Raw genomic sequence first — 84,602 nt, forward strand, 5'->3', positions numbered from 1 at the left:
TTCCAACCTTACCAGACTCTTTTTCGTTCCGTTTCCGGTCCGAATTTGAATTCCGGTGGCCTTTGGAGTGGCCTTGCCTTTCGGCTGACTCGACTTTACCAGAAACATTCAGCCGAGTTAATCGACTGCGCGATTCAGAAATAAGAGAATCAATGGCTCTGCGGAAATTCAATTTCCGGTGAGAGCGAGGAAGACACTAACTGTTGGGATCGGACCTGTCCAGTCCGACGCAACCGTTAAAATCTACCTCCCCTCGCCGACCATGTCAACGGTCTTGCGGGGCGAAGAGGAGACTAGCAGGTCAGCGGGGGCGTACGCACATCAGGCAGCGACCGGGAGCTCGGAACTGCGCTCCGTGGGATCGACGTCGCCCCGGTCGCCTGCTCGCGCTGCTCGGCCGCCCAGGATGTAGACGTACGCGAGGAAGGCCAGCTCGGCTGCGATCCCGATGGTGATGCGCCCCCAGGTCGGGAGATCGGAGGGGGTGACGAAGCCTTCGATGACGCCTGAGACGAACAGGACCAGTGCGAGGCCGATGGCCATGCCGATGGCGGCCCGGCCCTGTTGGGCGAGGGCTGAGCGGCGGGTGCGCGGGCCCGGGTCGATGACCGTCCAGCCCAGGCGCAGGCCCGTACCCGCTGCGACAAAGACGGCAGTGAGTTCGAGCAGACCGTGCGGGAGAACCAACCCCAGGAAGGTGTCGAGCCGTCCGGCTGAGGACATCAGGCCGAGGCCGACGCCAAGGTTGAGCACGTTGAGGAAGAGGATCCAGATCACCGGGATGCCGAGGAACGCTCCCAGGACCAGGCACATGGCTGCGGCCTGAGCGTTGTTCGTCCATACCTGGGCGGCGAACGATGCGGCCGGGTGGCTGGAGTAATAGGTCTCGTACTCCCCGCCCGGGCTGGTCAGGCGGCGGAGGTCGTCCGGAGCCGCGATGGCCGACTGGACTTCCGGATGCGTGCCGATCCACCAGCCGATGACTGCGGCCAGCAGCGTGGAGAGAACGGCCGTGGGTACCCACCAATGCCTGGACCGGTAGACGGCGGCGGGGAAGCCGGCGGTCAGGAAGCGTGTGGCGTCTCGCCAGGAGGCTCGGCGGGTGCCTGTGACCGTGGCTCGGGCACGGGCCACGAGCTGGGTGAGGCGCGCGGTGAGCATCGGGTCCGGGGCGCTGGACTGGAGGAGGGAGAGATGGGTGGCCGTGCGCTGGTAGAGCTCGACAAGTTCGTCGGCTTCCGCGCCGGTGAGCCGACGCCCGCGGTGCAGGAGATGGTCCAGGCGGTCCCACTCGGTGCGGTGGGTGGTCACGAAGACATCGAGGTCCATGGTCGGCTGCTGCTCCAGGCATGGGTGCGTACGGGTTCGTACTACGGCGGCGCGCTGCGGGTCAGCTTGGCAGACTGAGGTCCCGAGGGGCAGGGAAGATCGGCGAAGGATGGGGCGGCGATGAGTGAGCTCGTGACCGGGGACGCGGTCGTGCTGGGGCTGCGTCCGGCGAAATTGCCCAGTCGAGCGCTGGCGCTGGCCATCGATCTTGCCGTGGTGGGGGCGGCGTTCGTTCTGGTGTCGATCGGGTTGGCCATTGCGACGGCGACGCTGGATGACGCGGCACTTGCGGCCGTATCGGTCGCGTCCTTTCTGCTGGTGCTGGTGGGCGGGCCGATCGCGGTGGAGACACTCAGCCATGGCCGTTCGCTGGGGAAGCTGGCGTGCGGACTGCGGGTGGTCCGGGACGACGGGGGGCCGATCCGTTTCCGGCATGCGCTGGTGCGCGGGGCCATGGGGATCGTCGAGATTCTGATGACGCTCGGGGTTGTCGCCTGTATCGCCTCGCTGGTGTCGGCGCGGGGGCGGCGGCTCGGTGATGTGTTCGCGGGGACGCTTGTCGTACGGGAACGAGTGTCGGCGGGACGAGTCGCCGCTGTGCCCCCTCCACCGCCGTGGCTCGTCGGGCGGTTCTCGGGGCTGGATCTGTCGGCGGTGCCGGACGGTCTGTGGCTGGCGATACGCCAGTACCTGACGCGGATGCATCAGCTCGACGTGCAGGTGGGCCGGTCGATGGCGGAGCGGCTGGCTGTGGAGCTGGCGACGAGGACCGGGGTTCCGGTGCCCGAGGGGGTACCCGCCGGGGCGTATCTGGCAGCGGTGGTGAACGAGCGGCAGGCGCGGGATGCGCGGCGGGTGTTCGTCGCTGCGCAGACGGGGAGCGGGGTACTGGCGGGTGGGGCTGTTGCTTCCGCGCCGGTGGGATCCGGGCCGTCCGTGGGAGGTGTGGGGGCGGGTGTTCCCGTGGTCCCGGCAGTGGAGGAGGGCGGGGCAGCCCCCGCTGCGACGGGATTCGCGCCGCCTGCCTAGCGAGGCGAGGGCGGGGACTCCAGGTCTTCGAGCTCGATTCCCGGGGCCGACAGGACCACGTCGCCGGCGATGTGAATGGTGTGCTGCTCGCCGGTGTCCAGGGCGCTGACCTGGTATTCGTCCACCGTCAGAGGGCCGTTGTCAGTGGCGTGCGCTTCACTGTTGACCAAGGCCCAGGACTGGTCGACGGTGCGGGGAGCAAGGACGGGGTCCGTGAAGGCGACCAGGCGGACGCGGGTCGCGGGGGAATCGGGGGTGAGACGCAACAGGCGTGAGGTCGCAATGAGGAATGCGGGGGATGTGCCGGTGAAGGCGTGGGCGCGCGCATTGCCTTCGGTGGCATGAGTACCGGTCGGGTCGGTACGGACCCAGGTGACGCCTTCGAGGGCGGCGCCGCGGACCTGCCAGCTCGCGGCGTGAAGTTCGAGCCGGATGGGGCGGCCCAGTTCGTCGAGGGTGAGGTCGACGGAACCGAGGTGGTCGCCGGAAGGGGCGGTGGTCTGGGAGACGTAACGCCAGCCGGAGGGGCCGGGGGCGCACTGGAAGTGTTCTTCGCCGAGGAGGGTGTGATCGTGAAGATCATGGAGCGAATATCGGCCGCGGGGCATGGGGTCCTTCGAGGTTCCTCGGGCTGAGCGGGTGCGGTACGGGGCAGGCCCCCGACACGGGGGTGCGGGGGCCTGCGCTCGTAGCTGCTGCTGAGGCTGTTCCGTCCGTCAGCGGCCGGTCGTCACTGACCGGTGGTGACGTGCACGGTCGCCGGCGGGCGGGATCAGTAGCGGTAGTGGTCGGGCTTGTACGGGCCTTCGACCTCGACGCCGATGTAGGCGGCCTGCTCGGGGCGGAGCGTCGTGAGCTTCACGCCGAGCGCGTCGAGGTGGAGGCGGGCAACCTTCTCGTCGAGGTGCTTGGGCAGCACGTAGACGTCGGTCGGGTACTCCTCGGGCTTGGTGAACAGCTCGATCTGGGCCAGGGTCTGGTCCGCGAACGAGTTGGACATGACGAACGAGGGGTGGCCGGTGGCGTTGCCCAGGTTCAGCAGGCGGCCCTCGGACAGCACGATGAGGACCTTGCCGTCGGGGAACGTCCAGGTGTGGACCTGCGGCTTGACTTCGTCCTTGACGATGCCGTCGATCTTCGCCAGGCCGGCCATGTCGATCTCGTTGTCGAAGTGGCCGATGTTCCCGACGATGGCCTGGTGCTTCATCTTGGCCATGTCGGCAGCCATGATGATGTCCTTGTTGCCCGTCGTGGTGACGAAGATGTCGGCCTGGGACACGACGTCGTCGAGCGTGGCGACCTGGTAGCCGTCCATCGCCGCCTGCAGGGCGCAGATGGGGTCGATCTCGGTGATGATGACGCGGGCGCCCTGGCCGCGCAGGGACTCCGCGCAGCCCTTGCCCACGTCGCCGTAGCCGCAGACGACGGCGGTCTTGCCGCCGATGAGCACGTCGGTGGCACGGTTGATGCCGTCGATCAGGGAGTGGCGGCAGCCGTACTTGTTGTCGAACTTGGACTTGGTGACGGCGTCATTGACGTTGATCGCCGGGAAGAGGAGGGTGCCGTCGCGGTGCATCTCGTACAGCCGGTGCACACCGGTCGTGGTCTCTTCGGTGACGCCGCGGATCTCGGACGCCAGCTGGGTCCACTTCTGCGGGGACTCGCCGAGGGTGCGGTTCAGCAGGGTGAGGATGTGGCCGTACTCCTCGCTGTCCGCGGTCGACGGGTCCGGGGCCGCGCCGGCCTTCTCGAACTCGACTCCCTTGTGGACGAGGAGGGTGGCGTCACCACCGTCGTCGAGGATCATGTTCGGGCCGCCGGTGGGGGCGTTCGGCCAGGTCAGCGCCTGCTCCGTGCACCACCAGTACTCTTCGAGCGTCTCGCCCTTCCAGGCGAAGACCGGGACGCCCGCAGGGGCGTCCGGGGTGCCCTTCGGGCCGACGGCGATGGCCGCGGCGGCGTGGTCCTGGGTGGAGAAGATGTTGCAGGAGGCCCAGCGGACCTCTGCGCCGAGGGCCACCAGGGTCTCGATCAGCACGGCCGTCTGCACGGTCATGTGCAGCGAACCGGTGATGCGGGCGCCCGCCAGCGGCTGCGCGGCGGCGTACTCCTTGCGGATCGACATCAGGCCGGGCATCTCGTGCTCGGCGAGGGTGATCTCCTTGCGGCCGAACGCCGCGAGGGAGAGGTCTGCGACCTTGAAGTCCTGTCGATTGGCGACCGTCGTCATAACGGGCTGCTCCTCGTGATGGGTGTCGAGGTGGGCACGGCTGGCTCTGCGGCGCGGCGGGCACACGAATGCCCGGGCGCTCGCAGCGCAGTCCGTCGGAGGCCCTCTCTCCCTCGGCCGGTCCCCGTATGAGGACCGATCGACCGCCATCAGCAGCGACGTCTGACACTGCGATCGAATCTACACCGACCGGCCCAGTCGCTCCCAGCCCGCCCTGGACAGCGAGTGGCTGGGAGAGCAATGCCGGGAGCGGGCGGGAGGGGCTGCCGGCGGCGGCTGGGAGATGTACGTGAGTGGGTCAGTGGCCGGAATCCGTCGACGTGTCCGGGGTTCCGTCGGGGGTCGTGCGGGGAGCGTTGCCGGGCGCTCCACCTGGGGCCTTGCCGGGGTTGGTGCCTGCTGCGGCAGCGGCCTCGCTGTAGATGTCCGGTTCCAGATAGATGACCCGGGCGATCGGGACGGCTGCGCGGATGCGGGTCTCGGCAGCGTTGATGGCGTTGGCCACTTCGGTGGCCGTGTCATCGTGCTGCACCGCGATCTTGGCGGCGACCAGCAGCTCTTCCGGGCCGAGGTGGAGCGTACGCATGTGGATGACGGCCGTGACCGTGTCGCCGTCGACGACTGCGGCCTTGATCTTCTCGACCTGGTCGGCGCCGGCGGCCTCGCCGAGCAGCAGGGACTTCGTCTCGGCGGCGAGCACGACAGCGATGACGATCAGCAGGACACCGATGCAGAGAGTGCCGATTCCGTCCCAGACGCCGTTGCCGGTCCCGAGGGCCAGGCCGACACCTGCGAGGGCGAGGACCAGACCGATCAGCGCACCGAAGTCTTCCAGGAGGACGACGGGAAGCTCGGGGGCCTTCGCACGACGGATGAACTCCTTCCACGAGAGCGATCCGCGGGTCTCGTTGGACTCCTTGATGGCCGTGCGGAAGGAGAAACCCTCGGCGATGATCGCGAAGATCAGCACACCGACCGGCCAGTACCACGCCTCGATCTCGTGCGGGTGCTTGATCTTCTCGTAGCCCTCGTACACCGCGAACATGCCACCGACCGAGAACAGCACGATGGAGACGAGGAAGGCGTAGATGTAGCGCTCGCGGCCGTAGCCGAAGGGGTGCTGGGGGGTGGCCTCGCGCTGGGCCTTCTTGCCGCCGAGCAGCAGCAGTCCCTGGTTGCCCGAGTCCGCGAGCGAGTGGACGCTCTCCGCGAGCATCGACGACGAGCCACTGAACAGGAACGCCACGAATTTGGCCACTGCGATCGCGAGGTTGGCGCCGAGTGCCGCCACGATCGCCTTGGTTCCGCCTGACGCACTCATGGGTGCCTGGTGTCCCTTCTTCGGTGCTGCGGCCCTGGCGCCGCGGTACGGCCGGACATTGTTGCAGCCAACTGGTGCGGACGGTGCCTCAGGCCACCACAGTGGCACGGAACAGAGTTCCCGTACCGGACACTTCGACCTTCTCGCCGGAGGGTACGAAGACCGAGGCCCCGGGGGTGAGACCGACCGTGCCCGCCTTCGGGGCGCCCGCGGTGCAGAGCAGGATCTGCGGGGTGCCCCTGGTCAGCTCGACGGGGTCGGCGCCGGGCGACAGGTCGAATCGCGAGAGCCGGAATTCGTCCACGGGCGTCTCATACAGCTCCTCGCCGGACGGGGACGCCTCGGGGCGCAGGACGCCGGGGTCGGTCGCCTCGAAGCGGACGATGCGCAGGAGTTCTGGCACGTCGATGTGCTTGGGCGTGAGTCCGCAGCGCAGCACATTGTCCGAGTTGGCCATGATCTCCACGCCGAGGCCGTCGAGGTAGGCGTGCGGCACACCCGCACCGAGGAACAGGGCTTCGCCGGGCTGGAGTTCCACGTAGTTCAGCAGCATCGCCGCGATGACACCGGGGTCGCCGGGGAAGTGATGGGCGATCCGGGCGTACGGGGCGTGGGCGCCGCCGAGGCGTTCGGCAGCAGCGGCCGCCAGATTCACCGTTTCGGCCATCTCCGCCGGGTCGGCGCTGAGGATCGCGGTGAGGACCTCGCGCAGGGCTGCCTCTTCGGGGTGGGCGCCGAGGAGGTCGACGTATGGCTTGAGGGAGTCGACGCCGAGTGCCGCCATCGCCTCGGCGGCCTCGGTGGGCCTGCGGAAGCCGCACAGGCCGGCGAAGGGAGTGAGCGCGCAGATCAGCTCGGGCTTGTGGTTGGCGTCCTTGTACGTGCGGTGGGGTGCGTCGATCGGTACGGACCGGCGCTCCTCGTCCTCGTACCCCTGCTCTGCCTGTGCGAGATCGGGGTGGACCTGGAGAGAGAGTGGGGCGCCTGCGGCGAGCAGTTTGAGGAGAAAGGGCAGACGGGGGCCGAACTTTTCGACGGTGGCCCGGCCCAGTTCGCGCTCCGGGTCGGCGGCGATGACGTCGGTGAGCGGCTGCTCGGGGCCGGCCTCTCCGGCGCCGGTTGCACGGGTGAGGCGGGAGGGGGCTCCGGGGTGGGCGCCCATCCACATCTCGGCCTGGGGTTCGCCGGTGGGAGCGATGCCGAGCAGCTCGGGGATGGCGGTGGTGGAGCCCCAGGCGTAAGGGCGCACGGTGTTGGAGAGCCGGTCCATGAGTTCGTCCTTGTGAGATGCGTGGATCGGGGGGGTGTGCGTGGCGCGGGTCGGCGCGGGCGGTCAGGCGCGGGCTGCCGAGGCAAGAGCCAGGTAGACGGCGGCGAAGTCGGTGACGGCGAGGAGCTCGGCGAGGGCTTCGAGTTCGGTGCCCTCGTCCGGTTCGAGCTCGCTGATCGCCGTGTCGTGGCCGAGGGCCAGTTCGCGGGCGGCGGGCCCGGCGCTCAGGCCGCCGGTGGGACGGTCGCGGAGCAGTACGACGCGGGCGTGCAGGGGCTCCGGCTCGTCGACCCGGTCGCGGAAGAAGTCGTCGGGGTCGGCCCCGGCGGCGAATGTGCCCGCCAGCAGTGCGCCGTGAGCGGGAAGCGCCTCGGGGAGTTCGGCGGCGAGGGCCGGGCGGCCGGACAGCTCGGCCAGGACGGCGGCGAACCTGCGGCCGACCGGGGCCGCGGCTTCGCCCTCCGTCCAGATGAGGGGCAGGCTGTCGGCGAGTTCGGCGGCGAGGGTCTTGGCCGGGTTGCTGTACGTGGCGATGGCAGGACCGCAGCGTTCCGCGGTGCGGTCGAGGCGGTCGGCGACGCCCTGCAGCGCCTCGGCGGGCGCGGTGACCAGGCCGACCCGGTCGAGCAGCGCGAGCAGCGGGGTGAACAGGGCCCAGAGCGTGCCGGGGCCCGCGGCCGATGTCTCGGCGTCGTACTCACCGTGCGGGGCGGAGGCCATCGGTACGACGAGTCCGTGCGCCCCGTCGATCGCCTCGCGCAGCGGTGATTGTCGGGGGGCGACCGCCACGACGCTGCAGCCGCGGCGGTACGCCTGCTCGGCGAGAAGGGAGAGGCCCGGCTCGGAACCGTCGGCCGTGACGATGAGCAGCAGGTCCACGGAGCCGGCCCAGCCGGGCAGCGTCCAGCGCATCGCGCCCGCGGCGGGGGCGACCCCGGTGGGGTGGATGCGGGTGACGGGCGCGGAGGCGCCTGCCAGGGCCGTGATCAGGTCGGCGACGCCGGACGCGGCGGTGCCGGAGCCCGCGACGAGTACGGCGCGGGGACGGCCCTCCGGGTTCAGTGCGGCGATCCCGGCCTCCGCCGCGTGCCGGGCGGCGGTACGGACCCGGGCCCCGGCCTCGGCGGCGCCGCGGAGCAGGCCGCGGCGGTCGGCTCGGGCCAGGGCTTCCGGGGCGTCGAGCAGCGACTCGTCGAGCATGGGGACGGTCCTCCGATCACGTGCTGATCACCGTGCGGGGCGCGGGGCGCGGACGCCGTTACGCGGGGCGCGGACGCCGTTACGCGGGGCGGCGGGCCTCGTCGACGAGGAGGACCGGAATGCCGTCCCGTACCGGGTAGGCCAGGCGGCAATCCATGCCGGTGCAGACCAGCTCGGGGCTGTCGGCTGCCGACCGGTCGTCGAGCGGAGAGTGACAGGCCGGGCAGGCGAGGATCTCCAGAAGGCCGGCTTCGAGCGGCATGGGGTGAGTCCCTTCAAGCATTCGAACAAGCGGTTCGGGCGACGTCAGCCTACCGCCGGGGTGCGGGGGGCGCGGCCCGGCCCGGGCCGGGGGCGGGCGCCTGCCGCGGGCCTGTTCCCCTACCCGCCTCATCGGACCGGCCCGGGCCGCCCCCGCTTCTCGAAGCTCCGGAGGAGCTGACATTGCCGGGTGGGCCGGAATCGCCGGAGTGGGCGGGACCGCCGGACTCGCCCTACGAAGCCCGTGCCCGGACCAGTGTCAGCACCTCGTCCCGTACCGCCGTCATCGTCTGCTCGTCCCGGGCCTCGACGTTCAGGCGCAGCAGGGGTTCCGTGTTGGAGGCTCGGAGGTTGAACCACCAGTCCGGCCCCGTGACCGTCAGGCCGTCCAGGTCGTCGGTCGTGACACCGTCGCGGGGTGCGAAGGATTCACGTACCGCTGCCGTGCGGCCCGGCTGGTCGGCGACGGTGGAGTTGATCTCGCCGGATCCGGTGTAGCGGTCGTACCGGGCGACCAGTTCCGACAGTGTGCCGTCCTGGCCGCCCAGCGCGGCCAGGACGTGGAGTGCGGCGAGCATGCCCGTATCGGCGTTCCAGAAGTCACGGAAGTAGTAGTGCGCGGAGTGTTCGCCGCCGAAGATCGCGCTGTGCTCGGCCATCTCCGCCTTGATGAAGGAGTGGCCCACGCGGGTACGGACCGGGGTCCCGCCGTTCTCTCGGACGACCTCGGGGACCGAGAGGGACGTGATCAGGTTGTGGATGACGGTGCCCTTGCCGCCGTTACGGGCGAGTTCGCGGGCCGCGACCAGGGCGGTGATCGCGGACGGGGAGACGCCCGCGCCCCGCTCGTCGACGACGAAGCAGCGGTCGGCGTCGCCGTCGAAGGCGAGGCCCAGATCGGCGCCCTCGGCCACGACGCGGGCCTGGAGGTCGACGAGGTTCTTCGGGTCGAGGGGGTTGGCCTCGTGGTTGGGGAACGTGCCGTCGAGCTCGAAGTACATCGGCACGAGGTCGACGGGGAGCTCCGCGAAGACGGTGGGGACGGTGTGGCCGCCCATGCCGTTGCCCGCGTCGACGACGACCTTCAGCGGGCGGATCGATGCGAGGTCGACCAGGGACAGCAGGTGCGCGGTGTAGTCGGGGAGCGTCTCGCGCTCGGTGACGGTGCCGGGGACGGCGGCCGGTTGCGGTGTGCCGGTCTCGGACCACTTCTCGACCAGGGCGCGGATCTCGGAGAGCCCGGTGTCCTGGCCGACGGGTGCGGCGCCCGCCCGGCAGAGCTTGATGCCGTTGTAATGCGCCGGGTTGTGCGAGGCGGTGAACATCGCGCCGGGGAGACCGAGGCTGCCGGAGGCGAAGTACAGCTGGTCGGTCGAGCAGAGGCCGATCAGTGTGACGTCCGCGCCACGCGCCGTGGCGCCGCGCGCGAAGGCTCCCGAGAGGCCGGGCGACGAGGGCCGCATGTCGTGGCCGATCACGATCGCGTCCGCACCCGTCACCTCGACGAACGCCGCCCCGAACTGCTCGGCCAGCGATTCGTCCCACTGGTCGGGCACCACTCCGCGCACGTCGTACGCCTTGACGATCTGCGACAGATCAGCAGCCACGGGCCGGTCCTCCTGAGATTTCTGCGGACCGCCCAAACTACCCGGCGGCCGTTCGGGCGGGCCGTGGGGGCTTGCGGCTGTGCGGCTGTGCGGTTGCCCGTCTGTGCGTACGGTGACCGGGGGCGGCCGGTTGCCGCTTTGTCCTCATTGCCGGGCGGGGTCGAGTGCCGTGCCGCTCAAGGAAGCATCCGGCCCAGCGCCGTCGTGCTCTGTGCCGGCACGATCAGGCACATCACGAACAGCAGTCCCAGGCTCCACGGCAGCACCTTGCGCAGCAGGTCCCCCTCGCGTCCGGCCAGGCCGACCGCCGCGCACGCGATCGTCAGGTTCTGCGGAGAGATCATCTTGCCGAGCACCCCGCCGGAGCTGTTCGCCGCGGCCAGCAGCTCCGGTGAGAGAGCTGATTCGCCTGCCGCCGAGACCTGGAGTGCGCCGAAGAGGGCGTTCGCGGAGGTGTCGGAGCCGGGAGACCGCGACGCCGAACCGGCCGAGCACCGGCGAGAGGAAGGCCGGTCCGGCACCTGCCGCGGCTACGAACTGGCCGATCGTGGCGGCCTGCCCGGAGAGGTTCATGACGTACGCGAGTGCCAGTACGGAGGTCACGGTGAGGATCGCGTACCGCAGTTCATACACCGTGCCCGCCCACTCGCGCGCCGCGGCCCGGGGCCGTACGCGGAGGACGACGGTGGTGACCAGGCCGGCCAGCAGGACGAGGGTGCCGCCGGTGGCGATGACCGGGAGCGTGAAGAGGTTGGCGCCGACCGGCTTGCCCGCCGGGTTCGCGACATCGAGCAGGGGCCGGTTCGAAACCCGGGTCGCCTCGGTCAGCAGCTCCTTGGCCGGAGGGATCCGGGCGACGGAGAAGACGGCGACGATGAGCGCGTACGGGGCGTAGGCACGCAGCACTTCGCGGTGCGGGTCCTCGCGATCGAGGTCCTCGCTCCGCACGCTTGTCAGGACCGCCGTACACACCGGCTCCTCGGCCGGCCTGCGCGCCCCGGGAACGGCCATCAGCGCTGCCGCGCCCACGAGCACGGCGGCGATGTCCGCGAGTTGGGCGGAGACGTAATCGGACGCGGTGAACTGGGCCGCGGCGAAGGCGAATCCGCAGACGAGTGCGGGCAGCCAGGTCTCGCGCAGCCCGCGCTCAGGACTCCGGCGAGCGCAGCACCCGCAGATGGCCGCGCCGGGCGACCTCCATCGGGTCCGCGGCCTGCGGGCCGCCACCCCTGCCGTCGGCTCCGCGGTCGTGCGGGCGCGCCGCTTCCCGTACGGCATTGGCAAGTGCTTCGAGGTCGTCACCGCTGGGGCGGGTGGGAGCGGAGGGGTCGGAGAGCCTGACGACCTCCCAGCCACGTGGCGCGGTCAGCCGCTCACTGTGCTCGGCACAGAGGTCGTAGCAGTGGGGCTCGGCATAAGTGGCGAGCGGGCCGAGGACCGCAGTCGAGTCGGCATAGACGTACGTCAGTGTCGCGACGGCAGGGCGGCCGCACGCGGTGCGCGAACAGCGACGTACAGGGCTCACGATGTTGGACGGTACCGCACTCTTGAGCGGGCTGCGACGACTCTCCCTCAGGTCACCCCACCGTGTCGCCCTGTGACCTCCGGCACAACCGCCTTCCGGACAGTCCTCCTGACCTGCGGAGGAACCCGGAGGAGCAGACCGTATCGGCAACGATTCCGGTCACCACTCGACACAAAAGCTGTCATTCAGCAGGAGATCAACGGTCAGGAGCTGGGCCTGAAACGGGCTCCCGTTTGGCCGGATTGTTCAGGATTGGACATGCCGACGCCCCGTCAGGGAGCAGCGATCCACCTGCGCGGCAGAGAGTTACCCTGCGTCAGTGATGGACAGTCCCGTACCCCCTCCCGACCAGTCCGAGCCGCGCCCGCGCCGTCGTGACCGCCATGGCCGCGGCATGCGCGGGCCCGTCGCCCCGCCCCAGGTGCCGCTCTCGGCCAGCAGGGCGGAGAACTTCCGTGATCTCGTGCAGGATTCGGTGGAACGGCTGGAGCGGCGCTGGCCACAGCTGGCCGATGTCGACTTCATGGTGCTCGATGTGCCGGGGACTCAGGAGGAGACCGTACCGCTGGGGCGTGCGGTCTCGGCGGAGAAGGACCGGCCCGCGCAGATCATCATCTACCGGCGGCCCGTCGAGATCCGCACCAAGAGCCGCGACGAGCGCGCCCTGCTGGTGCACGAGGTCGTGGTGGAGCAGGTCGCGGACCTGCTCGGTCTTTCGCCGGAGTCGGTCGATCCGCGGTACGGGCAGGAGTAGGAGCGGCGGTACGAGCGGGCCCGGCGCCCGGTCCCACCCGTACGACCCGTACCGCCCGCCCGCTCAGTCGTCCAGGACCGACAGGTCCTGCTCGACCGCGGGCACCTCGACCGTTCCGCCGTCGTCCGGCAGGGTCTGCACGGTGAACATCTGGATGCCGGCCTGCGGCAGGGCGAGCGTGCGTGCGGCGTGGACCGGGCCGCCCGACTGTGTCTCCACCGTCAGCGCGTAGCCGCCCTTGAGCCCGGACGGTACGGGCGGCGTGACCGCGAGCGTCGTACCGCCCTTGACCGTGTACGTCTTGACGGCCGGTTCGCCGCCTCCGCTGCCCGCGGAGGCGGTGACCTTCACGGTGGCGGTGGCGCCCGGCGCGGTGAGCGAGAGGGTGGAGCCCTTGGCCCGGTTGTCGGCCACGGTCGCCTGTGCGCCCACCGGGCCGGTCGCCGGGATGTAGGCGACCTCCTGCCCGTCGCCCTTGCCGCGGACCACACGCAGCGCGGCCACCACCGGGGCGCCCTTTCCGCCGTGGGCCGGGGTGAGCAGCAGGGAGCCGGCTTCGCCCCTGGTGATGTCCTTCAGGTCGACGCCCGCGGTCATCCTCGACTTGACGTGGAGGTCCTCGTGTCCGGCCGGCGAGATCGCGCCGGTCTTGCCGAGCAGTTTCACCGTCAGATCGGCGTCGTCGTCGCCGGGTGCGAACGCCACCAGGCGCACCGAGGTGGCGTCCGCCGGGATGCCGGGAAGCACCAGGGTGCCCGTCGGGTCGGCCGAGGCTGCCAGCCAGTCGCTGCCGACCCCTTCGTCCGCGGCTCTGACGACCGCGCCGACGCGTCCGGTACGGGTGGTGACGTGGACGGTCACGTCCTCGGCCACCTTGCTGGTCAGCGTGGAGATCAGGACCGGGACACTGGACCGGGCGGGCACCGTGATGCCCTCGCCCACATCGGACTTGAGGGTGCCGTCCGGACCGTACAGCTCGATGTCGGCGACGGCCGCGGTGTCGTCCGGGTTGGTGAGGTGGACGTAGTCCTCGCGGGACTTCGCGGTGCTCGCGGCCGGGAACCAGAAGTCCGTGTCGGGTCCGGTGCAGCTGACTCCGAGCAGGCCGCGGGCACCGCCCGCCTCGACCGTGGTGGTCTGCTGGGTGGTCCAGCCAGGTGCCAGGCGGCCGGTGGCGGTGCCGACCAGCGCGGGGGCGTCGGCGCCGGACTCGTCGGCGGTGGCCGGCTTGCCGGGCTCCTTGAGGGAGACGACCGGCTTTCCGGGATCCGCCTTCGCCTTGTCCTTCTTGTCCTTGTTCCCGTCCTTGTTCGTGGCGTCGTCGGCCGTCGTGGACGTGGACTGCTTCAGTTCGGCCGTACCGGCCTCGCCGCCGCTGCCGCCCGCCGGGGTGAACGACGTGTATGTCGTCTCCGCGAGGTCCGAGAGACCGGGCGCCGGGCAGAGCAGGGTGGACCGTTCCACCGGCAGCCGGGTGGCGGCCTTCGCCTCCGTCGTGCCCCCGTCTTCGGGCACGGTGAGCGCGGCGAAGCCGGTGACGGCGGCGAGGGCGACGGTGCCCGCGATGAGGGACAGGCTGGTGGACTTCACTCGGACTCGCCTCGCGATGCGTTACCGGTCGGCCACGGGTTCTGGCCCGGGGCGGGGTTCTCGTCGGGGTTCTGCGGGTCGTACTGGCCCTGTTGGCCGTAGTGGGCCTGGGGGTCGTACGGAGCCTGCGGGTCGTACTGAGGGGGTTGAGGGGCGTACTGCGCCTGCGGGTCGTACTGCTGTTGCTGCTGCGCGTAGCCGTACGGGTCGTAGGCGTTCTGCTGGTACGGGTCGGCGGTCGCCTGGTGCTCCTGTTGCGTACCGTACTGGCCGTCCTGGTACTGGCCGTCCTGGTACTGGCCGTCCTGGTACTGGCCGTCCTGGTACTGGCCGTCCTGGTACTGCTGGTAGTCGGCGCCCTGGTACTGCTGCGCGTCCCATTCTCCGTACTGCTGCTGCGGCACCGCCGCGTACTGATCGCTGTCGGCCTGCGGGGTGAACACGCCCTGGTCGTCGGTCTGCTGCGGATGCGGTTCGGCCGTCTGCTGTGCGGGGATGTACTCCCCCGCCGCCTCCTCGGCGCTCCCGTCCGGCTCCGGCTCGGCCTCCGCCTCCGCCTTGGCGGCCGCGCGCAGCCTGCGTGCCCGGCGCCCCTCCCCCGAGACCGGCTCCGCGGGGACCGCCATGTCCTCCTCGGGCAGGTCGTCGTCGATCTCCCGGCGACGGCCGGGCAGGGCGAGGACCACCAGGACCACGGCCAGCGCGACCTGGGCCCAGATCCAGGCGGTGTGGGTGAGCGGGGTGTTGTACGTAAGGTCCAGGGTGCCGCCCTCGGCGGGGAGCTCGAAGCCCTGAGCCCAGCCGTCGACGGTCTTCCGGGTCAGGGCACGCCCGTTGAGCGTGGCCTCCCAGCCCGGGTCGGCGGCATCGGCGATCCGCAGCACCCGGCCGGAGCCGCCTGCCGGAATCTTCGTGTGCGCCTCGACGGGGAGGGAGCCCACGGGCAGCGGTTCGCCGTCGGCGCCGGACGGGATGATCATGACGCGGGCGACCTGCCGGTCGACCCGCCACAGCGCACTGCCGTCCAGCTGACTCAGCCGACTGAGGCCCGGGGTCGCGTCGAGGACCCGGCTCATCTCCTTCGGAGCGCCGTCCCGTACCAGTACATAACGGATCGCGAATCCGCTGAGCTGGCTGCCCTGGTCGGCGCCGGAGCCCGCGACCAGATTGGCGACGACCTTGTCGAGGCGGCTGTTGCTGCCGCTCGCCTCGGCCAGTTCCGCGTCACCGAGCCGCGCGCCGGAGCCGCGTACCAGGGTGTACGAGACGGCGGCGGGCGATGTGCCGCCGAGGACCAGGGTGCGCGGCTGGTCGCGGGTGGTGCTCTCCTCCGCGACGAACGCGGGCACCTGCACCGGGTCGCGGCGCTCCAGCGGGCCCGCGGCGCCGCCGATCATCCAGCCGGCGGCGGCCAGCACCGGGGCGAGGCCCGCGGCAAGAGCGATCAGTGCGGCGACGGGCTGGCGCCAGCCGAAGCTGAGCTCGGCCACGCGTACCCGGGCGCCGTCCGCGCCGACCAGCGCGGCGGCGATCAGCGCGATGCCGTAGACGAGGGTGGCGGGACCCGCCCAGCCCGAACCGTTGGCGAGAGCGGCGAAGACCAGTGCCACGAGCGCGACCGCCCACGCGGTACGTACCGCGAACTGCCGCTCCCCGCGCAGCAGCGCCGCCAGCGCGGCGAACACGATGCCGAGCAGCAGCACACCGCCTGCGGCCTTGGGGCCGCCGGGGCTGATGCCGAGCAGGTCGAGCGCGGAAGCCGTGCCCGTACCGATCTCCGGGCCCGCCTCCTTGAGGAAGCCGGACGGGCTGGTGAGGAGCGACAGCGACCAGGGCGCGAGAACCAGCAGCGGGGTGCCGATCGCTGCGAGGAAGCGGAGCCCGTACGCGGCGATGTCGTCGCGGCGCAGTGCGAGCACCCCGACGCCGAGAACCACGGCGAGCGGCCAGACGATGGGCGTGAAGGCCATCGCGAAGGTGAGGAGCAGGGTGTACGTCCAGGTGGCGCGCCAGCTGCCGCGGGCGTCGCCGGCGGCGCGCATGCCGTGCGCGGAGACGGCGGCGCGGGCGATCAGTGGGAGCAGGACGGCCAGTACGGCGGTGCCCAGACGGCCCGTCGCCAGTGCGCCGGTCGCGGCGGGCAGGAAGGCGTACGCGATGCTCGCCCAGGCCCGCAGCAGCCTTGATTCGAGCAGCGGCCGGGAGACGAAGTACGCGGTGAGCCCGGCGAGCGGGACCGAGCAGACCAGCAGCAGCGTGAGCGCGAGGCCGGTCGAGCCGAGGAACAGCACGGACAGGGCCGAGATGATGGCGAGGTAGGGCGGTGCGGTCTGCGTGCCGCCGGTACCGACCGGGTGCCAGCCGTCCGCGTACCTGCCCCACAGGTCGGAGACGTCGGCGGGCGCGGGCAGCAGTGCACCGCCCGCCAGCGCTCCGCCACCGAGCAGGCTGCGGCAGGCGACGAGCGAGACGAACAGCAGAAGGGCGAAGAGCACCGGGCCCGGCTTGCGCCCGATCCGCTTCAGCCGCGCGAACTGCTCGATCTCCAGGAAGTCGGCGTCGTCGCCACCGGGACCGGACTCCACGGCGCCGTGCCGTGAGCCGCCGGAGTCGGCATCGGAACCGCCGCCGAAGTTTCCTGCGACCTGCTCGACGGTGGCACGGACGGTGGCGCCGGGCGGCGGGAAGAGGCCGCGCAGTTCGGCCTGGTCGACGGCGCCCTTGCCGCGGCTGCGCCGGGCCGAGAGGATCCGCCCGGGCCGCAGCAGGGTGCCGAAGAGCCCGGCGACCTCGTCGAGGGCCTGGCCGGGCACCTTGCCGACGAGATAGGCGAGGGTACGCAGCAGGGTGCCGAGGACGAGCCGGAGCATCACCCAGGGCAGGGCCTTGGCGCGTGCGTTGACCAGCATCGTGTAGACGGCGCCGGCCTTGTCGACACGGTGCGGGGAGGCGACCGAACGTCCCGCGCAGTCGATGGGGCGGCGCTCGCGGGCGGATGCCTCGGCGTGCCTGAGGATGGCATCGGGGGCGACGAGCACCCGGTGTCCGGCTGTGTGCGCGCGCCAGCACAGGTCGACGTCGTCACGCATCAGCGGGAGCCTGCGGTCGAACCCGCCGAGTTCCTCCCAGATGTCACGGCGGATCAGCATGCCCGCGGTGGAGACGGAGAGCACGGTACGGACCTGGTCGTGCTGGCCCTGGTCCTGCTCGCGCCGGTCGAGTCCGGTCCAGCGGCGACCGCTGTTGGCGATGGAGACGCCGACTTCGAGCAGTTGCTTGCGGTCGTACCAGCCGCGGAGCTTGGGGCCGACGATCGCCGCGTGCGGGTCGCTGTCGACAACACGCAGCATCTCGGCGAGCGCGTCGGGTTCGGGTGCGCAGTCGTCGTGGAGCAGCCAGAGCCACTGCACCGGTTCGCCGTGCGGCAGTTCGGGCAGGTCGTACGCGTCGTCGCGCCAGGACCTGCTGACGGGGTCCCAGCTGCTGGGGCGCTTCAGGTACGGGAGGTCCTCGGGGGTGAGGACGCCGGCCGTGCGGGTCGCCTCGTCGACGGCGGTGCCGAAGCTCGTACGGCGCGCGAGGTGCAGGACGCGTTCGGCGCCGAGGGCTTCGGTGACCAGCCGCGCGGAGTCGTCGGCGCTGCCGGTGTCGGCGGCGACGATGTTCTGTACGGGGCGTTCCTGCCCGAGCAGCCCGGCGAGCGCGTCGGGCAGCCAGCGCGCGCCGTCGTGGGAGACGAGCACGGCGGTGACGACATGCCGGGGGAAGTCTGGGGCGGCGGCAGCCGCGTACGGCGCCGTCGATTGGCTGTGCACGGACATCGAGGTACGGGCCCTCCGGCCGGGTCCGGGGGGCGTCCCCCCGGGGGCTGCATCGGTGTACACGCGCGCTCCGTCGGGGCGTTGGCGCGTCTCGGACGGGGCCCCACACTAACGGTACGGATAACCGCGGTGCCGCCGAGCGGTTGAACGAGGGCCGTGACGGGGCGGTGGTGCAGCGGCGGCGGGCACAGTGATGGCCCGTCGCCTGCGGGGGGGGTGCAGGCGGCGGGCCGTGATCGGTCGCGGTCCGGTGGGCGGGGCCGGCGCGCGCGTCGTACGCGGTGTTCTGTTGTTCCGGTGGTCCGCGGTCAGACGGCGGCCTTCTTCAGGCGGCGCCGTTCACGTTCCGAAAGGCCGCCCCAGATTCCGAACCGTTCATCATTGGAAAGCGCGTACTCAAGGCATTCGGACCGGACTTCACAGGCGAGACAGACCTTCTTGGCCTCGCGGGTGGATCCGCCCTTCTCGGGGAAGAAGGACTCGGGATCGGTCTGGGCGCACAGTGCGCGCTCCTGCCAGCCGAGTTCCTCGTCCGCGTCCTCGACCAGCAGTTGCTGGAACAGCTCGGTCATGTGCGCCCCTCGTCTGTCTCTCGCGTCCCCGTGATGCAGCCGTTACTGATTGCGGCCGAACGACACGAGTGAAATTACAAGTGTGTAGCTCCAGGCCAGTCAAGCGAAGATCTGCTATTGGCCCCGGTATTCACTCTGCGGAACCAAGGGTATGCGGAAAGTGTGCAAATCACCAAAAACCTGACATATGCCACGGGACTCACCGCGCCCCTTCTCTCGCCAAGAGAGACGACCGGGGCCGCCCTCATGTTTCGATTCGATCACCGAAGCGATCAAGATCACAGTCGGGTCACGAGGCCCCAATGACGTTTGGGGGCGCGGTTGATGCGCCACATCTCCGCCACGACGGCCGCACAAACCTTTCCCTGTCCGCAGTAACCGGATGAGGTGAAACATTACCCCCAAATCGGGCATTGAGTTGACAGCGGGGGATTGAGCCGGTCTCCTTGACTGCATGCCAGCGACCGCAGCGATGTACGCCACCCACGTCCGTGGGTTCCGCACCGCTGTCCAGGCGCGCTGTTGCTGTTCCAGCTGTCACAGCTGTTGATGCCATAGGGCACCAGCTCTGATCCAGCTCCTCCTTTGCAGAGCTTCTCGCAGAGCGTCTCGGTAGAGCTTCCTCTCTGCACCTCCACGGCTCTCCGGTCTTCGAGACACCCCGCACATGCACCCCCAGGCCGAGGAATCACCGCTTCCATGAACAGCGACAGCGACCTTCAGATCGCCGGCGACATCCTTGAGGTCCAACACCTCCTCCAGCCGGCCCGCGAGCACCCCTCCACCGTGGCCGAGTTCGCCGGACTCGCCCGCAGCATCGCCGCCGACCGCGCGCAGTGGGCACCGCTCGTCCGGTACGACACCACCACCCGCTGGTACCACCGGCTGCGCACCGTTCCCCGGACTCCCGGCTCCCCTCGAGCAGGCCGGACCCCACTTGGTTACGAGGTCTGGCTGCTGAGCTGGGTGCCCGGCCAGGGCAGCGGGCGCCACGACCACGGGCCGTCCTCCGGCGTACTGACCGTCCTGGAAGGTCAGTTGACCGAGCGGACCGAGCGCGGGACTCGGGCGCTGGACTCGGGCGCGCAGCGCGTCTTCGCACCCGGCTATGTGCACGAAGTGGTCAACGACTCTCTCGAACCGGCCGTCAGTCTGCACATCTACTACCCGGGTCTGACCGAGATGCCGATGCACACCGCGCAGTGCGCCCCGGCGGCCATGGATGTCGTACCTGCCTGACAAACTGCTGTGCATGCGCATTGTGGTTCTGGCCGGCGGTATCGGTGGTGCTCGTTTTCTGCGTGGCCTCAAGCAGGCCGCGCCCGACGCGGACATCACGGTGATCGGCAACACCGGTGACGACATCCATCTGTTCGGGCTGAAGGTCTGCCCCGACCTCGACACCGTGATGTACACCCTCGGCGGTGGCATCAACGAGGAGCAGGGCTGGGGGCGTACGGACGAGAGCTTCCAGGTCAAGGAGGAGCTCGCGGCCTACGGCGTGGGGCCCGAATGGTTCGGGCTCGGCGACCGCGACTTCGCGACGCATATCGTCCGCACCCAGATGCTGGGCGCGGGCTATCCGCTGAGCGCCGTCACCGAGGCGCTCTGTGCGCGCTGGAAGCCAGGGGTCCGGCTGCTGCCGATGTCCGACGACCGGGTCGAGACACATGTAGCGGTCGACATGGACGGCGAGCGCAGGGCGATCCACTTCCAGGAGTACTGGGTGAAGCTGCGCGCCTCGGTCGAGGCGCAGGCGATCGTGCCGGTCGGCGCCGAGCAGGCCAAGCCGGCGCCGGGCGTGCTGGAGGCCATCGCCGAGGCCGATGTCATCCTCTTTCCGCCGTCCAACCCCGTCGTGTCGGTGGGGACGATTCTTGCCGTGCCCGGCATCCGGGAGGCGATCGCCGAGGCCGGGGTACCGGTCGTCGGCCTCTCCCCCATCGTCGGGGACGCGCCCGTGCGCGGCATGGCGGACAAGGTGCTCGCCGCGGTGGGCGTCGAGTCGACGGCTTCGGCCGTGGCCACGCACTACGGTTCCGGGCTGCTCGACGGGTGGCTCGTCGACACGGTGGACGCCGGGGCGGTCGACGTGGTGGAGGCCGCAGGCATCCGCTGCCGTTCCGTGCCGCTGATGATGACCGATGTCGACGCGACGGCGGAGATGGCCCGGCAGGCGTTGGTGCTGGCCGAGGAGGTACGGGCGTGAGCGCCGAGTCCTCCGGTTCTTCCCCGGCGCCGTCCTACCGGGTCTGGGCTCTGCCCGGGATGCCCGAGGTGCGGGCCGGGGACGATCTGGCGAAGCTGATCGCCGCCAGCGAGCCGGGGCTGGCCGACGGCGACGTCCTGCTGGTCACCTCGAAGATCGTCTCCAAGGCGGAGGGCCGGATCGTCGAGGCCACCGACCGGGAGGCGGCGATCGACGCCGAGACGGTACGGGTGGTGGCGCGGCGCGGCACGCTGCGGATCGTCGAGAACCGGCAGGGTCTCGTCATGGCCGCGGCCGGGGTCGATGCCTCGAACACCCCCGCCGGAACGGTGCTGTTGCTGCCCGAGGACCCGGACGCTTCGGCGCGCGCCATCCGGGACGGGCTGCGGGACACCCTCGGCGTCGAGGTCGGAGTCGTCGTCACGGACACCTTCGGGCGCCCGTGGCGCAACGGGCTGACCGATGTCGCCATCGGGGCGGCCGGGGTCCTGGTGCTGGACGATCTGCGCGGCGGTACGGATGCGTACGGCAATCCGCTGAGCGCGACCGTGGTCGCCACCGCTGATGAGCTGGCCTCGGCAGGCGATCTGGTCAAGGGCAAGGCTTCGGGGCTGCCGGTCGCCGTGGTGCGGGGGCTCGGTCATGTCGTGGACCCGACGGATTCAGCGGGCGGCGCCCGGGCGATGGTGCGGGTCGCGGCCGACGACATGTTCCGGCTCGGTACGTCGGAAGCGGTACGGGAAGCGGTGACCCTGCGGCGTACGGTGCGCGAGTTCACCGACGATCCGGTGGATCCCGGGGCGGTGCGGCGGGCCGTGGCCGCGGCGGTGACGGCGCCGGCACCGCACCACACGACGCCGTGGCGGTTCGTCCTGCTGGAGTCCGAGGAGTCGCGGACCCGGCTTCTCGACGCGATGCGGGACGCCTGGATCGCGGACCTTCGCCGGGACGGCCGGAACGAGGAATCGATCGCGAAGCGGGTGCGGCGGGGCGATGTGCTGCGCCGGGCGCCGTATCTGGTGGTGCCGTGTCTGGTGATGGACGGCTCCCACACGTACGGGGACGAGCGGCGGGACACCGCGGAGCGCGAGATGTTCGTGGTCGCCGCGGGTGCGGGTATCCAGAACTTCCTGGTGGCGCTGGCGGGCGAGCGGCTCGGCTCGGCGTGGGTGTCGTCGACGATGTTCTGCCGCGATGTGGTGCGTGAGGTGCTGGACCTGCCGGATTCGTGGGATCCGTTGGGGGCCGTCGCGGTGGGGCGGGCGGCGGTCCGGCCCGTGGCTCGGGTGGGGCGGGATGCGGAGCGGTTCGTCGCGGTGCGGTGAGGTGACTCGATGGAAACGCCGGGTCGGATGAAGACGCCGGACGGACCGCTGGGGCCTCTGCCGTTACAGGCGCGCGATGTCGCCCCGGGTCATTCGAGGGGCCCGGCGGGGTGGGGTGTGGCCTGACAGGAGGATGAGGCGGGTGGCTCGGTGGCGTTGGCCCTCGTAGGGGGTGAGGAGGGCCAGCATCTCTTCGTCGTCGGCGTTTCTGTTGCCTGCCAGGGCGTGGCCGACGATGCCGGGGAGGTGGAGGTCGCCGACCGTGACCGCGTCCGCCGCGCCGTTTGACCGTTGGAGGGTCTCGGCCGAGGTCCAGGGGCCGATGCCGGGGATCAGTTCCAGGCGGGCCGTGGCCTCCGGGAGCTCCATGGCGGCCGCCTCCTCCAGCCGGCGGGCCACGCGTACCGCGCGCAGGATCGTGGCCGAGCGTTTGGCGTCGACGCCCGCACGGTGCCATTCCCAGGACGGGATCAGGGACCAGGCGCGGGCGTCCGGCATGACGTGCAGGCCGAGGGCGGCGAACGCGGCGTGGTCCGTGGGGCCGGGCGCCGGGGTGCCGTGCTTGCGGACCAGGTGGCGCCAGGCGCGGTAGGCCTCGTCCGTGGTGACCTTCTGTTCGAGGATCGACGGGATCAGGGACTCCATGACCAGGCCGGTGCGCAGCAGGCGCAGGCCGGGGCGGCGGTGCCGGGTCAGGGCGAGCAGCCGGTGGCGCGGGCGGAAGGCGTCCGGGTCGTCCGTCGCGCCGAGCAGCGTCGGGAGCCGGTCCAGCAGCCAGGGTGCGCCCGGTCCCCAGGCCGCCGCCTCGATCCGGCCGGCCCGGGCCGTGACGCGGAGGGTTCCGGGGCCCGCAGGTGTGCGGCCGGCCCGCCAGACGGCGCCGTCCCGGGTCATCCGGAAGGTGGGGTCGGCGGGGCCGCGGCGCAGCGGGCCGAGGATCAGGTGCAGGTCGAGCGGGCCGGGCGGGGTCCAGTCGCGGGTCAGCGCGTCCGTCGCCGGAGCCGCCGCCTGGTGGGGGACGGCCGCGCGGGGGGCACTGCGGGGTGCGAATCGTCCTGCCACGATGAGGTCCTCGGTCGTCGGGGGTGCCTGTCGAGGGTAACGACCTCACCCGCGATTGGCAGTGGGAGAAGGAGCGGTGCCTGGGGCCTTCGAATCCAAGGCGGAGGAGGGAGTGATGGCGGAGCCCTCGCGACTGACGACAACGCGGGAGGCGGAGGAGGGAGTGATGGCGGAGCCCTCGCGACTGACGACAACGCGGGAGGCGGAGGTCCCAGGCGCTGCGACGCCGCTGCCAATCGTGGGTGAGGTCGTAAGCGCAGTGGCGGGTGCGCGGTTATTCGTCGGACGAGAAACGCACCGCGGCGTCCGGCAGGACCGCCCCGCACCAGATGCGGATGCCGTCGCGCAGTTCGTTGTCGGCGCCGACCCGGGCCCCGTCCCCGATGACCGCGCCGGTCAGCACCGTACGGCTGCCGATCCTGGCACCGGCTCCGACCAGCGAGTCCGTGATCACGGCTCCCGGTTCGACGACCGCGCCGGCCAGGACCGCGGAGCCGTCGATCCGGGCTCCTTCGCCGATCAGGGCGCCCTCTGCGATGACCGTACCGCCGCTGAGTTTCGCATCGGCGGCGACGGAGGCCGTCGGCAGGACGAGCTGGTCGCCGCACCGGCCGGGGACGGCCGGTGAGGGTGCGCGGCCCAGGACCAGGTCGGCGGAGCCGCGTACGAAGGCCTGCGGGGTGCCGAGGTCCAGCCAGTACGTGGAGTCGACCATTCCTTGAAGGTGTGCGCCGGAGGCGAGCAGGCCGGGGAAGGTCTCGCGCTCGACGGAGACCGGCCGGCCGGCCGGGATGGTGTCGATGACCGACCGGCGGAAGATGTACGCCCCCGCGTTGACCTGGTCGGTGACTATCTCCTCGGGCGTCTCGGGCTTCTCCAGGAACGCGGTGACCCTGCCGCTGCCGTCCGTCGGTACGAGACCGAACGCGCGCGGGTCCTCGACCCGGGTGAGGTGGAGGGAGACATCCGCTCCGGATGCGGTGTGCGAGGCGACCAGCGTCCGGATGTCGAGGCCGGTGAGGATGTCGCCGTTGAAGATGAGCACCGGTTCGTCGGGGCCTGCGGTGAGCCGGGACGCGACGTTGCGGATCGCTCCGCCGGTGCCGAGCGGTTCGCGTTCGGTGACGTACTCGATGTGGAGACCGAGCGACGAACCGTCCCCGAAGTACGGTTCGAAGACCTCCGCCAGATAGGACGTCGCGAGCACGATGTGCTCGACCCCGGCGGCCCGGGCGCGCGCCAGCTGGTGCGTGAGGAACGGGACGCCCGCCGCCGGAACCATGGGCTTGGGAGTGTGCACCGTGAGCGGGCGCAGCCTGGTTCCCTTGCCGCCGACCAGGAGGATCGCTTCTCTTGCCTCTGTCACAGCACTGACTCTGCTTCCTGGTGGGGCCTGGCCTGGTTTCGGCTGGCCAGTGTATGCAGACCGGTCCGGTCGTCCCCGGTCAGCAGCTCGCAGCGGTCCGCAGCAGCCTTCCGCGGTGTTCCGTTCAGCGGCCCTGCAGACGGGCTGAGCTGGTCCGGACCGAGCCGAGCTGCTTGTAGAGACGCGCTCCGGGGCATTCGGTTGCGAAGCCGTCCCGATGGCCGGAGATGACGTTGAGTTTGACCTTCTTGCCCTTCTTGAACTTGTTCCCGCCGCCCGAGACGAGTGTGGTCCTGCCCCGTGGGTCGGCTCCGGACAGGCCGAGCTTCCATGCGGTGAGCTTCGCGATGGCGTTCACCGCGGCGGCGGGCGGGTTCGAGCCGGTGAAGGTTCCGAGCACCGCGATGCCCGTGGTGTTGCTGTTGAAGCCGCGTGTGTGCGCGCCCAGGACGGCCTTCGTCACGCCTCCGGCACGTCCTTCGTAGATGTTTCCGCACGTGTCGACGGCGAAGTTGTAGCCGATGTCGCGCCAGCCGCCGCTCTTGACGTGGAAGCGGTAGATGCCTCGCAGGACGGAGGGCGCCTGGGTGCACTTGTAGTTGTTGCCCGTGGCGCTGTGGTGGATGAACGCGGCCTTGACGCTCTTGGTGTACACGAAGGCGGGCTCCCTGAGCTTCTCGTCGGCTCCCCAGCCCTTGCGGGTGATGATGCGCGGCCGGGGTCCGATGTACGGCTGGGAGCCGGGCGCGAGTCCGGCCTCCGCCTCGCTGCGTGCCTCGGTCTCCGCCCTGCTCAGGGCGGGGAGCACGCTCCCGTCGAGCGGTGTGGTTCGGCCGTCGCCGGTATCCCCGGCCTCGGCGCCCGCCGCGGGGAGCGGCTTCGGGTCCTTGCCGGGGTCGACGAGTTCGAGGCGCAGACCGGTGGGCAGCGGTACGGCGGGGGCGTTCCGGTCCTGCGGGTCGGTGGATTCCGGGTGTACGCGGACCGCGACGCCGTCCGATTCGCCCACCCAGAGCGGGGCGGTGGAGCCCCGGACGGTCCCGGACTCACGCTCGGCGCTCCCGGGGTCCGCGGCATGCTCGGCGTTGTGCGTCTCCAGGTCCTGCCAGCCCGACCAGCGGGTGGTGCCGATGGCTCGGGTGCGGACCTGGACGGTGCCGCGGAGCTCGGTGTCCACGTCGTCCCAGACGACGCCGACCATGGAGAAGGGGCGGACCTCGTGCTCGGACAGCCCCTGTTCGGCGGCCTCGGCGGTCCGGGTGGGTTCGCCGGTGGCCCGGCCGGACGGTGCCGGCAGCGGCGACAGCGGCAGGGACTGCGTCGATCCCGGCACATCGGGGGGCTCGACGGACTCGGCGGGGGCGGTGTGGGTGTCGGAGACGGCGCCCGCGGGCACGGCCAGCGGCAGTACGAGAACGGCCGCACAGGTGACACCGATCGAGGATGCAAGGAAGGCACGCATACGAACGATCCTGGGCACACTCCAACAACTCCGGCTACCGGGGTATCTCCGCACAATTGACGGTCTGACTGCCGAACCGGTGTACCCGGCGTCCGTCGGCCCGCCCCGGCCCGGCACCGCCGCGTACTCTTGCGCGGATGAACGCCACCGACCGCACCCCCGCCGACCTGCTGCGTTCCGCGCTTGCCACGGACCCGGCCCGCCCCTTGGTCACTTTCTACGACGACGCCACCGGAGAACGCGTCGAACTGTCGGTGGCCACCTTCGCCAATTGGGTGGCCAAGACCGCCAACCTTCTGCAGGGCGACCTCGCCGCGGAACCCGGCGACCGGCTCGCCCTTCTGCTGCCCGCGCACTGGCAGTCCGCGGTCTGGCTGCTCGCCTGTTCCTCGGTCGGCGTGGTCGCCGATGTGCAGGGCGACCCGGCCGGCGCCGACCTCGTCGTCAGCGGCCCGGACACATTGGAGGCCGCGCGCGCCTGCCGCGGCGAGCGGGTCGCCCTGGCACTGCGCCCGCTGGGCGGCAGGTTCCCGCAGGCACCCGAGGGTTTCGCGGACTACGCGGTCGAGGTGCCGAGCCAGGGCGACCGGTTCACCCCGTTCGCACCCGTGGACCCGGACGCCCCCGCGCTGGCGGTGGGCGGTGTCGAGCTGACGGCGGCGCAACTGCTGGCGCGGGCCCGCGAGGATGCGGCCGGTCTCGGCCTGACCGCCGGGTCGCGGCTGCTGACGGGACGTACGTACGGCACCTGGGAAGGCCTGAGCGCGGGGCTGTTCGCGCCGCTGGCAGCCGGGGGGTCCGTGGTCCTGTGCCGGCATCTGGGGCAGCTGGGCGAGGACGGACTGACGAAGCGCGTCCAGAGTGAACGGGTCACCAACACCGCGGTATGACAAGCGCCCTGAGGACCACTCGTCCGGCCCCTACCGGTCGAGTCCCCAGGGCTGCGCTTCAACTCCGGTACATGATCGGCGGTACAGACCACTCGGGACACAACCAAGCGTGAGGTTCAGCCGTCTACTCCTGCGACCGGCGGCCCAGCGCGCCGCCGAACGTGAAGGATGGACGCAAACGTGAGCGAAAGCGCCGGCCCGCCGGACGACTCCGACGACTCGGCTGCGGGCGAGGGCAAGTCGCAGGCCGGGGACGGCTCCGGCGCCGCCCCGGAGCCCCTCGCCGGGCACAGGCGCCGCTGGCTGCGCTGGACCGCGCTCGGCGTCTCGTTCGTGGTCCTGGCCTCCGCGGGCGTCGGCTGGTGGCTGTACAGGAAGCTCGACGGAAACATCAGGACCGACACCTCGGCGGCCGCCGAACTGAAGGTGTACGAGCGGGAGCGACCCGCCTCCGTGGTGCACGACGCGGAGAACATTCTGCTCATCGGCTCCGACAGCCGGGCCGGCGACAACCGCAAGTACGGTCGTGACGACGGCGGCAGCCAGCGCTCGGACACCACGATCCTGCTGCACCTCGCCGCGGACCGGAAGAGCGTCACAGCGATGTCCCTGCCACGCGACCTGATGGTGGAGATCCCGGTCTGCCACAAAGCGGACGGCACGGCCACGAAGAAACAATTCGCCCAATTCAACTGGGCCTTCGAGTTCGGCGGCACCGCCTGCACGACCCGTACGGTCGAGAAGCTGACCGGTGTCCGGATCGACCACCAGATGGTCGTCGACTTCAACGGCTTCAAGGACATGGTCGACGCCGTGCACGGTGTCGAGGTCTGCCTCAAGAAGCCGGTCGATGACGCCGACGCCCATCTGAAGCTCCCCGCCGGGCGCCAGAAGCTCAACGGCGAGCAGGCGCTGGGGTACGTACGGGCCCGCAAGTCCATCGGCAACGGCAGCGACACCGAACGGATGGACCGCCAGCAGCAGTTCCTGGGCGCGCTGGTGAACAAGGTGCAGAGCAACGGTGTCCTGCTCAATCCGACCCGTCTCTACCCGGTGCTGGACGCGGCCACCAAGGCGCTGACCACGGACCCCGGCCTGGACAGCCTCAAGGACCTGTACGAGCTGGTGCGCGGCCTGCGCGAGGTACCGACCGACAGGGTGCAGTTCCTGACCGTGCCCCGGCAGCCGTACATCGCCGACCCGAACCGGGACGAACTCGTCCAGCCCGACGCGAAACGCCTTTTCAAGCGGCTGCGCGAGGACACTCCGGTCGCCGTGGTCCCGGCGGACCGGCTCAAGGATGACGACGGGAAGAACAACGGGAAAAACAATGCCGCGATCGATACGCCGGACGCTACGGGCCCGACTCCCACACCGACCTATTCGGGCAACAACGCGGCGGCCGACCTGTGCAAGCAGTAAAGCAATTCCCAAGCAGAAGCCGGTGATCGGCGTGTATTGAGCAGAATGACCAGTTGTAAGGACCGTGGAATTTGTCACGCTCGTCGCTCGACGCCGAACTGGGCCGATAGTGTGACGCGATCCGGTGCTTCCGGCCGCCAGGCCGCGCACTTCTGGAGCGAAAGATCGAGCGCCTGATCGGGGGAGGCGCCTCGCGTGGCACCGACGGAGGACTCAAGAAACCGTGGATGCGCAAAGCCGTGGGCGGGCGGATGAAATCGACCCCGCAGACCAGTGGGTTCTCAACCCGCACACCGGCGATTACGAACTGCGACTGAATCATTCCGGAGCGGATTCGGCCGGCACTTCCCAGTCATCCGGTCCGCGTATCCCTCATCGCAGAAGGCCGGTCCGCGACGGTGGCGGCGAGCGCAGAGGCACGGCCCGTGACGGGCACGGGTCCGCCCCGCGGCGCGAGGTACCGGGGCAGCGAAGCCGCCGTTCGGCCAATGGCCCGCGCGGCCAGGAGGATTCGGGCCCCGACGAGAGCACGGGCCGCCGCAGCCGCAAGGCCCCCAAGGCCCGCCGCAAGAAGGCGCTGATGTGGACGGGCGGTGTGACGGCCTTCGTCCTGGTCGGCCTCTCGGTGGGCGGCTACGCGCTGTACCAGCACTTCAACGGCAACCTGAACACGGTCGACGTGGGCGGCGCCGGCAACAAGAACGTCTTCGACAACGACGCCCCGGTCAACATATTGATCATCGGGACCGACAAGCGCACAGGTAAGGGCAACGAGGGATACGGCGACAAGGGGAGCGTCGGCCACGCCGACACCAACATCCTCTTCCACGTCTCCAAGGACCGCACCAACGCGACGGCGCTGAGCATCCCCCGCGACCTGATCACCGACATCCCGGACTGCAAGGTCAAGCAGCCGGACGGCTCAGAGAAGGTCGTCCCGGGTACGCCGAACGTCCGCTTCAACCAGAGCCTCGGCCAGGAGGGCCGTAACCCCGGCTGCACCATGGAGACGGTCAAGCAGATCACCGGTCTGAAGGTCGACCACTTCATGATGGTCGACTTCAACGCGGTGAAGGAGCTGTCCACGGCGGTCGGCGGGGTCGAGATCTGCCTGGCCAAGCCGGTCAAGGACCCGGACTCGCACCTGGACCTGCCGGAGGGCAAGCACCGCATCCAGGGCGAGGACGCCCTGGCGTTCGTACGGACCCGGCACAGCTTCGGCAACCATGGCGACCTGGACCGGATCAGGGTCCAGCAGCAGTTCATCGCCTCGATGATCCGGCAGATGCAGTCGAGCGACACCCTGACCAGCCCGACCAAGCTGTACAAGCTGGCGGACTCGGCGACCAGGGCACTCACCGTCGACACCGGCATCGGCACGGGGAAGAAGCTGGCATCGCTGGCCCAGGAGCTCAGCAAGGTCAACACGAGGAACATCACCTTCGTCACTGTGCCGGTGCTGGACAACCCGGCCGAGAAGGTGAAGGCCACGGTCGTGCTGAACCCGGCCAAGGCCGACCCGCTGTTCGCCATGATGCGCGAGGACACCTCGCTGACCGAGGTGAAGTCGCAGAAGAAGGCCGCGAAGAGCAAGCAGGACGCGCTCCTCAAGGGCTCCAAGGCGGCCGCGGGCGACGTACGCGTCGATGTGTACAACGGCGGCAAGGTGCCCGGCGCCGCACAGGCGACCGTCACCTGGCTCCAGAACGAGCAGGGTGTGCTCAAGTCCACCAACAAGGCCAACGCCCCGGCGAAGGCCGAGAAGACCACGCTGGAGTACGCGCCGAACCAGGCGGACCAGGCCCGCGCGCTGGCCGCCATGATGGGCCTGCCCGGCTCGGCCATGAAGCAGGGCGCCACGGACGCCGAAGGGCTCCAGGCGATGGTCCTGACCCTGGGGGACGACTTCAAGGGCGCGGGCACTCCCATCACCGGGCCGGCAAAGGTGCCGGCCGACATTCAGCAAGCAAACGCCGACAAGGCAGAGTGCGCCAAGTGACACCGGGTCACTGCGCGGAACAACGAGTCTGAGCAGCAGGGGGGACCTGGTGGCACGGAGCAGTACGCCCGGAGAGGGGACGCGACCACGCGTCCGGCACGCCGGCCAACTCGGCTGGGACGACGGGCTCTACGAGGAGGAGCCGGAGAAGAGCGAGGACTCCGGCTCCGGGGAGCGGCAGGCCGCTTCCGGGGAGAGCGGTCACCGGCGCGGTGGCGGCAAGCGGCACGGCAAGAAGGGCAAACGCCGGGTGCTGCGCTGGGTCGCGTCGGTGACCGCGCTGCTCATAGTCGGCGGCGCCGGCGCCGGATACCTCTACTACGAGCACCTCAACAGCAATATCAAGAAGGCCGATCTGACCCTCGGCGACAAGAAGATGGCCGACCACAAGGCCAACGCCGCCGGTCAGACGCCGTTGAACATCCTGCTCCTCGGTTCGGACGCACGGGACAACCCGGAGAACCAGAAGCTCGGCGGGGCCAAGGACACCTTCGGGGCGCCGCCCCTGGCCGACGTGCAGATGCTGCTCCACGTCTCCGCCGACCGCAGCAACATGTCGGTGATCAGCATGCCGCGCGACACCATGCTGAAGATCCCGAAGTGCACCGACCCGAAGACGAAGCACGTCTACCCCGCGAGCACCGGTCTGACGATGACCAACGAGACGCTCGGCCGGGGCGGTCCCGGATGTTCCGTGGCCACCTGGTACGAACTCACCGGCATCACCATCGACCACTTCATGATGATCGACTTCTCCGGTGTGGTCTCGATGGCGGACGCGATCGGCGGCGTCCCGGTCTGTGTCAAGGGCAATGTCTACTCCCACAACAGCGAGGGCCACGGCTCCGGACTGAGGCTGGAGAAGGGCACCACGAAGATCAAGGGCAAGCAGGCTCTCCAGTGGCTGCGCACCCGCTACGGCTTCGAGGACGGCACCGACCTCGGCCGTACCCACGCCCAGCACATGTACATGAACTCGATGGTCCGTGAGCTGCGCAAGGGCACCAAGCTCACCGACCCGGGCAAGCTGATGGGTCTCGCCGAGGCGGCGACGGACGCGCTGACGGTCGACAAGGGCATCGACACGGTCAAGGATCTCTACGACCTCGCGGAGGACCTCAAGAGGGTCCCCACCAAGCGCATCACCATGACGACGATGCCGAACGTCTACGGGACGGGCACGCTCAAGGAGCGGGTGCTCCCCAAGCCCGGCGAAGCCGATCAGCTGTTCCAGATGGTCCGCGACGACATCCCGCTCGACGGCAAGGCGTCCAAGCGCAAGGCCCCGGCCGCCAAGAAGCCCACGGCGTCCCCCGCCGAGATCCCGGTGACCGTCCGCAACGGAACGCGCACCGACACCGACTACCCGGTCAAGGGCCGCGCCTCGGCGGTCAAGGAGCTGCTGGCCGGGAAGGGTTTCACCCAGGCCGCGATCGACACGCAGAACACCGAGGCGGCGAAGCGGACCGGGATCCTCTTCCCCACCGTGGACATGGAGGGCAACGCCCAGGCGGTCGCCAAGGCGCTCGGCATCCCGCTGTCGGCGGTGAAGAAGTCGCCCGACGTCTCGGGCATCACGCTGGCCGTGGGCGCCGACTGGCGCGAGGACGGTGACTATCACGCGCCCTCGGCCGAGGAGAAGACCCCGGAGAGCGCACGGGCGCTCAACGGCGACGACGAAACGGCCTGCATGGACATCCAGCCGGGCTTCGGCTTCTAGCTCCGGACCGGGCACAACGCACTGTGGGGGCCTTCCGGCACATCGGAAGACCCCCACAGCGCGTCGGCGGCTGTCCCTACACCGTGACGGCCGGGCGGCGGCTGGCGATGACCTTCTTCGCCAGCGAGCGCGGGCTGGTCAGGAAGCCGTACCCCCACGACATGTGCATGGTCGCGAGGGCCACCGGGATCTGCGCCCGCGCCTTCAGCGACAGGCCCTTGCCTGCCGGGACGGACCCGGCGACGATCGCCGCGGCGTACCCGGCGGGGACGACGAACGCCCACGGGGTGAGCGCCGCACCGACCACGATGCCCGCCGCGATCGCGCAGACGGCGGTGGGCGGCGCCAGGTAGCGCAGATTGATCGAGCCGGAGTGGTAGCGGGCGACTACGTGCCGCCAGCGGCCGTAGTCCTTGTACTGCTTGGCCAGCGCCTTGATGGAGGGCCGCGGCCGGTACTGCACCTTCAGCTCGGGCGAGAACCAGATCAGACCGCCCGCCTCGCGGATGCGGAAGTTCAGCTCCCAGTCCTGGGCGCGGATGAACTCCACGTTGTAGCCGTCCGCCTTCTCCAGGGCCTCACGGCGGAACACACCGAGATATACGGTCTCCGCGGGGCCTGCCTGGCCGCCGGTGTGGAAGGCCGCGTTGCCGACGCCGATCTTCGACGTCATGGCCGCGGCCACGGCGTCCTCCCAGGCGTTCTCGCCCTCGGCGTGCATGATGCCGCCGACGTTCTGCGCGCCGGTCTCCTCCAGGAGGCGGACGGCGGTCGCGATGTAGTTCGGCGAGAGCATGCCGTGACCGTCGACCCGCACGACTACGGGGTGGCGGGAGGCCTTGATCGCGGCGTTGAGTGCGGCGGGGGTGCGACCGGTCGGGTTCGGGACGGTGTGGACCCGGGGGTCCTCGCGTACCAGCTCCGCGGCGATCTCGTCCGTACGGTCCGCGGAGGGCCCCAGCGCGATCACCACCTCCATCTCACCTGCGTACTCCTGCTCCAGGATGTGCCGGACGGAGTTCCTGAGATGGCGTTCCTCATTGAGCACCGGCATGATCACGGAGACGGCGGGGTGCTGCGCGGCAGACATGGTGGTCCTCGGGTGGTCCTCGGGGGCGCCGGGGGTTCACACCCCACCAGGCGGCGTTATTCGGCCGCCACGTTACCGCGAATGGGGGACACCGGCGCGCGCCACCGGGTCGCTTCGCGGACCGCAGATCATATGGGCCTACTGTGCGAACGATCCCCCCTGCACCGCGGAGGTTCCCCCCGTGCCCACGCCGCACCCCTCCCCCCGTTCGCCGCGCTCCCGCCCGGTTCCGCCGCAGCGCAGGTCCAGAAAGCGGAACGGACGGCCGCGCTGGGGCATGCGGGTGGTGACCGGCATCTCCGTGCTGGTGCTCGGGGCCGGCGGCATCGGCCATGCGGTGGTGACCAGCCTGGAGACCGGGATCGACCGGATCGACCCGTTCAAGGACATGAAGAACCGGCCCCGGGCCGGCTATGGCACGAATCTGCTGCTCGTGGGCACCGACGGCCGCGACAAGATCACCCCGGAGGAGAAGAAGAAGTACCGGCTGGGCGGTGTGCCCTGCAACTGCACCGACACGGTCATGCTGGTGCATCTGTCGGCGGACAAGGAGCGCGCGAGCATCGTCTCGCTGCCGCGGGACAGCTATGCCGAGATCCCCGAGCACAAGGACCGGAGCACCGGCCGGATCCGCACCGCCCACCCGGTGAAGCTGAACGCCGCCTACGCCGAGGGCGGCCCCGGTCTGACCGTGCGGACCGTCGAGCACATGACCGGCATCAAGATCGACCATTACCTGGAGGTCGACTTCACCAGCTTCATGAAGACGGTGGACACCCTGGGCGGGGTGGAGATCTGCACGGCCCGGCCGCTGAAGGACTCGTACACCGGACTCGTTCTCCCCGCGGGCACCCATCATCTGGACGGCGGGCAGGCGCTCCAGTACGTGCGCTCCCGGCATATCGACGGGGCCGCCGACCTGGGCCGGATGCAGCGCCAGCAGAAGTTCCTCGCCTCGCTGATCAAGCAGGCGACCCGTAGCGGTGTGCTGCTCAATCCGGTGAAGTTCCAGGACGTCGCCTCGACGATGCTGAGGTCGGTCCGGGCCGACAAGGGGTTCGATACGGAGCAGATGCTGGAGCTCGGTCAGGCGATGCGCGGCTTCTCACCCGCCTCGTCCGAGTTCGCCTCCGTACCGCTGGGGAACGTCGCCCACCCGGTCAAGGGCGTCGGCATCACGGTCAAGTGGGACGAGCGGAAGTCGAAGAAGCTCTTCCAGGCGCTGCGCGACGACCGGCCGCTCGCCCCGGTGCGGACCGAGCAGCCGAAGGACGTGACGAAGGTCGGTGTCGACCCGCGGCAGGTCCGGGTCCAGGTCTACAACGGGACCTCGAAGGACGGGCTCGGCAAGACGGTCGACGACGCACTGCACGCCACCGGTTTCAACACCACGCGGGCCCCGCTGAACGGGAAGCCGCAGGATTTCAAGCGCACCCTGATCACCTACGACCCGCGCTGGGACCTGTCCGCGAAGTCCCTGGCCGTGGCGTTGCCCGGGGCCGAGCTGCGCGCGGTGCGGGGGCAGGGCCCCACGATGAAGGTGACGGCGGGCCCGGACTTCGAGAAGGTGCAGCGGGTGCGGGCCGAGGAGACGAGCCGGGGCGAGTTCGGCACGGTCACGGGCGACCAGGAGGTCTGCTCGTGACCGCGGGTACGCCGGGGCTCAGTCCTCGATGCCGTCCGCCACGCGCTTCTCGCGCAGTTCCTTGATCGCGCGGCGCCTGGCGAGGCGGTGGGTGCGCCGGATCTGCGCCTCCTGGTGGCGCCGCTTGTCGCGCTCCGTCTCCGGTATCACCGGCGGTACGGGGCGCGGCTTGCCGTCCGCGTCGACCGCGGCGAACACCAGATACGCGCTGCCGACCTGCTGGGCGGGGTGGATTCGTTCCACCGCTCGGCCATGACCCGGACGCCGACCTCCATCGAGGAGCGGCCCGTCCAGTTCACCTGGGCGCGGACGTGAACAAGGTCTCCCACGCGGACCGGCTCCAGGAAGACCATCTCGTCCATCGAGGCCGTCACCGCAGGTCCGCCGGAGTGCCGGCCGGCCACGGCGCCCGCCGCGTCGTCGACCAGTTTCATGATCACGCCACCGTGCACCGTGCCCAGCAGATTGGTGTCGTTGCCGGTCATGATGTGGCTGAGGGTGGTCCGGGAAGCGGCGGTCGGCTTGCCCGGAATATCGCCCTCCGGGCGCGGGGCCTGATCTGTCATACCGTCCACCTTATGCGGGGGCTTCCGCCCGGCAGCAATGCATCAGCTTCGCAACAGCCCTGATGCGATTTCCCGCACCCCCTGTAATAGCAGGGCGCCCGGCCTGCACACTGGACCGCATGAACGATTGGCCCGAGGGCTGGACCGACGACAACCGCAGCGGCAACCGCTACGGGCAGGGAAGCAACAGTGACCGGCCCGAGGGCGCCCGCGTGATGCCGCATGTCCAGCGGCGTCCCGCACCGCCGCAGCAGCGACCCGCGCCGCCCCGGCAGCGGCAGCCGGAGCCGCCGCAGTACGCCGGCGGCTACGACAACAACGCAGGGTACGACAGCGGTTACAACACGGGCCAGGTCTACGGAGACGGTGGCAACGGCGGCGGCCGGGGTGACGGCTACGGTGACGGCGGCCGGGGTGACGGCGGTTACGTCCAGGGGCGTCCGGCGCCCGACTGGCGCCGCCGAATAAAGATAGGCTCACTGTCCCTGGTCGTCGTGGTGCTCGCGGTCTCCATCGGCACCTACTTCTGGGCCGACTCCAAGCTCAAGCGCGAGGTGGACCTCTCCAAGGTCATCGAGCGGCCGAAGGGCGGCGACGGCACCAACTACCTGATCGTCGGTTCCGACAGCCGCGAAGGCATGACCGCCGAGGACAAGAAGAAGCTCCACACGGGCTCCGCCGAGGGCAAGCGGACCGACTCGATGATGATCCTGCACGACGGATCGAACGGGCCGACGCTGGTCTCCCTGCCGCGTGACTCGAACGTCGAGATCCCCTCGTACAAGGGCTCCGATTCCGGCAAGCTCTACCCGGCCCGCGGCCGCTTCACCAAGCTGAACGCCGCGTACGCCGAGGACGGGCCCGAACTCCTCGTCCGTACCGTCGAGTTCAACACCGGTCTGCACATCGACCACTACGTCGAGATCGGCTTCGGCGGCTTCGCCAAGATCGTGGACGCGATCGGCGGGGTGGAGCTGGACATCCCCAAGGCGTTCAAGGACAAGAACTCCGGCGCCGACTTCCAGGCCGGCAAGCAGACGCTGAACGGCGAGCAGTCACTCGCCTTCGTGCGGACCCGGTACGCGTTCGCGGGCAGCGACCTGGACCGTACGAAGAACCAGCAGAAGTTCCTCGCGGCGCTGGCGAGCCAGACCGCGACGCCGTCCACGATCCTCAACCCGTTCAAGTTGTACCCGACGATGGGCGCCGGCCTGGACACCCTGATCGTGGACAAGGACATGTCGCTCTGGAACCTGGGCAACATGTTCTTCGCGATGAAGGGCGTCACGGGCGGCGACGGCACGTCGATGAACATGCCGATCTCGGGCTCCACCGGCGGCAATCTGGTCTGGGACAAGGCCAAGGTCAAGCAGCTGGTGCAGCAGCTCAACAACGACGAGAAGGTCACCGTCTCCGGTAACTGACGGCAGGCTCACGTGGGGCCCGGATGGTTCGCCGTCCGGGCCCCACGTCATGCACGGCCGATGATGCGGGTTTCTGATGGTGATCAACCACGCACCCAGTGTGCCGATGCGGCTGGCGGGAGGTGGGGTGAATACGGGAAACCGATCATTGCGGCTGACGTGAGGACGACGCGCCCGGAAGCCTGTCCGTCGGCCGGGGCTGAGCGCGGCGCGCGGGCCGGCGCCGAGGGGCCGGCCCGCGCTGTCCCACTTCACGGGAACAGGGTCACGAGGCCTTCTTCAGCGTGAAGTTGCCGGTCGTCGTCTCCCCCTTCTTGAGCTTCACCGTGGTGACCACCGGCTGGTAGCCGTCCTTGGCCACAATCACGGTGACGGGGTTGTTGCGGGTGTCGAACCACAGGGCGAAGGTGCCGTCCTTGGCGGTCCGCAGCGTGTAGCTGTTCGCCCAGCTGTCGATCTGGACGGTCGCCCCGGCCAGTGGCGCGGTGCCGCCCTTGCCGTCGGCGCCCAGCACGGTGCCGGCGTACTTGCCCCAGTTCTTCGGCGGGCTGACGTGCATCTTCACGCCGACGTCGGCGACCGAGTACGGGGTGTCGGTCTGGGCGGTCAGCGCCGCGGTGTAGTCGCCGGGCTGGGTGACCTCGGGGACCGTGGCGTCCAGGGTGACGGTGATCGTGGTGCTCTCCCCGGGCTGGAGTGTCACCTTGTCCTTGCTCGTGGACAGCCAGCTGACGTCCGAGGACTCGCCGCCCTGGTCGTAGCCGGGCAGTACCTCGACGGTGGACACCGGCGGCGTCGAGCTGCCGCCGGGGTTGCCGCCGACCTTGTAGAAGCCGGAGGAAGCACCCACACGGTAGACGCTGGTGTTGGCGTTGGGCAGGGCGGTCCAGCTGCCGGTGCCCGGGTCGAAGGCGTAGCCCTGGTTGGTGATTTCGGCGCTGTTGTTGGTGACACCGCTGGAGACCAGCAGCTTGCCGTTGCCCACGCTGTACGCCGAACCCCACAGGTCGGCGGGCATGTCGGCGACGGACGACCAGCTGTCGGCGCCCGGGTCGTAGACGTAGGCGTGCTTGGTCGAACTGGTGCCGCTGTTGCCACCGGCGCAGTAGAGCTTGCCGTCGATGCCGCCGCAGGACTGCCAGGAGATCGGCTCCGGGTAGGAGGCGATCTGGGACCAGCTGTCCGACGACGGGTCGTAGACCGTGGCGTCCGTGGTGCCACAGCTGTCGGTGCAGCCGCCGACGACGTACAGCTTGCCGCCGAGCACCGCGCTGCCGGAACCGGCGTACGGCTTGGGCGAGGACGCCTTGGTGGACCAGCTGTTCGACGCCGGGTCGTAGACCTCCAGCTTGGCGTCGGGGTCGCCGTCGGCACCCCAGCCGCCGACCACGTACAGCTTGCCGCCGATGAAGCCGTGGGCCGGGATGCCCTCGCGCGGGTCGGCCGCGGAGGCCAGCTTGGTCCAGGAGCCACTGTCGGGGTCGTAGGCGTACAGCGCGTTGGTGTCCGCGCTGCCCGTGTAGCCGAAGGCGGAGTAGACCTTGCCGTCGTAGACGGCGACCGCGTTGTCCTGCACAGCGGTCGGCAGGTTGGCCACCGGCTGCCAGGCGTCACCGGCCGCGTTGGCCGCCGGAGCCGCATTCGAGGTCTTGCCCTTGCTCAGGGCCAGCGGGGAGTAGTTGCCCTTGACCAGGTTGAGCGGGGCGCCGCCCTTGACCTGCTGGGTGAAGCCGCCCGGCTGCTCGCCCAGGGTGAGGCTGGCAGGCGCACCGCCGGTGTTCTTCACCGTCAGGTCCTGGGTGGCCTGCTTGCCCCAGTCGACCGTCTTGTCGATCGAGCCGGGGGTGAACGCCAGCTTGCCGGCCTTCAGGTTGAAGCCCGCCTGGGTGGTGCTGTCCGGTGCCACGTTCACCGTCTTGGCCAGGTCGGCGTAGTGCGACTTGGAGGCGGTGTAGGTGTGGCTGCCGGTCTTGGAGGCGAACATCCAGTAGAAGCCGCCGCCGAGCGCCGGGTCGTCCGGGGTGGCCGCGGTGATGGCCCTGTCCTGCGAGGCGTCGGTGTTGACGACAGTGGCGCCGACGACGCCGTCGCCGGTGTTGGCATCCTTCACGGTACCGGCCACCAGACCACCGGTGACAGGCTCGTAGGTCCGCTTGCCCACGAACACGTTGTCGAGCTCCCACCAGTAGCCGTAGCTGCCCGTGAAGTGGAACCGCAGCTGCACCCCGGGCTTCCCGGCGTAGTCGGTCAGTGGCAGCTCGACATGGGCAGGGCCGGTCAGGGTGGTGGTGCGGTTCCAGATGTTGGTCCAGGTCGCACCGCCGTCAGTGCTGACGTCGATGTTGCCGGTCTGGTTGCTGAAGCTCTTGTAGTCGGTGTCGAACTCCAGTTGCGGGCTGTCGTTGCCGGTCAGGTCGAAGACCGGCGTGATCAGCGAGCTGTCCTGCTTTTTGCCGCTGCCGATCTTGTCACTGTCGACCATGGCGAAGGCGCCGGAACCACCAGTCTTGTTACCCCGCTTACCGAAGTCGTCGAAGGACCAGCCGCCGGTGGTGCCGTCGGCGTTGACCACGCTCCAGCCCTCGGGGGCGCCGGCGGTGGAGTCGAAGGGCTGGGTCGGGCCGGACCGCTTGACCTGGTATCCGGGCGCCGTGGCCGCCTCGGCGTCCACCGGGACCGCGACGTTCACGGTCTGCGCCGCGTCATCCACGGTCACCTGCTTGGTGACCGCCTCGTAGCCGGGGTACACGGAGGTGAAGCGCAGGGTGTAGTCGGCGCCCTGCGGCAGGTCGACGCTGTACGCGCCGGTGTACGGGTCGGTGAAGACCGGGGCGCCGGGCACGTCATCGATGGTGATCTTCGTATAGAGCGGCCAGCCGTGGCCGGAGCCGTCGGTCACCTTGCCGGTCACGGTCTGCCGGGCCACCGCGTCCAGCGCGAAGTCGGTTGTGACGGTTCCATCGTCGACGACGACGCCGTAGGCCTTCTTGGGCGCGTACCCGTAGGCGTACGCGGCCATTTTGTAGGTGCCAGGCGGCACCGTCAGGCTGTAGTGCCCCTGGGCGTCGGTGGTCGACCGGTAGATACCGGCTACGACGGAGGCGCCGGAAAGCGCCTTGCCGGAGCTGTCGGTGACGGCGCCGGAGATCTCGCCGTGCGAGCCGACTTGGAAGGCGGCGAGACCGCCACCGGGATGCGTCGCGGTGGCGACGGTGCCCGGAGCGGCTGCCTCGGCGCCGGTGGCAGCCTGGGCGACGGGTAAGCCCGCAGCCATGACTGCGACGGCTGCCGCGGTGAAGGCGGCCAGTCGCGCGGAGATCCTCCGCGCGGCCGGTCTGGAATGCCTCGAAGTGCGCAATGTGTGACTCCCATGCAGCTGAGCTGGGGTCGACCCGTGCGCTGGTTCTCGGTCGACAGCGAATGGATTCATTCGCCGGGACAACTAAACATTGTTGCCATGTTCTCGACAAGAAGGCCTTCGCGGCGGATACGTGACATGACATGACCTCGGCCATCCATGACGCGCCGTCACCTGTTGGTCACGCACCCGGGCGAGGTCACGCTTCTTCAGTCACTCCCTCGGCCTGCGCCCCTGGGCAAGAAGAGCCACATGCGGCAGCGCCAACCGGCCGCCGTCCGCAACGAATTCGGTGCACAGCGCGTCGTACTCCCTCCTGGCTGCGGCCACACCCGTCGGCCCCCGGCTGTTGACCAGCTGCCCGATCGCGCCCACCCCGGCGGCCGGCCCGGCCCACCACTCCTCGGCCCCGACCCGGTGGTCCCAGGTCAGCGTCTCGCTCCGTACGTCCCCGAGACCGGCCGACTCCAGGAGCGTGCCCAGCCCTTCCCGGGTGCGTGGAAAGTTGTGCTCGGGGTCGACGGTGGCCAGCCACTTCGGCCGGGTCAGCCCCGCCGCCTCGGCAGCCCGCCCGATCAAATCCTGACCGGGGGCGCCCGGCGCCTGCCAGATGGTGACGGCGATCCGGCCGCCGGGACGGGTGAGCCGGGTCAGCTCGGCCAGTGCGTCCAGCGGACGGCCGACGTGATTGAGCACGAAGTTCGCCACCACGGCGTCGAACCCGCCGACTTCGTGCAGTTGCGGAAGCGTCCCGCACCGGACATCGGCCCCGGGGGCGGCGCGCCGGGTCAGCTCCACCATTCCGGGATCGGCGTCCACGGCCCGTACGGCCGCACCGCGCGCGACGGCCGCCACCGTCACGGCGCCGCTGCCGCACCCCACGTCGAGCACCCGCGTTCCGGGCCCGACCCCGGCGGCATCCAGCAGCGCGGGCACGGCATGGGCGCAGAGTCGCGCGAAGGTCCGGGCATAGCTCTCGGCCCGCCCTTCCCAGATACGCCGCTCACTCACGTCGAACGCGGTCATCGCACGCCTCCCGCGGGCCCCTGCGGCTCTGTCTCGTCCAGGTCCTCGTACAGCGCGTCCAGAATCCGCCCCGTGGGCTCGCCCTGCGGCGACAGCTCGGCCAGGCACCAGCCGGGGAGCTTCTGCTCGACCTCGGGCGGAAGGTCGCCGTCGGCCGGGTCGGCCAGTCCGTAAAGAAGGCCGAACGCGGTCTCCTTCGCCACCTCGCGGGCTATCTCCCCCAGGTCGCCGGGGGTCAGACCGAGAGCCAGCGCCCGCTCGACGGCACCGCCCGCGAGTCCGTCCTTCCGGTAGGCCTCGACCCAGTCGGGGGCTGCCGTGCTCCACCCGTCGATGTCCTGCCAGACCATGCGCAGGAACCGGTAGCGGGCGAGCTGCGGAATGTTCTCCTCGGCCTCGGAGTCGGCCCAGCCCTCGGCGTCGTCGGCACCGAGCGCGGTGAACAGGTCGGTGAGTGCGGTGATGTCGGTCATGGAAGGGGAAGGTACGCCACGGCGCCCGCCGCATCGATCAGGCACGGTCCCCCGTCCCGCCGCTGCGCGCCGTGGGTGACGGTCCCTCATCCGCCCATCGCTGGACGGTCTTTCGTGGGTTCGCGCCCCGGTCCGGCACCAACCGGGCTCGGGGGCCCGAGTGCGTGCGGGATCAGTGCCCGGCGGCGTACGGGACGAAGCCCGCCCAAGCACCTGACGCGAAAGCGAGCCGGGGCCCCTGCAAGTTCTTGGAGTCGCGCACGAGCACCGCGCCTGGGGTGGTCGCGACCTCGATGCAGTCGTTGCCGTCGCCACTGCTGCTGTAGCTGCTCTTGAACCACTCCAGCTCGGAAGCGTCCCCGGCAGAGGGCTTGTTGATCATGTCTCTCCCAGAACTTGCTCGATGAAGGCCAGCGACTCCCGTGGCGTAAGAGCCTGGGCCCGGATCATCCCATAGCGCAACCCAAGGATCCTGAGCTGCTTCGGGTCGGAGACCGGGCGTCCGCTGAACGCGCCCTCGGAACGCCCCACCGCACTGCCGTCGGGGAACTTCAGCACCTCGATCAGTCCGCCCGTCCCAGGATGTTCCTCGCGGTTGGTCGGCATCACCTGGATAGCCACATTCCGCAACTGCCCTACTTCCAAGAGGCGTTCAAGTTGTCGGCGCAACACCATTGTGCCTCCGACCGGACGGCGAAGCGTCACCTCCTCCTGGACAAAACTCAGCGACGGGAGGGGATCTCGATCGAAGATGGATCGTCGGGCCATACGAGCGGCCACCACGCGGTCCATCTCGTCCAGCGTGTAGGCGGGCAGCCACGACGCAAACAGGGCACGCATGTGCTCCTCGGTCTGCAACAGGCCGTTGATGTTGTGGTGGTGATACGCCTCCAGCTCGACAACCTTGGCCTCCAGCTTCGCCAGATCCCGAACCTTCTTCGGGTAACGGACCTCCGCCACATCTCGCTTCATCGCCGCGAGCTTCCCGCCCGCGCCCAGCACCTCGTCCGCCTTGTCCAGGAACTCCGGCCGAGGGATGCGCCGCCCGCCCTCCACCTTGTAGACCAGGTCCTCGCCGTACCCGATCGCAGCCCCGAACTCGCCGGCCCGCAGCCCCGCCGACTCCCGCCAGGCCTTGATCTGGCGGCCCACCGCGGCGACCACCGCAACCCCTGACTCGTCGTCGGGATCGACATCCCAGCCGGGCTCGTCCGCTCCACCGTCCCCGTGCTCCGTACCGGTCCCATCCACGCTCATCCGTGCCCCACTTCCGACGTGCATGCCGTTCTTGGCTCAACCCCTGGTGTCCCCAGCACGTCACCCCGGACAGCCGGGACAGCACTGGACAATCAACTCGGCCTCGTACCGTGACCGCTTCACCGGGTCGCGGAGGCCCACGACCCGGTGAACCACGTCGCCGCGCCCCACGACACATAAAGCTTTGAAGAACCTGGGGAAATCACCCTCCCCACCCAAACCCGGCCCCACCCCGCCCCTGTCACTCGCGCGGGTGACATAGGGCAACTGGGCTGGATTTCATACGGGTTGGCTGGCATATGCTCGCCGCGACAACTGCAGACATGCGACGGCCCCCGACGAGATTGCAGTCTCGGCCGAGGGCCTGACCACCGAGGAAGTACGGAGCTTCCCGATGGGTACCCCGCAGATTACCGCGCCCCCGTGCGCCCTGTCCCCCGCACCCGGGGACGCCACACCGTCATCCGGTGTCATCCACATCAACGTCCGGCACGTTGCAGGCTTCACCGTCATCGGCAACCATCTCGCCCAGCACCGCGGACTCTCCCTCGCGGCGATCGGGCTCGCCGCCCACATCCAGTCGCTGCCCGCCGAAGCCAAGATCGGCATCAAGCACCTCGCCGAACGCTTCCCCGAGAGCGAGACCCGCATCGCCGCCGCCCTGCGTGAGCTCGAAGCCCACGGCTACCTCCACCGCAGCCGCGTACGCCTCGCCGACGGCCGCATCGTCACCCGCACCGTCTCGTACAACCAGCCGGGCGCAACCCGTCAGCCCCGGACGGTTCCCAGCGAGCCGGCCCCGCTGCCCACACCACCGCCACGCGTAACCGCTCCCGAGCCGCGCCCCGCACCACCCCCGGCACTCACGCCACCGCCGCAGCCCGTCCCCGTACCGGCCCCCACCGCGCGCACAACGCCGCCTCCGCCGCTCCCCCAGCCGCAGGAGCTCACGCCGGAGCTTCAGCGCATGGCCACCGCACTCCTCGCCGACCTGCGCCGCCACACACCCCAACTCACCCTCGCCGAGAACGACATCCACATCCTCACCCCCGGCGTCGCCACCTGGCTCGAACGCGACGCCCACCCCGACACCATCCGCCACGCCCTCACCACCGACCTCCCGAACCTCCTGAAGCACCCAGCCAAGCTTCTGCGCCACCGGATCACGGCGCTCCTGCCACCGCTGCTGCCGGGAGCCCAGGACCTCGCACCCGCACGCCCTGGCGTCATCGTCATCCCGCTCCAGAACTGCGGCAGATGCGACCGCGCCTTCCGCGCCGCCGACCCCGGAAACTGCCGCGACTGCCGCACCGAACTGCACACAGCCGCCTGACCGGATCATCACCCACAACCCGAACGGACCTGCATGGTCAGCTCGCCCCACGAGGCAATGCACCGCATCTTCCAGGAGTACCCCGGCCTCTTCTCCCGCGTCTCCGAGGTGCTCGGAGTCGACATCCCACCACCCACCTCAGCCACCGCGCTGCCCACCGACCTCACCGAAGCCCGTCCCGTCGAACGCCGAGTGGACACCCTCCTGCGCATCGAAACAGCGCACGACGGGCCCTTCCTCCTCGCCATCGAAGCCCAGGGCAAGAAGGACCCACGCAAGACCGTCAGCTGGCCTTACTACGTCAGCTATCTCCACAACAGATACGGGCTGCCCATCCTGTTGCTGGTCGTCTGCCAGGACCACGCCACCGCCGAATGGGCTGCACGCCCCATCTCCATCGGCCTCCGCCAGTGGCAGACGTTCGCCCTTTATCCCCTCGTCGCGGGCCCGCACAACATGCCTGTCATCACCGATGTGGCCGAAGCCCGCAAGGACCTCGCACTCACCACCCTGGCCGCCATCACACACGCCGACAATCCGGACGTCGGTGCCATACTGAAAACCCTGTCCACCGCACTGCGGGACACACCGGAAGCAATCGCCGACCCCATCATCGAACTCACCGCACAAGGCCTGGGCAACCGCCCGGCCGCACAACAGTGGAGGAATCTGGTGGCCGTGGACCTCTCTTTCTACAAGTCGCCCCTCTCGGAAGAACTCCGGGACGAAGGCCGAGCCGAAGGTCGAGCCGAAGGTCGAGCCGAGGGACTCCTGCTCATCCTCGACGTGCGCGGTATCGCCATCACCGACGAGACCCGCGAGAAGATCACCGGCTGCGACGACCCTCAGCTCCTGCACCAGTGGCTCAACCGCGCCGCCACCGCCGCCTCCGCCGAGGAAGTCTTCGCCGAGGAGTAGCCCCGCCCCAGTGGCTCACGGTGACTGCGCCCCTCCTGCCCGCATGCCCGCATGCCGTTCACGGCTCCCCGCACGTCCGAGGGCCGGAGCAGGACGCGGGCCGCGGTGCGTCGGGGCCGTCACCGGACCTAGCTCGTCAAAGTGCCCTGGTGGAAGTACATGCGCCAGCCCGCTTCCGTCAGACGCCACACGGAGCTCCGCCATGCTCGGCGCCCGCTGTGGTCGGCGAAGTACGTCAGATGAACGATGCCGGGAGCGAGTACGGCCCCCGACATATCGCTGACCTCGACCGGAGCTTCGGGGGCCACCGAACCGTCACTCGTCACCGTGAGAATCGACGTCGCGTCCCAGCGCCGCCCCGACGCTCCGATCTCGAGGAACTCCGGGTCCAGGAGCTCCGAGACCAGGGCCGACGAAGCACGCACGGCAGGGTCGAGAAGCCGCATCTCCGCTTCAATGGCCGCTTGAACGGCCCGCTCACTCTCGTCAGTCATGCACGAACCCTACGGACGTCCCTCGTCATGTCACAGCGAATAGTTCACGCAACGCCAGCAGCGACACCGGCGATGACGTCGTCTCCCGTCAACATTCATGGGTGGGTTGATCACCAACTGCCTCTACTGTCCGTCGCCAATGAATCCAGCCCGCTTGTCACTGAACCCAGTCGTCGGCAGAACTCGGCAAGCACGGAAGGACTTTGCTGCGCACATCGTCTCGAAGTCTGACGGTCGGTCCGCCTTGCGACGCGGTCACGCAGGCCAGGCGTCAGCCCAGCGGACCAACCGGATCAGGCGCAGAGGCTGATGGAAGGCGATGGGCGGGGCGGCAGGATGAGTCGCATGAGCACTCCGGACGCCGCCACGGCCGCAAACTCCGTTGCACCGCCGCCCCGTTGGGCAATTTGGGCCGCACATCTGACCACCTTGGCCGTACTGCCGAGCGGGCTATGGCGGATCGCCCTGGTGCTCGGCTGTCCGGCCGGCTACCTGGACGAGCGCTTCGCGGACTTCGAGACGCTCGGCGCGAAGGTCTGGATGCTGACGCTGAGCGTGGTCTGCGAGCTTCTCGCCTTCCTGACAATCGGTCTGGTGCGCCCCTGGGGCGAAGTCGTGCCGCGCTGGATACCGCTGATCGGAGGACGCGCCGTGCGCCCGATGGCCGCCGTCGTCCCAGCCACCCTCGGCGCAGTGGCACTGACCGTGATGTGGGCCAATGTTCCCTGGTGGTGGACCTACCCGCACGATGACATGACGGGCACCGGCAACCTCGTGGTCGGCATCCTCTACCAACCGCTGGTCCTGTGGGGCCCTCTGCTCGCCGCCGTCACCGTCTCCTACTACCGCCGTCACCGCTCCCCGCGCAGCCGGGTCATGGCGTCTTGAAGCAGTGCCCTGTTGGAGAACCTTGCCCCCCGTGTCGGTCGACTGGGTTTGATGACAAACGGGACCTGCTGTCTGCGGCCCGGCTGATTCATCTCGCGCAGTGTCTTGGCTGCCTACACGCGTCTGACCCCCGGTGTGCTACCGGGGGCCAGACGCGTATGGGCAATAACCGCTACGGCAGGTTCCTCGCCATGACGATCCGCTGCACCTGATTCGTGCCTTCGTAAATCTGCGTGATCTTCGCGTCGCGCATCATCCGCTCCACCGGGTAGTCCCGCGTGTAGCCGTAGCCGCCGAGCAGCTGGACCGCGTCCGTGGTGATCTCCATCGCGACGTCGGAGGCGAAGCACTTGGCCGCGGCGCCGAAGAAGGTGAGGTCGCTGTCGAGGCGCTCGGACTTGGCGGCGGCCGAGTAGGTGAGCTGGCGGGCCGCCTCCAGCTTCATGGCCATGTCGGCGAGCATGAACTGGACGCCCTGGAAGTCGCCGATCGGCTTGCCGAACTGCTTGCGCTCCTGGACGTAGCCCTTGGCGTAGTCGAGGGCGCCCTGGGCGATACCGAGGGCCTGGGCCGCGATCGTGATGCGGGTGTGGTCCAGGGTCTTCATCGCGGTGGCGAAGCCGGTGCCCTCCTCGCCGATGATGCGGTCGGCGGGGATACGGACGTTGTCGAAGTAGACCTCGCGGGTCGGGGAGCCCTTGATGCCGAGCTTCTTCTCCGGGGCACCGAAGGAGACGCCCTCGTCCGCCTTCTCGACGACGAAGGCGGAGATGCCCTTGGAGCGCTTGGTCGGGTCGGTGACGGCCATGACCGTGTAGTACTCGGAGACGCCCGCGTTGGTGATCCAGCGCTTCACACCGTTGAGCACCCAGAAGTCGCCGTCACGCACGGCCCTGGTCTTCATGCCCGCCGCGTCGGAACCCGCGTCGGGCTCGGAAAGGCAGTACGAGAACAAGCCGTCGCCCTTGGCGAGCGGACCCAGGTACTTCTTCTTCAGGTCCTCGGAGCCGGAGAGGACCACGGGGAGCGAGCCGAGCTTGTTCACGGCCGGGATGAGGGAGGAGGAGGCGCAGACACGGGCCACCTCCTCGATCACGATGACCGTGGCGAGGGCGTCGGCGCCCGCGCCGCCGTACTCCTCGGGTACGTGCACCGCGTGCAGGTCCGCGGCAGTCAGGGCGTCCAGCGCCTCCTGCGGGAAGCGCGCGTCCTCGTCGACCGCTGCCGCGTACGGGGCGATCTTCGCCTCGGCGAGCGCGCGCACCGTCTCGCGGAGCATCTCGTGCTCCTCGGCCGGACGGTACAGGTCGAAATCGGTCGAACCCGCCAAGGCGCTCACTCCCCAAAGATGCTAACTACCGTTAAGTAACCCGATTTTAGAGCGCCGCTCCCGCGATGGCCTATGCAATGCGTGCGTGAGCTTCGCGACAGGGGTGGGAGAAGCTGCGCAGGCAGCCGGAAACCGGGCCTCCAGAGGCACGACTATGCTCGTTCACCGCACGTCTGTCCGCATCTCCCAGGAGCACTACATGGCCCTCAGGATCACTGTGATCGGCACCGGCTATCTCGGCGCCACCCACGCCGCGGCCATGGCGGAACTGGGCTTCGAAGTGCTCGGCCTCGATGTCGTGCCCGAGAAGATCGAGATGCTGAGCACCGGCAAGGTCCCGATGTACGAGCCGGGCCTCGAAGAGCTGCTCCGCAAGCATGTGGAGGGCATCGAGGGAGCCACCGGACGGCTGCGGTTCACCACCTCGTGGGAAGAGGTGGCGGCCTTCGGCGATGTGCACTTCGTCTGCGTGAACACTCCGCAGAAGCACGGCGAGTACGCCTGCGACATGAGCTACGTCGACAGCGCCTTCGAGTCGCTGGCACCGCATCTGACCCGGCCCGCCCTGGTGGTCGGGAAGTCGACCGTGCCGGTGGGTTCGGCGGCCCGGCTCGCGGCGCGGCTGGCAGAGCTGGCGCCGGCGGGTACGGAAGCGGAGCTGGCCTGGAACCCGGAGTTCCTGCGCGAGGGCTTCGCCGTGAAGGACACCCTGCACCCGGACCGGATCGTCGTCGGCGTGGCGAGCGAGCGGGCCGAGAAGTCGCTGCGCGAGGTGTACGCGGTGCCGGTCGCCGAGGGGTCGCCGTTCGTGGTGACGGACTTCCCGACCGCCGAGCTGGTGAAGACGGCGGCCAATTCCTTCCTGGCCACGAAGATCTCGTTCATCAACGCCATGGCGGAGGTCTGCGAGGCCGCCGACGGCGATGTGAAGAAGCTGGCCGAGGCGATCGGGCACGACGAGCGGATCGGGTCCAAGTTCCTGCGGGCCGGGATCGGCTTCGGCGGCGGCTGTCTGCCGAAGGACATCCGGGCCTTCATGGCACGCGCCGGTGAGCTGGGCGCGGACCAGGCACTGACCTTCCTCCGCGAGGTCGACTCGATCAATATGCGGCGCCGCGGCCACATGGTGGAGCTGGCCCGCGAGGCCGTGGGCGGCGATTCGTTCCTCGGCAAGCGGGTCGCGGTCCTGGGTGCGACGTTCAAGCCGGACTCGGACGACGTACGGGACTCGCCGGCGCTGAACGTGGCCGGTCAGATCCATCTGCAGGGCGGCCAGGTCACAGTCTTCGACCCGAAGGGCATGGACAACGCCCGGCGGCTCTTCCCGACCCTCGGTTACGCGGACTCGGCGCTGGAGGCGGTGCGCGGCGCGGATGTGGTGCTGCATCTGACGGAGTGGCGCGAGTTCCGCGAGCTGGACCCGGCGGCGCTCGGCGAGGTCGCGTCCCGCCGGATAATCCTGGACGGCCGCAACGCGCTCGACAGCGAGCAGTGGCGCGAGGCCGGCTGGACGTACCGGGCCATGGGGCGCCCGAAGGCCTGACACATCCGGTCTTCGGACCGGTCTCAGCCGCGCTTCGCGCGGTAGGTGCGCATCTTGGCGCGGGCGCCGCACACCGACATGGAGCACCAGCGGCGGCGCCCCGCCGGGCTGCGATCGTAATAGGCCCATTGGCAGTCCTCGGCCTCGCACGCCTTGAGCCGGGCCCAGGTGCCGTCGGCCGCCGCGGTGGCGATGGCCGCCGCGACACGGGCGGTCAGACCGGCCGGTTCGGCGGCGGGCCGCAGTGAGGCGGCGCCCGCCGCGTCCACGGTGACGCGCAGGGGCGCTTCGGCGAGGAGCCGGTCGAGCGGGGGTGCCGCGGAGCCGTCCGGCGGACGGTGGCCGGCATGGGCGAGGCAGGCGGTGCGGAGCGCCTCACGCAGAACGCGGGCGTCCGGGACGTCCGGCTCGGTGAGAGAGAAGGCGGCGCGCCCGTCCGCCGTATCGAGAGTGTCCGCACCGGTCTCGATGTCCAGTGTGTTGACCAGGGCCTCGATCAGCGCGAGTCCACCGGGCGCGGAATCCTTCTCATTCATGGTTGCGACGTTACCTCCAGTGCGGCAGCATGCAGTAACGGTTACCTGTTGGGACGCCTTAGGGGTAACCATCCCTGCCTGAAGGAGGAAGTGTCATGACTGTCGCCACTCTGGGTGCCGTCGTTCTGGACTGCCCCGACCCCGTTGCGCTCGCCGGGTTCTACGCCGGGCTGCTCGGCGGAAAGGTCGAGGACCACGAGGGCTGGGTGGAGCTGACCGGTGGCACGGCCGTGCCGCTCGCGTTCCAGGCCGCGCCCGGTTTCGTACCGCCGCGGTGGCCGCGCCCGGACGGCTCGCAGCAGTTCCATCTGGATCTGACCGTGCCGGATCTGGACGCGGCGGAGCGGGAGGTGCTTGCGCTGGGTGCGGCCGTGCTGGATGCGGAGGACCGGGAGCGGAGTTTCCGGGTGTACGCGGATCCTGCGGGGCACCCGTTCTGTCTGTGTGCGGGTTAGAAAACGTGCGGGGCACCCCTGGGGGTGCCCCGCACGCGACAGCTCCGGCTCAGCCGGCCCGGGTGTCCAGCTGCTCGATCGTGGCGTGGGACGGGGCCCGGCGCGTGCTCAGCTCGCGTGCGACGTCCTCGGCGTCGCGCAGCACCCGTACCGCGTTCTGCCAGGTGAGCTTGGCGAGATCGGCGGTGGACCAGCTCCGGCCGAGCAGCTCCGCGATCAGGTTCGGGTAGCCCGCGACATCCTGGAGCCCCTCCGGGAGGAAGGCGGTGCCGTCGTAGTCGCCGCCGATGCCGATGTGATCGATCCCGGCGACCTCGCGCATGTGGTCGAGGTGGTCGGCGATCGTCGCCGCGGTGGCCATCGGGCGCGGGTTGGCCGCTTCGAAGGCTGCGTGGATCTTCATGGCCTGCGCGGTGGTGTCGAGGTGGTGCAGCCCGTGGGCGCGCATGTTCTCGTCCGCGGCATGGGTCCAGGCGACGGCTGCCGGGAGGACGAACTTCGGTACGAAGGTCGCCATGGCGATGCCGCCGTTGGCCGGGAGCCGGCCGAGGACGTCGTCGGGGATGTTGCGCGGGTGGTCGCAGATCGCGCGTGACGAGGAGTGCGAGAAGATCACCGGCGCGGTGGAGGTGTCGAGCGCGTCGCGCATCGTGGTGGCCGCCACGTGGGAGAGGTCGACCAGCATGCCGGTGCGGTTCATCTCCCGTACGACCTCGTGGCCGAAGGGCGAGAGACCGCCCACGCCCGGCTCATCGGTCGCCGAGTCAGCCCACGCGATGTTGTCGTTGTGGGTGAGCGTCATGTAGCGGACGCCCAGGGCATGCAGCGCGCGCAGGGTGCCCAGCGAGTTGTTGATGGAGTGGCCGCCCTCGGCGCCCATCAGGGAGGCGATACGGCCTTCGGTGCGAGCCGTCTCCATGTCGTCGGCGGTCAGGGCGCGCCGCAGGTCCGCGGGGTAGCGCTCCAGCAGCTCGGTGACCACGTCGATCTGTTCGAGGGTGGCGCTGACGGCTTCGTCGCCCGTCATGTCGGACTGTACGTAGACGGACCAGAACTGGGCGCCGACGCCGCCCGCGCGCAGCCGCGGGATGTCGGTGTGCAGATGGGCGGACTGGTCGGTGGCGATGTCGCGGGCGTCCAGGTCGTAGCCGACCTGTTCGCGCAGCGCCCACGGCAGATCGTTGTGGCCGTCGACGACGGGGTACTCGGCAAGGAGTTCGGCGGCCCGCTTCAGCTGGTCCACGGGTGGCCTACTTCCCGAAACCGAAGGAGTCGCTGCCCTCGACCTTGCTGCGCAGCCGCTTGCCCTTCTCCGTCGCCTGGTCGTTCAGCTCCTGCTGGAACTCGGCCATGCGGGCCTGCAGCTCACTGTCGTGGGCGGCGAGGATGCGTGCGGCGAGCAGGCCCGCGTTGCGTGCGCCGCCGACCGAGACGGTGGCGACGGGAACACCGGCGGGCATCTGCACGATGGAGAGCAGGCTGTCCATGCCGTCGAGATACTTCAGCGGCACCGGGACGCCGATGACGGGCAGCGGGGTGACGGAGGCGAGCATGCCGGGCAGGTGGGCGGCGCCGCCCGCGCCCGCGATGATCACCTTGAGGCCGCGGTCCGCCGCGTGCTCGCCGTACGCGATCATCTCGCGCGGCATGCGGTGGGCGGAGACGACGTCGACCTCGTAGGGGATCTCGAACTCGTCGAGGGCCTTGGCCGCTGCTTCCATGACGGGCCAGTCGGAGTCCGAGCCCATGACGATGCCGACGACCGGCGCGGCGGAGGCGGGGGAAGTCATTCGGTGATCGTTCCTCTGAGGTAGTCAGCTGCATGACGGGCTCGGTCTCGCACGTCCGCCAAGTCGTCGCCGTAGGTGTTGACGTGTCCGACCTTGCGGCCGGGCTTCACGTCCTTGCCGTACATGTGGATCTTGAGCTGAGGGTCGCGGGCCATGCAGTGCAGATACGCCTGGTACATGTCCGGGTAGTCGCCGCCGAGCACATTGGACATGACCGTCCAGGTGGCGCGCGGACGCGGGTCGCCGAGCGGGAGGTCGAGGACGGCCCGGACGTGGTTGGCGAACTGCGAGGTGATCGCGCCGTCCTGGGTCCAGTGCCCGGAGTTGTGCGGGCGCATCGCGAGCTCGTTGACCAGGATGCCGGGCTTCCCGTCGGGCCCACGGGTCTCGAAGAGTTCGACGGCGAGGTGGCCGACGACGCCGAGCTCGGAGGCGATTCGGAGAGCGAGCTGCTGGGCCTCGCCCGCGAGCCGCTCGTCCAGCTCCGGGGCCGGGGCGATGACCGTGTCGCAGACCCCGTCGACCTGGATCGACTCGACGACCGGGTACGCGACGGCCTGGCCGTGCGGCGAGCGGACGATATTGGCCGCCAGCTCCCGCACGAAGTCGACCTTCTCCTCGGCGAGGACGGCGACACCGGCCCGGAAGGGGTCGGCCGCGTCCGCCTCGGAGCGGACCACCCAGACGCCCTTGCCGTCGTAGCCGCCGCGGACCGTCTTGAGGATGACGGGGAAGCCCCCGACCTCTTCCGCGAAGGCCGCGACGTCGGCCGGGTCCTTCACGATGCGGTGGCGGGGGCAGGGCGCGCCGATCTCGGTGAGCTTCGCGCGCATCACCCCCTTGTCCTGGGCGTGCACCAGCGCATCGGGTCCCGGGCGCACGGGAATGCCGTCCGCCTCCAGGGCCCGCAGGTGTTCGGTCGGTACGTGCTCGTGATCGAAGGTGATCACGTCACAGCCGCGCGCGAAGGCGCGCAGCGTGTCCAGGTCGCGATAGTCGCCGACGACGACTTCGTTCACCACCTGGGCCGCCGAGTCCTGGGGGGTGTCACTGAGGAGCTTGAATTTGATGCCGAGGGGGATGCCTGCCTCGTGGGTCATACGGGCGAGCTGACCGCCGCCGACCATGCCGACTACCGGGAACGTCACTCCTCCAGGGTATCCGGCGCCCCGGGGGGCGTCCGACGACGCCCTCCGCCCGCCCCGGCGGAGGCACGTCACAGCATCGCCACGCCTGACAGAACATCCACAGGCAACCCCTGGACGGGCTGGATAGCATGAGCGGGTTGACGTAACCGACAGACGGGCTGAGCGATCACCATGAGCGAACGGGGCGCACTGCGAACCCGGCTGGATCTGCTGGCCCGGGAGGTCGCCAAGTTCGGGGCGGTCGGCGCATTCGGCCTGGTGGTCAACATCGCGGTATCCAACCTGCTCTGGCGCACCACGGACCTTCAGGTGGTGCGGGCAGGTCTGCTGGCGACGTTCGTCGCCATCCTCTTCAACTACATCGGCTTCCGCTACTGGACGTACCGGGACCGTGACAAGACCGGGCGGACCCGGGAGCTGACGCTGTTCCTGCTGTTCAGCGCGGCGGGTGCGGTCATCGAGACCGGTGTGCTGTACGTGGCGACGTACGGGTTCGGGTGGAACAGTCCGATCCAGAGCAATGTCTTCAAGATCCTCGGGATCGGCATCGCGACGCTGTTCCGCTTCTGGTCCTACCGGACGTGGGTGTTCAAGGCGCTGCCCGCGAAGGAGACCGTGCTGAGCGCGGAGGGGTTCCTGAAGCAGGGACGTACGGAGCAGGTGCCGCGGGCCGAGGCGGATCCGGTGCGGCGGTAGCCGCCCACCGCACACGTTCACCCTGCCCTCACCGCACCGGGCGTTCTGGTTCCTGTCTCTTCAGCGCCACTCGGCTGAGGAACAGGGCGAAAACCGGTGGCTGCTGCTGGAGCAGTTCGAGGCGGCCTCCGTCCGCCTCCGCGAGGTCCCTGGCGACCGCGAGGCCGATGCCGGTGGAATTGCGGCCGCTGATCGTCCGCTCGAAGATCCTGGCGCCGAGATCGGCGGGCACGCCCGGGCCCTCGTCCGTGACCTCGATCACCGCCTGATTGCCGGTGACCCGGGTACGCAGCGCGACCGTACCGCCGCCGTGCATCAGTGAGTTCTCGATCAGTGCGGCCAGCACCTGGGCGACCGCACCCGGCGTGCCGACGGCCCGCAGCCCCTGCTTTCCGGAGCGGACGATGGCGCGGCCCTCGCCCCGGTAGGCCGGGCGCCACTCCTCGATCTGCTGCTTGACGACCTCGTCGAGGTCGAAGACGACGGCGGAACCGGTTCGCGGATCGCGGGCGTTGGTCAGCAGCCGCTCCACCACATCGGTGAGCCGCTCGACCTGGGTGAGGGCGATGTTCGCCTCCTCCTTCACCGTGTCCAGGTCGTTGGTGGCCGAGATCTCCTCGATCCGCATGGAGAGCGCGGTCAGCGGCGTACGGAGCTGGTGCGAGGCGTCGGCGGCCAGCCGGCGTTCCGCGGTCAGCATCCGGGCGATCCGCTCGGCGGAGGAGTCCAGGACGTCGGCGACCCGGTCCAGCTCCGGCACTCCGTACCGCTTGTGGCGCGGTCGTGGATCGCCGGAGCCCAGGCGTTCGGCGGTCTCGGCGAGGTCCGTCAGCGGCGAGGCCAGTTTGTTGGCCTGGCGTACGGCGAGGAGCACGGCCGAGACGATGGCCAGCAGCGCCACAGCGCCGATGATCATCAGGGTGCGGCCGACCTCACGGGTGACGGCGGTGCTGGACTCCTCGACGGTGACGCGCTCACCCTGCTCCCCCTCGGCCGTGCTGCTGATCACCCTGCCGGTGGGGCGCGTACCGACTTCGAGGGGGGCGCGTCCGGGGATCTTGACCAGTGCGTAGCGCTTGCTGGAGATCTGTTCGGCCAGCAGCGCGGGGTTGATCCGCTCCGCCCCGAGGAGCCGGCTCTCGACGACGCTGATCAGCCGCAGCGCCTCGGAGTCGACACTCTCCTGGGCGCTGTTGCTGATGGTGCGGCTCTCGACGATGACGAGGGAGACGCCGAAGACGGCGATCACCACGAGCACCACGGCGAGCGTGGAGTTGATCAGTCTGCGGCGCATGAGTGCTTCTGTACGTCAGCTCTTCTCGAAGCGGAAGCCGACGCCCCGTACGGTCGCGATGTAGCGGGGGTTGGCCGCGTCGTCACCGAGCTTCTTGCGGAGCCAGGAGATGTGCATGTCGAGGGTCTTGGTCGACGACCACCAGGTGGTGTCCCAGACCTCGCGCATCAGCTGGTCACGGGTGACGACTCGGCCGGCGTCGCGGACCAGGACCCGCAGCAGGTCGAACTCCTTGGCGGTGAGCTGGAGTTCCTCGTCGCCCATCCAGGCCCGGTGCGACTCGACGTCGATCCTGACGCCGTGGGTGGCGGGCTGCGGAGCGGGTTCGGTGGCGCCGCGACGCAGCAGGGCCCGGACGCGGGCGAGCAGTTCTGCCAGGCGGAAGGGCTTGGTGACGTAGTCGTCGGCGCCCGCGTCCAGGCCGACGACGGTGTCCACCTCGTCGGCTCGGGCGGTCAGCACCAGGACCGGCACGGTGTGGCCTTCGGCACGGAGCCTGCGGGCAACTTCGAGGCCGTCCATCCCGGGCAGACCCAGGTCGAGTACGACCAGGTCGATCCCGCCCTGGAGGCCGGCATCGAGAGCGGCCGGGCCGTCTTCGCGGACCTCGACCTCGTAACCCTCCCGACGCAGGGCGCGGGCCAGCGGCTCCGAGATGGATGCGTCGTCCTCGGCGAGCAGTACACGGGTCATGGAGTGATGGTAGTCCGCGCAGGGCGGATGCTGTGAGGTGATCGGAAAGCCCTGCGGGTCCGTGCGGAATACGGAGAGACGCCTTCGAATATGGGAGTGCGGTTCCATCAAAACCTGTGATCCATCTCTCAAGTCCATTCATATCCGGCAGTGTCATGTCGTATGGTTGCTCGACGCCTGTTGCACTACTCAAGGACCCTTGGGCAGCTTTTAGCGCCGAGGGTCTCTTTTGTTCTGCCGGCTGGTACCCGCCAGTCGTGAAGTTCAGTGAATGACCTGTGGCCGGGCCCGGAACGCGAGGATGCGCACCGGGCGTGGATCCCGACGCGGTCGGTCCCCGTCTTCTTCGGTCGGCTCCTCGACGAGTCCGGCGGTCGGGACGAATCCCCTTGTCAGGCGTTGGGATGGGGCATGGCCTTGTGTCGGTGCCGGCCTCCCCCCACCGGGCGCGTCACGCTCACGAGGCGTCGCGTCCCGAGCAAGCAAGGATCGACCATGGCGTCCAGCCTGACGAAGGACCCGGCCAGTACTTCTGGATCCGCGAAGACCTTCTTCGGCCACCCCCGCGGCCTGGCCACTCTCTTCATGACCGAGATGTGGGAGCGTTTCAGCTACTACGGCATGAGGGCCCTGCTCCCCCTCTACCTGATCGCCCCCAACGGGCTTCACATGAACCCGGCCACGGCCACGGCGATCTATTCGGTCTACGTGTCGCTGGTCTATCTGCTCGCCATGCCCGGCGGCTGGTTCGGCGACCGTGTCTGGGGTCCCCGCAAGACCGTCGCCATCGCCGGTGCCGTCATCATGATCGGCCACCTGGCGCTGGCGCTGCCCATGCAGGGCACCTTCTTCGCCGGTCTCGGACTGGTCGCCATCGGCTCCGGTCTGCTGAAGTCCAACATCTCGACGATGGTCGGCCACCTCTACGACGGCCCGGACGACCCGCGCCGCGACGGTGGCTTCACGATCTTCTACATGGGCATCAACGCGGGTGCCTTCGCCGCGCCGCTGATCATCGGCACCGTCGGTGAGAACGTCAACTGGCACCTGGGCTTCGCGCTCGCCGCGCTCGGCATGGGACTCGGCCTCGCCCAGTTCCTGATGGGCACCCGCCACCTGGACGAGCGCAGCCTCGTCGTCCCGAAGCCGCTGTCCGCCGCCGAGCGGGCGAGCACGCTGCGCAAGGGCATGATCTGGCTGGCCGTCGCGGCCGTCTTCTACATCGTCACGGTCGTCACCGGCGTCTACACGCTCAACTGGCTCCTGGTCCCCATCACCGTCGCGGGGCTGGTCATTCCGGTCGTCGTCCTGGCGCGCATCAAGCGCGACAAGGAGCTCAGCGCCACCGAGCAGTCGAAGATGTCCGGCTACATCTGGTTCTTCGTCGCCGCCGCCATCTTCTGGATGATCTACGACCAGGGCGGTTCGACGGTCGCGATCTTCGCCGACTCCTCGGCCGACAACAGTGTCTTCGGCTGGAACTTCCCCGTCTCCTGGTACCAGTCGGTCAACCCGGTCCTGATCATGGCGCTGGCCCCGCTCTTCGCCGCCTTCTGGCTGTCGCTGAACCGCCGCGGCAAGGAGCCCAGCACCATCGTGAAGTTCAGCTCCGGCCTGGTACTGGTCGGTGCGTCGTTCTTCCTCTTCCTGATGCCGCTGACGATCGCGACCGACGGTCACAAGGCCGCCGCGATGTGGCTGGTCGCGATCTACTTCGTCCAGACGGTCGCCGAGCTGACGCTGTCCCCAGTGGGCCTCTCCGTCACCACGAAGATGGCTCCGGCCAAGTACGCCAGCCAGATGATGGGTGTCTGGTTCCTGGCCGTCACCGCCGGTGACTGCACCACGGGCCTGCTGTCCATCGCGGGTGTGGAGCTCAACGGCACCGGTGTGGTCACACTGCAGGCCTTCCTCGCCGTTGCCGCGGGTGTCGCGGTCTTCATGTACCGCGGCAAGGTCAAGCAGCTCATGGGCGACGTGCGCTGACGCGCCGAACCCGGCTGTACGAAGGGCCGCTGCACCGACCTCGGGTTCCAGGAGTCGGTGCAGCGGCCCTTCGCGTGCATGCGTACGGAGCTCAGCTCACCTGGTGCCGCGCAGCCTGCGCCACGGGGTGAAGGTGAACACGGCGCCGCCCAGCAGGATCGCCGTCCCCGCGACCAGGCCGAGTGCGCGCAGGGTGCCGTTGTCCTCGGCCCCGGTGGCGGCCAGTCCGCCGCCGGAGTCCGTGCCGCCTGCCGTGGAGCCCGTGGAGCCCGTGGTGGTGCCTCCGGAGGCGCCGCCCTGCTGGGCCGTGGTGTCGAGTTCCAGCGACGGAGTCACCGAACCCTTGACCTTGCAGGGGATGTTGATCTTCGAGGAGCCCAGCGTGACATCAATCGTCAGGGTGCCGGGGCTGAGCGTGGACTTCCCGGACGCGCCCGGCTTGTAGGTGCCGGTCATGTCGGACAGATCGACCGGCTTGCCCTGCTCCAGCGGTTCGGCGTTGGCGGGTCCGGTGACCTTCACCGAGCCCTTGTCCGCACCGCCGATGACGATGTCCATGGACGGCTTGAGCGCACCGGCGGGCAGCGCGGCGGGGCTGTCCATCACGCCCTTGGCCGTCTTGACCGTGAGCGCGTAACTCCCGCCGCTCTTCTTCGCGTTGATCGTCACCTTGGAGGCGATGCCGGCCGGTCCCGGGGACGTACAGGCGAAGTTGACCGAGACCTCCTTGCCGGGGAAGTCGGTCTGCCCTCCGCCGGAGCCCGCGGTGGTACCGCCCGCGGTCGTCGTGCCACCGGCGGTCGTGCCACCCGCGGTCGTCGTACCGCCCGCGGTGGTGGAGCCGGTGGTCGTACCGCCCGCAGTGGTGGAACCGGTGGTCGTACCGCCCGCAGTGGTGGAACCGGTGGTCGTACCGCCCGCAGTGGTGGAACCGGTGGTCGTACCGCCCGCGGTGGTGGATCCGCCGCCGTCCGTGACCTTGATGGTCGCGCCCGGCTGCACGGTCTCCTTCGGGGTGCACTTGGTGTCCGTGGAGATCGGCTTGGAGACGTTGATGTTGTATGCGTCCGGTGTCAGCGTGATCTCACCGGCCTTCTCCAGCTTCAGTGTGCCCTTCATGTCGGGCAGCACCATGGCGCTGCTCTTGGGGATCGGCGGGTTCTGCCGCGGCCCTTCCATCTTCAGGGTGCCCGTGGCCGACCCGCCCACCTTGATGGTGCCGGTCGGCTTGACCGTGTCCTTCTCCAGGTCGAGGACGTCGGGGTTCCTGGAAGCGGCCTCGACCGTCTTCCACACCACCTCGACGGTGTCCCCGACCTTCGCCTCGGCCGGCGCGGTCAGCTGCACCTTGGTGGTGCCCTGCACGGGCGGCAGCCCGGAGATGGGCGGGGGAATGCACTCCGTCCTGTACGAGATGTCGGCGGCCTGGGCCGGGCTCGCGGCCAGCAGCATGCCCGCGCCGCCGAGCATCATCGCGACTCCCGCCGCGACCGTCCTCCGTTGCGTACTCACGAATGTCCCTTCGTCGTCGGTCTGTTCTCTGACGGTGCGGAATCGGGTGTGAACCATGGCAGCGCGGCCGTGGTGGTGGGCGCTGCCTCGGGGCTCTCGGCGGGCCCCGGTGCGCGGCGCAGCTTCGGGAGCCCGGCGGTCACATCGGCCGGTTGCGGGTGGCGGTGGCGCCCGGCACGGACCGGGGTGCGCGAGGTGCGGGGACGTACTTTGTCGACGATCGCCATGCCGATCCGGAACACGGCGGCCGGTACGACGACACAGAGCAGGATCCAGAAAAGCGTGACTCCCCAGGGGCGGCCGACCCCCCACGGCTGCTCGGCCAGCACCTTGCTGCCGTACTTCAGCGAGACCTGGTAGTCGCCGTGGGCGCCCGCCGTCAGTTCGACCGGCAGCTTGATCTGCGCCTTGCGGCCGGATTCGATGGTGCCGCGCCACTGCCGCTCCTCCCACTGCGGGGCGAAGACGCCGTGCGCGGTGCCGATCCGGAAGACCGGGTCCTTGACGGGAGCGGAGCCGAGGTTGCCCACGGTGAAGACCAGTTGCCGGGCGGGCGGCGCTCCGAACCAGGTGAGGATTCCGCTGTCGCCCTCCAGCCGGGTGGTGGCCAGCACCGCGAGCCTGCCTCCCTCGCTCTCCTTCGGCAGCGCGGCGACCGGGTGGCCGGCGACGACGAACACGGCGTCGGCGGTGGCCTGTTCCCCGGTGACGGTGGCGACATGCACCACGCAGGGACAGGGCGCGGGCGGCTCGGCGACCGGCAACTTCTTGCTGAAGTCGCCCTCGGTGCCGGTGGTGACGGCACGCCCCTCGGCATTGGCGCAGGAGTTGGTGCCGCCGATCACACCTCGGTCCGGTGTGGACCGTCCGCAGATCAGCATCATCAGCAGCGTGTTCGGGCGCCAGCCGCGGCCCTTGACGGTGATGTCACCGCCCTTGCCCGCCTGCTGCTTGGAGAGGGTGACCACGGGCTTCGCGTCCGCGGCCCTCGTACCCGCCGCGTCGGCGCCGGTCGCGGAGAGCATCAGCAGGGCGGGCAGCAGGGCGCCGAGCAGCGCGGCCGCCCACCGTTGGCTGCCGCTTCGGAGTGATGCCGGTCCGGCCTGTCGATTCACGATTCCGCTCCCGCCTTCACCAAGTTCCTTCTCTCCGAGTGCCGTTGATCACCCAAGGACTGTCCGGACCTGCCGTCGTCCGGTGGCCGTCCGCGTGAGCGCCTCAGCCGGTACGCGTACGCGCCCGCGGCGACGGCGGCCAGGAGCAGCAGTGCACCACCGGTCACCGGCGCCCACGGGACGAAGGCCGCACGCGCCGTCGCCTCGCTGTGCGCGCCGCCCGCCGCCGTGACGCGCAGCCGTACGGTCACCGAGTCGAGGGCGGGGGCATCCCGCCACGGTTCGCCGAGCCTGACGCGCTGTCCGGGCAGCAGTTCCACCGGCAGCGTGCGCGCCTTGCGCCGCAGCAGCGTCCCGAACACTCCGTCGGCGCCGACGGCGATCCGCGGGGCCAGCGCCGTGTTGCCGCGGTTGACCAGCGTGTAGTGGATGGTCCGCCCCGACACGGTGACGTCCTCGACGGTGAGCGCGGCCAGCGTCGGCCCGCCGACCCGCAGTTGGATCCGTACGCCCACCGAGCGGTCGCCGCTCCGCACGACGATCGCACCGGGGTGGTCGCCGGGCGTCGCGCCCGTCGGCACCGTGACGGAGAACGGCACATCGGCGCGGGTGCGGGCCGGCACGGTCACCTGGGCAACGGCGGTCCGCAGCCAGGCGCCGGTCCCGGTGGAGCCCTTGCCGCCGCGTACCGCGAAGCCGCCGTCCTCGGCGTTGTACGCGTCGGCGCCGCGCAGCCGCACGGTGACCGGGGCCGTACCGGAGTTGGTGACGGAGAGCCGGTCCTGGAGAACGGTGCCGGGCGGGCCCTCCAGATAGAAGTACGGTCTGCCGCCGTCCGTGCCGGAACCGCTCCTCGCGGGCTGCGCCGTCCACGACGCAGTGCTCGGGGGCGTCGGCCTCCCGGCCGCGGCACCGGCCACCGGAGCCATGACGAAGGTGAACAGCATTACGGCGAGGGCGAGTCGGGCGGCGTGACCGGTCGGCGACGGCATGGGCGGCTCCCTGGTGCGTGACGGCGGCGGGATCGTGGAACCGGGGCCGTTCTTCCGGATCCGGCCCGATCCTGAGGAAACGCCCTATCGGCGCACGGCCCCCTGCCCTCGCCTGGTCAGCCAGAGCACCCCGGCCGCACCGGTCAGCAGCACTGTGCCGCCGAGTGTGCCGAGCGCCACGGCCGAGTCGAGCGGACCGGTCTTCGGCAGCTGCCCGCCGTTGTCCGGGGTGCTCTGCGCGTTGCCCGCGGCCGTCACATCGAGCTGGAGCGACGGCCCCGGGTTGTTGGTGGGGGTGCAGGTCGTGGTCGTACCCAGCGCCTTGATGGTCAGCACACCGGCGGTGAAGTCGACCTTGCCGGTCTTCTTCGGGGTATACGTACCCGACAGGTCACTGATCTTGATGGGGGTGTTGGCGGGGATGGCGGCGGAGTTCGGCGCACCGGAGACCTGGACCCGGCCCGGGTCCGCGCCCCCCACCTTGATGACCGCGCTGGGGTTCATCGCACCCTTGCCCAGTTCGACGGGGCTGGACGAGACGCCCTTCTGGAAGGACATCGTGAGCTTGTAGCCTCCGCCGCTCTTGACGCTCTTGATGTCGATGGGAGACACGGCGCTCTTGTCCCCGATCGGGGTCTTGCACTGGTAGTCGACGTCCACGACCGTGGCGTGGGCGGCGGGCGCGACCATCAGCACCACCGTGCCCGCCAGCGCGGACGCCAGCGCGAGAGCTGTTCGCTTCTGGTAGGACACCTTGAGTTCCCCTCATGCCGGAAGTCGCCGTGCGCCGTCTCTCACCGACGTAAGTTACTGACGACACATCAGATCGGGCGCTCAAGGTACGCCTGGGGCCTTGTGGAGGGAAGACAAAGAGCGCGCCGATCCGGCGCGCTCTTCAAGGTGCAAATAACGGGGCCGTGTGCCCCCATGTCCCGAACCAGCGACTACGCGGGGGCGGCCAGCTCCGCCCAGACGGTTTTTCCTGCTCGGCCCGCCACCCGCAGCACGCCCCAGTCCAGGCAGAGCCGCTGCACGATGAACATGCCGTGTCCACCGGGCCGGCCGGCCCGGTGCGGGGTGCGCGGTGCGGGCTGCCCCGCACCCCCGTCGACGACCTCCACCCGCAGCACCTTCGCCGTGCAGGTGATACGCAGCTCCTCGGGACCGTCCGCGTGCAGACAGGCGTTGGTGACCAGCTCGGAGACGACCAGCAGGACGTCCTCGGCGGCGGCCCGTCCGTCGGCGCTCGCCGCGGGGAGCCAGCCCCAGTCGTGAAGCGCCTGGCGGGCGAAGTCGCGGGCGGTCGGCACGATGCCGCCGACCCCCCGCAGCGACAACGTGCGCCACTGCCGCTCGACCGTCTCGGGGGAAGCCGCGCCGGCGCCCGCGTCCGCGTGTGCGCCCACGCCGGCGCCCTCCGGCTCGCGGCCGAGGTCGCCCGGCGGATGCTGCCGGGTGGTGCTCATCAGCGCTTCACCTCACCGATTCACCATGTCGCCATTGAACAGTTACCAGTACAGATACAGAGTGCGCGGGCCGCCCACGACTCCGCCGGGTGTCTCCTGCCCGGCCGAATCGTGACAACACCCGCTTCGTCTACGCGGATCGCGTGACACGGGCAACACATGAGGCACCCGGGGCCGCGAAACGCGCCACGATCAGGTGTCGAGAGCCGCTTCCAGGGAGTCGTGGACGGTGAAGACCGCCTCGGCCCCGGTGATCTCGAAGACCCGTGCCACCACCGGCAGCATTCCGGCCAAATGGACCCCTCCCCCGGCCGCCTCCGCCTTGAGGCGGGCACCGAGCAGCACATTGAGCCCGGTGGAATCACAGAATTCGAGTCGCGAGCAGTCGACCACCAGACGTACCCGCCCTTGCTCGACCGCACTCTCCAGGGGTTCCCGCAGCAGATCCGCCGTGTGGTGATCCAGCTCACCCACCGGCGTCACGACCTCGCTGCGCCCCTCGGTGCGGGCCTCGACCTGAAGCCGCCCCCGGTTCGCACTGCCGACCGTCCCGCGGTCCATGCCTGTCCCTCTTCGCCGTCGTCACTGCCTGCGTATCAGCGTGCGCAGATTCGTATGTGCCGTCGCTGACGTTCTCGAAACAGTACGCGTTCCGTACGCCACGTGGTAGCCAAAGACCTCAACAAACCGGACATATAGCCCCAATTGGAGCTTGTAACTGCCTGTCCGAACCGGGTAAGGGTAGGGGGACACCCAAAACACGGTCGGCTTTGGAGGCGCCGCTTCACCGCAGGAAACACGTATGGGCATCGGCAGCCATATGCCGAGAACGATGGAGGCGATCATGTCACCCCGGCTCGACGGACCGCGTACCCACGATGCGACGTCAGCATGTCCTCAGGGACTGACCCACTCAGACTCCCCCGCCGCGAACGCCGGAGACGGCACGCGCAACAGCAGCACCAGCAGCACCGCCGTCGACAGCGTCGACAACTACGGCGTCACCGACGGGCTCGAAGGACTTCCCGAGATCCCGCCCTACGACGAGGTGGGGCCGCTGGACGCCAGGGCCCTGTCGAAGACGCTCTTCGCGCGGCTCGAATCCCTCGAAGAGGGCACCCCCGAGTACTCGTACGTCCGCAATACGCTCGTCGAACTGAACCTGGCCCTGGTCAAGTTCGCCGCCTCCCGGTTCCGCTCCCGCAGCGAACCGATGGAGGACATCATCCAGGTCGGCACCATCGGCCTGATCAAGGCGATCGACCGCTTCGAGCTCAGCCGGGGCGTGGAGTTCCCGACGTTCGCGATGCCTACCATCGTCGGCGAGATCAAGCGCTTCTTCCGCGACACCAGTTGGTCCGTGCGCGTACCGCGCCGACTGCAGGAGCTGCGGCTCGACCTGGCCAAGGCGGGCGACGAGCTCGCCCAGAAGCTGGATCGTTCACCCACTGTGGGCGAGCTCGCCGACCGCCTCGGCATCACCCATGACGAGGTCGTCGAGGGCATGGCCGCGAGCAACGCGTACACCGCGAGTTCGCTGGACGCCAAGCCCGAGGAGGACGAGCACGAAAGCGCGCTGGCGGACCGTATCGGCTACGAGGACCACGGACTCGAAGGCATCGAGTACGTCGAGTCCCTGAAGCCGCTGATCGCCTCGCTGCCGGGCCGCGACCGCACCATCCTCTCGCTCCGGTTCGTCGCCAATATGACGCAGTCGGAGATCGGTGAGGAGCTGGGCATCTCCCAGATGCATGTGTCGCGGCTGCTCTCCCGCACGCTGGTCAAGCTCAGAAAGGGCCTGACACTGGAGGAGTGACGGGCACATCCCGCGCCGGCGAAACACCCGCACGGCGCATCGCGAGCCCCATGCGGAAGGACCTGCCCGGCAAAGGGCGGGTCCTTCCGCATGTTTGACGGAGCGTCATCGGCACCTTGCCATGACGCCGCGCTGTGCCGGCCGGTGTCAGACGACGCGCTCGCCGTGCTGCCAGACCGCGTGGACCAGCGGGACGCCCGGCCGGTAGGCGAGGTGGACATGGCTGGGTGCGTCGAGGAGGACCAGGTCGGCGCGGGCGCCGGGGGTGATGCGGCCGATGTCCGTACGGCGCAGGGCCGCCGCGCCGCCCGCGGTGGCGGACCAGAGGGCCTCGTCCGGGGTCATGCCCATGTCGCGTACGGCGAGGGCGATGCAGAAGGGCATGGAGGACGTGAACGACGAGCCAGGGTTGCAGTCGGTGGAGAGCGCGACGGTGGCGCCCGCGTCGAGGATGCGGCGGGCGTCCGGCCAGGTGGCTCGGGTGGAGAACTCGGCACCGGGAAGCAGGGTGGCGACGGTGTTGCCCTGGGCCAGGGCGTCGACGTCCGCATCGGTGAGGTGGGTGCAGTGGTCGGCGGACGCGGCGTCCAGTTCGACGGCGAGCTGGACTCCGGGGCCGTGACCGAGCTGGTTGGCGTGAACGCGGGGGTGCAGGCCCTTGGCGCGGCCGGCGGTGAGGATGGCGCGGGCCTGGTCGCCGTCGAAGGCGCCCTTCTCGCAGAAGACGTCGACCCAACGGGCGTACGGGGCACAGGCGTCGAGCATCGCCCCGGTGACCAGGTCGACGTAGCCGGCCGGGTCGTCGGCGTAGTCCGGGGAGACGATGTGGGCGCCGAGGTAGGTGACCTCTTCGGTGTGCTGAGCCGCGATGCGCAGGGCACGGGCCTCGTCCTCGACGGTGAGGCCGTAGCCGGACTTGGTCTCGAAGGTGGTGGTGCCCTGGCGCAGCGCCTCGGCGAGGTAGCGGGCGACGTTGGCGGAGAGTTCGTCGTCGGTGGCGGCGCGGGTGGCGGCGACCGTGGTCCTGATACCGCCCGCGCTGTAGGGGCGGCCGGACATCCGGGCGTTGAACTCCTCGGTGCGGTCGCCCGCGAACAGGAGGTGGGAGTGGGAGTCGACGAAGCCGGGGATCGCCGCCCGGCCGCCCGCGTCGACGGCGTTGTCAGTGGCGGGTGCTTTGCTTGACTCACCGGCCCAGACGACCCGGTCGCCCTCGATGACGACCGCCGCGTCCCGGATCAGGCCCAGGGGGGAATCCACGCAGAGGGAGGGGTCGTTGGTGACCAGACTGGCAATGTTGGTGATGGCGGTCGTCGTCATCGGGAGACTGCTCTCCTTGTGTATCGGCTTGCAGGGCGGCCCGTCGGTGGGGCTGCGGGGCGCCGGTCAGGGCGCCCCGCACGGCGGTCTCCGGATCGACGGTCTCCGGGTCGGTGCGCTCAGCGGTGCAGTGCGCCGATGGCCGAGGCGAGCGCTGCGGGGACGTCCTCGACCAGCGTGTGCTGCCCGTCACGGACGATGTGCCGGCCTGCCACGACCGTGTGCCGCACATCAGCTGCGGAGGCGGCGAATACGGCTGCTTCGGCAGCAAGCCGGGGCACGGGCCCCGCAGTTCTGACGGAGTCCAGGGCAACGGTCACCAGATCGGCGGGTGCGCCGGGTTCGATGATGCCCGCCCCGGGCCGGCCGAGCGCGGCATGTCCGTCGACGGTCGCGGCGCGCAGCAGGGCGGCAGCCGTCCAGTGACCGCGCGCCCGGGTGCGCAGCCGCTCGTTGAGCTCCATCGCCCGGGCCTCCTCGAAGAGGTCGATCACGGCATGGCTGTCGCTGCCGAGGGAGAGCGGCGAGCCGGCGCGCTGGAGGGCGACGGCCGGACCGATTCCGTCGGCGAGGTCGCGTTCCGTGGTGGGGCACATGCAGGTGCCGGTCGCCGAGGAGCCGAGGAGCGTGATGTCCTCGCCGGTGAGGTGGGTGTTGTGGATGCCGGTGGTGCGCGGGCCGAGGACCCCGTTGTCGGCGAGGAGCCGGGTGGGCGTGCAGCCGTGGGCGGCGAGGCAGGCGTCGTTCTCCGCGGTCTGTTCGGAGAGGTGGACATGGAGCGGGGCCTGCCGCTCCTCGGCCCAGGCGGCCACGGTGGCGAGCTGCGCGGCAGGGACGGCGCGTACGGAGTGGATGGCCGCGCCGATCAGGGCATGGTCGCTGCCCTTGAGGAGGGAGGCGCGTTCGGCCCAGGCGTCCGCGGTGGTGTCGGAGAAGCGCAGCTGGTGCTGGTCGGGCTCCTGGTACTGGGTGGGGCGCCGGCCGAATCCGGCGGAGAGATAGGCGGTGTCCAGCAGCGTGATCCGGATACCGGCCTCGCCCGCCGCCGCGATCAGCGCCTCGCCCATGGCGTTCGGGTTGCTGTACGGGGTGCCGCCCGGCGCGTGGTGCAGATAGTGGAATTCGCCGACCGCGGTGATACCGGCCAGAGCCATTTCGGCATACACGGCACGGGCGAGGTCGTAGTACGAATCGGGGGTGAGCCGGGAGGCGATCTGGTACATGGTCTCGCGCCACGTCCAGAAGGTGCCGGAACCGACCTGGACGGTGGAGCGCAGGGCGCGGTGGAAGGCGTGCGAGTGGGTGTTGGCGAGCCCGGGAAGGGTGAGCCCGCGCAGCACTGTGGCGCCCGGCGGCGGGGTGACGACGCCGGTGCGGACGCCCGCGACGATCCCGCCGGACACATCCAGGGCGACACCCGGCTCGACATGGGTGCCGAGCCAGGCGTGGGACAACCAGTACGTCTCGGTGACGGGCGTGCCCGTCGGTTCCGTTGTCAGCTGCACGCGAGACCTTCCAGTACGTCGGCGAGAGCGATCACCCCGGCCACGCAGTCGTCCTCGGCGGCGTGCTCGGCCGGCGAGTGCGAGATCCCGGTGGGGTTCCGTACGAACAGCATGGCGGTAGGGACTGAAGCGGACAAAATACCCGCGTCGTGTCCGGCGCCGGTGCCGAGGACGGGTACGGCGCGATCCGCGTCGCCCCGGCCCGTCAGGATCTTGCCGAGCTCGTCACGCAGGGCGTGCTCGAACTCCACCACGGGCGTGAAGGACTCCCGTACGACATCGAGGTCGATCCCCGCCCGCTCGGCGTGTTCCCGGGCGGCCCGCTCGATGCCGCCGACCACGGCGTCGAGGCGGTCCTGGTCTGCGGCGCGGGAGTCGAGCCAGCCGCGGACGAGGGAGGGGATGGCGTTGACACCGTTCGGCTCGACGCTGATCTTGCCGAAGGTGGCGACGGCTCCGGCGAGCTCCGCCTCGCGGCGGGCGGCCAGCACGGTCTCGGCGTACGTGAGCATCGGGTCGCGCCGGTCGACCAGCCGGGTGGTGCCCGCGTGGTTGGCCTCGCCCCGGAAGTCGAACCTCCAGCGCCCGTGCGGCCAGATCGCGGAAGCGATGCCGACCGGGTCACCGGTGAGGTCGAGGGCGCGCCCCTGCTCGACATGGAGCTCGACGAACGCACCGATCCGGGCGAGCCGTTCGGGGTCGGGGCCGATGGCGTCGGGGTCGTATCCGGCCGCCTCCATGGCCTGCGGCAGGGTGATGCCGTCACCGTCGCGGAGCCGGTGTGCCGCCTCGACGGTCAGCTGTCCGGCGGCGAGGCGGGAGCCCACACAGGCGAGCCCGAAGCGGGCCCCCTCCTCGTCACCGAAGTTGCTGATGGCCAGCGGCCGGGTGAACTCCGCGCCCCTGCGGCGAAGTTCGTCGAGCGCGGCGAAGGAAGAGACCACACCGAGCGGCCCGTCGAAGGCACCGCCGTCCGGTACGGAGTCGAGATGCGATCCGGTGACCACGGCGTCCCCCGCGAGGGGGTCACCGAGCCAGGCCCACTGATTGCCGTTCCGGTCGACCTCGTAGGTGAGCCCGCGCGCCTCGGCCTGCGCCCGGAACCAGGCACGGCAGTCGGCATCGGCCCCGGTCCAGGCGTAGCGGCGGTAGCCCCCGCTGTCCTGATGCCGGCCGACCGGCAGGAGTTCGCGCCACATCGCCTGGAACGACGGTGCGCCGCCCCCGGCCCCGGCCCGTTCCCGGGTCACTGCCCCGCCGCCGTCCGCCCGGGTCACTGCCCCTCCGTCATCGGTACGCGTACGCCCTTGTCCGCGGCAACCGACTCCGCGATGTCGTACCCGGCGTCGACGTGCCGGATGACGCCCATGCCCGGGTCGTTGGTGAGCACCCGGCGGATCTTCTCGCCCGCCAGTTTCGTACCGTCGGCGACGGTCACCTGCCCGGCGTGGATGGAGCGCCCCATCCCGACGCCGCCGCCGTGGTGGATGGAGACCCAGGAGGCCCCCGACGCCACATTGACCATGGCGTTCAGCAGCGGCCAGTCGGCGATCGCGTCGGACCCGTCGAGCATGGCCTCGGTCTCCCGGTACGGGGAGGCCACGGAGCCGCAGTCCAGGTGGTCGCGCCCGATGGCCAGCGGAGCGGCCAGCTCACCGGAGGCCACCATGTCGTTGAACCGTTCGCCGGCCCGGTCGCGCTCGCCGTAACCGAGCCAGCAGATCCGGGCGGGAAGTCCCTGGAAGTGGACGCGCTCACCGGCCATCTTGATCCAGCGGTGCAGGGACTCGTTCTCCGGGAAGAGTTCGAGCATCGCCTTGTCGGTCTTGTGGATGTCGGACGCCTCACCGGAGAGCGCCGCCCAGCGGAACGGGCCCTTGCCCTCGCAGAAGAGCGGCCGGATGTAGGCGGGAACGAAGCCCGGGAAGTCGAAGGCCCGCGCATATCCGGCGAGTTGGGCCTCGCCACGGATCGAGTTTCCGTAGTCGAAGACCTCGGCCCCCGCGTCCATGAAGCCGACCATCGCCTCGACGTGCTTGGCCATCGACTCCCGCGCGCGCTGTGTGAAGTCGGCGGGCTTCTCGGCGGCGTACGAGGCCATGTCGTCGAAGTCGACACCGAGCGGGAGGTACGAGAGCGGGTCGTGCGCGCTGGTCTGGTCGGTGACGATGTCGATCGGGGCGCCCTCGGCGAGCATCCGCGGCAGCAGCTCCGCCGCATTGCCCAGCAGGCCGATGGAGAGCGGCTTGCGGGCGTCCCGGGCCTCGGTGGCCAGCTGGAGCGCGTGCTCCAGGGAGTCGGCGCGCACGTCCAGGTAGCGGTGCTCGATGCGGCGCTCGATGGCGCGCGGGTCGCAGTCGATACAGATCGCGACACCGTCGTTCATGGTCACGGCGAGCGGCTGGGCGCCGCCCATGCCGCCGAGTCCGGCGGTCAGGGTGATCGTGCCGGCCAGCGTCCCGTTGAACTTCTTCGCCGCGACGGCGGCGAACGTCTCGTACGTGCCCTGCAGGATGCCCTGCGTACCGATGTAGATCCACGATCCGGCGGTCATCTGGCCGTACATGGTGAGCCCGAGCGCCTCCAGGCGACGGAACTCCTCCCAGTTCGCCCAGTCGCCCACCAGGTTGGAGTTGGCGATCAGTACACGCGGCGCCCACTCGTGTGTCTGCATGACGCCGACCGGACGCCCGGACTGGACGAGCATCGTCTCGTCCTGCTTGAGCGTCCGCAGTGTGCGCACCATCGCGTCGAACGAGCGCCAGTCGCGGGCCGCCTTGCCGGTGCCGCCGTAGACGACGAGCTTGTCGGGGTGCTCGGCGACCTCGGGGTCGAGGTTGTTCTGCAGCATGCGCAGGGCGGCCTCCTGCTGCCATCCCAGGGCGCTCAGTTCCGTACCGCGCGGTGCCCGTACGGGGCGGGGTCCTGACATGGCAATGCCTCCTCGCAACTTGTAAATCTTCTATTCACATCCTGAAGGTCTGAATACTCGTAGTCAACAGCTCCGCGCCGACGGCTGGACGAACAGCACCCGGCCGCCCCGCCCGCAGGGCGCCCCGGCGCACCTCCAGCACGCACTTCGAAGATCCCTTACGCATGTACCTATGGAAAATGCCAGAACCTCCACCTGGGGCGAGCACGTTGCGTAGCCTCTGGGTCACAGCCGTACGCCACGTCGGGAGGGGAGTGCGCGTGCCCGGAATCGACGAGTGCCTGCTCGAAGTCATGAGGCTGCCCGGTGCCCGTGGCGCCGCGGTGGTCGACTGGACGAGCGGCCTCGCCCTCGGCACCATCGGCGAATCGCCCAACGGCGATCACGAGGCCACCGCCGCGGAGACTGCCGAGGTCGCGAGGATGGCCGCCGAGCAGCCGGTCTTCGCGCTGGGGGCCACCGGACCGTCGACCGCGTTACCGGAAAAGGCCGCTGCGGGAGCGTCGCCGCCGGTGGAGGACGTCATCGTCACCACCCGCGCCGGGTACCACATCCTCCGTTTCGTCGAGACGGCCTTCGACAGCAGCGTCTTCCTCCATCTGTGGCTCGACCGCGCGGAGGGCAATCTGGCGCTCGCCCGGATACGGCTGGGCGAGACGGCCGAGCGGCTGGTCCTTGCATGAGAACCGCCCCACCCCGGTCGCGCCCCTCTCCCCCATGCTGCAGCGCCTCGCCGACGAACGCGCCACCGGCGCCCTGATGCGCGACCGCGGCACCCTCTATCTCGCCGAGGGCCAGGTGGTGCACGCCGAGAGCCCGGCGACGCCCGGTATAGACATCCTGCTCACCACGGGCGGCGCCCTGCACCGCGACGGCTGGTGGGAGGCGGTCGCCAGGGCGGGTGCCGGGCAGCGGGTCGGCCGCTATCTGGTGGACAGCGGGCGGGTGCCGGGCGGGGCGCTGGAGCTGTGCCACCTCGGCGCGCTGTACGACGCGGCGTTCTTCGCGCTCTCCCCCACCCGGACCCCGGCCCGTTTCCGCTACGGGGTCTCCCATTGGATCGGCCCCGTCCGCCCCGTCCCTGTCGATGCCGTGCAGCGCGAGACGCTCCGGCGCCGGGAGCTGCTGGAGCGGATCTGGCCCGACGCGGCGGGCGACAGCGCACCGCTCGTACGCACGGCCCGTCCCGTCGACGCACCCGTTCCGCCGAGCCGGCGCCGTGTGCTCGATCTCGTGGACGGAGTGCGTACCGCATCGGACATCGCCCAGGAGCTGGGCAGACCGGCGTTCCACGTACTGGTCGGTCTGCGGCGCCTGGCCGCGGCCGGACTGGTCGAAGCGGTACGGGAGCTGCCGGCCGCGACCGCCCCCGGCCGGGTCGCACTTCCCGAGGTCACGGCCGACCCCGACGTCGCCCTGCTGCGCCGGCTCCGAGACGCATTGGAGGCCCTGTGATACGCGCGCTCAGACAGCGTGCCGGGAGGAGACAGCTGATGGTGCCCGAGGCCGAAGTGCAGGATGTCCTGGCCGAGCTCCAGCGGTTACGGGCCCGGGTCCCGCTCCTCTCCGGCGCCCTGGCGGCCAGCACCGACGGCCTCGTCCTGGCCCATGACACCCCGGGCGTGGAGGCGGAGGGCGTCGCCGCACTGACCGCGGCCGCGCTCGGCGTCGCGATCCGGATGGCGGACGCGACCGGCCGGGGCGGCTTCCGTGAACTTCTCGTACGGGGCGAGACCGGCTACATCGCGACGTACGCCGCAGGCTCCTCGGCCGTCCTCACCCTGCTGGCCGAGGACCGGATCAACGTCGGCAGGCTCCATCTGGAGGGCCGCCGGGCGGGCACCCGTATCGGCGAACTGGTCGACACCGCACTGGAACGCGCCGCACAGCCGGCGCCCCCGGCCCGCGCCCCCGAGCAGCGCCCCGCACAGCCCGGACCGCTGCCTCACCGCACGTAACACCACCTACCCCGGGAAACAACCCACGGATCCGGTCGTCCCGGCCGGCCAGGAAAGGAAACGAGCACTCATGGCGAACACCGAAGCGTCACTGAAGGAAGCGATGACGTCCATCGAGGGCACCCTCGGTGTCGCCCTCGTCGACTACACCAGCGGAATGGCGCTGGGCACCCTCGGCGGCGGCAAGGACTTCAATCTGGAGGTCGCGGCCGCGGGCAACACCGATGTCGTACGTGCCAAGCTCCGCACGATGGAGCACCTCGGTCTCCAGGACGAGATCGAGGACGTCCTGATCACGCTCGGCGGCCAGTACCACCTGATCCGGCTGCTCAAGGCCCGCGGCAACAACGGCCTCTTCCTGTACCTGGTGCTGGACAAGGGCCGCGCCAACCTGGCCATGGCCCGCCACCAGCTGAAGCGGATCGAGGCCGAGCTGGAGGTCTGACCCGGCGGCCTCAGCGCCGGCGCCGCGCCCCGCCGGGCGCGGCGTCGCCCGCCATCGGCCCGGTCGTCCGATACCCCTTCACCTGCTTGCCCGCGGGCCGCCCGCGCTCCACCCAGTCGGTCCGCACCCAGTACAGGGTGTCGTCCCGGCGCTCGCGCTGCCCGATCCTGACGGCCTTGATCCAGAGCCCGGCCCCCGCGCCCGCGAGCACCATCCCGCCGGCCCCGGGCAGCAGGAACGCGCTCGCCACCGCTATGAGGAACGCCCCGAGCAGCCACCACCGGTGCCCGCGTCGCCATGCGCGTACGGTCACGGCCCGGTCCTGGAGAAAGTCGGACCGCCCGGCGCGGGTGGCGCCCCCGGCCAGTTCCGCGTACCGCCGGCCGCGTGCGAGCGCCACCACGGCCGCGGTGACCAGGAACAGCGCCGCTCCGGCCAGCAGCCCGATCCGGCGTCCGGTGAGCCCCGGCACCAGTGCGCCGATCGCCGCAGCGAGCAGCCCCGGCCACCACAGCGGTGCGGCTCCGGCCCGTACGATCACGGCCACCCTCGCCAACGACTGCGCTCCGCGCCCCACGTCCGTACCCCTCTCCACAGCTCCTTCTGATCCTTCTGGGCCCGGAGATTAATAGCCGTAGATGAGCGATGCCTGAGAATCGTCGAGATCGGTGGGGCCGCCCTCAGTACGTGATCCCCGTCAGGCCGTCGCCACCACCCGTCACTCGACGAACAGCCCCCGCGCCGCCGCTCGCGCGTCGAACTCCTCCAACCGCGCCTGCGCATCGGGCAGGTCGTCGCACATCGCCTCCAGCAGCACCCGGCCCAGCAGCATGGGCGCACACGCCGTGTCGAAGGCGAGCCCGGTGCCGACGGCTGCCGGGATCAGCAGGTCGCTGTGCCTGGCCACCGGAGCGAACGCCGAATCGGCGACCGACACCACGGTCAGCCCCTGTTCCTGCGCATACGCGAGGGCGTCCACGACCTCCTTCGGATGCCGGGGCAGCGCGAAACAGATCAGCGCCGTGGCACCCGCCCGCCGCGCCGCGTCGATCCGGTCGTGCAGCATGCTGCCGCCCTCGTCGAGCACCCGGACATCGGGGTGGACCTTGGCCGCGAAGTACCCGAATCCGCGCGCCTGGGAGGAGGCGGCCCGCAGCCCGAGCACGGGGAGCGGCCGGGAGGCGGCGAGCAGCCGCCCCGCCCGCTCGACGGGGCCGGGGTCGGCGAGCAGCTCGGCAAGGTGCTGCAGATTCTCGATCTCGCCGAGGACAGCCTGCTGGTACTCGTTGTACGTACGTTCACCCGCCCCCTCACCCGGCTCGGCGGGCCCCGGCGCGACATCCCGCAGATACCTCCGCAGTGCCGGATAGCCGTCGAATCCGAGGGCGACGGCGAACCGGGTGACGGACGGCTGACTGACCCCGGCCAGCTCGGCCAGCTCGACGCTCGACAGGAACGGCACCTCGGCGGCCCTGCGCACCATGGAGTGCGCGATGCGCCGTTGCGTCGGTGTCAACCGGTGCCCCTCGAAGAGCTGCTGCAGTCGTGCGGCAGGGCTGCTCTCGCTCATACCGTCCCCCTCCAAAGTTCTGTGTACTGGTCGAGCAGCTCCCCGGCCGCGACCTTTACATCATCGGTGAGCGGCCGGTCCGCGAGATCGTCGTTGAGCAGAGAATCGGCGAGCACGAAGGCACGGCCCACCGGAAGATCCGGATCGGGGCGCAGGTCCCGCTGGCGCAACGCCCTTACGGCGGCGACCAGTTCGCAGCCCACGACGTGCCGGTACGCGCCGCAGGCCCGCAATGTCTGACGGGCGGCGAGCGAGGCGAAACTGGCCTGCTCCTCGACACCGCGGGACAGGACGGCGTGGCCGAGCGATGCGGGAGCGGAGTAGGTGCGCAGATCACCGAGGGCGGCCCCGGCCGCGTACTCCAGGATCATCACGCCGGACGAGGCGGGTTCGCCGTCCGCGAGGAAGGGCCGCAGGCGGGTGAGGGCCGGCTCGTTGAGTGCCGAGAGCCGGGAGGTGGAGAGCCGGGCGACCTGGGTCACGGCGAGCCTGAAGTGATCGAGTGCCAGGGCCGGCTGGGCCAGGTAGAAGCCCCCGTGGTGGTAGGCGGCCGGGCTGTCGTTGGCGCCGGCGTCCGGACAGATGAGCGGGTTCTCGGCGGCGGCGTTGATCTCGACGGCGAGAACCCGTTCGAGGGCGTCGGCGGCGTCCTGCGCGGGCCCGTGGATCTGCGGCAGGCAGCGGAATCCGTACGGGTCCTGGATCCGGCCGAGCGGTGGTCCGGGACGCTCCGGGACACCGAGCAGCTCCCGCATCCGGGCGGCGACACCGTAGGAACCCGGGTGGGGGCGGGCCGCGTGGACCGGCTCCGCGTAGGCCTCGTACGAGCCGTCGACCGCGAGCAGGGAGAGCGCGGCGACGACCTGGGGGGCGGCGACCAGGCGGCGCAGCTCGTCGAGGGCGAGCGTGGCCTGTCCGAGCGTGAGGGCGTTGCTGCTGATCAGCGCGAGGGCGTCGTTGTTGTCGAGCGGCTGGGGCTCGGGGGCGGCGCCGGGGCCCCTGCCAGGGGTGCTCCCCGGCGAGGGCGAGGCCGACCTGGGCGAGGGCCGCGATGTCGCCGGTGCCGACCGAGCCGAATTCATTGACGACCGGGTGCGCCCCGGCCTCCAGTGCCTCGCAGAGCGCGGTGACGACGGTCGGCCGCAGCCCGGCGCCGCCCGCGAGCAACTGGTTGGCGCGTACGGCGAGCATGGCCCGGACCTCGCGGGCGGGCAGCGCTTGGCCGATCGCTCCGGCGTGGCTGCGCAGCAGCCGCAGTCCGTGATCGGCTGCCGCCTCGGTGGGAACGTCCTCGTTGCGGTTGGCGCCGACGCCGGTGGAGCGCCCGTAGACCCGCCCGGTGGCGGCAAGCTCCCGGGCGGCGTTCCAGGAGCGGTCGACGCGCTTCATCGCTTCGTCGGCGGGGACGGGGCGGGCGGTGCCGTGGGCGAGCCGGACGACATCGGAGACCGGGAGCGTCTGGCCGTCGAGCACGACGACGCCGACGGAACCGGGAGCTCCAAAAGAACCGACGGTCCCGGACGCGGAGCCCTCGGAGTCCACCAGGTGGGACGACATCATGCGCAAACTCCTCCTATCCGGACACCTTGTCTCGCTTTTCGGATCTCTGTACCCAGTGTTTTACCCCGAAGCATTGACAACCTATTCAGTAACGAAGAACTCTGCATGACTATATGCAGCCGGGGCAAGGGACGACTGATGATCAAATTCGACGCAGTGAACAAGCGTTTCCCGAACGGCACGACGGCAGTTCGCGACCTCAGCCTCACCGTGCCGGAAGGCGGTATCGCCGTCCTCGTCGGTTCTTCCGGCTGCGGTAGGACCACCACGCCGAGAATGATCAACCGGATGGTCGAGCCGGCCTCCGGCACCATCCGGCTCGGCGACAAGAACAAGAAGGACCCCGAGGACGTCGCACACGACTGGGCGAAGCAGCACGGCCTCGTCAAGAAGGGAAGCTGACCGATGGCAGGCCTGCTCGAACAGCGTTCCATCGATGTCGTGCCGGACAACGAACGTCACGGCACCGCATTCAGCCAGTTCACGCTCTGGCTCGGCGCCAACCTCCAGATCACCGCCGTCGTCACCGGCGCACTCGCGGTCGTCTTCGGCGGCGGCCCGTTCTGGTCGGTCATCGGCCTGGCGCTGGGCAATCTGCTCGGCGGAGCCGTGATGGCCCTGCACTCCGCGCAGGGCCCGCGCCTGGGACTGCCGCAGATGATCCAGTCCCGCGCGCAGTTCGGGGTCAAGGGCGCAGTGGTCCCGCTGGCCCTGGTGATCGTGATGTACGTCGGCTTCTTCGCCAGCGGCAGCGTGCTGGCCGGTCAGGCGGTCGGGGAGCTCACCCACCTCGGCGAGACGCCCGGCATCGTCATCTTCGCGCTGGTCACCGCCCTGATGGCAGCGATCGGCTATCGCGTCATCCATATGCTCGGCCGGGTCGCCGGCGTGATCTGCGCGGTCGCCTTCGTCTATCTCGGCATCCGGCTGCTCGACCGCATCGATCTCGGAGCCGTCCTCGCCGACCGCGCCTTCGATCTGCCGATGTTCCTGCTCGCGGTCTCGCTCGCCGCGTCCTGGCAGCTGGCGTTCGGCCCGTACGTGGCCGACTACTCCCGCTATCTGCCACGTACGACCAGCGCCCGCGCCACCTTCTGGTGGACGCTCTCCGGCTCGGCGCTCGGCTCCCAGTGGTCCATGGTCTTCGGTGTGCTGGTCGCGGCCACCGCCGGAGACGCCTTCCTGGCGGGCCAGGTCGGCTATGTCGTGGCCCTGGGCGGAACCGGCCTCATCGCCTCGTTCCTGTACTTCGTGATCGCGCTCGGCAAGCTGACCATCAATGTCCTCAACACCTACGGCGGCTTCATGTCGTTGGTGACCAGCATCAGCGGTTTCCGCGGTCAGAGAAGCCTCTCCCCGCGCGGCCGGGCTCTCTACATCACGGGCATCATGCTTGTCGGCACGGTAGTCGCCCTGCTCGGCAAGGACAGCTTCCTCGCCTCCTTCAAGGACTTCCTGCTCTTCCTGCTGACCTTCTTCACCCCGTGGTCGGCGATCAACCTGGTCGACTACTACCTGATCTCACGGGAGCGGTACGACATCCCTGCCCTTGCCGATCCGCGCGGCCGGTACGGCGCATGGCGCTGGGACGCGCTGGCGGTGTACGGGATCGGGCTGGTCGCCCAGCTGCCGTTCCTGGTGACGCACTTCTACACCGGACCGCTGGTCGGGCCGCTGGGCGGCGCCGACATCTCGTGGGTGGTCGGCCTGGTCGTACCGGCACTGCTGTACTGGCTGCTCGCCCGTCGCGACACCACGCACATCCCGGAACATACGATCCTCCCCGCCCAGGTACCAGCAGGCGAGAACAACGGGGCCGGCACCACCGGCACGGCGACCGCCCGCACGTAGCCGCAACGGCTCGGCTCCACCGCGTCCGGCGAAAGAGGGGGGTTAGCCCCACTGCCCCCGGCACCCCCGATTCGTACCGTAAAAGACATGGAAACCCGTGACCCTGAGCTCAAGAGCGAGCTCGATGCCACCCTGCATGCCCGTAGTGAGCTGGGTTCGGATTACGAGTCCGCGCTCGTCGAGTCGTTCCTGGAGAAGGTCGAGCAACGTCTCGACACCACGCTCGACCGCCGTGTCCGGCGCCATCTCGCCGAGCAGCAGGTCAGTGTCGCCAGGGGGGCGCGGCCGCCGCAGCCCATGGGGAACTTCGGCGAGCGCTACGGCTTCGGGATCATCTCGCTGATCCTGGCCATCCCGCTGTCGGCGATCGGCGCCGCGGCCGCCCATACCGGGGGGCTGGTCGTCGCCTGGCTCGGCATCGTCGCCGTCAATGCCGTGCATGCCGCCCGCAGCTGGCCCTGGTTCCGGCACCGTTCCGAGCGCACGGAGTCCGACTGGGAGGGCTGAGGGCCGCGGGCCGGGCCCGCGGACACGGGGCGCTACGCCTGGCGGGTGGGCAGCACGACCAGCTGGCGCAGGTTGATGTGGCGCGCGCGACTGGTGGCGTAGGCCACGAGGTCGGCGATCTCCTCGCTCGACAGTGCCCCGACCGCGTCGAACATGCCGTCGAGCTGCCCGCTCAGCTCGGCGTTGTCGATGTGGCCGCCCAGTTCCGTGTCGGTGAGACCCGGCTCGATGTTCGTGACGCGGACGTCGCGAGGTCCGAACTCCGTGCGCAGCGACGACGACAGGTGGGTGAGCGCGGCCTTCGTCGCCCCGTACACCGCGTAGTGGGGAAACGTGACGTGCGCGCCGATGGACGAGATGTTCACCAGGTCCGCGGTGCGGCCGTCGGCGGCCGCCGCCACCAGGTCGGATGTGAAGGCCCGGATGATCCGCAGGGCGCCCGTCACATTGGTGTCGATCATCCGCTGCCACTCGTCCGTCCGGCCCTCGTCCACCGGGTTCGGCAGCATCACACCGGCCGCGTTGACCACCAGGTCCACCTGCCCGAACGTGCTGTGCACCCGCTCGGCCGCGGCGTCCACGGACGCCTGGTCGGTGACATCGGCGGTGACGGCGAGCGCCGCACCACCCTCCGCCTCGATCGTGGCGGCCAGCTTATCCAGCCGCTCCGCGCGCCGGGCCAGCAGTGCGACCCCGACGCCCTGGGCGGCGAGCAGCCGGGCGGTCGCGGCGCCCATGCCGCTGGCGGCTCCGGTGATGACGGCGGTGCGGCCTGCGAGGGTCTCGTACGACATGTCCGTACTCCTTGCGCTCTCAGGACCGGGGCGTTTCCCCGGGCCTGGCCCCACTCTGCGCGGCTGCCGCCCGGCCACCCAGGGATGCGTTGTTCCTGGGTCTGCCAGTACCAGGTTCGGCGCCCGCGCTTCTTCTACGATCGGTGTCATGGACGGCGACCTCGGTGATTTCCTCCGCTCACGGCGAGCCCGCATCCAGCCCGCGGACGTGGGGCTGAACGTGTACGGCGGCCGACGGCGGGTTCCCGGACTCCGGCGCGAGGAGGTCGCGCAGCTCGCGGGGGTGAGCGTCGACTACTACATACGGCTGGAACAGGGGCGCGGCCCGAGCGTCTCGGACGCCGTGCTCGACGCGATCGCCCGGGTGCTCCAGCTGGACGAGACGGAGCACACGTATCTGCGTACGGTGGCACGCCCGGGGCCGCGCGCCTCGGCCCCGGCCGCCACCCAGCGGGTCCGCCCCGGTCTGCGCCTGCTGCTGGACACGCTCGGCGGGGCCCCGGCGTTCATCCTGGGCCGCCGGATGGACGTACTGGCGTGGAACGCGCTGGGCGACGCGGTCGTCGGCTACTCGCGGATGCGCCCGGCGGAACTGAACATCCCGCGCCAGGTCTTCCTCGACCCGGCGACGCGCGAGCTCTATCCGGAGTGGGCCGCGGTGGCGGCGGAGACGGTCGCCCATCTGCGACTGGATGCCGGGCTGCACCCCGATGACAAGCAACTGGCCACACTGGTGGGTGAGTTGTCCATGAAGAGCGAGGACTTCCGCCGGCTGTGGGCGGATCACCAGGTGAAGGCGAAGACCTACGGCGTCAAGCGCATCAACCACCCCGTCGCGGGTGAGCTGACCCTCCCGTACGAGACGCTCGGCGTGCCCGGCGACCCCGGCCAGTCCCTGGTGGTCTACACCCCGGAGCCCGGCAGCGAGACCGCGGAACGCATCGCGCTGCTGGCGAGCTGGGCGGCCGCACCGGCCGGGTGAGGCGCCGCCGGGGGCGCGAACGGCGCCTCGCCCGGCCGGCCGGGCACTCGCCCGTCGCACGGTCCGCGCACCTGACCGTCGCAGACGTCCGTCGCACATGGATGTATCGCGGGGACCGCCGCACCCCCGGTTTCCCAGGGGGCGGGACGACGGCGGTCCCCGCGAGGGACACGGTCCGGGTCAGGGCCGGTCACCGCGTCCTGGCGACGGTGGAGGTCCGGGAGCCGCTCCGTAGTCCGTGTCGCCGTATCGGGTGTCGGCGGGTTCCCCTGCCGACACCCATCAATGTGCCGGACTCGTGTTAAGCCGGTGCTGCGCGTACGTGTCACGCTCGTACCGTTTTCGCGAAGCCCGGCCTTTGAGCCGGCTACGGCTTGCCGGCCGACGCGTCCTTGGCGAGGAACGCCAGCAGGTCCTGCCTGCTGACCACACCCTTCGGCTTGCCCTCCACCAGCACGATCGCCGCGTCCGCCGCGTTCGTGCCGCCGAGCACCGCCATCAGGTCCGCGACCGGTTCGCCGGAGCCGACCTGCGGCAGCGGCGGGGACATGTGCTTCTCCAGCGGGTCGGAGAGCGAGGCGCGCTGGGCGAACAGAGCGTTCAGCAGCTCCCGCTCCACCACCGAACCGATGACCTCGGCGGCCATCACGTCCGGGTGGCCCGCGCCCGGCTTCACGATCGGCATCTGCGAGACGCCGTACTCGCGCAGGACGTCGATCGCCTCGCCGACGGTCTCCTCGGGGTGCATGTGGACGAGCGTCGGGATCGGGCCGTCCTTGTGGTCGAGCACGTCCCCGACGCGCGCGGACGGGCCGGCGTCCTCCAGGAAGCCGTAATCGGCCATCCACTCGTCGTTGAAGATCTTGCTCAGGTAGCCGCGGCCGCTGTCGGGCAGCAGGACGACGACCACGTCGTCCGGGCCCAGTCGCTTCGCGACCTCCAGGGCGGCGACGACCGCCATGCCGCAGGAGCCGCCGACCAGCAGGCCCTCCTCCTTGGCGAGGCGGCGGGTCATCTGGAAGGAATCCTTGTCGGACACGGCGACGATCTCGTCCGTGACCGTACGGTCGTAGGCGCTCGGCCAGAAGTCCTCGCCGACGCCCTCGACGAGGTACGGGCGTCCGGAGCCGCCGGAGTAGACCGATCCCTCCGGGTCCGCACCGACGACCTCGACCGAGCCGCCGCTGACCTCCTTCAGATAGCGGCCGGTGCCGCTGATCGTGCCGCCGGTGCCGACACCCGCGACGAAATGGGTGATCTTCCCGTCCGTCTGCTCCCACAGCTCCGGACCGGTGGTCTCGTAGTGCGAGCGCGGGTTGTTCGGGTTGGAGTACTGGTCGGGCTTCCAGGCTCCCGGCGTCTCACGGACCAGCCGGTCCGAGACGTTGTAGTACGAGTCGGGGTGCTCGGGGTCAACGGCCGTCGGGCAGACGACGACCTCGGCACCGTAGGCGCGCAGCACATTGATCTTGTCCGTGGACACCTTGTCCGGGCAGACGAAGATGCACTTGTATCCCTTCTGCTGCGCGACGATCGCCAGGCCGACGCCCGTGTTGCCGCTGGTCGGCTCGACGATCGTGCCGCCGGGCTGCAGCTCGCCGCTCTGTTCGGCGGCCTCGATCATGCGCAGGGCGATGCGGTCCTTGACCGAACCGCCGGGATTGAAGTACTCGACCTTGGCCAGGACCGTCGCCTGGATGCCGGCCGTCACACTGCGCAGCCTCACCAGCGGGGTATTGCCTACGAGACTGATCATCGAATCGTGGAATTGCACCGTGTACTCCGGGGTCTCCGAGATGGTGCGGCAAGCGTATGCGTACGGGCACGGGATTGGGCGAAGCGATTGAGCGACGGTCGCTGCGGGGCAGTTAGCTGTATGTACGGCGGTACGGCAACGAGGAGGTGGACCGGACTGTGTCGAGGGCAAGGGTGGCACGGCGGATCGCAGCGGGCGCGGCCTACGGCGGCGGCAGCATCGGGCTGCTCGGCGCGGCGGCGGTAGGCGTACTGCTGGCGGAGGTCCAGCTGGCGAAACGGCAGGTGGGCGGCGGTATCGCACCGGTTCCACCGAGCGCGGACGGGCGGTACGGGGTGGCGTTCACCGGCCCTGCGGAACCGCTGCGGCTGGGGTTGCTCGGTGATTCGACGGCGGCCGGGCAGGGGGTGCGGCGGGCCGGGCAGACACCGGGGGCGCTGCTCGCATCGGGGCTCGCGGCGGTGTCCGAGCGGCCGGTGGATCTGCGCAATGTGGCGCAGCCGGGCGCCCGGTCGGACGATCTGGAGCGGCAGGTCTCGCTGCTGCTCGCCGACCCGTCCCGTACGCCCGACGTGTGCGTGATCATGATCGGGGCGAACGATGTGACGCATCGGATGCCCGCCACCCAGTCGGTGCGCTGTCTGACCACCGCCGTGCGCAGGCTGCGTACGGCAGGTGCGGAGGTGGTGGTCGGCACGTGCCCGGATCTCGGCACGATCGAGCCGGTCTACCAGCCGCTGCGCTGGCTGGCCCGGCGGGTGAGCCGGCAGCTGGCGGCGGCCCAGACGATCGGTTCGGTGGAGCAGGGCGGGCGGACGGTGTCGCTGGGCGACCTGCTGGGGCCGGAGTTCGAGGCGAATCCGCGGGAGCTGTTCGGTCCGGACAACTACCACCCGTCGGCGGAGGGGTACGCCACGGCGGCGATGGCGGTCCTGCCCACGCTCTGTGCGGTCCTGGGGATGTGGCCGGAGTCCGACCGTCTGGACGGGGCCCGGCGCGAGGACATGCTGCCGGTGGCCGAGGCGGCCTCCCAGGCGGCCAGGGAGGCCGGTACGGAGGTCACGGGGGCACGGGCGCCCTGGGCTCTCCTCAAGCACCGCAGGCGGCGGCGTCTGCCCGCGGCCACGGAGCCCAGTCCGCAGCCGGACACACTTGGAGAAGCACCCCTGGAGACGCTCGGGGAACCACAGGGGGAATCGCACGAGGAGGCATACGAGGACACGCACAAGGAGCCGTATGGGGAGTCGCACGGGGAGTCGCACAACCTGCCCGCCAATTGATCGACTGAGCGGTCGCTTAGAAAAGAGGTCGGCGTCACATGCGCTGCCCGGTGACCCAGCATCTACGTACAGGTAACTTCCAAGTCAGCACCTGCCAGAACCCGCCTTCCAGCCCTCATGGAGCCGCGTGATGCCCGAAGCCGTGATCGTCTCTGCTGCCCGTTCCCCCATCGGCCGGGCCTTCAAGGGTTCGCTGAAGGACCTGCGCGCGGACGACCTGACCGCCACGATCATCCGGACCGCGCTGGCCAAGGTGCCCGAGCTGGACCCGAAGGACATCGACGACCTGATGCTCGGCTGCGGCCTCCCCGGCGGCGAGCAGGGCAACAACCTGGGCCGCATCATCGCCGTGCAGATGGGGATGGACCACCTTCCCGGCTGTACGGTCACCCGCTACTGCTCGTCCTCCCTCCAGACCAGCCGGATGGCGCTGCACGCCATCAAGGCCGGCGAGGGCGACGTCTTCATCTCGGCCGGTGTCGAGATGGTGTCCCGCTTCGTGAAGGGCAACTCCGACAGCCTGCCGGACACGCACAACCCGCTGTTCGCCGACGCCGAGGCCCGCACCGCGGCCCGCGCCGAGCGGGGCGGCGACGACTGGCACGACCCGCGCGAGGACGGCCTGGTCCCGGACGCGTACATCGCGATGGGGCAGACCGCGGAGAACCTGGCCCGGCTCAAGGGCGTCTCCCGCCAGGACATGGACGAGTTCGGCGTCCGCTCACAGAACCTCGCCGAGGAAGCCATCAAGAACGGCTTCTGGGAGCGCGAGATCACCCCGGTCACCACCCCGGACGGCACGGTCGTCTCGAAGGACGACGGCCCGCGCGCGGGCGTCACCCTGGAGGGCGTGCAGGGCCTGAAGCCGGTCTTCCGCCCCGACGGCCTGGTCACCGCGGGCAACTGCTGCCCGCTCAACGACGGCGCCGCCGCACTCGTGATCATGTCCGACACCAAGGCGCGCGAGCTGGGCCTGACCCCGCTGGCCCGGATCGTCTCGACCGGTGTCTCCGGTCTCTCCCCCGAGATCATGGGATACGGGCCGGTGGAGGCCAGCAAGCAGGCGCTGAAGCGCGCCGGGCTGACCATCGACGACATCGACCTGGCCGAGATCAACGAGGCGTTCGCCGCCCAGGTGATCCCCTCCTACCGGGACCTCGGCCTGCCGCTGGAGAAGGTCAACGTCAACGGCGGCGCCATCGCCGTCGGCCACCCCTTCGGCATGACCGGCGCCCGGATCACCGGCACGCTGATCAACAGCCTGCAGTTCCACGACAAGCAGTTCGGCCTGGAGACCATGTGCGTGGGCGGCGGCCAGGGCATGGCGATGGTCA

The 84,602-nt window shown here is 70.1% G+C and carries 70 protein-coding genes and 5 pseudogenes; 29 read left to right on the plus strand and 46 right to left on the minus strand.

What is annotated here, in order from left to right; translation table 11 throughout:
• Positions 1-321: 321 nt before the first annotated feature.
• The gene (locus GA0115254_RS31565) at positions 322-1,329 is read right to left on the minus strand and encodes a stage II sporulation protein M (protein WP_093898692.1); all 1,008 of its coding nucleotides are present in this window, start codon (positions 1,327-1,329) and stop codon (positions 322-324) included.
• Positions 1,330-1,449: 120 nt separating this feature from the next.
• Here GA0115254_RS31565 and GA0115254_RS31570 point away from each other — a divergent pair, with 120 nt between their 5' ends.
• The gene (locus tag GA0115254_RS31570) at positions 1,450-2,358 is read left to right on the plus strand and encodes an RDD family protein (RefSeq protein ID WP_093898693.1); all 909 of its coding nucleotides are present in this window, start codon (positions 1,450-1,452) and stop codon (positions 2,356-2,358) included.
• Here GA0115254_RS31570 and GA0115254_RS31575 read toward each other — a convergent pair.
• The 9 genes and pseudogenes from GA0115254_RS31575 to GA0115254_RS31615 all read right to left on the minus strand — a co-directional run bounded on the left by GA0115254_RS31575 (position 2,355) and on the right by GA0115254_RS31615 (position 11,772).
• Positions 2,355-2,966, minus strand: coding sequence for a hypothetical protein (locus GA0115254_RS31575; protein WP_093898694.1), 612 nt, complete (start codon positions 2,964-2,966; stop codon positions 2,355-2,357). The genes GA0115254_RS31570 and GA0115254_RS31575 overlap by 4 nt on opposite strands.
• A 164-nt stretch (positions 2,967-3,130) precedes the next feature.
• Positions 3,131-4,588 carry an adenosylhomocysteinase gene (ahcY, locus tag GA0115254_RS31580; RefSeq protein WP_093898695.1) on the minus strand — a complete coding sequence of 486 codons (1,458 nt, stop codon included), beginning with the start codon at positions 4,586-4,588 and terminating at the stop codon, positions 3,131-3,133.
• A 298-nt stretch (positions 4,589-4,886) separates the two neighbouring features.
• Positions 4,887-5,909, minus strand: coding sequence for a cation diffusion facilitator family transporter (locus GA0115254_RS31585; RefSeq protein ID WP_093898696.1), 1,023 nt, complete (start codon positions 5,907-5,909; stop codon positions 4,887-4,889).
• An 88-nt stretch (positions 5,910-5,997) separates the two neighbouring features.
• The gene (gene manA / locus GA0115254_RS31590) at positions 5,998-7,179 is read right to left on the minus strand and encodes a mannose-6-phosphate isomerase, class I (protein WP_093898697.1); all 1,182 of its coding nucleotides are present in this window, start codon (positions 7,177-7,179) and stop codon (positions 5,998-6,000) included.
• A gap of 63 nt (positions 7,180-7,242) precedes the next feature.
• A complete protein-coding gene (locus tag GA0115254_RS31595) occupies positions 7,243-8,379 on the minus strand; it encodes an SIS domain-containing protein (protein WP_093898698.1) in 1,137 nt (378 codons plus the stop codon).
• Between the two features lie 79 nt (positions 8,380-8,458).
• The gene (locus GA0115254_RS31600) at positions 8,459-8,641 is read right to left on the minus strand and encodes a Trm112 family protein (protein WP_093898699.1); all 183 of its coding nucleotides are present in this window, start codon (positions 8,639-8,641) and stop codon (positions 8,459-8,461) included.
• A gap of 232 nt (positions 8,642-8,873) precedes the next feature.
• Positions 8,874-10,247 carry a phosphomannomutase/phosphoglucomutase gene (locus GA0115254_RS31605; protein WP_093898700.1) on the minus strand — a complete coding sequence of 458 codons (1,374 nt, stop codon included), beginning with the start codon at positions 10,245-10,247 and terminating at the stop codon, positions 8,874-8,876.
• A 176-nt stretch (positions 10,248-10,423) separates the two neighbouring features.
• Positions 10,424-11,393, minus strand: a pseudogene (locus tag GA0115254_RS31610) (L-lactate permease); the annotation flags it as partial.
• Between the two features lies 1 nt (position 11,394).
• Entirely contained in the window at positions 11,395-11,772 is a 378-nt protein-coding gene (locus GA0115254_RS31615; protein ID WP_218105595.1) for a DUF3499 domain-containing protein, read from the minus strand.
• Positions 11,773-12,094: 322 nt separating this feature from the next.
• Here GA0115254_RS31615 and GA0115254_RS31620 point away from each other — a divergent pair, with 322 nt between their 5' ends.
• Positions 12,095-12,526: a metallopeptidase family protein gene (locus GA0115254_RS31620; protein WP_093898701.1), complete on the plus strand. Its 432-nt coding sequence runs from the start codon at positions 12,095-12,097 to the stop codon at positions 12,524-12,526.
• A 63-nt stretch (positions 12,527-12,589) separates the two neighbouring features.
• Here the strand turns inward: GA0115254_RS31620 and GA0115254_RS31625 are convergent, their stop codons facing one another.
• From GA0115254_RS31625 to GA0115254_RS31635, 3 genes are all read right to left on the minus strand, one after another.
• Positions 12,590-14,116, minus strand: a complete 1,527-nt coding sequence (locus tag GA0115254_RS31625) for a DUF5719 family protein (protein WP_093898702.1) — start codon at positions 14,114-14,116, stop codon at positions 12,590-12,592.
• Positions 14,113-17,937, minus strand: a complete 3,825-nt coding sequence (locus tag GA0115254_RS31630; RefSeq protein WP_093898703.1) for a glycosyltransferase — start codon at positions 17,935-17,937, stop codon at positions 14,113-14,115. Before GA0115254_RS31630 ends, GA0115254_RS31625 begins: the two co-directional genes overlap by 4 nt.
• Before the next feature lie 308 nt (positions 17,938-18,245).
• Complete coding sequence (locus tag GA0115254_RS31635) at positions 18,246-18,509, minus strand: WhiB family transcriptional regulator (protein WP_030927001.1); 264 nt, start codon at positions 18,507-18,509, stop codon at positions 18,246-18,248.
• 699 nt (positions 18,510-19,208) lie between these two features.
• Between GA0115254_RS31635 and GA0115254_RS31645 the strand changes: the two genes are divergently transcribed.
• From GA0115254_RS31645 to GA0115254_RS31655, 3 genes are read left to right on the plus strand one after another with little or no spacing between them, the layout of a single operon-like run.
• On the plus strand, positions 19,209-19,748 hold the full coding sequence (locus tag GA0115254_RS31645; RefSeq protein ID WP_093898704.1) for a cysteine dioxygenase: 540 nt from the start codon (positions 19,209-19,211) through the stop codon (positions 19,746-19,748).
• A 13-nt stretch (positions 19,749-19,761) separates the two neighbouring features.
• Positions 19,762-20,718 (plus strand): 2-phospho-L-lactate transferase, encoded by a 957-nt coding sequence (gene cofD, locus GA0115254_RS31650; RefSeq protein ID WP_093898756.1) that lies wholly within the window; start codon positions 19,762-19,764, stop codon positions 20,716-20,718.
• Positions 20,715-22,043 carry a coenzyme F420-0:L-glutamate ligase gene (locus GA0115254_RS31655; RefSeq protein ID WP_093898705.1) on the plus strand — a complete coding sequence of 443 codons (1,329 nt, stop codon included), beginning with the start codon at positions 20,715-20,717 and terminating at the stop codon, positions 22,041-22,043. The genes cofD and GA0115254_RS31655 overlap by 4 nt, the downstream gene beginning before the upstream one ends.
• 63 nt (positions 22,044-22,106) lie before the next feature.
• Here the strand turns inward: GA0115254_RS31655 and GA0115254_RS31660 are convergent, their stop codons facing one another.
• The 3 genes from GA0115254_RS31660 to GA0115254_RS31670 all read right to left on the minus strand — a co-directional run bounded on the left by GA0115254_RS31660 (position 22,107) and on the right by GA0115254_RS31670 (position 25,933).
• Positions 22,107-23,105 (minus strand): DNA-3-methyladenine glycosylase family protein, encoded by a 999-nt coding sequence (locus GA0115254_RS31660; protein ID WP_093898706.1) that lies wholly within the window; start codon positions 23,103-23,105, stop codon positions 22,107-22,109.
• 274 nt (positions 23,106-23,379) lie between these two features.
• A complete protein-coding gene (locus GA0115254_RS31665; protein ID WP_093898707.1) occupies positions 23,380-24,471 on the minus strand; it encodes a mannose-1-phosphate guanylyltransferase in 1,092 nt (363 codons plus the stop codon).
• A 124-nt stretch (positions 24,472-24,595) separates the two neighbouring features.
• Complete coding sequence (locus tag GA0115254_RS31670) at positions 24,596-25,933, minus strand: peptidoglycan recognition protein family protein (protein WP_093898708.1); 1,338 nt, start codon at positions 25,931-25,933, stop codon at positions 24,596-24,598.
• A gap of 137 nt (positions 25,934-26,070) precedes the next feature.
• On the opposite strand from GA0115254_RS31670, the gene GA0115254_RS31675 reads away from it, so the two are divergent.
• The 4 genes and pseudogenes from GA0115254_RS31675 (at position 26,071) to GA0115254_RS31690 (ending at position 31,964) form a co-directional block, all read left to right on the plus strand.
• Positions 26,071-26,823 carry a TIGR03089 family protein gene (locus tag GA0115254_RS31675; RefSeq protein WP_093898709.1) on the plus strand — a complete coding sequence of 251 codons (753 nt, stop codon included), beginning with the start codon at positions 26,071-26,073 and terminating at the stop codon, positions 26,821-26,823.
• A 171-nt stretch (positions 26,824-26,994) separates the two neighbouring features.
• A pseudogene (locus tag GA0115254_RS31680) lies at positions 26,995-28,245 on the plus strand (LCP family protein); the annotation flags it as partial.
• Positions 28,246-28,468: 223 nt separating this feature from the next.
• Complete coding sequence (locus GA0115254_RS31685; protein WP_093898711.1) at positions 28,469-30,244, plus strand: LCP family protein; 1,776 nt, start codon at positions 28,469-28,471, stop codon at positions 30,242-30,244.
• A 49-nt stretch (positions 30,245-30,293) separates the two neighbouring features.
• Positions 30,294-31,964, plus strand: coding sequence for an LCP family protein (locus GA0115254_RS31690; RefSeq protein ID WP_093898712.1), 1,671 nt, complete (start codon positions 30,294-30,296; stop codon positions 31,962-31,964).
• A 76-nt stretch (positions 31,965-32,040) separates the two neighbouring features.
• On the opposite strand, the gene GA0115254_RS31695 is transcribed toward GA0115254_RS31690, so the two are convergent.
• The gene (locus GA0115254_RS31695; RefSeq protein ID WP_093898713.1) at positions 32,041-33,054 is read right to left on the minus strand and encodes a glycosyltransferase family 2 protein; all 1,014 of its coding nucleotides are present in this window, start codon (positions 33,052-33,054) and stop codon (positions 32,041-32,043) included.
• 277 nt (positions 33,055-33,331) lie between these two features.
• On the opposite strand from GA0115254_RS31695, the gene GA0115254_RS31700 reads away from it, so the two are divergent.
• Positions 33,332-34,699 carry an LCP family protein gene (locus GA0115254_RS31700; RefSeq protein WP_093898714.1) on the plus strand — a complete coding sequence of 456 codons (1,368 nt, stop codon included), beginning with the start codon at positions 33,332-33,334 and terminating at the stop codon, positions 34,697-34,699.
• Positions 34,700-34,717: 18 nt separating this feature from the next.
• Here GA0115254_RS31700 and GA0115254_RS31705 read toward each other — a convergent pair.
• Positions 34,718-35,265 (minus strand): annotated as a pseudogene (locus GA0115254_RS31705) (acyl-CoA thioesterase).
• Between the two features lie 119 nt (positions 35,266-35,384).
• Between GA0115254_RS31705 and GA0115254_RS31710 the strand changes: the two are divergent.
• Positions 35,385-36,689: an LCP family protein gene (locus tag GA0115254_RS31710; RefSeq protein ID WP_093898715.1), complete on the plus strand. Its 1,305-nt coding sequence runs from the start codon at positions 35,385-35,387 to the stop codon at positions 36,687-36,689.
• Between the two features lie 265 nt (positions 36,690-36,954).
• Here GA0115254_RS31710 and GA0115254_RS31715 read toward each other — a convergent pair whose 3' ends face one another.
• The 5 genes from GA0115254_RS31715 to GA0115254_RS31735 all read right to left on the minus strand — a co-directional run bounded on the left by GA0115254_RS31715 (position 36,955) and on the right by GA0115254_RS31735 (position 42,803).
• Positions 36,955-39,963, minus strand: a complete 3,009-nt coding sequence (locus GA0115254_RS31715; RefSeq protein WP_256102876.1) for a carboxypeptidase regulatory-like domain-containing protein — start codon at positions 39,961-39,963, stop codon at positions 36,955-36,957.
• Between the two features lie 297 nt (positions 39,964-40,260).
• Positions 40,261-41,073, minus strand: coding sequence for a class I SAM-dependent methyltransferase (locus GA0115254_RS31720; RefSeq protein ID WP_093898717.1), 813 nt, complete (start codon positions 41,071-41,073; stop codon positions 40,261-40,263).
• Positions 41,070-41,546: a hypothetical protein gene (locus tag GA0115254_RS31725; protein ID WP_093898718.1), complete on the minus strand. Its 477-nt coding sequence runs from the start codon at positions 41,544-41,546 to the stop codon at positions 41,070-41,072. Before GA0115254_RS31725 ends, GA0115254_RS31720 begins: the two co-directional genes overlap by 4 nt.
• A 172-nt stretch (positions 41,547-41,718) precedes the next feature.
• Positions 41,719-41,928 (minus strand): DUF397 domain-containing protein, encoded by a 210-nt coding sequence (locus tag GA0115254_RS31730; protein ID WP_093898719.1) that lies wholly within the window; start codon positions 41,926-41,928, stop codon positions 41,719-41,721.
• Entirely contained in the window at positions 41,925-42,803 is an 879-nt protein-coding gene (locus tag GA0115254_RS31735; RefSeq protein WP_093898720.1) for a helix-turn-helix domain-containing protein, read from the minus strand. The genes GA0115254_RS31730 and GA0115254_RS31735 overlap by 4 nt, the downstream gene beginning before the upstream one ends.
• Positions 42,804-43,197: 394 nt before the next feature.
• Between GA0115254_RS31735 and GA0115254_RS31740 the strand changes: the two genes are divergently transcribed.
• Positions 43,198-44,136 (plus strand): DNA-binding protein, encoded by a 939-nt coding sequence (locus tag GA0115254_RS31740; protein ID WP_093898721.1) that lies wholly within the window; start codon positions 43,198-43,200, stop codon positions 44,134-44,136.
• 33 nt (positions 44,137-44,169) lie between these two features.
• Positions 44,170-45,054 carry an RpnC/YadD family protein gene (locus tag GA0115254_RS31745; protein WP_093898722.1) on the plus strand — a complete coding sequence of 295 codons (885 nt, stop codon included), beginning with the start codon at positions 44,170-44,172 and terminating at the stop codon, positions 45,052-45,054.
• Between the two features lie 128 nt (positions 45,055-45,182).
• On the opposite strand, the gene GA0115254_RS31750 is transcribed toward GA0115254_RS31745, so the two are convergent.
• Positions 45,183-45,548 carry a nuclear transport factor 2 family protein gene (locus tag GA0115254_RS31750; protein WP_093898723.1) on the minus strand — a complete coding sequence of 122 codons (366 nt, stop codon included), beginning with the start codon at positions 45,546-45,548 and terminating at the stop codon, positions 45,183-45,185.
• Between the two features lie 345 nt (positions 45,549-45,893).
• Here GA0115254_RS31750 and GA0115254_RS31755 point away from each other — a divergent pair, with 345 nt between their 5' ends.
• Positions 45,894-46,436 (plus strand): hypothetical protein, encoded by a 543-nt coding sequence (locus GA0115254_RS31755; protein ID WP_370740974.1) that lies wholly within the window; start codon positions 45,894-45,896, stop codon positions 46,434-46,436.
• Positions 46,437-46,608: 172 nt separating this feature from the next.
• Here GA0115254_RS31755 and GA0115254_RS31760 read toward each other — a convergent pair whose 3' ends face one another.
• The gene (locus GA0115254_RS31760) at positions 46,609-47,766 is read right to left on the minus strand and encodes an acyl-CoA dehydrogenase (RefSeq protein ID WP_093898725.1); all 1,158 of its coding nucleotides are present in this window, start codon (positions 47,764-47,766) and stop codon (positions 46,609-46,611) included.
• A gap of 199 nt (positions 47,767-47,965) precedes the next feature.
• On the opposite strand from GA0115254_RS31760, the gene GA0115254_RS31765 reads away from it, so the two are divergent.
• Positions 47,966-49,309, plus strand: a complete 1,344-nt coding sequence (locus GA0115254_RS31765) for a UDP-glucose dehydrogenase family protein (protein ID WP_093898757.1) — start codon at positions 47,966-47,968, stop codon at positions 49,307-49,309.
• Positions 49,310-49,332: 23 nt separating this feature from the next.
• On the opposite strand, the gene GA0115254_RS31770 is transcribed toward GA0115254_RS31765, so the two are convergent.
• Entirely contained in the window at positions 49,333-49,845 is a 513-nt protein-coding gene (locus GA0115254_RS31770; RefSeq protein WP_093898726.1) for a CGNR zinc finger domain-containing protein, read from the minus strand.
• Between the two features lie 95 nt (positions 49,846-49,940).
• Here GA0115254_RS31770 and GA0115254_RS31775 point away from each other — a divergent pair, with 95 nt between their 5' ends.
• On the plus strand, positions 49,941-50,300 hold the full coding sequence (locus GA0115254_RS31775) for a VOC family protein (RefSeq protein ID WP_093898727.1): 360 nt from the start codon (positions 49,941-49,943) through the stop codon (positions 50,298-50,300).
• Between the two features lie 49 nt (positions 50,301-50,349).
• On the opposite strand, the gene GA0115254_RS31780 is transcribed toward GA0115254_RS31775, so the two are convergent.
• The 3 genes from GA0115254_RS31780 to GA0115254_RS31790 are packed head-to-tail and all read right to left on the minus strand — an operon-like array spanning position 50,350 to position 53,310.
• Entirely contained in the window at positions 50,350-51,543 is a 1,194-nt protein-coding gene (locus tag GA0115254_RS31780) for a dipeptidase (RefSeq protein WP_093898728.1), read from the minus strand.
• A 7-nt stretch (positions 51,544-51,550) separates the two neighbouring features.
• Positions 51,551-52,090, minus strand: coding sequence for a 5-(carboxyamino)imidazole ribonucleotide mutase (purE, locus tag GA0115254_RS31785; RefSeq protein WP_093898729.1), 540 nt, complete (start codon positions 52,088-52,090; stop codon positions 51,551-51,553).
• Positions 52,087-53,310: a 5-(carboxyamino)imidazole ribonucleotide synthase gene (locus GA0115254_RS31790; protein ID WP_370740975.1), complete on the minus strand. Its 1,224-nt coding sequence runs from the start codon at positions 53,308-53,310 to the stop codon at positions 52,087-52,089. Before GA0115254_RS31790 ends, purE begins: the two co-directional genes overlap by 4 nt.
• Positions 53,311-53,409: 99 nt before the next feature.
• Between GA0115254_RS31790 and GA0115254_RS31795 the strand changes: the two genes are divergently transcribed.
• Positions 53,410-53,934 (plus strand): GtrA family protein, encoded by a 525-nt coding sequence (locus GA0115254_RS31795; RefSeq protein ID WP_093898731.1) that lies wholly within the window; start codon positions 53,410-53,412, stop codon positions 53,932-53,934.
• Positions 53,935-53,962: 28 nt separating this feature from the next.
• Here the strand turns inward: GA0115254_RS31795 and GA0115254_RS31800 are convergent, their stop codons facing one another.
• Positions 53,963-55,228, minus strand: coding sequence for an ATP-binding protein (locus tag GA0115254_RS31800; RefSeq protein WP_093898732.1), 1,266 nt, complete (start codon positions 55,226-55,228; stop codon positions 53,963-53,965).
• A gap of 15 nt (positions 55,229-55,243) precedes the next feature.
• The gene (locus GA0115254_RS31805) at positions 55,244-55,921 is read right to left on the minus strand and encodes a response regulator transcription factor (RefSeq protein WP_093898758.1); all 678 of its coding nucleotides are present in this window, start codon (positions 55,919-55,921) and stop codon (positions 55,244-55,246) included.
• A 495-nt stretch (positions 55,922-56,416) separates the two neighbouring features.
• On the opposite strand from GA0115254_RS31805, the gene GA0115254_RS31810 reads away from it, so the two are divergent.
• Positions 56,417-57,907, plus strand: coding sequence for an oligopeptide:H+ symporter (locus tag GA0115254_RS31810; RefSeq protein ID WP_093898733.1), 1,491 nt, complete (start codon positions 56,417-56,419; stop codon positions 57,905-57,907).
• A gap of 96 nt (positions 57,908-58,003) precedes the next feature.
• Here GA0115254_RS31810 and GA0115254_RS31815 read toward each other — a convergent pair whose 3' ends face one another.
• From GA0115254_RS31815 to GA0115254_RS31840, 6 genes are all read right to left on the minus strand, one after another.
• The gene (locus GA0115254_RS31815; RefSeq protein ID WP_093898734.1) at positions 58,004-59,380 is read right to left on the minus strand and encodes a hypothetical protein; all 1,377 of its coding nucleotides are present in this window, start codon (positions 59,378-59,380) and stop codon (positions 58,004-58,006) included.
• Positions 59,381-59,415: 35 nt separating this feature from the next.
• Positions 59,416-60,534: a hypothetical protein gene (locus GA0115254_RS31820; protein ID WP_093898735.1), complete on the minus strand. Its 1,119-nt coding sequence runs from the start codon at positions 60,532-60,534 to the stop codon at positions 59,416-59,418.
• Entirely contained in the window at positions 60,531-61,526 is a 996-nt protein-coding gene (locus GA0115254_RS31825; protein ID WP_093898736.1) for a COG1470 family protein, read from the minus strand. The genes GA0115254_RS31820 and GA0115254_RS31825 overlap by 4 nt, the downstream gene beginning before the upstream one ends.
• A gap of 84 nt (positions 61,527-61,610) precedes the next feature.
• Positions 61,611-62,279 carry a peptidase gene (locus GA0115254_RS31830; RefSeq protein ID WP_093898737.1) on the minus strand — a complete coding sequence of 223 codons (669 nt, stop codon included), beginning with the start codon at positions 62,277-62,279 and terminating at the stop codon, positions 61,611-61,613.
• A 191-nt stretch (positions 62,280-62,470) separates the two neighbouring features.
• Positions 62,471-62,992, minus strand: a complete 522-nt coding sequence (locus GA0115254_RS31835; RefSeq protein WP_093898738.1) for an ATP-binding protein — start codon at positions 62,990-62,992, stop codon at positions 62,471-62,473.
• 192 nt (positions 62,993-63,184) lie between these two features.
• Positions 63,185-63,553, minus strand: coding sequence for an STAS domain-containing protein (locus GA0115254_RS31840; protein ID WP_093898739.1), 369 nt, complete (start codon positions 63,551-63,553; stop codon positions 63,185-63,187).
• 283 nt (positions 63,554-63,836) lie between these two features.
• Between GA0115254_RS31840 and GA0115254_RS31845 the strand changes: the two genes are divergently transcribed.
• The gene (locus tag GA0115254_RS31845; RefSeq protein WP_093898759.1) at positions 63,837-64,808 is read left to right on the plus strand and encodes an RNA polymerase sigma factor SigF; all 972 of its coding nucleotides are present in this window, start codon (positions 63,837-63,839) and stop codon (positions 64,806-64,808) included.
• Between the two features lie 147 nt (positions 64,809-64,955).
• Here the strand turns inward: GA0115254_RS31845 and hutI are convergent, their stop codons facing one another.
• From hutI to hutU, 4 genes are all read right to left on the minus strand, one after another.
• A complete protein-coding gene (hutI, locus tag GA0115254_RS31850; protein WP_093898740.1) occupies positions 64,956-66,128 on the minus strand; it encodes an imidazolonepropionase in 1,173 nt (390 codons plus the stop codon).
• A 119-nt stretch (positions 66,129-66,247) separates the two neighbouring features.
• Positions 66,248-67,633, minus strand: a complete 1,386-nt coding sequence (locus GA0115254_RS31855; protein WP_093898741.1) for a formimidoylglutamate deiminase — start codon at positions 67,631-67,633, stop codon at positions 66,248-66,250.
• Positions 67,624-68,832, minus strand: a complete 1,209-nt coding sequence (locus GA0115254_RS31860; protein ID WP_093898760.1) for an allantoate amidohydrolase — start codon at positions 68,830-68,832, stop codon at positions 67,624-67,626. Before GA0115254_RS31860 ends, GA0115254_RS31855 begins: the two co-directional genes overlap by 10 nt.
• 74 nt (positions 68,833-68,906) lie before the next feature.
• Positions 68,907-70,565 (minus strand): urocanate hydratase, encoded by a 1,659-nt coding sequence (hutU, locus tag GA0115254_RS31865; RefSeq protein ID WP_093898742.1) that lies wholly within the window; start codon positions 70,563-70,565, stop codon positions 68,907-68,909.
• Positions 70,566-70,825: 260 nt separating this feature from the next.
• Here hutU and GA0115254_RS31870 point away from each other — a divergent pair, with 260 nt between their 5' ends.
• The 4 genes from GA0115254_RS31870 (at position 70,826) to GA0115254_RS31885 (ending at position 72,968) form a co-directional block, all read left to right on the plus strand.
• Entirely contained in the window at positions 70,826-71,248 is a 423-nt protein-coding gene (locus GA0115254_RS31870; protein WP_093898743.1) for a hypothetical protein, read from the plus strand.
• Between the two features lie 34 nt (positions 71,249-71,282).
• Positions 71,283-72,020 carry a winged helix-turn-helix domain-containing protein gene (locus tag GA0115254_RS31875; RefSeq protein WP_093898744.1) on the plus strand — a complete coding sequence of 246 codons (738 nt, stop codon included), beginning with the start codon at positions 71,283-71,285 and terminating at the stop codon, positions 72,018-72,020.
• A 38-nt stretch (positions 72,021-72,058) separates the two neighbouring features.
• Positions 72,059-72,523, plus strand: coding sequence for a roadblock/LC7 domain-containing protein (locus GA0115254_RS31880; protein WP_093898745.1), 465 nt, complete (start codon positions 72,059-72,061; stop codon positions 72,521-72,523).
• Between the two features lie 70 nt (positions 72,524-72,593).
• Positions 72,594-72,968 (plus strand): hypothetical protein, encoded by a 375-nt coding sequence (locus GA0115254_RS31885; RefSeq protein ID WP_093898746.1) that lies wholly within the window; start codon positions 72,594-72,596, stop codon positions 72,966-72,968.
• 10 nt (positions 72,969-72,978) lie between these two features.
• Here the strand turns inward: GA0115254_RS31885 and GA0115254_RS31890 are convergent, their stop codons facing one another.
• From GA0115254_RS31890 to GA0115254_RS31900, 3 genes and pseudogenes are all read right to left on the minus strand, one after another.
• On the minus strand, positions 72,979-73,515 hold the full coding sequence (locus tag GA0115254_RS31890; protein ID WP_093898747.1) for a hypothetical protein: 537 nt from the start codon (positions 73,513-73,515) through the stop codon (positions 72,979-72,981).
• Positions 73,516-73,686: 171 nt separating this feature from the next.
• Positions 73,687-74,538: a MurR/RpiR family transcriptional regulator gene (locus GA0115254_RS31895; RefSeq protein ID WP_093898748.1), complete on the minus strand. Its 852-nt coding sequence runs from the start codon at positions 74,536-74,538 to the stop codon at positions 73,687-73,689.
• Positions 74,535-76,098: pseudogene (locus GA0115254_RS31900) on the minus strand (aromatic amino acid ammonia-lyase). Before GA0115254_RS31900 ends, GA0115254_RS31895 begins: the two are co-directional and overlap by 4 nt.
• A gap of 138 nt (positions 76,099-76,236) precedes the next feature.
• Here GA0115254_RS31900 and GA0115254_RS31905 point away from each other — a divergent pair.
• The 3 genes and pseudogenes from GA0115254_RS31905 to GA0115254_RS31915 form a co-directional block, all read left to right on the plus strand.
• Positions 76,237-76,431: pseudogene (locus GA0115254_RS31905) on the plus strand (ATP-binding cassette domain-containing protein); the annotation flags it as partial.
• Between the two features lie 72 nt (positions 76,432-76,503).
• The gene (locus tag GA0115254_RS31910; protein ID WP_093898749.1) at positions 76,504-77,949 is read left to right on the plus strand and encodes a purine-cytosine permease family protein; all 1,446 of its coding nucleotides are present in this window, start codon (positions 76,504-76,506) and stop codon (positions 77,947-77,949) included.
• 87 nt (positions 77,950-78,036) lie between these two features.
• The gene (locus GA0115254_RS31915) at positions 78,037-78,456 is read left to right on the plus strand and encodes a hypothetical protein (RefSeq protein ID WP_093898750.1); all 420 of its coding nucleotides are present in this window, start codon (positions 78,037-78,039) and stop codon (positions 78,454-78,456) included.
• Between the two features lie 32 nt (positions 78,457-78,488).
• Here the strand turns inward: GA0115254_RS31915 and GA0115254_RS31920 are convergent, their stop codons facing one another.
• Positions 78,489-79,250 carry an SDR family oxidoreductase gene (locus GA0115254_RS31920; protein ID WP_093898751.1) on the minus strand — a complete coding sequence of 254 codons (762 nt, stop codon included), beginning with the start codon at positions 79,248-79,250 and terminating at the stop codon, positions 78,489-78,491.
• Positions 79,251-79,398: 148 nt separating this feature from the next.
• Between GA0115254_RS31920 and GA0115254_RS31925 the strand changes: the two genes are divergently transcribed.
• Positions 79,399-80,232 (plus strand): helix-turn-helix transcriptional regulator, encoded by an 834-nt coding sequence (locus GA0115254_RS31925; RefSeq protein WP_093898752.1) that lies wholly within the window; start codon positions 79,399-79,401, stop codon positions 80,230-80,232.
• A 367-nt stretch (positions 80,233-80,599) separates the two neighbouring features.
• Here the strand turns inward: GA0115254_RS31925 and GA0115254_RS31930 are convergent, their stop codons facing one another.
• Positions 80,600-82,006 (minus strand): cystathionine beta-synthase, encoded by a 1,407-nt coding sequence (locus GA0115254_RS31930; RefSeq protein ID WP_093898753.1) that lies wholly within the window; start codon positions 82,004-82,006, stop codon positions 80,600-80,602.
• 155 nt (positions 82,007-82,161) lie between these two features.
• Between GA0115254_RS31930 and GA0115254_RS31935 the strand changes: the two genes are divergently transcribed.
• Positions 82,162-83,268 (plus strand): SGNH/GDSL hydrolase family protein, encoded by a 1,107-nt coding sequence (locus GA0115254_RS31935; RefSeq protein WP_256102878.1) that lies wholly within the window; start codon positions 82,162-82,164, stop codon positions 83,266-83,268.
• 130 nt (positions 83,269-83,398) lie between these two features.
• Positions 83,399-84,602 (plus strand): acetyl-CoA C-acetyltransferase (locus GA0115254_RS31940; protein WP_093898754.1); only part of this gene is annotated, 1,204 nt, incomplete at its 3' end.

It is taken from the genome of Streptomyces sp. Ncost-T10-10d (assembly GCF_900091955.1).
In the GTDB taxonomy this organism is placed as follows: domain Bacteria; phylum Actinomycetota; class Actinomycetes; order Streptomycetales; family Streptomycetaceae; genus Streptomyces.

Bases quoted from the DNA above. Each gene is read 5' to 3' on its own strand.
- GA0115254_RS31565 (WP_093898692.1), bottom strand. From the start codon at position 1,329: ATGGACCTCGATGTCTTCGTGACCACCCACCGCACCGAGTGGGACCGC.
- GA0115254_RS31570 (WP_093898693.1), top strand. From the start codon at position 1,450: ATGAGTGAGCTCGTGACCGGGGACGCGGTCGTGCTGGGGCTGCGTCCG.
- GA0115254_RS31575 (WP_093898694.1), bottom strand. From the start codon at position 2,966: ATGCCCCGCGGCCGATATTCGCTCCATGATCTTCACGATCACACCCTC.
- ahcY (WP_093898695.1), bottom strand. From the start codon at position 4,588: ATGACGACGGTCGCCAATCGACAGGACTTCAAGGTCGCAGACCTCTCC.
- GA0115254_RS31585 (WP_093898696.1), bottom strand. From the start codon at position 5,909: ATGAGTGCGTCAGGCGGAACCAAGGCGATCGTGGCGGCACTCGGCGCC.
- manA (WP_093898697.1), bottom strand. From the start codon at position 7,179: ATGGACCGGCTCTCCAACACCGTGCGCCCTTACGCCTGGGGCTCCACC.
- GA0115254_RS31595 (WP_093898698.1), bottom strand. From the start codon at position 8,379: ATGCTCGACGAGTCGCTGCTCGACGCCCCGGAAGCCCTGGCCCGAGCC.
- GA0115254_RS31600 (WP_093898699.1), bottom strand. From the start codon at position 8,641: ATGCCGCTCGAAGCCGGCCTTCTGGAGATCCTCGCCTGCCCGGCCTGT.
- GA0115254_RS31620 (WP_093898701.1), top strand. From the start codon at position 12,095: ATGGACAGTCCCGTACCCCCTCCCGACCAGTCCGAGCCGCGCCCGCGC.
- GA0115254_RS31630 (WP_093898703.1), bottom strand. From the start codon at position 17,937: ATGTCCGTGCACAGCCAATCGACGGCGCCGTACGCGGCTGCCGCCGCC.
- GA0115254_RS31635 (WP_030927001.1), bottom strand. From the start codon at position 18,509: ATGACCGAGCTGTTCCAGCAACTGCTGGTCGAGGACGCGGACGAGGAA.
- GA0115254_RS31645 (WP_093898704.1), top strand. From the start codon at position 19,209: ATGAACAGCGACAGCGACCTTCAGATCGCCGGCGACATCCTTGAGGTC.
- cofD (WP_093898756.1), top strand. From the start codon at position 19,762: ATGCGCATTGTGGTTCTGGCCGGCGGTATCGGTGGTGCTCGTTTTCTG.
- GA0115254_RS31670 (WP_093898708.1), bottom strand. From the start codon at position 25,933: ATGCGTGCCTTCCTTGCATCCTCGATCGGTGTCACCTGTGCGGCCGTT.
- GA0115254_RS31675 (WP_093898709.1), top strand. From the start codon at position 26,071: ATGAACGCCACCGACCGCACCCCCGCCGACCTGCTGCGTTCCGCGCTT.
- GA0115254_RS31695 (WP_093898713.1), bottom strand. From the start codon at position 33,054: ATGTCTGCCGCGCAGCACCCCGCCGTCTCCGTGATCATGCCGGTGCTC.
- GA0115254_RS31700 (WP_093898714.1), top strand. From the start codon at position 33,332: ATGCGGGTGGTGACCGGCATCTCCGTGCTGGTGCTCGGGGCCGGCGGC.
- GA0115254_RS31710 (WP_093898715.1), top strand. From the start codon at position 35,385: ATGAACGATTGGCCCGAGGGCTGGACCGACGACAACCGCAGCGGCAAC.
- GA0115254_RS31715 (WP_256102876.1), bottom strand. From the start codon at position 39,963: ATGGCTGCGGGCTTACCCGTCGCCCAGGCTGCCACCGGCGCCGAGGCA.
- GA0115254_RS31720 (WP_093898717.1), bottom strand. From the start codon at position 41,073: ATGACCGCGTTCGACGTGAGTGAGCGGCGTATCTGGGAAGGGCGGGCC.
- GA0115254_RS31725 (WP_093898718.1), bottom strand. From the start codon at position 41,546: ATGACCGACATCACCGCACTCACCGACCTGTTCACCGCGCTCGGTGCC.
- GA0115254_RS31730 (WP_093898719.1), bottom strand. From the start codon at position 41,928: ATGATCAACAAGCCCTCTGCCGGGGACGCTTCCGAGCTGGAGTGGTTC.
- GA0115254_RS31735 (WP_093898720.1), bottom strand. From the start codon at position 42,803: ATGAGCGTGGATGGGACCGGTACGGAGCACGGGGACGGTGGAGCGGAC.
- GA0115254_RS31740 (WP_093898721.1), top strand. From the start codon at position 43,198: ATGGGTACCCCGCAGATTACCGCGCCCCCGTGCGCCCTGTCCCCCGCA.
- GA0115254_RS31745 (WP_093898722.1), top strand. From the start codon at position 44,170: ATGGTCAGCTCGCCCCACGAGGCAATGCACCGCATCTTCCAGGAGTAC.
- GA0115254_RS31750 (WP_093898723.1), bottom strand. From the start codon at position 45,548: ATGACTGACGAGAGTGAGCGGGCCGTTCAAGCGGCCATTGAAGCGGAG.
- GA0115254_RS31755 (WP_370740974.1), top strand. From the start codon at position 45,894: ATGAGCACTCCGGACGCCGCCACGGCCGCAAACTCCGTTGCACCGCCG.
- GA0115254_RS31765 (WP_093898757.1), top strand. From the start codon at position 47,966: ATGGCCCTCAGGATCACTGTGATCGGCACCGGCTATCTCGGCGCCACC.
- GA0115254_RS31770 (WP_093898726.1), bottom strand. From the start codon at position 49,845: ATGAATGAGAAGGATTCCGCGCCCGGTGGACTCGCGCTGATCGAGGCC.
- GA0115254_RS31775 (WP_093898727.1), top strand. From the start codon at position 49,941: ATGACTGTCGCCACTCTGGGTGCCGTCGTTCTGGACTGCCCCGACCCC.
- purE (WP_093898729.1), bottom strand. From the start codon at position 52,090: ATGACTTCCCCCGCCTCCGCCGCGCCGGTCGTCGGCATCGTCATGGGC.
- GA0115254_RS31795 (WP_093898731.1), top strand. From the start codon at position 53,410: ATGAGCGAACGGGGCGCACTGCGAACCCGGCTGGATCTGCTGGCCCGG.
- GA0115254_RS31800 (WP_093898732.1), bottom strand. From the start codon at position 55,228: ATGCGCCGCAGACTGATCAACTCCACGCTCGCCGTGGTGCTCGTGGTG.
- GA0115254_RS31805 (WP_093898758.1), bottom strand. From the start codon at position 55,921: ATGACCCGTGTACTGCTCGCCGAGGACGACGCATCCATCTCGGAGCCG.
- GA0115254_RS31810 (WP_093898733.1), top strand. From the start codon at position 56,417: ATGGCGTCCAGCCTGACGAAGGACCCGGCCAGTACTTCTGGATCCGCG.
- GA0115254_RS31815 (WP_093898734.1), bottom strand. From the start codon at position 59,380: ATGATGCTCGGCGGCGCGGGCATGCTGCTGGCCGCGAGCCCGGCCCAG.
- GA0115254_RS31825 (WP_093898736.1), bottom strand. From the start codon at position 61,526: ATGCCGTCGCCGACCGGTCACGCCGCCCGACTCGCCCTCGCCGTAATG.
- GA0115254_RS31835 (WP_093898738.1), bottom strand. From the start codon at position 62,992: ATGAGCACCACCCGGCAGCATCCGCCGGGCGACCTCGGCCGCGAGCCG.
- GA0115254_RS31840 (WP_093898739.1), bottom strand. From the start codon at position 63,553: ATGGACCGCGGGACGGTCGGCAGTGCGAACCGGGGGCGGCTTCAGGTC.
- GA0115254_RS31845 (WP_093898759.1), top strand. From the start codon at position 63,837: ATGTCACCCCGGCTCGACGGACCGCGTACCCACGATGCGACGTCAGCA.
- hutI (WP_093898740.1), bottom strand. From the start codon at position 66,128: ATGACGACGACCGCCATCACCAACATTGCCAGTCTGGTCACCAACGAC.
- GA0115254_RS31860 (WP_093898760.1), bottom strand. From the start codon at position 68,832: ATGTGGCGCGAACTCCTGCCGGTCGGCCGGCATCAGGACAGCGGGGGC.
- hutU (WP_093898742.1), bottom strand. From the start codon at position 70,565: ATGTCAGGACCCCGCCCCGTACGGGCACCGCGCGGTACGGAACTGAGC.
- GA0115254_RS31875 (WP_093898744.1), top strand. From the start codon at position 71,283: ATGCTGCAGCGCCTCGCCGACGAACGCGCCACCGGCGCCCTGATGCGC.
- GA0115254_RS31880 (WP_093898745.1), top strand. From the start codon at position 72,059: ATGGTGCCCGAGGCCGAAGTGCAGGATGTCCTGGCCGAGCTCCAGCGG.
- GA0115254_RS31885 (WP_093898746.1), top strand. From the start codon at position 72,594: ATGGCGAACACCGAAGCGTCACTGAAGGAAGCGATGACGTCCATCGAG.
- GA0115254_RS31895 (WP_093898748.1), bottom strand. From the start codon at position 74,538: ATGAGCGAGAGCAGCCCTGCCGCACGACTGCAGCAGCTCTTCGAGGGG.
- GA0115254_RS31910 (WP_093898749.1), top strand. From the start codon at position 76,504: ATGGCAGGCCTGCTCGAACAGCGTTCCATCGATGTCGTGCCGGACAAC.
- GA0115254_RS31915 (WP_093898750.1), top strand. From the start codon at position 78,037: ATGGAAACCCGTGACCCTGAGCTCAAGAGCGAGCTCGATGCCACCCTG.
- GA0115254_RS31920 (WP_093898751.1), bottom strand. From the start codon at position 79,250: ATGTCGTACGAGACCCTCGCAGGCCGCACCGCCGTCATCACCGGAGCC.
- GA0115254_RS31925 (WP_093898752.1), top strand. From the start codon at position 79,399: ATGGACGGCGACCTCGGTGATTTCCTCCGCTCACGGCGAGCCCGCATC.